The organism is Aquisphaera insulae (genome assembly GCF_011064615.1).
In the GTDB taxonomy this organism is placed as follows: Bacteria; Planctomycetota; Planctomycetia; order Isosphaerales; family Isosphaeraceae; genus Aquisphaera; species Aquisphaera insulae.
Window position 1 is genome coordinate 1 of record NZ_JAALJH010000017.1, and the last position, 115,343, is coordinate 115,343.

The following is a 115,343-nucleotide window of genomic DNA, read 5'->3' on the forward strand; positions in this document are numbered from 1 at the left end:
GCTCGCCCCGGCGGGGTCGTCGCGGGACGAGTTCGCCGGGATCCCGCCCCGAAGGACCGCACGCGGTCATCGGGCCACGTCCCCGGACGGCTTCCGCCGCAGGGCCCGCCCCGGCCGCTCGCCGGTCGGCCGCCCCCCGTCGAGGACGAGCCGGCCATTGACCGCGACGTGGGCGATGCCCTCCGGATACTGGAACGGCTCCAGGTACGTGGAGCGGTCGATGACCTTCTCGGGGTCGAAGACGGTCACGTCGGCGAACATGCCCGGGCGCAGGAGGCCGCGATCCACCAGGCCGGCCTTGGCGGCGTTGAGGGAGGTCATCTTCCGGATCGCGTCCTCGAGCCGCAGCGTCCCGCGCTCGCGGACGTAGACCCCCAGCACGCGCGGGAAGGTCCCGAAGTTCCGGGGATGCGGATGCCCGCGGCGGAGCGGCCCCTCGATCGCGAAGGCCGAGCCGTCGGAACCGATCGAGCACCAGGGCTGCGCCATCGCGAGGTTCATGTCCTCCTCGGTGTGATGCGCGTAGATCGTGCCGATCGAGCCGTCCTCCTCAACCAGGAAGTCGAAGAGCTGGTCGAGCGGGTCGGGGGCGGGCTTCATCCCTTCCGCCCGCAGGGCCAGGATGCGGTCCATCGTCTGGCTCTCGAACCGCCGGTTCTTCTCGCTCAGCCTGGCGCTGAGGAGCATACGGCCCCAGTCGCCGCCGACCGAGAGATAATGGTTATACCAGCCGGGAATCCCGGCCCTGATGTCCTTCTTCATCCGCTCACGCGCGGCCGGATCCCTGAGCCGCTCCAGCAGGGCGGCGCGGCCCCCCTCGTGGGCCCAGGGCGGGATGATGCTGACGAGGTCGTTATTCCCCCTCGTGTACGGGTAGACGTTCGACTGGACGTCCACGCCGCGCCCGCGAGCCTCTTCGATCAGGGCGATGATCTCCCTCATCCGGCCCCAGAGGCGCCGATCGGCGATCTTGAGGTGGATGATGTCCACCCGGATGTCCGCCCGCTCGCCGACGGCGATGACCTCGCGGATCGCGTCGAAGACCTCGCTCCCCTCGTTCCGGATGTGGGACGAGAAGATCCCGCCGCGGTCGTGCAGGACGCGGCCCAGCTCGACGAGGTCCTCGGTCGTGCACACCATCTCCTGGGGGCCGGCGAGCATCGTCGAGAGGCCGAGTGCACCGTCGTCCAGCGCCTCCGCGAGCAGCCCCTTGATCTCCTCCATCTGGGCCCTGTTGGGGTGATCGAAGGAATCCCCCATCACGCAGCCCCAGATGTTCCCCAGGCCGACGTAGGAGGCGACATTGGTGGCGATCCCGCCGCGCTCCGCGGCGTCGAAGTAGTCGCCGAGCGTCGCGATCTTATGCTCGCCGCCCTTCACCGGGACGGACTTCGGCGGACGCTTCCCCTTCTGGGGGCCGCCCGAGCTGTCCTCGCCCAGGATCTCGGTCGTCACCCCCTGGCGGACCTTGGCCGGGGCGTTGCCGTCCTCGAGCAGGAGCCAGTCCGAATGCGAGTGCATGTCGATGAAGCCCGGGGCCACGACCAGGCCGCGGGCGTCGATCGTGCGCCTCGCCGCCGAATCCACCGGGACGGACCCGACGACGACGATGCGATCGCCGCGGATCGCCACGTCGGCGAATCGCCACGGGTTCCCCGTCCCATCGACGACCCGGCCGCCGCGGATGACGAGATCGTACGCCGCGGAGGGATCGGCGGGCGCGTCGGCCACGCCCACCGGCGGGGAGAGCAGGACGGCCGCCATGGCCGCAACAAGAGCCGCAAGAACCAGGCGGCCGGCCAGACGCAACGACGATCGGAGCGGGTTGCTCATGGATGACCCATGCGGTCTGATAAGGGGGAAGCGAATTTGAGCCCTCCTCGCTGTCAGGTTCGAGAGCCCTCGTGGTGATCTTGTTCCTTGCCAGGGTAACATGCTCGCTTCACGAACGCCGTCGTTCGTCGGCCGTCACCAGCGTCCGTCCCAGCTCGCGTCGAATTGCCGCATGACCTTGAGGTTGCCGCGTCTGAACATCCGACCATGACGAAGCGTCAGCTCCTTCGCCAGATGCGGGATCAGGCCGGAACCGTAGTCGGCCCCTGGCCTTGCCACCTTGCTCGAACTCGACGATGTCCCGCCCGACGTGCCAGCATGTCTCGAGGTTCTGGGGGTGGACGGCCTGGATCGCCCGGGCGCGGCCCGTCTCCAGGGCTGCGCCGATCTGCTGGAGGAGTCAGGCCGGATCCTTCCTCGACCGGAGCAGCCCCGGCGCGAGGAATAACCCCGCACCGGGGCGAATCGACATCAAGAGCCGGGCGTCACGAAGGACGGACCAGCAGCCAGAAGCACCCCTTGTTCGCCGAGCGGATCGGCGGGGCGATGTTGGGCCTGGACAGCGCGACCTCCCGCTCGCCGGGCAGCGGCGACGGGTAAATAGTCCCGTCGAGATACCCGTCGAAGCGATAGATCCCCGACGCGGGGCAGGGCTGCCCCGTGTGGATACGGACCTGGGTGGACGTGGACACTTCTGTTTCTCCCACCCCCAGCGATTCCGGTGTTCAACGGGCTGCGGGCAGGCTAACCTGGAAAATGGTTAGGCTGGGGCGGCCTGCCTCAGTCCTGACGAGGCCGTCCTGCGAGGGGGGTGAAGTTTCTGACGCCTCTCCCCCTTGCGGGCGGTTTTCTGCTGCGCCTTCAGGGCGCAATGGGGCCGCGGCGCGAAGCACCACGGAAATGCGGCTGGATCGCCGAGCGAGGAAAGCGCAACAGCGTTTCTTCAATAGGGCCTGCGTGCATTGACACAGGAAAAATCCGAGTCCTTTACAGCTTTCCACTGTGAGTATTCCTAAAGACGACCTTCTCGGCAATACCTATTCGAGAATTCTTGAACCAGCAAGGAAAGTGCAACTGCGTTTAACGCAGTTGAACTTTCCTCACTGGTAATGACCATCGTTTCGCGACAGGGTGAGAATTGAGGAAAGAGGCATCGCATGGCAACCCGAGCCGACTTGCTGAAGCGAATCTCGATCGACCCGCGGGTCTGCTTCGGCAGGCCGTGCATCCGAGGGACGAGGATATGGGTCTCGCTGATCGTGGAGAACCTGGCGGAGGGCGTTTCTCCGGAGGAATTGCAGGAGGCTTATCCCCACCTCGAGCCCGATGACATTCGGGCGGCGATGGCGTACGCGGCGGAGATGACGCGGGAAAGGATCATCCCCATCCCGGTCGGGGCCAGCGAGGGATGAAGATCAAGCTCGACGAGAACTTCGACATCCGCATCGTTCCGTTGCTCATCGCGGAAGGGTTCGATGTGGACACGGTCCGCGACGAGGGCCTGGCCGGAAGCGACGACGAGACTGTGTACGAAACATGCCGCGCGGCCGGGCGAGTCCTGATGACACTCGACCTGGATTTCGCCAACCCGCTACGGTTTCCGCCCGAGCATACCGAAGGTGTGATCGTCGTTCGTCCTCCTCGTCCTCTCCTCCCCGCGATCCGGGCGACGCTCCTGAGCGTACTGCCCCAACTCCGGACCCAACTCCTCAAGGGGGCACTCTGGATCGTCGAACCCGGACGGATTCGAATCCATGACCCCCATGCGGGGTGAGCCCCTCGCTTCCTCCTCCCCCGATCGTGCCGGGCGAATCGGAGCAACCCCGCGGAGGACCACGGCCATGATGCGGATTCTACTCACAGGGATGTCCGGGACGGGCAAGTCGTCGCTGATCGTCGCCCTCCGCGGCCGCGGGTTCCGGGCGGTGGACATGGATGAGCCGGGGTGGTCGGAGTACGCGCCGGACGGGGAATGGATCTGGCGCGAGGACCGGGTGAGGGCCTTGCTCGCCGAGGACGACGGCGACGCCAATGCCGACGCCGACGGCCGGGCCCTGTTCGTCTCCGGCTGCGCGATCAACCAGGGGAGCTTCTACCCGAGCTTCGACGAGATCGTCCTGCTGAGTGCCCCGGCGGCGGTGATCGTCGAACGCCTGGCCTCGCGGACCAACAACCCATACGGCAAGGACCCTGCGGAGCTCGCCGCCACGCTTCACAACCTGGAGACCGTCGAGCCCCTCCTGCGCCGATCCGCGACCCGCGAGATCGATGCCTCCGCCCCCTTCGAGCAGGTGCTCCGGGCCGTCCTCGGGCTCGTCGCCGGGGAGCTACGTGGATAAGAGGGATTTCTACCACGGATGACGCGGATGGCACGGATGGAAGACAGGAAGGGTATGGGGAAGGGATAGGGGAAGGGGATAGGAGAAGGGGGGGGCAAGTCACAGGCCACGGCTCAGGGGCAGGCCAGGGCCACCAGGCCACAGGCCAGCCAACCCAGCCCCCGTGTTTCTTGCCTTCCATCCGTGCCATCCGCGTCATCCGTGGTAGAAACTCCGCCCAGGACATTTCCCTGGAAATTTCCTATCGTCGTGACAAAAAAAGCAGAACATAGCGCACTCTCTCTTATAGAGGCTTGTTGCTGCGCAACGGGTATGCCACAGGCCGCGACGGGCCAAAGCACGGGCCGCGACGAGCCCAAAACTCGACGACGAAGCTGAGACTCTATACAACTTAAGTCGTGTTCTTGATTGCCTTTACGTATTCAATCAACCATCATCCATAAGACGAACGAAGCCAATTCCCGCCCGGCCGGGTGACGGTGGGCCGGCTCAAAAGGACGGCACGAGATCAGGGCTCCTTGGCAACTCGGCAGACGGTACTGAGGGACGGTCAGTGCCGGCCCGCGCGGCGGCGCGGGCCGGCGGGAACAACCAGGAATTGGCATGGCAAAGCCAATTCGCGATCGACGCAAAGCCATAATTTTTAAGAACAAACGTCATTAGACGACAAGCCACGGCCGACGAACGAACCCAAATCGGCTCCCATCCGTGTCATCCCTTGGTCGTGGGTGTTTTCCGAGATTATGCCCGACCCCCGCGACCCGGAATTCCCGCTTGACCGGATTCCCCGACGCGGGGATACTCCGGCAACCCGGATGCTCTGCCTCGGGATGGATTCCCCGGGTTGAGCGGCACCCGCACGAGTCAAGGAAGACGAGACCCACCGTGCTCTGCTGCATCCTGTTCATCCGAGATACATCCGCGAGCCGCCCCCACGCTCTCCGCGAGCGTCTCTTCTCGGGGCGGGCCCGAAGGCATGGGGCGGGCACCCGCCCCGACGGCGATCCTCCTCCCTCGCCCTCGCCTGTCATCACCGGCGAAGAGATCGACACCGACTCCGACCCGGCCGCGATCCTCGGGGTCGCCGCGCCCGCGGCGGCCGCGCCGGCGATGACGCGGAACCAGTTCCAACCGGGGCTCGTTCGCCTGATCGGCGAGATTCTCCGCAACGCGACGACGCACCGAGGACCACGGGAGGGATCCGCACGATGGTGATCACCAACGGATACCTGACGATCTTCGCCCTGGCCATGATGGGCTGCGTGCTCGCCACGCCGCTGGTCACCTACATCGCCGCCTGGGTGGGGGCGATCGACCGGCCGGACCAGTTCCGGCGGATCCACACCGGGGCCATCCCCCGGCTCGGCGGCCTCGGCCTGGCGATGGGGATCGCCGCCGGGATGTTCCTGCCGCACCTGTCCGGGTCGTCGCGGTTCGTCAGCCTGCTGCTGCCGGACCTGCATCACGAGTGGGTCATCCTGGCCGCCTCGCTCCTGATCCTGGCCGTCGGCTTCGTGGACGACACCCGGTCGCTGGGCCCGCGGGTGAAGCTGCTGGGGCAGGCCCTGGCGGTCCTGATCCTCTTCCTGGGCGGCATCCGCATCCAGTCGTTCGAGATCCTCGGCCTCAACGTCGACCTCGGGTTCCCGACCGTGGACCTATCCTCCTGGGGCCTGCCGCTGGCGATCCCGCTGCCGAGCCTGGCCCTCACCATGCTCTGGTTCCTCGGCTGCATGAACGTCTGGAACCTGATCGACGGCATGGACGGCCTGGCCTCGGGGGTGGGCCTGCTCGTGAGCGGGACGCTCACCCTGGTCGCCATCCACAACGAGAACACCGAGGTGGCCATCCTGGCGGTGGCCCTGGCGGGGAGCCTGGCCGGGTTCCTCCTCTACAACTGGCATCCGGCCTGCATCTTCCTGGGCGACAGCGGGGCGCTCCTGATCGGCCTGCTGATCGGGGTGGTCGGGGTGCAGGGCTCGATGAAGGGGCCGTCGGCGATCTCGATCCTGTTCCCGATCCTGGCGATGGGGCTGCCGATCTCGGACACGGCGATGGCGATCTTCCGCCGCTGGGTGCGGAACCTGCCGCTCTCCGCGGCCGACCGGCGGCACGTCCACCACCTGCTGATCGGCCTGGGGCTGAACCCCCGCCAGGCGGCGGTGCTGCTCTACTGCTTCTCCGGCTTCATGTGCGGCGCCGTGCTGCTGGGCTCGGCGCTGCGGAGCGAGTTCCTCGCGCTGGTGCTGGGCTCGTGCGGCTGCCTGGCGTTCCTGCTGGTGGTGACCAGCCGGCGGGATGAGCTGGCGATGCTCCGCGAGGACCTGCAGGAGCGGATGGTCCGCGGCCGGCAGGAGCGGCAGGCGGCCAAGCTGACGTGGGAGGCCATCCAGCGGATCGAGCTCTGCAAGACGGCGGACGCCGCTGTCGAGGTCGTCCGGCGGGTCGCCGCGCGGCTCGGCTGCGGCCGGATCGAGATCGCGTCCCAGGCCCAGGCCCCCGGGGAGGGGGGCCGGCCCCCGGCCCACGCCGCCCCCCCGGCCGTGTCGGGACCCTCGGCCAGCTTTCGAATTCCGGGTGGCGAGGGGACGTGGATCACGGTCGATCTGGAGATCGGCCGGGGCCCGAATCGTCGGCCCGATCCGGGCCCGACGGCCATGGCGACGGCGACGGCGGGAGCCGAGCCCGAGGCCCCCCTCGACCTGGCGGCGGACATCGTCTTCCGCAGCCTCCAGCGGCTGGGGCAGGCCCTGGCCGGGCGGATCGAGGAGATCCGGACGGACGCGGCGGAGGCGATCGCGGCGGAGGGCTCGCGGGAGCCGGCCGCGGGGATCGCCCTGGCGCCGGGACGCCGGGCGGTGGGCCTGGTCGTGCGGCACCTGAAGGCGCGACTGCCCGGCCACCTGGCCGGCAAGCCGGCCGCGCCGCGGTTCCCCGTGGCGGACGCCGCCGCGGTCGCCCCCACGGGCCTCGCCCGCCGCTGAGAAATCGCACACGGACGACCTGCACGGGAGGATGGACCATGGATGGGATCATGCCGCTGCGAGGAAGCTCCTCCTCGACCTCATTCGCCCCTTCATCTTCGCCCGGCCACGGCCCCGGCGCGGAGCTCGCCGCGGGCCGGCAGGGGGCGACGGCGGTGACCTTCGGCCACCCGGCGCACGCGGCCCCCGCCTTCAATCCGGCCGCCGCCAAGGGGCCGGCGGACTACCTGCGGGCGGTCAAGCGGCGGATCTGGCTGGTGCTGGTCGTCGCCGTGCCGATGGCGGCCCTCACCTCGGCCTGGGCGCTCCGCCAGCCCAAGATCTACCGGGCGGTCGCCGAGATCACCATCGATCCCCCCCAGATCAATCCGATGCTCTCCACCCTGGTCTCCCGCGACCTCGGCCAGCAGGACGGCGCCAGCCAGGAGCGGTACGCCCCCAACCGCGTCGCCCATCTCCAGAGCCTGGAGCTGGCGGAACAGGCCGTGACCGCCGCGCTCAGCGCCAAGGAGCTGGCGGGGTTCGACGACGCGGCCCAGGAGCTCTTCGGCGCCAACCTCGTCGTCAAGCCCGTGGGCAAGACGAATCGGTACATCGTGACGCTGGAGGGCCGGGATCCGGCGCGGACCAGCAAGCTGCTCTTCGCCCTCGTCGAGGCGTTCAGGAATGCGGCCCGCAAGGAGCGGCAAGACCGCGTCGGCGAGGCGGCCACGTTCGCCGAGGACCAGCTCAGCCAGCTCAAGCGAGAGCTGACCAAGCTGGACGACACGATCATCGAACGGCTCCGCGAGTCGCGGATCATCGGCCCCAGCGGCCGGAACATCTTCGAGGAGCAATACATCAACATCAGCTCGCGGCTGGCGAACGAGGAGGCGCGGGTGGGCGAGCTCCAGCAGCAGTTCATGATCGCCCGCTCCTTCCCCCGGCAGGAGGATAAGTCGCCGGCCGCCCAGGCCCGCGACCATGAGATCGCCCAGCTCATGGCCGAGAAGAAGAAGCTGGTCCGCACGCTCGAGAACGCCCGGCGGATCGAGACCCACAAGCAGTTCAACAGCGACCCCTTCGTGAAGAACTGCGCCCGGCTGCTCAAGGAGGTCATGGACGAGATCGAGGACCTCCAGCAGCCGATCCGCAAGACCGAGATGGCCGGCGACCCCACGCGGGTGCTCCTGGACCACTTCCGCGGCCAGGTTGAGGACGACCGGGCCAGCCAGCAGGAGGCCCTGGCGAGGATGCAGGACTCGCTGCCGGAGCACCAGAAGTTCCAGTCGATGCAGAAGCGGCGCGACGAGCTGAACGCCAAGGTGACGGAGATGGAGGGGAACCTGCTCTCGTTCGCGATCCTGACCCGCTCGCAGAACGCCCCGGTGACGATCCCCGCGAGCGTGGCCGAGCCGACGATCCCCGTGAAGCCCAGCCGCGGGCTCCTGATCGGCATGGGGATGGCCTTCAGCCTGGTGCTGGGCATGGGCCTGGTGGTGCTGCTGGAGCACGTGGACCACTGCGTGAAGGTGCCGGAGCACGTCACCCAGGGGCTGACCCTGCCGCTGCTGGGCGTGGTGCCGCGGATCCGCCGGAGCGCGCTGACGCATCGGGGCGGCCACCTCTGGACGTCGAGCACGCCCAACTCGCTGGAGGCCGACGCCTTCCGCAACGTCCGGGCCAGCCTGCTGGGGGCGGCGGACCGCCACGGCAACATCGTCACCCTGCTGGTGACCAGCCCCAAGGCGGGCGACGGCAAGTCCACCGCGGCGCTCAACCTGGCGGCCACCTGCGCCCGGGCGGGGGAGCGGACCCTGCTGCTGGACGTGGACCTGCGCCGGCCCACGCTCGAGGACGTCTTCCCGCCGGAGCCCGGCAAGGAGGGGACGCACCTCGGCCTGGTGGACGTGCTCCAGGGGACGCTCCCCTGGCAGAAGACGCTCCGCCACACCGAGCTCCCCAACCTGGACTTCATCCCCACCGGCGACCCGACGGGGATCCCGATCGAGATCCTCGGCACGCTCGAGCTGCGGCAGCTCCTGGCGGCGCTCTCGCGGCACTACGACCGCGTGATCCTGGACGGCCCGGCCGTGCTGGGCATGGCCGACTGCCGGATGCTGGGCCGGATGGTGGACGCCTCCATCCTGGTCGTCCGCGCGGGGGCCCACCCGCTGGTGACCCTGCAACGCACCAAGACCATGCTCGAGCTCTCCCACGTGGCGATCGCCGGCGTGGTCGTCAACGGCCTCAGCGAGGGCGTCGAGCACTGGTCCAGCTACGGCTACGACGACGCCGGCTTCGCCCCCGCCCGCGCCGAGCGGGAGCGGGGGCCCGCCCGGGCCCTGGCCGCCTCGGCCTCCTGATCGCGAAATAATGAACAGCATTCGATACACAGAACTCATTCACGCAAACATCCCAAACACCCGGAGCGCCCCCCCGTGAACCCGCGAGCGAAGATCCTGGCCCTGGGCGACAGGGCGGCCTGCGGGCTGATCGCCGTGCTGGTGCTGGGGAGCATCGCGGCCTTCGGCGGGGCGGTCTGGTGGTTCCGGCCGTTCCTGGCGGTCGCGGCGCTGCTGCTGGTGCTGGTGGAGGTGGCGCGGCTGGCGGCGGCGGGGCGGTTCCCGCTGCTCAAGAGCCCGCTCACGGCGCTGGGGCTGCTGGCCCTGGGGCTGGCGGCGTTCCAGCTCGTGCCGCTGCCCGGGGCGGTGGCGCGGCGGATCTCGCCGGCGGCCCACGAGGCCTACGGCCGGGGCGTGCTGCCGGACCTGGTCCGGGCCGACGACCCCGAGGCCGCGCTGCCGGAGGCCCCGCGGATCCGGACGCCCGCCAGCCTGGACCGCGCGGCCACGCTCCGCTGGCTGGTGGGGGCGGCGGCCTGCCTGGGGATCTTCTGGTCGGTGTCGCACTATGCGGACCGGCTGGGCCGGCTCTACCTGGTGTGGGGGCTGGTGGTCGGCGGGTTCCTGCTCAACGCCACGATCGCGGCCGTCCAGGTCTCCAACCGAGGCGACGGGCTCTACGGCCTCTTCCTGCCGGGGGGCGGGCCCCCGTGGGCGCCGACGCTCGACGACCTGTTCGAATCGCCCACGACCACGGAGCTCTGGGAGCTCCCCCGCGCGACGGTCGCGGCGACGGCCCCGGATGCCGGGCCGGGCGAGGGTACGTCCGCGGGCACGGCCGCGACCGCGACCCGCGCCGGGGCGGGGGCGTTCCTGGCGCCGGCCACCCCGCCGCTCTTCGGGACGATGATGGCGAGCCCGGGGGCCTTCCTGGCGATGGGGACGCTGGCCATGCCGCTGGCCCTGGCGATCGTCGTGCACCTGCTCACGCCGCTGGGCGGGCGGGACAGCCTGGCGGATCGCCTGATGAGCTCGGGGCAGGGGAGCCTGGTGCTGCTCCTGGTCCTGCTGATGCTGCCGGCGGCCTTCGTGGTGGGGCTGATCGCGGGCCCCTGGTACAGCCTGCCGGCGGCCCTCGGCCTGGTGGTCGCGGGGCTCCCGGCCGCGGCGAGGCCGGGCTGCCGCGGGGCGGCCGGGGCCTTGCTCCTCTCGCTCCTGGTCTGCCTGGGGATGGGGGGCACCTTGCAGGCGCGGTGGGAGCCGCTGATGGGGGGCCCGCCCCCGGTCCCCGCGCCCGATCCGAGGCTGGCGCGGGCGCTCTGGTCGGACGGCCTGGAGGTCGCCCGGCTCTTCCCGACCGTGGGGGCGGGGCTCGGCACCTTCGCCACGCTCCAGCCCTACTTCAAGGACGGCGGCCCGTCGTCCACCACCGCCATGAGCACCCTGGTCCAGTGGTCCGCGGAGGCCGGGATGGCCGGCGTGGCGCTGCTGGCCGCCGCGGCCCTCTGGTCCGCCTGGCGGATCCCCGGCGGGCTGAAGCGGGTGGGCCGGGGCGACCGATCGCTGGCACATGGCTTGATCGGGGCGGCCCTGAGCTTTACTCTATTAGCCGCCGTCCACTGGACGGTCGAGCTCTCCGCCGTCGCCATCTCCGCCAGCGCCCTGGGTGGGACCTGGAATCGCTGGCTGGCCGGCGGCACCGACCTGTTCGTGGACCGAGGATGAGGCGCCCGGGCCGCACCGATCGATCGACCGCGACTCGAATCGGAATGGACCGCGACCTGGCTCATGGAGGAGTCGATCCCACGATGCCCGAATCCGCTTGTCTCCACATCCAGGATCGAGAATCGGGCCCGATTCGCGTCATGGATCTCCCCTGGATCGCGGTCCGGATCGGCCGGTCGGCCGCCTGCGAGGTCCGCCTCCACGACCCGGAGGTCCCCGGCGAGGCCTGCCGCCTGCAGCGTCGGGGGCGCACCTGGCGGCTGATCCCGCTGGGCCGGAAGGGCTCGGTCTTCCTCCAGGGTGAGCCAGTCCACGAGGCCTGCCTGCTGCCGTTCGACGTCCCCTTCCGCGTCGGCTCGACGTGCTTCACCCTCCGCCCGGACCGCGCCGCCGAGCCGAACTGGGGGATGTACCACGCCCCGGCGCCCGCGAGGACGACGCCCGCCGCGGCGACCACGCCGGAGCCGCAGCAGCCGCCACCGCCACCGGCGGCCACGCCCGAGCCCCCTCGGGTCGCGACCACGAGCCCATCCGCGGACCCGAGCGCCAACGTCGCCCCGGCGGTCAATCCCTGGGAGGCTCGCTGGAGGGCCGCCGGGGCCCGGCTCCTCGCCCAGGGAGCGGGGCGGCGCACCCCGCCGCCATCGCATACCCATCCGTCCCCGCCGCGAACCGGGCGCGTGCCGACCGCCCCGACGCCCACGCCGCGGGCCGCCGAGCCGCCGAGCCGGCCGGACCTCCGCGCCGGATTCACGACGCATCCCCTGGGCACGCCCACGGCACGCGGCTACCCGACGGCCCCGGCCGTCCCCCCCCGCGGCGACGAGTTCGACCACCGCCCACGCCGCGCCGAGTTCCGGCAGGTCCCCCCGACCCCGACGCGACGGGCCCCCGCCGAGCCCGCGGGAGCACCACGGCCGGAGCCGGAACCCGCACCCCCGATCGAGGCCGTGCCCGTCGTCGAGGCCGTGCCCCCGATCGAGGCCATGCCCGTCGTCGAGGCCGTGCCCCCGATCGAGGCTGACCCCATCATCGAGGCCGTGCCCGTCGTCGAGGCCGGACCGCTGGTGGTCGCGGAGTTCGAGGAAGTCGCGGACGTCATCGCCCGGTTCGCGACCGAGACGTCCGACGGTGCCCGCGCCGCCGTCGAGCAAGCCCTGCCGACCGACCCGGACGCGGAGGAGGACGACGGGGATCTCTGGCTCCTCGACGAAGCCGCCTCCGCCTACGACGGCACGTTCGCCGTGGGGGATCTCCGGCCGGCCGTCGATCCGAACCGGGAGGGCGAGGCTGCCGCCGAGCCGGCCCAGGGCGACGACGCGCCCGAATCCTCGTCCCCATGCGAGCCGATCCTCTCGGCCCTTGCCCCCCCCGTCATCCCCCTGACCGACGAGGCCGGCCCGGCTCGGCAGGAGCCTCGCCCTCCCGATGATGACGAGGAGAAATCGCCGGGCCTCGGCCTGCTGCAGGGCGAGGCATTGCTCACGGCCGAGGCGATCGCCCCCTTTCCCCAGCCGTCCCCCGCGGAGGGGGGAGATGGTGCCGCTGCGGACGAGGTCGCATCAACCCCTGAGGTCGTCCCCATCGATCCGGACGAGCCCCCCGCGCCCGAGATCGCGGACGACGCCCAGGCCGAGTTCGTCGATCTTACAGCCGCGCTTTCCGCCTTCGACCACGCCTGGTCGCCCTACTGGATCATGGGGCAGGCCGCCGAGTTCACCACCCAGACATCCTGGCCGGAGCCCATCGCCGAGGCGGGCCACGGCCCGGTCGTGATCTCCCCCTCGGTCGCGCCCCCGATCGCCGAGGCCGAGGCGGTGACCTCGACCGGAGTCCGCACGGCGACCCTGCTGGAGCCGCCGCGACGGCCCCGCCGGGCGACCCGCCCTCATCCTCAACATCGCGACCGAGAGCCGCGGAGGTTCGCCCGACCGGATCCGGAGCCGACGCGGAGCCCCGCCCTGGACGGGGGACCCGATCGCGAGCCGGAACGCATTCACGAGGCGGCAAGTGATCATCAGCCGGCCGGGTTCGCGGAGCCGAGCCCGGCCCAGGAGCTGGACCTCCCCTCCGCGAAGGACATCCTCGCCTCGGCCCCGAGGCGGCCGGCGGCGAGGGCGACGGCGGCGGCGAATGCGACGGAGCCGCCGGTCCGGCTGGCGCGGCCGCCCCAGCGAGAGCACGTCGCGCCGACGGTCTCTCGAGAGCCGGCGGCGTGGTCGCTGCCGGCGTGGCTGGCCGGGCCGCCGATCGTGCTCCTGGCGCTTACCTTGGGCATCCCCGGCGCCTTCCTCGCCGCGCGGTGGGCCGGCGATTCCAACAACGCCGCGATCATCGGCCAGCGGCTCCTGGCGGCGCGGACCGGCCGGGCCCGGGAGCGGCCGCTGCCGGAGACGGTGACGCCGTCCCCGGCCTCGTGGTGGCAGACCACGCCGCTCCACCTGGCGGAGTGGGGCGTCTACCGGAGCCGCCCCGGCGCGACCGAGGACGAGCGCGAGGAGGCCGGCGAGCTCCTCGATCGGGCCGTCCAGCTCTCGCCCCTCCACCCGGTCGCCCGGCTGGCGCGGGCCGAGGTCCGCCCGGCGTCGAGCTCGACCGCCGCGGGCCTCCGCTCGGTCCGCAACCTGGGCCTCAGCCGCGACCCCGCCAGCCTCTCGTGGAGCGCCCGCAACCTCCGCCTGGCGGGCAAGAAGCCGGCCGCGGTCCGCCTCTATCGCCGGGCCTTCCTCCTGGCCGACGGCCAGGAGCCCTCCGGCCGGGCCGAGCCGGCCTTCAACGCGGAGCCGAGCGGCCATCGCTACTACCTCCCCGGCGAGATCGCCGCGACGGCCATCGTCCGGGACCTCCTCGCCGACGCCGACTGGCCCTGCCGCGAGTGGATCGAGGCCATCCCCCCCGCCGGCGTCGCGGCCCTGGCCGCCGCCCGACTCCTCCACGATCAGGGCAAGCCGGAGGCCCGCGAGATCCTCGACCGGATCCTCGCGGCCCAGCCCGCCGAGCCGGTCGCCTCCCGCGATCGCGACCGCGACCGCGACGACGAGCCGACGCCGGATGGCGAGGCCGAGGATCGCGACGGCGACCGCGACCAGGGGGGCTACCCCGCGGCGATTCGCCTGGCCGTGGCCGCGGAGGCCCACGCCCTGCTGGAGCACTGGGGCGAGGCCGAGGCGCGATACCGCCGGGCGATCGACCTGGCGGAGGACGTCACGACCCGCCGGGCCTGGTGGTTCAACCTCGCGAGCCTGGCGTCCCGGGGCAACGACGAGCCCCAGCGCAAGGCCGCCCTCGAGGCCGCCCTCGAGGTCTCGTCGGCCGACGACATCGGCCGGCGGGCCGTGGAGATGCAGCGGGCCTCCGAGCCGATGGCCCGGTCCCGCCTGGGCATCGCCCGGGGCAACTGAGACGAACCGAGATGAGGCGAAACGGAGCCGAGACTTCGACATGGATCGTCACGTGGGGCAGAGACAACACCATGAGCCGCTCGGCGGTGCCTCGCCGCCGGAAGGAACCGAAGGATCCCCAGCCATGACCTCGAACCAGGTCGTCGACGGTGCAAGATCGTCCGCCGCCTCGCCGGCCCGCCGGCCCGGGCCGCCGCTGCTGGACCACCTCAGCGAGGCGTGGGACGACCCGGCCCGGCGGCCGACGGTCCTGGCCGGGGCCGCCTGCCTGGGGCTGCTCACGCTCTTCTTCCGCGACACGCTCTGGGACTTCTATTACTCCTGGTCCAAGGACGAGAACTACAGCCACGGCTTCCTCGTGCCGTTCCTGAGCCTCTACTTCGCCAACCAGGTCGCCGCCAAGGGGCCGGTCCCGCTCCGCGGCGGCGCGGCCCTGGGCGGCACGATGCTCGGCCTGGGCATCCTCACGCGGCTGGTCGCCATCCCGCTCCCCATCCCCTTCCTGGGCGAGCTCGCCTTCCTCGCCTCGCTCGCGGGCCTCTTCGCCGTGCTCGCCGGATCGGCCGCGCTGCGGCGATACTGGTTCCCGTTCTTCTTCCTGCTCTTCATGGTGCCCCTGCCGATCGCCCTCTACACGCGGATCGCCTCGCCGCTCCAGCTCATGGCCAGCCAGATGGCCTCCGCCGTGATGAACTTCACCGGGCTCCCCGTCCTCTGCGAGGGGAACCACATGACCCTCCCCGGCGGCGTCCAGATGTTCGTGGCCGAGGCGTGCAGCGGCATGCGGCAGATGACCGGCTTCCTGGCGCTGGCGACCGCCGTCGCCTACCTGACGACCCGCCCCGGCTGGTATCGGGCCGTCGTCGTCCTGGCCGCGCTCCCGATCGCGCTGACCGCCAACGTGGCCCGGATCGTCCTCACCGGCTACGTCATGCACCACGTCAACCCGCAGTACGCCTCCGGCGCGTATCACACGCTGGAGGGCATCCTCATGATGGGCTTCGGCCTGCTGATGCTGAACTCGCTCTGCACCCTGATGAACCAGCTCACGCCGCCGCCGGCCGAAGCCGAGGGCGGGCCGGCGGGCGGGACGGCCGCGGCATTCCCGGCCCGCGCAATGTTAAATATGAACATGAACCTGGTTTCGCTCCCCTCGCCGAAGGAGGCATCATGACACGCGTCCACCGCGGCATCCTCGGTGCGGCCCTGCTGCTGTCGGGGCTGGCGGCCCAGGCCGGCCTCGAGGGGATCAACCGGACGGAGCGGCCCGACCTCCGCGGGCACCTGTCGGGCCTCCCGCTGGAGCTGGGGGACTGGGTCGGCCGCGACGAGGCGGTCCCCGCCGACATCGTCGAGCGGGCCCAGACGACCGAGTACCTCAACCGCGTCTACGAGAGCCGCACCCGGCCCGGCATGCGGCTGACGCTCTGGATCAACTTCTCGATCAAGGGCACGAACCTTCGCCACACCCCGGAGATCTGCCTCCCGTCCGGCGGCTGGACGAAGATCGAGTCCCAGACGAGGGTCTTCGAGGTCCCCACGCCGGGGGGCAAGGAGCTGAGGCTCACCCGCCTGGGCTACAGCCAGGGTGAACTGGTGAAGCAGGTGGGATTCTGGTATTACATCTTCGGCGAGGGCAAGCTGGAAAACTACGTCCGCCAACTGCCGATCACCAGCCGGAGCAGCCACGGCCAGACCACCCAGGGATCCTCGATGACCGTCGAGATCTTCCACGCCGGCGATCAGGACGGCGACGGCGAGGCCCTCAAGGGATTCGCCGGGGCCCTCATCGCGGCGCTCGAGCCCGTGCTGCCGGAGCCTCGCGCGGAATACTACATCCCCTGAGCGGTGACCAAGGATCATGAAACGTGCGCTGATCACCGGGGTCACGGGCCAGGACGGCTCCTACCTCGCCGAGTTCCTCCTGGGCAGGCCCGAGTACGAGGTCCACGGCCTCGTCCGCCGGTCGAGCTCGCTCAATCGCCAGCGGATCGACCACCTCTTCAACTACGACTCGACCGTCCGCGACCGCTTCCACCTGCACTACGCGGACCTCGGCGACGCCTCCAGCCTGTCCATGGTCATGGACCGGATCCGGCCCGACGAGGTGTACAACCTCGGCGCCCAGAGCCACGTCCGGGTCTCCTTCGACCAGCCGCTCTACACGGCCGACGTCGTCGGGCTCGGGACGCTCCGGCTGCTCGAGGCCGTCCGCCAGCTCAACGATTCCAAGCCCGTGAAGTTCTACCAGGCGTCCAGCTCCGAGATGTACGGCGCGGCCCCGCCGCCGCAGGGGCCGAGCACCCCGTTCCACCCCCGCAGCCCCTATGCCTGCGCCAAGCTGTACGCCCACTGGCAGACCATCAACTACCGAGAGGCCTACGGCCTGTTCGCCTGCTCCGGCATCCTCTTCAACCACGAGAGCCCGCGCCGCGGCGAGTCGTTCGTGACCCGCAAGGTCACGCTCGGTGCGGCCCGGATCAAGGAGGGCCTGCAGAAGCGGCTCGTGATGGGCAACCTGGACGCGAGGCGCGACTGGGGCTTCGCCGGCGACTACGTCCGCGCCATGTGGCTGATGCTCCAGCAGGAGAAGCCCGGCGACTACGTCGTGGCCACCGGGGAATCCCACACGATCCACGAGCTGCTCGAGCTGGCCTTCACCCTGGTGGACCTCGACTACCGCGACTTCGTGGACTTCGACCCGCGGTACACCCGGCCCTCCGAGGTGGACGCCCTCCAGGGGGACGCGACCCGCGCCCGCGAGGTCCTCGGCTGGAAGCCCGAGGTTGACTTTCGCGGCCTGATCTCGATGATGGTGGACCACGACCTGGAGCTCGCCCGCCGGGAGAAGCACGCCCAGACGTTCCCGGGGCGATGAGGAGGAGGACCGACAGCAGGCCGCGACGATCGAATACCCTCCCCTGTATCCCCTCCTGGCAAGGGGAAAGGCGGAATTCGGTTCTCCCTCAATCGCGGGAAAGCCGAAGGGGTCCCAGGATAGAAACTCATTGATCGACCGCTCGAATCACGGATGATCGAGGCCGCGATGGAACCGCAACGCAGAGGACGCCCCGTGCTGGTCGGCTGCCCGGACGCCCGCCCCCCCGCCTACCAGGCGGTGCTCGGGCTGGATCGGGCCGGGATGCTGGACCGCTTCGTCACCGCCTCCTACTACGACCCCGGCCGGCCGCTGCACCGGGCCGCCCGCCGCGTGGCCCCGCGGGCCTTCGGCCGCGTCGAGCGGATCCTGATGCGGAGGCACGATCCGGCGATCCCCGCCGGGCGGGTCATCAGCGTGCCGAGCGTCGACCTCGCGATTCGCCTGGAATCCCGCGCCGAGGAGCCGACGGTGAAGCGGGCACTCGCCAAGGCCCGAACCGCCTGGTTCGACCGGAGGCTCGCCCGCGTCGTCGCCCGCCGGCTGCCCGCGGCGGTGCTCGCCTTCAGCGACGTGGCCTCGGGCGTCACGCTCCCGCTCTGCCGGCGGCTGGGCATCCCGACGGTGCTGAGCATGGTCCACGGCGAGGTCCGCGAGGAGCTCGAGGTCCTCGCCCGCGAGCAGGCCGCGTGGCCCGAGCTCTTCCCCCTCTACCTGGGGGACGGCACGCTCGACCGCGACGAGCTCGACTGGCTCCACATGCGACGACTCCGCGACCTCGCCCTGGCGAGCCGGATCCTGGTCCCCTCGCAGCACATCGCCGACGAGCTCGCTCGCCACGGGACGCCGCGAGGCAAGCTCCGCGTGATCCCCTACGCCGCGGACACCTCGCGGTTCGTGCCCGTCGCGAAGGGGGAGGAGGACGGGGACCGAGACGGCTCGTCGTGCGTCTTCCTGTTCGCCGGCGGGGTCTGCCAGCGGAAGGGGATCGGCTACCTGCTGAGGGCGTGGGCGCAGGTCCGTCGCCCCGGCTGGCGGCTCCAGCTCGTGGGCGAGCCCCCGGCCGACCCCGGCCCGCTCCGGCCGCTGCTGGAGGCCGAGGGGGTCGAGGTGCTCGGCCGCGTCGGCCACGCGGAGATGCCCGCGCGGATGGCCGCGGCGGACGTCTTCGTCTTCCCGTCCCTGTTCGAGGGCTCCGCCGTCGTGACCTACGAGGCGCTCGCCTGCGGCCTGCCGTCGATCGTCACCGCCGCGGCCGGCTCGGTCGTCCGCGACGGCGTCGAGGGCCTGGTGGTCCCTCCCTCGGACGTCGACGCCCTGGTCGCGCGGATGGCCCGACTGGGCGAGGACCGCGGGCTCCGCGCGCGGATGGCCGCCGCGGCGCGGGCGCGGGCCCTGGAATTCGACTGGCCGCGTTATCACGACTCCGTCGCCGCTGCGATGGATGAGGCCGAGGCCGGGGCCGCGGAGGATGGCCACACCCCCGTCCATCCCCGCTCGCCCATGAGGCCGCACCGCATCGCCGCGTCGGCCCGGACCTCGTGAGGTAAACACATGGACGAGCTGATTCCCATTTATGCGATTGCCGGCCTCGTGGCGGCATATTTCCTGCTGCGGGTCGCGAGGCGGACGTTCGACCCGTTCGAGCCGGTTTGGCTGTTCCTCGTCGGCTACATGCAGGTCTACGTCGTGCAGGCGATCTCGTACCACGACTGGGCGGTGGTCTCGCGAGGCACGGAGCTTGTGACCTCCGCCAACATGCAGGCACTCTGGGCCATGCTCTGGTTCCTGGGCGTGTATCACGTCTGCGGGGCGCGGAAGGTGGCCGCGGTGCTGCGGACCCCGCCGCAGACGTGGTCGACCGGAACCGTCCTTGCTCTCACTCCACCGATGGCCATTTGGGGGCTCTATTGCACAGGAGTCCTCAGCCGCAACGGACTCCAGGGCGCCGACGAGTTGAGCCCCGAGGAGCTCCTCTTCCGCTCGTTCGGGTTCCTGCTCATGGTGGCCGCCCTCATGCTCATCGTCACCGGCCGCTCGGGTGAGAAGCCCCGGCCGGCGTACCTAGCCGCCGGATTGTTCACCTCGGCGCTGTACACGGCGGTCTGGATGTTCAACGGCAAGCGATCCCCGGGGATCGTCGGCGTCCTCTCCACGGTCTGCGCCTTCTACGTCTCCAGGGGGAAGCGGCCCTCCTGGGGGGTTCTCTTCGGAACGGGCGTGGCCGCGGTGCTGGTGGTGACCCTGGCCATCGGCTGGCGGCAGAACCGGAAGTACGAAAGTTCCGTCGGCGGCTTCCTCCAGTTCGCCACCGAACTCGACCTGTCGATGATCATGGAGAACCTGAATATCGGGGAGGGCGACGACCCGCTGGAATACGTCACCCAGGAGAGCACCGAATACGGCGGCTTCATCCTGATGAAGAGCACGGTCCCGGAGAAGTCGGGTTACGATTTCGGCGCCAATTACCTGCGGACCTTCTCCACGTTCATCCCGCGGATAGTCTGGGCCGACAAGCCGCTCTTCGGTCGCGACGCCTGGCGGGCAGCCTGGGTGGCCGGCTCGGAGATCACGCGTGAGGAGGAATTCACCAGCCCGGCGATCGGCATCCTGGGCGCGACGCAGCTCAACGGCGGGGTTGTCGGCACCCTCATCGTCCTGGCCGTGCTGGCGATCCTCCAGCGCACTGCGTACGAGTACTTCCGTCGCCACGAGGCGATCCCCTGGGCGCAGTTCTGGTGGGCGAGTACCTATTACGTTGCCTGGTTCATGGTGGTCAACGACGACCCCATGGTCTGGTTCTACTACAGTTGGGGCTTCACCACGATGCCCGTCGTCATCCTGCTATGGCTGGTGAACCGGATCGCGGGATCGCAGGCTCGGGCTCCCGCGACGTCGGCGATTCCCGTTCCGGCGATGGGGTTCGACCTCGGAGGTTACGCGCGATGATCCTCGCCGTCTGCTTCACCAACTTCGGCCCCTATCACCTGGCGCGACTGCGGGCGCTCGGGCTCCGCCTGAAGGGGCAGGGGGGCTGCCTGATCGCCTACGAGGTCGCCGGCTCGGAGCGGCTCTACCCGTGGCAGGCCCGCCGCGGCGACGAGCCGTTCGAGCGGGTCACGCTCTTCCCCGATCGCGAGCTCGAGTCGATCCCGCCCGGCGACTGCGCCCGGGCCCTGCTCCGGGCGCTCGACCGCGACGAGCCGGATGCGCTGGGGATCGTCGGCTACTCCCGGCCGGAGTCCATGGCCGCGGCCCGCTGGGCCCGCCGCAACCGCGCGACCGCCATCCTGATGTCGGAGAGCCAGGCGGTGGACCACCCCCGCGTCTGGTGGAAAGAGATGATCAAACGCCGACGCGTCCGCCTCTTCGACGCCGCGCTCGTCGGCGGCGAGCCGCACCGCGACTACCTCGCCTCGCTGGGGATGCCCGCGGGCCGGATCGCCATGGGGTACAACGCGGTGGACAACGACTTCTACGCGCGACGGGCCGACGACTGGCGCGACCGGCCCGACGCCCGCGACGGGCTGCCCGAGGCGCCCTATTTCCTCTCGGTCTGCCGGTTCGCCCCGGAGAAGAACCTGGTCCGGCTGGTGGACGCCTTCGCCCGCTATCGCGAGGCGGCCCCGCGCGACGCGGCCTGGGACCTGGTCCTCTGCGGCGACGGCCCGCACGCCGCCGCCGTGGGCCATGCCATCGAGGCATCCGGCTACGGCCATGCCATCCATCGGCCGGGATTCCTCCAGGCCGACGGCCTGACCCGCTGGTACGCCGGCGCCTCCGGCTTCGTCCTGGCCAGCCTCTGCGAGCCGTGGGGCCTGGTCGTCAACGAGGCCGCCGCCTCCGGGTTGCCGCTGCTCGTCTCCGACCGGGCCGGCGCGGGCGCGACGCTCGTCCCCGAGCCCGACGGCACCACGGGCGCCCGCTTCGATCCCCTCGACGTGGAAGCCATCGCCCACAAGCTCGCCTGGCTCGCCTCGCTCCCGGACGACGAGCGGCTCGCGATGGGCCGCCGCGCCGCCGAGATCGTCGGCGACTGGGGGCCTGACCGATTCGCCCGCGGCACGCTCGAGGCCGTCGGGCTCGCCGGGCCCCGCGGCCGACGACACGCCCACTCCGCCCTTCAGGAAGTGAGATGATTTTATGAGCACGACACCGACGCTCGCCGAGGTCCTGACCCGGCCCCGCCACCAGCCGCGGACTCAGGGGCCGCCGCCCCGGCCCGCCGGCTCTCCCGGCTGGCTGCACCTCTGCAACGGCCTGGACCCGGCCCGCGACGGCGGCATGGTGCCGAGCATCCTGGGCATGGCCTCCGCCCTCTGTCGCGCCGGCGACGACGTGACGATCGTCACGCCCACCCCCTCACGGCTGGGTGGCCGGTCGCTCGAGCGGGGGCTCACCCTGCTGGGGCCCGATGCCGACCTCGAGGCCGCGGTGCGGTCCGCCGGGGTCGTCCACATGCACGGCCTCTGGCAGGGCCACACCCGCCGGGGCGCCCGCGAGGCACGGGCCTGCAAGGTCCCCTACGTCATCACCGCGCACGGCATGGCGGAGCCCTGGGCACTGCGGCACAAACGCTGGAAGAAGAGCCTCTATCTGGCCCTGGTCGAGGCCCGGAACCTCCGCCGCGCGTCCTGCCTGCACGCCCTCTCCCGCCCGGAGATCGGCCACCTCCGGCGGCTCGCGCCGTGGGCGCCGATCGGCTTCGTCCCCAACGGCGTCGATCTCTCGTTCTTCGACGGGCTCCCCGCCCGGGCCGAGCTCGAGGCCGAGCATCCCGAACTCGCCGGCAAGTTCGTGCTCCTCTTCTACGCGCGGCTCCACGTCAAGAAGGGGCTGGACCTGCTGGCCCAGGCGCTGCGGACCCTCGCGCCGGAGTTCCCCGATCTCCATATCCTGATCGCCGGCCGCGACCAGGGGGGCTGGGCGCCGTTCGACGAGGCCGTACGCTCGGCCGGCCTCGGCCGCCGGGTCACCCGGGTCGGCCACGTCGAGGGCGAGGCCGCCCGGCGAGTCTGGGCCGCGGCCGACGCCTTCACGCTGCCCAGCTACAGCGAGGGCTTCAGCATGGCGATCCTGGAGGCCCTGGCCTGCCGGCTGCCGTGCCTGATCACCACCGCCTGCCACTTCCCGGAGCTGGACGCGGCCGGTGGCGCCGTCGTCGCGGAGCCGATTGCGGAGGAGATCACGACCGGATTGCGGACCATCCTGGAGATGTCTCCCGAGGATCGCCGGCGGATGGGCGACGCCGGCCGCCGCCTGGTCGAGCGCGACTACACCTGGGACCGCCAGGGCCTCAAGCTCGCGAGCGTCTACCGCTGGCTGGCAGGCGACGGCGACCGGCCGGATTGCGTCATCCTGTGATTGATTCATCCTCATACGATCCTTCCCGAATCGGAGCCGAGCCATGCCCGCCGCCCTTGACGCCGAGCCCGAGATCCGTGGCCGCGCGACGCCCTTCGCCCCGCCTCGCCCCCGCGTCGGCCGGGCCCCGGTCAGCGTGATCGTGCCGGTGAAGAACGAGGCGGCCAACCTGCGCCTCTGCCTCCCCGCGCTCGACTGGGCGGACGAGGTCTTCGTGGTCGACAGCCAGAGCCGCGACGAGACGGCGGCCGTGGCGGCGGAGCACGGCGCGACCGTCGTGCAGTTCCACTTCAACGGCTCCTACCCCAAGAAGAAGAACTGGGCGCTCGACAACCTGCCGTTCCGCAACGCGTGGGTCCTGATCGTGGACGCCGACGAGGTGGTCACGCCCGACCTCGCCGCGGAGATCACGCGGCGGATCGAGACGGGGGAGGCCGAGGGCTATTACCTGAACTCGCAGTACTTCTTCCTGGGCCGGCGGATCCGCCACTGCGGCTACTCGGAATGCTGGAACCTCCGCCTCTTCCGCCACGAGCTGGGCCGGTACGAGCGGATGGTCGACGACACCGGCGGCCGCGCCGGCGACAACGAGGCCCACGAGCACGTCGAGCTCGCCGGCCGGGTCCTCCGGCTGGAGCACCAGCTCGATCACCACGCCTATCCGACGATCGCCGCCTGGGTCGAGAAGCACAACCGCTACGCCGTCTGGGAGGCCGCCATGTACGAGCGGTTCCGCGACGAGCCCATCCCCGAGGGCATCGGCGCCGGCAAGCGGTTCAAGCGGATCCTCAAGAAGATCTACCTCCGCCTCCCCGCGCGACCCGCCGTGCGGTTCGTCTACTCGTACTTCCTCCGCCTCGGCTTCCTCGACGGCCGCCCCGGCCTGGTGTTCTGCACGCTGCTGGCCTTCTACGACTTCCTCTGCTGGGCGAACGTGTACGAGCGGAAGCTCGGGGGATAGGGCCGACGCCCCTCATCGCACGCGTCTCGACCGGGCGGTCGAACCGGCGAGGGGCCCTTCCCGATTGACCGGTGCGATCCCCTCGGAATCGCGCGATCAGGACGAGAGCGCGTGGTAGAGCAGGTCGGGCATGTGGGCGTGGACGTCGCCGGGAGTCTTCAGCGGCGGCGTGTAGGTGCCCCAGCAGTTGACCGGCAGGATGAACGAGCGTCCCATCATCATGCCGGCAATCCAATTCTGTGCATATTTCTTGAAATTAGCATTGCCTGCTCCCGCCATGAGTCGATAAGGGCTGTTCGAGAAGAGGCTGTCGAAGTCGAAGACCTCGCGGAGCAGCCCGGAACCGCCCACCTTGCCCAGGAACATGGCCAGTGGACTGATGCCGAAGCTGAAGCTCGAGGCGCCGAGATTCGCCAGTTGCGGCGTGTTGGGATCGTAGGGATTGACCCACTTCTGGACCTCGAGCAGCAGTTCATTGAGGCGTGCGATCGGATCGTCGCCGAGGAAACCGAGGTTCATGTACTGTGCATTGCTCATGATCGGCACGAAGAGCACCTGCTTGCGTCCCGCCGCGACCGACTGGCTACCCATCCAGGGTCCATAGCGGAAGACGGTATTCCATCGGCCCTGGTTCTCGTCGTAGTCGCGATCGTCCAGGCCGGCGAATCCGGGGTTGGGATGGAAGAAGACGTGCGCGGAGTCAAACTGGCGGAGATCTGGCGGGGCGACCGCCTGGATCCAGTACCGCTTCCCCCCGCGGGTGATCTTGAAGACGAGCAGGATGAAGGGCCTGTTGATGGTGGTCGACCGGAGGCCCCCCTGCCGACGGGGATCGGATGAGACCGTGGTCGGATCCACGACGTCGTAGGGGTAGATCGCAGGCACCCCATCCATGGTCTGCTCGATCGAGTCGCCGGTAGGACCGGGCTGCGGCCCGGGGTCCGACAACCGGGCGTCGAGTTTGGCCAGGGTCCCCTTACCAACCTTGCCGTCCCATTCGGATGGGACGCCGGGGAAGGCGGCCATCTGAAAGGCCTTCACGGCGGCGGTGGTCACCGGGCCGAAGATCCCGATCTTGTCGCCGAAATCGTCCGTGGTGCCCAGGGTCTTCGGCAGATAGCCGAGTTGCTTCAGCGCGTACTGAATCCTCGTGATCGCGTCGGGGTCCTCGATCGCCGGCTGAGGCTTGATCGACGGCGGCCCCTGGGATGCCTGTTCGAGCCGCGCGTTACCACGAAGGAGATCCGATTTGAGTGCCATGCCCTCTCCTTTCAGGAAGCCGCTGTCATCGGTCCTGGCCGATGGTTCTTCCCGCAGGCAGTCCCACCTTGGGCGCCTCCGGCAGCAACCGTGTCGGGACGGCGCCCTATGCGAGTTGCGGGGGCCCAGAGTTCAGCCTTCATCGTCTACCGGTCTCTTCACTTGTAAAATCCTGCTCCGTCAGCAAAACCCGAAAAGGATCGATCGAGAAATGGCCCGTTCGCTCGATGACCCTGTAGAGATCATCCGACGATAGGCTTCAGGCATGGCGCCGATCTCGCCATGTTACGGAGCCATCACGTCTCCTCCAGAACATGGGCCGGTCTCCTCGCCGGATCCTGAGGCCCTCAGTAGGCGTCGCTCGACGGGTCGTCCTTGCCGGCGATCGAGATCAGCCCCCGCAGCGCCTGCCGCGAGACGGTGGCCTTGAGGAACTTGACCGAGCCGTCCCCGAACGCCGCGTTCACGCCCACGGGATGGACGAGCGTCGAATCGGGCGTGATGCTCAGGATCGTCGTTTCATCGGCGTCGATGGGTGCCATCCAGGGGACGGCGTGCCCCTCATCGGCCTCGATCACTGCGAGCGTGGCATCGGTTCCGTCGGTGATCTCCGCCAGCCGACGGGGCTTCTCCGGGTCCAGGAATGCGGACGGCCCCGCGCTGGCCAGGTAGGCCGTCGTGTTCCTCGGCGCCTTCGAGGAGGGGCAGCGGTACGTGCTGGGCATGTTCTCCGCGGCCTTGCGGTTGACGGGGTCGTCCCAGGGTTTGGACAGGTCGACGGTCGCATAGAAAGCATCGTGATCATTGAGATACGGCCAGATCAGGGTCCGCCAGCTATGGAGCCGCCGGCCGTCGGCGTCGAACGTGCAGGCGGGGGGGAAGGCTCCCTCGGCGTCCGCGTAATTCCGGAGCGCCAGCGCGATCTGCTTGAGGTTGGTGACGCACTGGGCGCGGCGCGCGGCGCCCCGGGCGCTGCGGGTTGCCGGCAGCAGCAGGGCGGCGAGGAGCAGGATGAGGCCCAGGCAGACCAACCCCTCAATGCAGCCGAAGCGTGCCCCGCCGGCCGGCTTCGGGACGGCGCCGGCGAACTCGGGATCGTGGTCGACGGTGCGGGACATGGGCGGGGCTCCCCAATGCTCCCTCTGATCGGATCCGCCAATCCCCTTGTTTTACAAATGTCGCAGATAGACTTCAAGGGGGAGGAAACGGACCTCGACCCGACGATCCAGGGCCCTGGCGATGCGGCGGAGCATCGACAGGGAATGTCCGTCGTAATCGGCGTCTTCGAGGCGGCTGATGACGGAGGCCGTCGTGCCCACGAGTTTGGCCAGGCCAGCCTGAGTCAGGCCGGCCTTCGTCCGCAGGTCATGAATCTGCCGCCCTACCTCGGCGTTCGCGATCTCCTCCGCGACAGCGGCCGCATCCTCTGCGTCTACGCTCCGCTTGACACACCCTACACATCAAGACATCTACCACAAATCGTCTCGGTCCTTCGAGACGGTTTCGCCGCCGGAGATCGTGTAGAGGGCGCGACGAACATCCGCGGGGAGTGTCGGCCTGAAGTAGTGAAGGCTACCGTCCATGAAGCACATGCCGATGGATATCTCGTGATGCAGCTTCGACGCCGGGGAAAGTCCCAGGACCAGGGGGAGGTCGGCGTCAACAGGGGCCATCCAGGGGACGGCGTTCTCCTTGCCCGCCTCGAGGACCATCACCGTCTCGCCGGGCCGATCGGTGATCTCGGCGGGGCGGCGGGGCTTGCCTGGAATCAGGCAGCCGTCGGGGGCGGTGGTGGCGAGGTAGGTCGTCATGCCGGGCCGATCGGGCGCCATCGGGCAGCGATAGGCGAAGGGCGTGGGCTCGGACCACCGGAGGTTCACCGGGTCATCCCAGGGCTTCGACAGGTCGATCTGGTCGTATCGCCCTTTCTCATCGAGGTAGGGCAGGATCAGGGTCCGCCAGCCATGCAGCCGCCGGCCGTTCGCGTCGAGCGTGCAGGCTGGAGGGAGGGCGCCGTGGATGGCCCGATACTGGGTGAGGGCCAGCGCGATCATCCGGAGGTTGTGGTCGCAGATGAGTCGGCCATGAGGTCCCGGACGAGCGGCGTTGAAGATCGGCAGGATGACCGCGAGCAGGAGGCCGAGGATTGCCGTGATCCAGAGATTCCCCACCCAGAGGAGACACCCGCGGCCCGGCCCTGGCTTCCGGATCAGGCGGAAGTAAGGGTCGATTTCGAAGGACGCAGGCATCGGTCGGGCTCCTCGACAGTTCTGGAAGCCGTCAGTACGCGTCGCTTGACGGGTCGTCCTTGCCGGCGATCGAGATCAGCCCCCGCAGTGCCTGCCGCGAGACGGTGGCCTTGATGAACCGGACAAAGCCGTCCCCGAACGCCGCGTTCATGCCCACGGGATGGACGAGCGTCGAATCGGGCGTCAGGCCCAGGATCGTGGTTTCATCCGCATCGATGGGTGCCATCCAGGGGACGGCGTGCCCCTCATCGACCTCGATCACGGCGAGCGTGGTCATCAGCCCGTCGGTGATCTCCTCCAAACGCCGCGGCTTCCTCCGGTCCAGGAAAGCCGACGGCCCCGCGCTGGCCAGGTAGGTCGTCGTGCTCCTCGGCGCCTTCGAGGAGGGGCAGCGGTATGTGCTTGGGATGTTCTCCGCGGCCTTGCGGTTGACGGGGTCGTTCCAGGGTTTCGAGAGGTCGATGGTCCGGTAGAGCGGTTCCAGCTCGAGGAACGGCAGGATCAAGGTCCGCCAGCTATGCAGCCGCCGGCCATCGGCGTCGAACGTGCAGGCGGGGGGGAAGGCCCCGTGGGCTTCCGAATAGTTGTGGAGCGCCAGCGCGATCTGCTTGAGGTTGCAGACACACTGGGCGCGTTCGGCGGCGCCCCGGGCGCTGCGGGTTGCCGGCAGCAGCAGGGCGGCGAGGAGCAGGATGAGGCCCAGGCAGCCCAGGCCCTTCAGACAGCCGAAGCGTGCCCCGCCGGCCGGCTTCGGGACGGTGCCGGCGAACTCGGGGTCGTGGTCGACGGTGCGGGACATGGGCGGGGCTCCCGACGCATTCCACATGACTCGGCGGTCCGGTGCGTCCGCGCTTCGCTCGACGCACCCTACAGATCCTTGAGGATTCCGGCGAGGTCTTCCAGGGCGAACTGGGCCTTCACCGCGCCTTCCAGGTAGGCCGCCTTGTTCATGCCGTAGACGACCGAGGTGGCCTCGTCCTGGCCGAGGGTGGAACCCCCGGCGGCGAGGATGGCCTTGCAGCCTTCCACGCCGTCGCGGCCCATGCCGGTCATGATGACGCCGAGCGCCCGGGCCTGGAAGTGCCTCGCGACCGAGCGAAACAAGACGTCCACCGAAGGCCGGTGGCCGCTGACGGGATCGTCGTCGGTGATCGCCACGCGGGGCCGCGCGGCGGGGCCGGCGACGCTCAGGTGCCGGCCGCCGGGGGCGACGTAGGCATGGTTGGGCTGGAGGACGTCCCCCTCCGCCGCCTCCTTCACGCTCAGGGCGCACGACCGGCCCAGGCGGTCGGCGAAGACCTTCGTGAACTGGCCGGGCATGTGCTGGACGATCAGGATCGGCGGCATCGGCGGCGCCAGCAGCGGGAGGACCTGGCTGAGCGCCTGCGGGCCCCCCGTGGAGATGCCGATCGCGATGCAGGCGACCGTCCCCGGGGCGGCCGGCGCGGGGCGCGGCGTGGCGGGCCGGGCCGATGTGGACGTCGTCGCGGGGGCCGACGCGGTCCCGGGCGCGGCCGGGACGACGCCGGTCCTCCGCTGGCGGCGGACGCGGCTCTGGGCGGCCGTCAGGACCTTGGAGATCAGCAGGTCGGCATGGGCCCGCATCTCCGCGAGCTGGTTCTTCTCCGGCTTGGGCATGAAGTCCACGGCACCGAGCTCCAGCGCCTGGAGCGTGACGTCGGCCCCGGCCTGCGTCAGCGCGCTGACCATCACCACCGGGGCCTCGTGGGCCGCCAGCAGGATCGGCAGCGCCTCGAGGCCGGAGACCTCCGGCATCTCCACGTCGAGCGTGATCACGTCGGGCTTGAGCCGAGACGCCTGGATGACGGCGTCGCGGCCGTCCCGCGCCATGCCCACGACCTCCACCTCCGGCGAGGCCCCGAGCAGGTCGGAGAGGAGCCGGCGCATCAGCGCCGAGTCGTCCACGATGAGCACCCGCACCTTGCCTCCCGGGCCCGCCTGCGTCACGCCCCACCCGCCCCGGGCAATGTCCCGGTGTTGGACTCGTCGCCGAGCTTCCTCAGCAGCCGGACGACCCGATCCCGGTCGAACGGCTTGACGATGAAGTCGATCGCGCCGTCGCGGATCGAATCCATGAGCGATTGTTTCTGATCGAGCGCCGTCACCACGATCACTCTTGCCTCCGGGTCCCCCGCGCGGATCCGGCGGAGGGCCTCGAGGCCCCCCATGACGGGCATGACCAGGTCCATGGTGACCAGGTCCGGCCTCAGTTGCGCGTAGAGCGCCACGGCCTCCTCGCCGTTGGCGGCCTCGCCGGCGACGGCCCAGCCCGCCTCGGCGGCGACGTCGCGGATCAGGCGGCGCATGAACAGGGCGTCGTCCACCACGAGGAGCCGCTTCGGGGCCGCGGCCGCGCCTGCATTCGCGCCCTCGCTCATGCTCATGACGGACGTCCCTCGAGTCGTTCAGATCTCATGATCGGATCCTCCCGGGATCCTGATAGCGACGATGCCCGATGCCGTGTCGAGCGTCAAGTGCCGGCCGGAGCCGCCCCCCGTGTCGCGGGCCACGATCGGGATCCGGAGCTCGCCGAGGATCCGCTCGACGGCCTCCGCGTTCATCCTGCCGATGTTCAGCGCCTGGCTCGCCTGGGGGCTGGTCGCGAACATGCTGGCGCCGCCGAGGACCTTGGCGACGAGCCGCCCGACGGTCCTCACGCGGAGGAGCTTCTCCATGTCCGCGACCATGCCGGGGATCGCCGTGTCGGCGAACTTGCCGGGCTGGTCGGTGGCCCCGCGCGAGTCCGGCAGGACGATGTGCGCCAGGCCCCCCACCCGCGCCACGCGGTCGTACAGGACGACCCCCACGCACGACCCGAGCAGGGTCTTGATCCGCGTCGGCGCGGCCGCGACCGCCCAGCGGCCGATGGCCACCGAGAGGACCTCCGGCGGGGGCGGAGTCGCGGATGGGCCGGGCGTGGACGAGGTCGGGGCCATCAGTGGGATTCCAGCTCGCCGATCGCGCCGGCGAGGGCCCGGAGCGAGGCGTGATCGGGGATGAACAGCAAGGTCCAGTCGAGCGACAGGTCGCGTCGGCCGGCCGAGAACGCCGAGTGGACCAGGAGCACGCGATCGAGCTCCAGCGCCTGGTCCATGAGGGCGAACTCCAGCAGGCTGCCGGCGAACTCGTGGAGGAACGTCGGCGGCGAGGGGACGAGCTCGTCCGCGTCGCCCCCCTCGCCCTTCGCCAGGCCGCCGGGCAGGTGGGCGGCCAGGGCGTTGAGATACGCGCACCCGACGATGTTGGTCGTCTCCATCGCGGCCGACCGCTCGATCTCCCCCCAGGTCGTGGTCGTGCCCGGGGGCTGGCGGAGCAGCAGGTCCGCCAGCGCGAGCCCGGCGCGGTCCTCGAAGACCAGGAGCATCTGCCCGCCGAGCGGCCCGGAGAGCACCATCGCGCACGCCGCCACCAGCGCCTCGGCCGGCCCGAGCACCCCCGCGGCCTCCGCCAGGTCGACCTGCTCCACCTCGCTGATCGACAGGCTGACCTCCTCCCCGAGCCACTTCGAGAGCGCCTGCGACGCCGCCGCGGCCCCGCGCTCGAAGATCATCCGCAGGTGCCGGCACTGGGATTCGGTCAGGACGGGAGGCATGAGGTGACTCGTCAGGGTGGATCGATCGATCGCGGTCGGACGACTGGCCATCCGGGATACCCGAAACGGGCCGAAAAGGGAACCGGCGTGCGGAACTTCGCTAGGCGAGGGCTCGCGCCGCCTCACGCCCGACGGCCCGGCTCGCCGCCATGGTGATGACGGCGTCGACGTCGAGGATCAGCGAGACGCGGCCGTCCCCCAGGATGCTGGCACCGGAGAGGCCCGGCACGGATCGGAAGTTCTTCTCCAGGGATTTCAGGACGACCTCCTGCATGCCGATGAGCCGGTCGACGACCAGGCCGATGGTCGTCTCCCCGTTCTGGACGACGACGACCCGGAGGGACTCCGCCGGCGCGCCATTCCCGCCGCCCCCGTCCGGCGCCTCGCGCCGCTCCGACGGATGCGAACGGCCGGCCCAGCGGAAGAGGTCCTTGAGGGAGACGATCGCGATGATCCGCTTGCGGACCTCGATCGTCGGCCGGCCCTGGACGCGGAAGACTCGCGACGGCTTGACCTCGACGATCTCGTCGATGTGGTCCAGCGGCAGGGCGTACACCTCGTCGAAGACCTGCACGAGCAGGCTGGACATGATGGCCAGCGTGAGCGGCAGGCGGATCGTGAAGACCGTCCCGTGGCCGGGCGTCGAGCGGACGTCCACGGTGCCGCTGAGGTTCTCGATCCGGTTCTTGACGATGTCCATGCCGACGCCGCGGCCGGAGACATCCGTCACGGTCTCCGCCGTGCTCAGCCCCGGGTGCCAGATGTAGGCGATCAGCTCGCGGTCGGTGAGCCCCGCGGCCTCGGCCTGCGTGACGAGCCCTCGGGCCACGATCTTCTTGCGGATCCGCTCGCAGTCGATGCCGCGGCCGTCGTCGCTGACCGTGATCACGACGCTGTTGCCGCGGTGCGTCGCCTGGAGCGTCACCGTGCCGGCCCGCGGCTTGCCGGCGGCCTCGCGGGCCTCCGGCGGCTCCAGGCCGTGGTCCACCGAGTTCCGGACCATGTGGATGAGCGGGTCGCTCAGCTCGTCGATCATCCGCTTGTCCAGCTCGGTCTTCTCGCCGCCGATGACCAGCAGCACCTCCTTGCCCGACGAGTGGCTGAGGTCGCGGATCACCCGGCGGAACCGCTCGAAGAGCGGGCCGATCGGCACCATCCGCGTGTCGAGCACCCCCTTCTGCAGGCCGTCGGTCACCCGGCCCAGGCTGTGGATGGCCTCCGTGAGCGCCTTGAGCGTCTCGCGGCCCTGGCGGAGCCTGTCGAGCTCGCCGTGGATCTCCTTGACGTTGTCCCGGAGCCGGCGGACGTGCCCCGCCCAGCGGTCGAGCGCGCCGTCGCCGGCCCCCGCCGAGCCCAGGCCGTCGAGCCCGCGCGTGAGGCTCTCCAGCCGGTCCTCCGTGTCGGCCGCCAGCGCCTGGGCGTTCGACCCGCGGAAGAGCTCGTCGAGCCCGCGCGCAATATCCACGAACCGCGCCTTGTTGATGACCAGCTCGCCGGCCAGGTTCATCAGGTAGTCCAGCCGGTCGCTCTCCACCCGGATCGTCTCCGCGACCTTCTTCTTGGGCGCCGGGGCGGCGGGGGACATGCCAGGAGCCGACGCCGCGCCTTCACTCCCTCCCCCCACCGTGGGGGAGGGTTGGGGAGAGGGGGCGACCGCCTCGGCCGCGGGCACGACTGAACCTGTTGCCGAGGCCGCCTCTTCACCCCCTCCCCCCACCGTGGGGGAGGGTTGGGGAGAGGGGGCGACCGCCTCGGCCGCGGGCAAGCTCATCACAGAGGGCAGGGCGGCCCCTGCGTCGATTCGTATCCGCGCCACGCCGTCCACGTCCGCCAGGGACCGCAGCTCATCCGGGCCGCAGTTCGTGGCCAGCCAGACGGTGAACTCGGTCAGCGACTCGGCCACCTCGAGCTGCTCCGCCGGGGGCCTCGTTCCGGTGATGGTCCCGCGGGTCGCCAGGCGATTCAGGACCAGCCGGGCCTTCATGTCGGCCAGCGGCAGGTTCGGCTCGAAGGCGACCGTCACGGCCACGCGTTCCGAGTCGTCGACCAGGCTGACCGTCGGCGCGGGAGCAGGCTCCGGCGCCTTCGCGGGCTCCTCGGCCTTCGGTGGTGCCGGCACCGGGGCCGGGGCGTGCGTCGGGTCGAGCGCGGCGATGACGAGCGGGACGAGCATCGCGAGGTCGGCCTTGCCGGCGCCCTCGGCGCGGAGCTCGCGGTGATAGTCGCGGAGCTCGTCCAGGCAGCGGAAGGTCAGGTCGAGGACCGGCCGGTCCAGGTCCCGCTTCTTGCTCCGGAACTGGTCGAAGAGGCTCTCCAGGTGGTGGGTCAGCTCCTTGACCGAGTCGAACCCCATGACGACCGAGGAGCCCTTGATGCTGTGGAACATCCGGAAGGCCTCGGCCAGGGCCTTCGCGTCGGCGGGTTCCTGCTCCAGGCGGAGCAGCGCGTCGTTGAGCGCGGCGATGTGCTCGTCGGTCTCGTCCAGGTAGAAGGGGAGCAGCTCGGCAGGGTTGAACCCCGACATCGCAGGTTCCTTTCCTCGCAGTCAGGACTGCTTCTGGTAGAGCCAGGGTTTGACCTTGGTCAAGGAGTCGAGCATGGTGTAGATCCCCTCGGTGGGGCCGACGACGAGATACCCGTTCTTCGCCATCAGGGCCAGCACGTTCCGCACCACGGCCTTCTTCGATTCCGCATCGAAGTAGATGAGCACGTTCTTGATGAAGATGCAGTCGAAGGGATCCTCGCGGAGCGGGAGCATCAGGTTGTGGGGCTTCCAGGTGACGAGCTCGCGGAGCTCGTCCCGGGCGGTCCACCGGCGGGGGCGGGCGGCGGCGTCCTCGTCGAAGTATCGCTTCTTCTCGGCCTCCGGGACGAGGTGGACGGCCCGATCGTCGTAGACGCCGGCCCTCGCGGCGGCGAGCGCGGCGCCGCTCAGGTCGGTGCCGAGGATGTGGGTCTTCCAGCCCGGCAGGAGGGCCCGGGCGGCCAGGACCTTCAGGCCGATCGAGTAGGGCTCCTCGCCGGTGCTGCACGCGGCCGACCAGACCCGGACGTTCCGCGGGTGCTTGTGGTGCCGCGAGCGCTCGGCGAGGCCCGGCAGGAACTCGTCGACGAGCCAGGCGTAATGCTGCGGGTCGCGGTAGAAGTACGTCTCGTTGGTGGTGATGGCGTCCAGGAAGAGCGGCATCTCGGCCGCGCCGGCCGGCGTCGTGATGAACGTGTAGTACGCGGCGAAGGTGTCGATCCCCGTGGCGCGGAGCCGCCGCCGGACGCGGTTGGCGATCAGCACCCGCTTGTTGTCCGCGATCCGGATGCCGGCGGACCGGTAGATCAACGAGCAGAAGCGCTTGTATTCGTCGTCGGACAGCTCGTGGGCGCTCATCGTTGACGTCCCCGGGCCGGCGTGCTCCGAGGCTGTCCGGCTCGACCAGGACGGTCGCCCCCCCTCCCTGACCCTCCCCCACGGCGTGGTGGGGGGACCGGAGGGGCCGCCTCACGTACGGTGCAGAGATCTCCTCCGAAGCCTCGACTCATCGGCCCACCCCCACCCACTCCGCCCTTCCCACCCCGCACTCCGCACTCCCCCGCCGCGGATCAGACCTTGAACCCGGAGATCACCTGCTTGAGCGAGGCGGCCTGGGCGCCGAGCTCCTCCGCGCTGGCGGAGAGCTGCTCGGAGCTGGAGGCGTTCGTCTCGGTGATGCTGGAGACGTTCTGGATCGCCTTGTTGACCTCGGTGGAGGCCTCGGTCTGCTCGCGGGTGGCCTGGGCGATCTTGGCGATGCTGGCCGCGGTCTCGCGGACGCCCTCGACGATCCGCGCCAGCGACTCGCCGGCCTTCTCTGAGAGCTGGGCGCCGTCGGCGACCCGGCGGGTCGATTCCTTGATCAGGGCGGTGATCTCCTTGGCCGCGGCGCTCGAGCGCTCGGCCAGCTTGCGGACCTCGTCGGCGACCACGGCGAAGCCGAGCCCGTGCTCGCCGGCGCGGGCGGCCTCGATGGCCGCGTTCAGGGCCAGCAGGTTGGTCTGGCTGGCGATCTCGCTGATGACCTGGATGATGTCGCTGACCTGCTCGCTCGACTTCTTGATCAGGACCATGGCCTCGACGGCCTGCTCCACCGAGTCGCCCCCCTGCTTGGCCAGGTGGGTCGTCTTCTCGGCCAGCGAGGTCGCCGAGTCGGCGTTCTTGTTGATCTCGACGATGGCGTGCGAGAGCTGCTGGATCGAGGCCGACATCTCCTCCACGGTCGCCGCCTGGTTCTGGGCCGACTCGCTGAGGTAGCTGGCGCTCTCGGCCACCACGCGGGAGCCCTCGGCGAACTGGCTGGCCGACTCCATGATCTGCTCGATGATCTTCTTCAGGTCGCGGATCATCTCCGCGAGGGCCCCCCCCAGGTGCCCCATGTCGTCCTCGCCGCGGACGTCCACCGCGACGGTCAGGTCCCCCTCGGCGGCGGCGCGGGCCACCCGCATCAACTGGGCGACCTTCGTCTCCAGCTCCTTCTTCGACCGGTCGATCCGCGCCTGCTGGTCCAGCCGCTCCATCGCCGAGCCGACCAGCCGGCCGACGTTCCGCAGCGCGTCCAGGCGGGCCGGCGAGGGCTCGAGCTTGTCCTCGGTGAAGAAGTCCATGGTGCCGACCACCCGGCCGGTCAGCAGGATCGGCAGGCAGACGCCGGACTTGAGCCCGTTGCGGCGGGCCGCCGGGGCGCGGGAGCAGCCCTTCATCTCGCCGAGGTCGGGGACGAAGACCAGGTCGCGGGACTGCCAGGCCTGGCCGTTGAGCCCCTCGCCCTCGCGGAACCGCGCCTCGGAGGTCACCCGCCGGAACTCCTCGCCGACGGATCCGGAATCCTGCGAGAAATGGAGCGAGTGGTCGTCCGCGTTGACCTCCCAGAACGAGCCATACGACCAGCCGAATGACTCCCGGACCGTGCCCAGCGCCGCGGCGATCGCGTCCCGGGCCGAGCCCGACCGGCCGAGCGCCATCAGGAGCTGGTTGACCGCCGAGGTATTGGCCGCCAGCTCCTCCTCGCGGGCCTTGGCGGCAAGCCGCTCCGTGACGACCTCCCAGGTGATCATCGGCCCGCTGTAGCGGCCGTCGTGGTCCACCATCGCGGTGACCAGCAGCTCGAACTTCTCCGGCCCCACGCCGATGAGCGCCTTGCGGGGCAGGTTCCGGGGGTCGGCCAGGAGCCGCCGCTGGTGCTCCGGCGCCCGGTGGAAGACGTCGATCGTGTGGCCGATCATCTGCTCGGCCTTGATCGGCAGGTGGGCCTCCAGCTTCTTGAGCGTCTGGAAGGCGGCCGGGTTCATGTACCGGATCACCAGGTCGAGATCCGCGAACATCATGTTGATGGGCGCGTTCTCGACCATCTGCTTGATCCGGTGCAGCTCCTGCTGCTCCGCCCGGCCGGCGGCCGAGGCCGGGGACTCCGCCACGGACTCGGCCGACGCCATGGCCCGGCGCGACCGTTGCGCCGGCGGAGCCTTCGGGGTCCGGGCTCGCCGGGGTGTTGCCGGCCGCGGCCTGTCCGCGGGATCGGGGGGGAGCGAGGAGGGGTCGATGCTCATGGCCGCGCTCGTCGTTGAGGTGGTGTGGGATTCGTGGATGCGATGCCGTGGGAATGTGCGGAGTGGATCGATCGTACTGGCTGCGCCGATTGATCAGGCAATCGCCGCCGCGGCGAGTTCGTCCGCTTCGAAGAGCTTCTCGATGTCGAGGATGATCAGGAGCCGGTCGTCCAGCTTGGCGAGGCCGGCGAGATACCGATGGCTGACGGCGAGCACTCCCAGCGGCGGCGGCTGGACCTGGTCGCGGTTGATCCGCATGACCTGCGTGACCGCGTCGACCACCACGCCCACGGTCTTGTCCTGGACATTCACGACGATCGTCCGCGTCTCGTCGTCGATCTCCCGGGCGGGGAGCCCGAACCGCTTGCGGAGGTTGACGATCGGGATCACCGAGCCGCGGAGGTTGATCAGACCCTCGATGAAGTCCGGGACCTGGGGAAGCCGGGTGATCGGCTTCATCAGGATGATCTCCTGGATCTTCGTGATCGCGATCGCGTAATCCTCCTCGTCGAGCCGGAACCCGACGAGCTGGATCACCGGCTGATCGCCGCGGCCGAGGCCCGCGATCGTCGCGCCCTGAGATGGACCGGGAGCCATGGGTGCTTCGCCCTGGATGAGCCGTTCGTCAATGCTGCCATCGCCGCCGCTGGCGTGCGCCCGGGCAAAATATGCCCGGCACGCAATCTGAGGAGATTGTATCACACGGACCAGGATCTTCGGGCAATTCCGGAGAGTCTTCCCAGACGCCGCCTCCTCCGCCGATTGCTGAGGTTATAGACCGATCGGCAGGCGAGGTCCAAGTTCGAGGCGCGAATCCGGAGAGTCCCCGACCCGACGCGAAGGCCGAAGCCAAGCTTCGCTCTTGCATCAAGAGCCCCCTCGTACGACAATTGTCATTGACCGTTCAAGCGGGCTCATCGATGCGGCATGCGGCGTCCACGCGGAGGGAGGCGGCCCATGGCGGGATTCGTGTCGTGTGCGTGCGGGAGGACGTACGAGGCAAAGGGTCCGGACGCGACGTGCCCCGGGTGTGGGCGGGCCCGACCGGTGAGCGGCGACAGGTGGCCGGGGCGCGCGGGGCGGGCCCGATGGGAATTGCTAGCCCTGGGGGGGCTCGGACTGGGCCTGCTCGCCCTCATCCTGGTTGCAATGCAGCCGGTCCGCCATTCGTTGCGGCGGAATCGGTGCACGGAGAACCTGAGGCAGATCGGTCTGGCTCTACAAGAGTATCACAACGCCTTCGGCTGCTACCCGCCCGCGGCCATCGTCGACCGGCAGGGGAAGCCGCTGCTGAGCTGGCGGGTGGCCATCCTGCCGTACCTCGGGGCGAAGGAACAGTACGCGAAATTCAAGCTCGACGAGCCGTGGGACAGCCCCCACAACCTGGCACTCATGAACGATCGGCCCCGTGTTTTCGCCTGCCCCGGCGACCCCGAGACGAGGCCGGGGATGACGGGCTATCAGGTTGTGGTGGGCGCGGACACGGCGTTCCCGCCCGACTTCCATCCGGTGACTATGGCAGGCATCACCGACGGCACGAGCAACACCCTGGCCGTCGGCGAGACGCGCCGCGACGTCCCTTGGACGAAGCCGGAGGACGTGCCCGCGGCGAGCGCGGCGGTGCCAGGGCAGGGTGCTCTTCAGGGGCCGCACGAGGGCGGGACCCAGATGCTCTTCCTGGACGGGAGCGTGCGGTTCGTCGAGTCGACGTACGAGCCCAGTATCGTCGCGGCCTTGCTGACGCGTGCCGGCGGGGAAGTGATCTCGGCCGACTCCTACGACGGAGGGTACGACTCGACGACCGCGGCCGTTCCGCCCGCATCGGCCTCATCATACCGGCGCCGCGAGCTTCGCGCGGCCGCCGCGAAGGGCGGAGTCCCGTGCACCGAGAACTATGAGCCCATCGCCGACAACCCGTTCCTCCGTGTCCGGGACAAGCCGCGGTCGACGTTCTCCGTCGACGTGGACACGGCCAGCTACGCCAACATCCGCCGGTTCCTCGACCAGAACGCGGCGCCTCCAAAAGATGCGGTGCGGATCGAGGAGATGCTCAATTACTTCGCCTACGACGACCCGCCCCCGACGGATGATGCGCCGATCGCCGTACACGTGGAGGCGTCGCCCTGCCCGTGGGCCGAGGGGCACCGGCTGGCCCGGATCGGCCTGACCGCCCGGCCGATCGGCCGCGAGGGCCGGCCCGCGAGCAACCTGGTCTTCCTGATTGATGTCTCCGGGTCGATGACCGATACGAACAAGCTGCCGCTGCTGAAGTCCGGGCTGCGAGCGATGGTGAACCACCTCGGCGAGAACGACCGCGTGGCCATCGTCGTCTACGCCGGAGCGTCCGGGCTGGTCCTGCCTTCGACCTCGTGCCACGACAAGGCGAAGATCCTCGCCGCGCTCGACTCGCTGGAGTCCGGCGGCTCGACCAACGGCGGAGCCGGGATCCAGCTCGCCTACGAGCAGGCGGTGGCGAACTTCCTCAAGGGGGGAACGAACCGCGTGATCCTGGCCACCGACGGTGACTTCAACGTCGGTGTTGCCTCGCAGGGCGAGCTCGTCCGGCTGATCGAGACGAAGGCGAAGAGCGGCGTCTTCCTGACGGTCCTCGGCTTCGGGATGGGCAACCTCAAGGACGCGACGCTCGAGCAGCTCGCCGACAGGGGGAACGGCCACTACGCCTACATCGACTCGCTCCGCGAGGCGAAGAAGGTCCTCATCGAGGAGATGGGCTCGACGCTCGTGACCGTCGCCAAGGACGTCAAGATCCAGGTCGAGTTCAACCCGGCGAAGGTCGGCGCGTACCGCCTGATCGGCTACGAGAACCGGCTCCTCCGCGCCGAGGACTTCAACGACGACACCAAGGATGCCGGCGAGGTCGGCGCGGGCCATCACGTGACGGCCCTCTACGAGCTGATCCCCGCGGGTCGCGAGGACAAGGTCCCCGCCATCGATCCGCTCGAGTTTCAGAAGGAGCGGAGCCCTTCGGGCGAGGCCCGCGACGAATCCATGGTCGTCAAGCTCCGGTACAAGCCCCCCGCGGGCGAAGAGAGCCGGCTCATCCGGACCGGCCTGATCGACGGCGGACTTGATTCGATCTCGCAGGCGAGTGCCGACCTCCGCTTCGCCGCGGCCGTCGCCGGCTTCGGCATGCTCCTCCGCGACTCGCCCCACAAGGGGAGCCTGACGTATGAGGCCGTCCTGGAGCTGGCCGCCGCCGCGACCGGCACGGATGCCCAGGGTTACCGGCGGGAGTTCGTCGGACTGGTGGGGAAGGCCAGGTCGCTGGGCCGGTGACCTGGGACGGGCGGGGGGAGGGCTGTTACAGGAGCCTACTTTGGGCCTTCTACTCGGTCTTCCGGCCCGCCAGGAAGTCGGCGACGCGGAGGCGGGCAATCGGTTGGTCGTCGACGAAAAGCGTTACGTCTGCATCCTCTGCGAGGATCTCACGGCCGGCGGCGGTGTAGACCTCAAGCGTCCGCTCCGGGAGATTGACGATCCAGTAGCTCGGGATGCCGCCGTTCAAGTAGGTCGCAGCCAGTGCACGGTCGGCGGCCAGGGTCGTGTCCGAGACTTCGACGACCAGGGCGACATCGGGGGGGCCGGGATCGAGATCCTCGTAATCGTCCACCTCGCCCCGAGCGACGAACAGGTCCGGCTCTGGCATGCTGCTCCGCAAAGGGAGCCGCACCGGCTTCTCGACCTCCAGATGCCAGCCTTCGGGCAGGGCCCGCTCGATCGCCCGTCGACAGTTTTCCGACGCCCGAGAATGCCGCCGCCCTTTCGTCATCTTCCGCACCAGCATCCCTTCGATTAGCTCCAGCCGGTCCTGCTTCGTGAAGATGCCGCGTGCCACCATCGCGGCGTACTGATCCACGCTCACACGGTAGGGCACCAGGCCCTTCGGCAGCATCGGCGGGACATCGAGTTGATCGATGGACATGATCCGAATCCCTCCACGACAGCGACCGGGCGAAACCAGGCACGACGGGCTGGGGCTCCATCGTTCGCTCCAGTCTATCGCATCGAATCGAGTCCTGCCTTGCTCCAGGAGCCATCGGCGTTCATCGGTCAGAGCGGGCGGCCGATGCTCAGCGCGCCGCGGCGGCTGCCGCCGGCTTGGCGGGACGTCGGCGTTCCGGGGTCGTCGGGGCTCGCTCGATCAGCTCGTTCGGGGCGCCGGACTTCTTCCGCAGCTCGAAGCCGTCGTAGAGGTCGCCGACGGCGGTGCGGGCCTCGTAGATCAAGGCATCGCCGCGAACCGTGATGATCTGGTAGAGCTGGGTGTCCTCGGCCATCCGGATCATCCACGGCTCGCGCTTGCTGTCGTACATCTTGGGGCCGCTGACGGAGACGACGTAGACCGTGCCTCCGCCGTCGTCGCGGCGGCTCAAGCCGGTGGGGACGTTGTTGTACGCCCGGAGGCCGCTGCGGGCATACGTGTGGTCGTGACCCTGGAGGACCAGGTCCACCTTGTGGCGGTCGAAGACCGGCTGCCAGAGGTCGCGGAGCTTGGGGTTGTCGCGGTCGCCGGCCGCCGAGTAGATGGGGTGGTGGAACGTCAGGATGGTCCAGCGATTCGGGTTGTCGGCCAGCACCTTCTCGAGCCAGGGGACCTGCTCGGCCTGGCGCTCGTTCGAGTTCAAGGAGACGATCCGCGCCCCCTGGTAGTCGACGTAGTAGACCGTCTCCTCGAGCCCTGGCGGCCCGTGCTCCGGCAGGGCGAACTGGGCCCGCCAGTGGCGAGTGATGGCGGAATGCTCGTCGGGCTTCACGGCTGGAGCGTTCACATCCGCGGCGGCTGCGGCCGGCGCGGGGGCCTTGACGCGCTCGTACTCGTGGTTGCCCGGGGTGGGGAGGCTCGGGACCATCGCGTTGACCCAGCCGCCCCCCTGGAACCACTCGCCCCACTCGGCGTCGCGGCTACCGCGGTTCACGAGGTCGCCGGCATGGACGATGAACGCGGCCTTCGGGGCATCGGAATACGCCCCGCGGATCACCCGCGACCAGAGCGACTTGATGTCGTTCTGGGCGTCCCCGAAGTAGATGAACGAGAACGGCTCGGGCCCGTCCAAGGCGGTCCGCGCGTGGACCCACTCGCTCCAGTTCGCGCCGTCGCCCACGCGATAGGCATAAAGCTGAGCCGGGCCGAGTCCCGAAAAGACGACCGAATGGAACCGAGCCGGCCCGAGGTCGGTGGTCAGGGGCTGGCTCACCGCGGTAATCGTCTTCGCGCTGGCCCCGAAGTTCGGGGCGGCATCGGCCGGCGCGATCTGGGCGATGGCCTTTGCCACGCTCGAATCGGTCCGCCAGGTCACCGCGATCGTCCGGGCCGTATCGCCCGCGAACGTCCGGATGATCCGGTCCGGGATCGCGCTGGGCCTGTGCGCCTCCGGCTCGGGGACGGGAATCGGCGGGTGGTCATGGTCGTGTTCGTGATCGTGATCGTGATCGTGGCGATGGTCGTCGTCGTGCCCGTCGTGGGCACAGGCAACTGCAACGGTGAGGAAGAGGGCGAGCGAGCCGGCGGCCCACCGGGTCAATGCGGATCGAGTCGTCATCGGGCTGTCCTCGGCGGCGGCGATTTCACCCCGATGGCGCGGCGGTGCCATGGGCTGGGAAGACACCACGATAGCGAACCCGGCCGCGGCTGACAGCAGAAGGCGGGGGGGATCATGGAATCTTCACGGGGGCGGAGAGTCGGAGCCGAGCGATTAATCGTCCATTGCGGCCCGAGCGTCCTCGCGGCGGGCGTCCTCCTCATAAGCATCGGCGACACGATGCAGGGCCCTGGCTGTCCTGGGCCAATCAAGGTCGCATTGCTTCGCCCAGGCTCGGTATTTCGCGGCGAGGTCGCGTTCCTGCTGGCCGCCTTCGTTCAAGGACTTCCGGACGATTCCGCGATTGTTGAGAATCCCGATATGGAAACCGTTCACGACTTCGTCCGTATCAATCTCCTCGATCACATCTCTCACGGATAGGCATGGCCAAGCCCCGTCGGTTTCTGATGGAGCATGCGAGAAGACCTCACCGATCCGCTCATCGCAGACCTTAAGTAGATCCCGCTCGCAGGCCAGTTCGCGGGCACGATGAATCCAGTCGATCAACTTCCTCTCGTCGACCGTTCCGTTTTCTGTCTGGCCCGGGATCGCTCGCCAGGCCCGGAGCAGTCGAAAGCCGTTGAGAGCGGCGCCCAGGACTTGAACGAAGAATTTGGGGTTGTCGCAAAGCTGGCCGAGCAGGGTAACGGGTAAGGCCAGCCGATCGTCTAGAAGGTCCAGGAAGATCCATTCCAGTTGGGCCAGGCGAAGTTCATCGACGATGAGATCCTCCTGGCCGACCTGCTTCTGAATCGTCTCGAAGATCATGGAGAGGTCATATCGAAGGCCCGCCGGGTGAAGTGCCTGCGTGGTCTCCGCCGCAACCTGGCGCCAGCATTCCAGGACATCCATCAGCAGGGACGATTCGATCGTCTGCTTCTCATGGATGGCCATCCTGACAACCTGGATGGCCGCATCGGGCCGCTTGTGGGCCAGGAGCATCCTGACGGCTCTTTCCACGTCCTCAACAGTCTCGCCACCTCGATAGATCTCCAACGCGTGGGTCCAGTACCACGCGGACACCTCATCTCCTCTTGCGGCAGCCAGATCCCAGGTTTTTCTTACGAAGGGTAGGACGATTAGCAGGCTTCCGACCTGCTCAACGGACCAGGTATCCATTGGAAGGCGTTCGATCCAATCCCATCCCGATTCGCGAGTCCTCGCCCAGATGTACCCACGCGCAAAGAAAACGAGCTTCTGATCCGTCGAAGAGAGCATGTCGGGCAGAATCTTCGCCTCCGCATCGCCCAGGTTTGCGAGTCGAGCGCCTGATTGGACAAGTGCAGCGCCGACTTCACCTGGGGCTTCGGCGTACTGGACAAGCCTCAGGATGCCTTCCCAACCTTCACGGGCCGTGATCTCCTGCAGAGCGGCTCGTCGGCCGGAATCGACGGTATCCTCCTGACCCTGGGAGTCGAAGGTGACATCCCATCGCGGCCTGAACAGTCTTATGTGCTTCTGAACCGGATCTCCTCCATCAAGATTGGCACGGATCCGTTCGAGGCTCGAAATGGTCTCTGCTTGCAGGGCCCAACCCGAGGTGGAGAATCTCCGATTCCAGTCGATTCTCTCTCCGAGTGCCCTGGAGAGGGCCTGTCGGTCCTCCTCAATGAAATCGCTGGCGGTCAGGCCGTCCAGCTTGCTGATGAAGGCGGAGAGTGCCGGCTCCGGCAGATTCTCCATTTGCTCGATCAGGCTCACCCAGTGAGCCACGTCGTTTCCGGTCTGCTCGACCAGGAGACCGGCGCAGGCGCGAACCTGTTGCCAGTATTCCGCGGCGGTAACCCCCTTGGACCAGCCGAGTGACCAGTCACGCCAGAGGGGCTGGGATGTCGGCTTCGCTACGTGCTGCTGATTGGGAAGAAGGCTTATGAGAAGTCGCCACCCTGCCTTGGGCCGGCGTTCGATGAGCTTCTTCAAGACCCTGACCCGTTCCTCGGCGTTGGTCATGGTCTGAGGGAACCACGGCATGAAGATCTGGATCAGGCTGTCGGCCGGGGTGTTGCCGAACGTTCCTGCGGAGACTTTCTCGTCGAGAGCCGCAAGGATCAGGCTGACCCTGGCTAGGGACGAGCGATCCCATGCAAGTCTCTCAAGGGCCCAGAGCAGACCAGTATGAGGATTGGAGCTGAAGTAGCTCTTGTCCTGCTGTCGGAACATCTCGACGAGGACGGGCGATTCCCGCTTCAGGTCCTTCTCGGCCGCATCCAGGAAGGCACCCGGCGATGCTTCCGCCAGAAACGGAAGCAAGGCGGAGAGAGAGGCCCAGCGGCGCCATCCCTCGCTGTGGAGTAAATCCCTAACGATCGAATCCGCCAGGCCATGAGCATTCACGGATTCAGATATGTCGTCGGATGCTCTCGCCCCGAGGATGGCGAGCGTTTCGGCGAGGCCCTCGCGAAGCGTTGAGGAGTGCCTCAGGCGCTTGTTCCGGACGGCCGCCAGCCATCGCTCGTCCGGGGGAAGCTCAAACGCGGGATCGTCCTCGGCGAGCACTTCGAGGCTGATCTTTCGGATCCAATCCAGATGGTCTTGCTGGACGAAACGGCCCAGCAGGAACCAGGAATCATCCCGAGAGATGAGACGCCGAGAATCGCCGCGATGTGAGAGCAAAGGGTCGGGGCCCTGTGACCACTTCAGGGCGGCGTCGGCGATCTCGCGGTACGGGAGTTCCGAGAGCCGTTCGAGGATCCTTCGGTCCGCCTCCGAGCCGGCGTCCCAGCTTCCTGCCAGCAGGAAGGGGATCAGCTTCGGGGCGTCCGGCGGGTCGCTCCATGGCGGGCGAGCGCGGCTCGGCACGCGGGCCAGGAGGCGTTTGAGCACGGTCAGGCTTCCGCCCGACTCTCGGCCATACTTCTGAGCCCTTACTTCGTCGAGCCCAGACGAGATGAGCGACTTCTCGAGCTCATACCGAGAGACGCGGGGCAAGGATAGGAACTCGCTCGCTCGCTGCTTTGAATCGGCGGCGAGAATAACGCGATGCCCGCGCCGCTCGGCCTCGGCGACCAACTCCGGCTCGATCGTTAGGGACGGGGCGGGGACGAGAAGGAGTTCCCGCTGGGTGAGTGTGGCCAACGACCGCCAGGCATTCCGGTCTTCCACGATCAGAGTCCGCGCCCCGAGCAAGTCGGCCCGCGACGGCTTCTGAGCATAGGCCGCCACGAAGTCAATCACCTCGGACGGTGCCCGGGTCTCGATCACCAGCGATTTCGTCGAGGATGATGACCAGTTTTTCGCGCTCGGAGGTTCCGGCTCAGAGGATCGACCCGAGCCATAAAACCACGCGTCGAGCCCTTCGACTTGCTCCTTCCTGGACGTAAGGAAGACCTCGGGCTTCAAGCTCGGAGAAGTCATTGTTTGAAGGTTGGCCCAGTAGTCGTCAAGCGTGGTCACGCCATCAGGCTTCATCCCAAACAGCGAGGCGAGCCAAGCGTCCACGGCCGGAGCCCGTTCAAGCCACTCTTCAAGATTGGAGGAGTCATAAACACGAACGTCCTTCCACAAGCCTAGCGCGATCTTGGCCCTGCACCATGAGTCCTTGGCTTGCCACTTGCGCGGCGTGACGAAGACGAAGGTAGTTTGTTTGAGATCAAGGCCCAGTGGATTCTCTGATCGCTTGGCGAAATCGTCCTCAGCCTTACTCCGCGTGCTTTCCTCGGCGCTCAACTCCCAGACGCTCACCTCCTCCGGCACATGAACGTCCGTTTCGCCAGCCTTGACGACTCCATCCCAGTCCGGTCGGTGGACCTGTTCGCCGGAGGGAAATCCGATCCACCGAAGATCGCCCGCTGTCGCCCAGATCAGGCGACGGATGAGTTCCGGCAGCTTGAACTTTCCTTGCGTGGTCTCTGCCCAGGACTCCAGATTGAGCGCCCGCACCCATCCCATCCTCCTCCCTCCAAGTTGGATCTCCTGGAAGATCTGAGGCAACTTCCCGGCCACCCGGCGGTTCCCGCGAACCTCATTCGGAATCCGCCCCGTCTCCGCCGCCGCCATGGCGAAGAACGCATCACGACCGGCAGGATCGGCATCGAGCTTGAGAGCCTTCACATACGATTCCAGGATCTCGCGCGACTGGGGCGGCGGCATGAGTCCACGCTCTAACCGGCTCAGATTCCCCGGGTTAAAGCCGTTGCGGTGGCAGAACTCGCGCAGGGAAAGGCCCATCGCCTTCCGCCGCGATCGAAAGAACTCACCGAAGCTGCCGCCTGATGCCATCTCGTGACCCTTCTTCGTTGTATTGATTGTACAACATGATCCAAACCAGTCAATCGTTTCATCGAAGCCAAAACATGGACCAATTTACGGTTGTAAGTCGATTCTAGAAAGGATATTGTGACACTCTGTCAACAAGCTAATTGAGTAGTTGAAACAGACGCGATTCTGCACCAGGCGATTTTCACGAAATCGAATACAATGCCCGTCGTCATGGGTCCCCTGGAACTTCAGCTCCTGGCCTATGCCCAGAGCCAGGGAAGTCCGACCGTCAAGGCCGGCGAGTTCGTCAGCGCCCTAAACTGGACACCCATACAGGAACGGCAGGTCCTGAGCCGGCTGGCGGGGAAGGGGATCCTGGTGCGGGTCCGGCCGGGGTTGTACCTCGTGCCCCCTCGACTGCCGCCGGGGGGGCGATGGAGTCCGGGAGAACCCCTGGCGCTGGAGACGCTGATGAAGGATTGCGGCGGTCGCTATCAAATCTCCGGGCCGAATGCCTTCCATCGGTACGGCTGGAACGAGCAGGTGCCGAACCGGCTCTACGTGTACAATGACAGGATCTCAGGAGACCGGCGGATCGGGCCAGTCTCGCTGACGCTGATCAAGGTCACCGCCGACCGATTGGGGAGCATCGAGACCGTCCGCACCCCCGTTGGTATCGTCATGATCTATGCTTCGAAGGCCCGGGCTTTGGTCGATGCCGTCCAGGATTGGTCGCGGTTCGACACCCTGCCCAGGTCGTTCGACTGGATCACCAGCGAGATCCGGGCCGATGAGACATTGCCGGGAAACCTCGTGCGGGCGGCGGCTCAGTTCGGCAACATGGGGACCGTTCGGCGGATCGGGATGCACCTGGAGAGGCTCGAAGTCCAGCGAGCCTTGCTGCGGCGGTTGGAGTCGAAGCTGCGCCCTTCCTCGAGCCTGATCCCCTGGGATCCGACCCGCCCGAAACGGGGCAAGGTCGACCGCCGATGGGGAGTGATCTTCAACGATGGCTGACGAACCGGGCGAACCGGGATTTCACGCCGATCCACAGCGGTTTCGAGAGGCCCTCTCGCGGACCGAGGCGGAGACCGGCTTCAGCGCCCGGCTCATCGAGAAGGACTACTTCTGCACGCTCATCCTCGGCGACCTGACCCCGATGTTTGACCTGGGGCTCGTGTTCAAGGGCGGCTACCTGACGCTCCCAGTAGGCGACGTCTGCTGACCCCGATGTTTGACCTGGGGCTCGTGTTCAAGGGGGGGACATGCCTGAGCAAGGTCCATGCGGTCTTCTTCCGCCTGAGCGAGGACCTCGACTTCGCCGTTTCCATCTCCCCCGCAGCCAGTCGATCGGAACGGCGGAGGATGGCCGCCCCGTTCAAGGCCCATTTCGCCGCGATTTCATCTCGCCTCCCTTGCTTCAGGATGTCCGAGAGGATTGATCCTTGGTTCAGGGATCGCCATTACAAGGGATCGCTCTCCTACGAGTCCGCCGTGACGGGCGAAGCCGAATCCATCAAGCTCGAGATCTCGCTCCGCGAGGAGATCATCCGTCCGACTCAGATCCTCGCGGCGAGTACCCTGCTTCTTTCTCCACACACCGGCCTGCCAGCGATGAGGCCCGCCAGCGTCCACACCCTCTCCATCGAAGAAGCCTACGCCGAGAAGATTCGGGCGGCGCTCACCCGGCGGGGACCCGCCATCCGCGATTTCTTCGACGTCGATCATGCCATCCGGTCGTCTCTCCTCAATCCTTCTCATCCGTCGCTGCTGGGCCTCGTGAGGATGAAGCTCGCCGTGGAAGGGAATGATCCCGTCGACCTCTCGCCATCTCGTCTGGAGAGGCTCCGCGTCCAGGTGGAAGCCCAGCTACGTCCGGTGCTACGCGACCGGGATTACCTCGCCTTCGATCTGGATCGAGTAGTCCGGAGCCTGGAGGAACTCGTGGGGGCCCTCGCGGCCGATCATGGCTACTAGGGCGTGGCGAGGGCGAGTTGCTCTCGTGCACGCCATGACCATCGCCGCAGGCCGGATACTCCGGCCAGGAGTCCAAGATTGATCTGGCACGGAGTCTTCGTCCCCGAGTGGCTCTCGCTGCTCATCCTGCTCGGCCTCATCGCGGCGGTTGTGGGGTTCGCACTCTGCCTGAAGGGCCGGGCGGATGCCTCGCTGCGGAGGGCCTTCGACGGCCTCAAGGTCTCTGCGACGCCCCAGCCCTGGATGGTATTCGTCGTCTTCCACACCTACCACGGCCTGCTCGTCTACACGATCCAGACCGCGCATCACTTCTGGGCCAGCCCGGAAGATGCGCGTGTCGCCCTTTGGCGTCTGCACCGATCCAATCTGACATGGGGAATGTTCGCTCAGGGAATCGCGATCATCCCGCTGCTTTCCTACTTCAACTATCTCGCGCAGAAGCGGTCGATCGTTCGCCAGTCTGCGAAGCCCAAGTCCGGTGGGCTTGATGACGAGCTGGCCTGACGGTCCGGAGTCAGCGCACCTTCGCCTTCCCCGTCGTCTCCCCCACCCAGTCCGTGATCGCGGCCAGGGCCGACGGGGCGATCGTCTCCTCGATCTCGGTGTACTCGGAGAGGTTTCCGGTCTTGCAGGTCTGGAAGAGGTGGTTCAGGCCGGGGAGCTCGCGGACGACGAACTTCGTGTTGCCGCCGGACTTGAGGGCCTTCTCGATCTCGACGAGGTTCTCCTTCGGCGGGACCTGGAGGTCCTTCTCGCCGATCAGGGCCAGGACCGGGCAGGTCACCTTCTTCAGGGCGACCCTCGGGTCGAGGTCCAGGAAGTCGCGGAACCAGGGGGTCCGCACCAGCTTCAACCGGCTCTCGATCACCCCCTCGGAGGCCTTCGCTTCCTTCCGCTGGTCCTCCGGCAGGCTGGCCAGGTGGGCCTTGAACGCCTCGCGGACCTTCCCGTCGGCGACCTTCTCGTCCTTCTCCGCGCGGACGATCCGGAAGAGCTCGCGCTGGAGGTCGGTCGTCCGGTTGAGCGTCGCCTCGTCGGCCCCCAGCCCCTTGAGGATGGCCCGGCCCTGGAGGTAGATGATCTCGTCGCCGGGGAGGCCGGTGCCGGCCATCAGGACGAGGAAGGCCACGTCCTTCGACCGCGAGGCGACCAGGGGGGCGATGATGCCCCCCTCGCTGTGGCCGATCAGGCCGATCCGCGCGGGGTCGATCTCCTTGCGGGACTTCAGGAACTCGATCCCGGCGAGGACGTCACCGGCGGTGTCCTCGCTCTTGGAGGTCAGCGTGTCGCCCGTCGAGCCCCCCACGCCCCGGTCGTCCACCCGCAGGGCGGCGACCCCGCGGCGGGCCAGGGCGTCGGCCAGGACGAAGAACGGGCGATGCTGGAAGAGGTTCTCGTCCCGGTCCTGCGCCCCGGATCCGGTGATGAACAGGACCGCCGGGAACGGCCCGGCCCCCTCGGGCTCGGTGAGGGTGCCGGCGAGGGTGACCCCGCCGGCCTTGTTCATGTAGGTCGCATCGATCGACCTGTACGGGAACGGGCCCTTCGGCGTCTGGGGCCGGCGGACCTCGGTGGCCTTCTCGGTCTTCTTCAGGGTCAGCGGGAACTTGTTGCCGAGCTGCGTCCAGGTCCCCTCGGCCTCGGTCCCGTCGGCGTTCAGCTTGCCCTCGTACTCGCCCTTGATGGCCTTGAGCTCGAACTTGAGCTCGGTCTTGGTCACGGACACCGAGTCCACCTTCAGGCCCTTGGCCCCCTGGTCCGGGCTGTCCATCTTCGCCATCAGGGTGCCGTCGGCCGTCTTGCCCACGTGGAAGACCAGGCGGAGCTTCAGGCCGGCTCCCAGCTCCAGTTTCCCTTCCCAGAGCTGCTCCGGGCCGACGATCTTGGGCACGGCCATGGGCGCCTTCGTCTTCTTGAACGTGAGCGGGAGCTTCGCCCCGCGCTGGGACCACGTACCGACGGCCTCGTCGCCGTCCTTGCTGAGCTTGCCCTCGTACTTCGCGGACGAGACCTTGAGGGTGAACGAGAGCTTGCCGTCGGCGATCGCGAAGGGGTCCAGGGCAAGCCCTTCGGCCCCCTCGTCCGGGCTGTCCATCGTGGCCGAGCGGATGGCCCCCTTGTCGCCCCGCGTCACGTTCAGGACCAGGGGGATCTCTCGGGCGCCGGCCTTCAGCGTCCCCTGCCAGTGCTCCACGCCCGCGGCGGGGGTGGCCTTCGGCTTCGGGGCCTTGTCTTGACCGAGCGCGGGGGGTGAGAGCAAGGCGACGGCGCACAGGGCCGGCGCGGAGATCCACATCATCGATGGCCTGCTCATGGTAGTGCTGGTGTGCTCGAGAAAAGAGGATGGGACTCTCCCCTTTCCAGGGGGGAGTTGGAGGGTGTGTACGGTGCGTGCCGAGGCGATCGAATCTACCCCCCTGAATCCCCCTGGTAAGGGGGGAAGCGGCTTCGTGCTCGCTTCCTCACACGGATCGCGGGGGTTTCCAGAGTCGATGATGCGCCGACACGGCCTCGTTCCTGGGGAGCATTCGCCGGCCGGGCTCAATTATCGAGGCGAAGTCCATTCAGGTCGTCTTCTTGAGCGAGCCCGGGGCCGGATGATCCCCCAGGCCGAACAGGTGGCGGACGGCGGAGAGGAAATGGTGCGGGGGCTGCTCCTGGGCCCCGGCGCCGGCCACGGCCGAGCGGACCGCGGCCCTGGGGTGGTGGAGGAGCTGGTTCTGGAGCCGGGCGGCCATCCGCGCGATCGCCTCCCGGTCCTCGTCGGTCAGGTTCGGACGGCTGGCGAAGAGGGCGGAGAGCTCCCGGTCGCGGACCGCCTCGGCGTTGCTGCCGATCTGCTGGAGGATCGCCCCGGCGGCCTGCTGATGGCGGAGCAGGGAGTAGCAGTCGGCCGTCTCCCGCTCGATGATCACCAGCGCCGGCTCGATCCCCCTCTGCCGCCGCTGGAGGTTCTGCTCGGCCTGGGCCCTCAGGTCGTCCACGTGGTAGAGCGCCACCTGGTCCAGGTCGCCGATCCTGGGGTCGAAGTCGCGGGGGATGGCGATGTCCAGGATCAGGGCCAGCCGGTTCCGCCGCGCACGCTGGACGCGGACGTACTGGTCGAGCGTGACGATCGGCTCGGCGGCGGCCGTCGTGCTGACGACCAGGTCGGCGTCGATGAGCGCCTGGCCCAGGCGGTCGAAGGGGACGGCGCGGCCCCCCCAGCGGCCGGCGGCGGCCTCGGCCTTCGCGGGGTCTCGGTTGGTGATGAGGATCTGGCCGGGATTGAGCCCTTTCAGGTGCTGGAGCGTCAGCTCCGCCATCTTGCCGGCGCCGATGACCAGCACCGCCTTGTCCGCGAAGGTGTCGAAGACCTCCCGCGCCACATCCACGGCGACGCTCGCGACGGAGAGCTTGCCCTGGTCCATGCCCGTCCGCTCGCGGACGGCCTTGCCCACGCGGAGGGCCGACTGGAAGACGGTGTGGAAGACCGGGCCGACCGTCTTCCGATCGACGGCCGCGCGATACGCCTCGCGGACCTGGCCGAGGATCTGGCCCTCGCCCAGGACCAGGCTCTCGAGGCTGGCGGAGACCCGGAAGAGGTGGCCGACCACGCCCTCGTCGTGGTAGCTGACGAGGTGCCCGGCGCAGAGGTCCGGGCGGACGCCGTGGAAGTCGGTCAGGAACGAGCAGAGCGAGTCCGCGTCGGGCACGCAGTCGGCGGCGCCGGCGAGGTAGACCTCCACCCGGTTGCACGTCGAGAGGATGACGACCTCGCTGCCGGGGAACTCCCGCGGCAGCCGCTCCAGGGCGCGGTCGCACTTGGTGCCGTCGAAGGCCAGGGCCTCCCGCACGCCGGCCGGCGCGGACCGATGATCGACGCCCAGGGCCAGCAGCTTCACGGCGTGCCCCCCGCCACGCGGGCCGCGCCGTGGGCCGTGGGGAGCCGCAGCGCCTCCACCCCCACCCAGGTGAACACCAGGAACGCGAACGCCACGATCGTCAGGACCATCAGGCTCCGCCCCCTCATCGCCGGCCGGAACCTCGCGTGCAGCAGGATCGCGAAGACCGCCCACATCCCGAGCGCGCTGATGACCTTCGGGTCGCTCCAGCGGATCACCGTCATGCTCCCCGCCGCCGCCCGGGCCTTCACGCTCAGGACCATGCCGATCAGCAGCCCGAAGGTCAAGAGCGGGAAGGCCACGGTGATGGCCGCGCGATTCACCCGCTCCGACTGCTCGAGGCTGGGGAGCGAGAAGCCCGACCGGGCCGGCCGCTTGGACTTCAGCCGCCGCATCTGCGCCAGGTACATCAGCCCCGCCGCGAACGCCAGGCAGGTGCAGACCGCCCCCGCCAGCAGGAAGATGCCGTGCACCGTCCCCCAGAAGGCGACGACGCCGGATTCCATCCACTCCGACCCCCGCGGCGCGAACCAGCCCCCGGCGACGATCAGGCCCAGCACCACCGGCAGCACGAACACCCCCACGGCCACGTTCCTCGGCCAGTGGAGCATCAGGAAGAGGCCGATCAAGCCGACGATCCACGACAGCACGATCAACGATTCGAACGGGGTCGTCACCGGCAGCAGCACCCCCTCCTTGACCGCGAGGTTGGCCAGGAAGAGCGTCTGGACGATCCAGCCCAGGGCCGTCAGGGTCACCGTCAGGTGCCAGCGGATCGGGCTGCGCACCACCAGCCTGGCCAGCTCGCCGACGAGCGCCAGGCCATAGGTCCCCGCGAAGCAGAGGATTTTCAGCCGATCCATTCCCGGACGTCCCCGGCGCCGCCGTTATCCCTTGCCTCGTTCGGAGCACGGCCTCGGCTCATTGTAAGGCCCCGCCCGCCCGAATCCCAGCCCGGGGCGCGGCCGGACATGCATTCACGCCGGTCCCGGGTTCCCCTCGGGGGTCGAGTCGGTCAGGATAGGGGGACGGCCCCGGCCCGCAATCCACGGAACTCGTCCTCACATGTCACGCCGCCAGCCCCGATCGGCCTCGCGCCCTCGCCCCTCGCCCTCGTCGCCGAAGTCCTCGGCCACGAAGGCCGCCACCACCGCGGCCCGATCGGGCGCCCGATGGTGGAAATCCCGGCGGGCGATCCTGGGGGCCGTCGCGGCCGGCGGGCTGCTGCTGGCCCTGGCCCTGTTCCTGGTATTCGTCCTGCCGGCGGACACGAAACGGCGGCGGGCGGGTGCCGAGGCCCTGGCGAAGGCCGGGGACTGGAAGGCCGCCCGCGAGGCCTGGCGCGAGATCAACCGGTCGCCGCGGCCCGACGCCGCGAGCTACCTGGGGGAGGCCCGCGCCTGCCTGGCGCAAGGCCTGGCCGGCCAGGCCGAGGGCCTGCTCCGCCGCGCCGCCATGGCCGATCCCGCCGCCGCCGAGCCCTGGCTCCTGCTCCTGGAGATCCTCCGCGTCGAGGATCGCCCGGCCGAGGCCCTGGAGATCGGCCGGCAGATCCTGGACGCCCTGGATCCCGCCAGCCGCCGCGAGCTGCTCCGGGAGCTGACCCTCGCCGCCCTCACCGAGGTCCCCGACGACATCGCGCGCTCCACCCTGAGGCGCTGGATCGACGCCGACCCGTTCGACGCCGACGCCCGCGTCGCCCTGATTCGCCGGATCGCCGCGGACCCCCGGGGCGACGACCCCGACCGCGACGTCCGCCTCGCCGAGCTCGAACGGCTCGCCGCCGCCCATCCCGACCACCTCGCCTCGCGCGAGGCCCTCATCACCGCCCTGGCCGATGCCGGCGAGGTCGACCGCGGCCGCGCCCTGCTCGATTCCTGGCCCGCCGCCGACCGCTCGCGGGCCCGCTACCAGGGCCTCCTCGGCCGCTGGGAGCTCGACATCGAGCGCCGGCCCGAGCGGGCCGCCGAGGCGCTCTCGCGCGCCCTGGCCGAGGCCCCCCACGACTGGCGGGGCCACTATCGCCTCGCCCGCGCCTACCAGGCCCTGAACCGGCCCGAGGACGCCCGGCTCGAGGCCGAGGCCGTCCGCCGGATCCGCGAGCTCCTCGACCCCCTGACCCTCGCCCCCCAGCTCGAATCCGCCCTCGCCAAGCCGGGCGACCCGGCCTCCGCCCGCACCCTGGCCACGCTCTGCGGGCGAGCCGGCCTGGCCCGCCTCGCCGACGCCTGGCGGGCGCTGCCCCCGGATCCCACCGCCGTGGATCGCCTGGCTCCTCAACGCGGACTAGAATCCAGGTAGCCTTCGGCGCCCTCCCTCGGGTTGCTCCCCGGCAACGCGAGCGGCGGCGACGAAACGCGACGTCGATTCCCGCGCGGGACGGGTCACCTCCGGGCTCGAATCCGGGTAAAAAGACAGGGAAGGCATGTCGTCCTAGCGGAGATTCCGACGATGAGATTCAACGCCATCGCCGCCGTGCGCCCCGACGCGGCGCCCGGCCCGAAGCCCCGGCTCGGCAAGATCCCGGACCTGGATCTGGACCTGGACCTGGACCTCGGCACGGAGCTGCCCATGGACGAGCTGGATCCCGTCGACCTCCCCGGCAAGGTACTCCTCATCGAACCGTCCGTCGACGAGCAGGCCTGGCTCCGCAACGAGCTCCTGGCCGGCCAGATGGAGGTGTACACGGCGTCCGACCTGATCACGGCCCGTCGGGCCATCGCGCTCTTCCAGCCCAACCTGATCCTCGCCCAGCTCCGCCTCCCGGTCCACGGCGGGCTCGAGCTCGTCCGCTTCCTCAAGGGGGACGCCGAGACCCGGCGGATCCCCGTGATCCTCTACGCCGACATCGCCTCCGCCGACGAGCGGATCCGCGCCCTCGACCTCGGCGCCGCCGACGTGGTCACCCGGCCGTTCGTCGCCGCCGAGCTCGTCGCCCGGGTGCGGGCCTCGCTGCGGGCCCGGCACCTGCTGGCGATCCTCGAGCAGCGGGCCCACCTCGACGGCCTCACCGGCCTGGCCAACCGCGGGCTCCTGGAGGACCGACTCCCCCGCGAGTGGGAGGGGTGCCGGCGGCGCGGCCAGCCCCTGTCCATACTCATGGCGGATCTGGACCATTTCAAGTCCATCAACGACAACTATGGCCACGCCGCCGGCGACGAGGTCCTCCGCCGCGCGGCGGCCTCCATGGCCCATTCCGTCCGCGTCAACGACCTGGTCGCCCGCTACGGCGGCGAGGAATTCGTCGTCGTCGCCCCGGACTGCCCCCCGGAGACCGCCGTCGACCTCGCCGAGCGTTTCCGGCAGTCCGTCGCCTCCCTCCGGATCGTCGAGCACGGCACCCCGATCCCCGTCACCGCCTCCGTCGGCGTCGCCAGCATCCCCGCCGCCGCCCTCGATTCCTCCACCCCCGCCGAACTCCTCAAGCGGGCCGACGAGGCCCTCTACCACGCCAAGCAGTCCGGCCGCAACGCCACCTATTTCAACCACCCCACCCGCGGCATGCTCCTGGCGCCGGCGTCATGAATAGGGGCGAGGGACGAGGGGCGAGGGGCGAGCAGGAACGGACCTCTGGACGGGGATAGGGACGAGGGGCGAGCAGGCACGGACCTCTGGACGGGGATAGGGACGAGGGGCGAGAAAGAAATGGGGGAAAGGTGCAACATTACAGAGAGCTGTTGGTCTGGCAGAAGGGGATGATGCTGGCCCGGTTGTGCTATGAGTCGACGGGGGAGTTTCCGAGATCGGAAATATTCGGCCTCACAAGCCAGATACGCAGGGCGGGGGCTTCGATCCCGGCCAACATCGCCGAGGGGCATAGCCGATCGCACACGAAGGAGTTCCTCAATCACCTGAGCATCGCGAAAGGCTCGCTGGCGGAGTTAGAGACTCATCTGATCCTGAGCCAACAGATCGGCTTTCTGACCGAGGAACGTCTGGCTCTCCTGCTCGTCCAGTGCGATGAAATCAGCCGGATGCTCGCTTCTCTCCGCAAGTCCCTCGAAGCCCGTCTCTGAACCGTCCCCTTCCTCCCCTCACCCCTCGCCCCTCGCCCCTCGCCCCTATTCCCGTCCCGCCGGCAGGCCGATGCCCTGATAGGTGAAGCCCAGGGCGGCCATCCGGGCCGGGTCGTAGACGTTACGGCCGTCGAAGATGTAGGGCTGGCGGAGCAGCCGGCGCATGACCTCGAAGTCCGGGTTTCGGAACTCGTTCCACTCGGTGGCGATGACCAGGGCATCGGCCTGCTCGATCGCGCCGTAGGGGCGGTCGCAGTAGGTGAGCTTGTCGCCGTAGATCGCCTTCACGTTCCCGATGGCCTCGGGGTCGTGGACGCGGACGGTGGCCCCTTCCTTCAGGAGTGCGTCGATCAGGACCAGGGCGGGGGCCTCGCGGATGTCGTCGGTCCTCGGCTTGAAGGCGAGCCCCCACACGGCGATGGTCGCCCCGCCGAGGGCATCCTTGAAGTGCCCCTTGAGCTTGGCGAAGAGGACGTCCTTCTGGGCCTCGTTGACCTCGTCAACGGCCTCCATCAGCCGGGCGGGCATCCCCTTGGACGCGGCCATGTGGATGGCCGCGCGGACGTCCTTGGGGAAGCAGCTCCCGCCGTAGCCGACCCCCGGGTGCAGGAAGTGGAAGCCGATCCGCTGGTCGTGGCCGATCCCCCGCCGCACCTCGTTGATATCGGCGCCGAAGGCCTCGCAGAGGTTGGCCATCTCGTTGATGAAGCTGATCTTGGTGGCGAGCAGGCAGTTGGCCACGTACTTGGTCATCTCGGCGCTCTCGGGCGACATGACCAGGAACGGCCGGTCGGTGCGGAGGAACGGCGCGTACAGCTCGTGGAGCCTGTCCGCGACCTCTTCCCGCCGGGCGCCGACGACGACGCGGTCGGGCTTGTTGAAGTCGTCGATCGCCGCCCCCTCCTTGAGGAACTCGGGGTTGCTGGCGACGTCGAACGGGACCCTCGCGACCTCCTTCATCCGGCGGGCGAGCTCGGCGTTGGTGCCGACCGGGACGGTGCTCTTGATCACCAGGATCTTCGGCTCCTTCAGGCATCCCGCCACCTGCTCGCCGACCGCCCAGACGCCGGAGAGGTCCGCGCCGCCGTGATCCCCCTGGGGCGTCCCCACGGCGATGAAGACGATCTCCGCCTCCGCGATCCCCTCGGCCAGATCGGTCGTGAACTTGAGCCGCCCGTCGCGCGTGTTCCGGTGGACCAGCTCCGACAGGCCCGGCTCGTAGATCGGGATCTTCCCGTTCTTCAGGGCCTCGACCTTGGCCGCGACCTTGTCGATGCAGACGACGTCATTGCCGCTCTCCGCCAGGCACGTCCCCTGAACCAGCCCGACATACCCGGTTCCGATGACAGCGATCTTCACGGTCTTGCAGTCTCCTCGGTTGGCCCGGCTCCACGGCGTTTGAACGCACCTCCGGTGTCCCCCGCCCGGGGCATCCCGTCCCGGCTGAGGTATCCTTCGCCTAGATCTCATTATGAGGCAAGACCTTTCGGCCCAACAAGCCGATCCATCCCGTGAGCCGGCCTCGAACGGCCGGACTCCGGAGCTCGGAGTCCTTGACGGTTGGCGCCGGGTGGCCGTGGAGGAACGCCACGGAGGGCGAGCCGTCGGGGGAGCCATGCCTCACTCCCGGGCCGATGCGATCCCGCGGCATTCCATCACGACCACTCGGCATCTCTGCGTGGGTGCAAGGAGCGCCAGGCTCCCTCGTCGCGACTCGCGACCGTTCCATCTCGAGTCCCTCCGCCTCGATGATTGATGCAGTCATGCGTAACACCTCGCCTCGATGACATACCCTGGTCAGCGAGCCTTGGGGATACCGGACGATGCCGATTGGCCATTTCTCCCGATCTATCATCAAGAACCGCGCGCACTTTCCCCGATGGGATCCGATGCTTTCGATGTCGCGGTTCGGTGGAACCATCGTCCCGCGCGGCCATTGTCGGGCCTCGGGCCCTGGCCGAGTCGGTTGTCTCTGTCCATGGAGGCGAGGATCAGGACGGCCATGGGCTGGCCAGTCCTGAGGATCGGACGTCTCGGGCGCGGGATGGCGTGCCCGGACGCAGATGCGATGCTCTCCGTCGCATGCTCGGCCCCCTGGCCGGAGTATCCACCCCGCCGGCTCACCAGGATCTCCGCCCGACGTCTCGTTTCCGACCGGCCCCCTCCCGGCCGTATGCTGTCGCCCTGTTCAGGATGGGGAGAAGATATCATGCACCATCCCATCAACTTGATCCTGCACCCGGGACATTCCAAGTGCGGATCCACCGCCATCCAATCAAGCCTCTACCACGACCTCGAGGTGCTCGAGCGGAAATCGGTGTTCATCCCCGACAGCAGGCTCCGGTTCCGATTCGAGCCGATCCTGGGGCCGGCCCATTCGATTCCCCCGGTCTCGTATTTTCAGGATCTGATGACGGGCATGCTCGACCTGTCACACCTCGAACGCCGGATCGACGAGGCGCTGGCCCACGCCGCGGACGCCGGTTGCAGGACGATCCTGATCTCGTCCGAGAACCTGTGCAACCTCCATCTCACGCACGCCCAGGCGATGCACCGGCTGCTGGCCTCGCTGTTTTCGAGGGTCAAGGTCATCTATTACATCCGGCAGCCGGATGACTGGATCTTCTCGGCGTGGCAGCAGTGGGGCCACAAGCTTGGCCAATCGCTCGGGGAATGGACGGACTATTGCCTGCTCACGGGGCTGCCCGCGTTCCTGTCCAACGCAACTCGGTTCCAGGAGATCTACGGGGAAGGCAGCGTCTCGGTGATCCCCGTGCATCGCTCGGCGTTCCCGGCCGGCGGCCTCCTGGCCGACTTCTACGAGCGGCTCGGCGTGGAGCCGCCCGACCCCCGCACGTCCGCCGGGCATCAGAACCTGTCCCTGAACCCCTACCTGTGCGAGGTCCTCGGGTCCATCGACGGCATCTACTCCTCGATCGACGACAATTCGGTCCGCGGCCTGTTCGAGACCCTGTGCCCCCCCGAGCTCCTGTTCGGCCGGGACAGGAACTACATGGGCAAGGGACTCCGCGATCGGATCCTCGATTTCTACGAGGCCGACGATCGGGAGCTTCACCGACGGTTCTTCGGCTCCCTGGAGTTCGACGAGATCTTCGCCCGGCCCGTCGAGGCCGGGGGGGAGCCGCCCCACGCGCGCATGGAAGGGCTCAAGAATGTCCTCGCGATCAACACGAGATTGCTCCTTCATCTGATCAGGACGGTGGAGGAGGGATCGCCTCCCGCGGTGAAGCGGGGTCCGCTCGATGTCTCGGCCTGGCCGGCCGTGCCCCGGGCGGAGGTCCATCGGATGCAGGCGGGCGCGGAGGTCCGTCGGATGCAGGCGGGCTAGGCTCCGCGGCCGATGTCCGCGGGGCCCGGGGCCGGGCGCGGCTCGCCGCCGCGGCGCACGGGCATTCGGGATCGATCGGCGGGGCCCACTTGACAATTCGACGACGCTTCATTCAAGTGAATTGATGGGGTTCGACTCGAGTCGGCTCGGCTTGAACCTCGGCGATCGGCGGCGTTCCGAATTGTCGGTGCTGGTCATTCGGGGCCGGAAGCTCGATGCGACGGCGTGCTCACCGAATCTTGCTGGCCTCGTTCCTGGCCCTCTACGCGGGCATCTCGCTCGGCGGGGCCGGCCTGCATGCGCTGCCCGGATTCGGTCATGACCCCGCGTCGCTCTCGTCGGAACTGCCGAAGGCTCCGGGGCATCCCGCCGGCTCGCACGACCGGGCCGCGGACGACTGCCCGTTCTGCCATTTCCACGCCCAGGGCCAGCTCGTCGCCGATCCCTGGGGCGCCTGGCTCGTGGACGTCCTGCGGATCCGCCCCGCGGACGACCCGCCGCTCGTCTTCCCCCCGGCCCTCGATCGCCCGTCCGCCCCGCGCGCCCCGCCCCTCGCCTGAACCTTCCTGACGCGGGCCCCCGCGCCCGCCCCCGGGCCGAACTCCCGTCGGCCCGCATTCGCCGCCCCGACCGGGACGCGCCCTCGCGCGGATCGGATCGGCGGTCGACGCGACCCCTCGCCATGACAAATCCTCGTCTCGACGCGACGCCAGGGGCCGCGCCCCCGCGCCGGCCGCCGTTGCGTCCGTGAAGCCATCATCCACCCCCGATCCCATCCGAGGCCCACCTTGCGTCACCGCGCCTTCACCCTGATCGAATTGCTCGTCGTGATCGCCATCATCGCGGTCCTGATCGCGTTACTCTTGCCGGCGGTCCAGTCCGCGCGTGAAGCGGCCCGGCGCGCCCAGTGCACGAACAACCTGAAGCAGATCGGCCTGGCCATGCACAACTATCACGAGACCCACGGCCAGTTCCCGTGCGGCTACCTGATCCTGCCGGGGGGCAACGCGAACATGGGCACGCCCGATCCGCTGACCCGCGACACCGGCCCCGGCTGGGCCTGGGGCTCCTTGCTCCTGCCGTACATGGAGCAGTCGCCCCTTTACGCCTCGCTCAACGTCAACCTGCCGTGCTGGTCGATGGCGAACACGACCGGCGCGCGGACCTCGCTGAACGCCTTCCTGTGCCCGTCGGTCAGCGAGTCTTCGCTGCAATACGACGTGAAGGACGAGGGGGGGAACGTCCTGGCCCGGTTCAGCCGGTCGCACTACGCGGCGAGCGCCGGCCGCCGCGAGGCCTGGGGCTACGCGGCCGACGACTGGACGACGCTGGCCGACGGGCCGATCTACCGGAACAGCCGGACCCGGGCCGCCTCGGTCACCGACGGGCTCTCCAACACGATCTTCGTCGGCGAGCACAGCGCCGTGCTCAGCGACAAGACCTGGGTCGGCATCGTCCCCGGCGCGATCGGCTGCCCGACGCCGCGGTTCGCGACCTCCTGGTGCGACGTGGCGGCCACCCAGGCCCTGGTCCACAGCGGCCCGAACGTCGGCGAGGACCCGCCCCTGATCCACCCGCCGAACGCCCGCTCCGCCAAGCTCTGCGGGATGTTCGCGGAGCATCCCGACGGCTGCAACGTGCTGATGGGCGACGGCAGCGTCCGCTTCGCCCGGTCGAGCATCAGCCAGGCCGTCTGGCCCGCCCTGGCGACCTGCTCCGGCGGCGAGGTCATCAGCGCCGATTCGTATTGAGGCCCGCACCGAGGAGGAGGAACCCGCCCATGATGACATCGCCTCGTCGGCCGCTGATCCTCGCGCTCGCGCTCTCGCTCGTGCTTGGCGGCTGCGGCGGCCCGCCCCAGGTCGCCGCGGATAACCGGGAGATTATCACCTCCCTGGCCACGGCCGTCTCGGCCCGGAATTCCGAATGGCTCGAGTCCAACGCCCGCCTCATCGAGAAGCGCCGGGCCGAGGGACACGTCTCGGACGCCGAGCATCAGGTCTTCTCGGCCATCGTCGCGAAGGCCCGGTCGGGCGACTGGCCGGCCGCGGAGCGCGACGCGTACGCCCTCCGCGAGGCCCAGGCCCCCACCGCCGAGGACCTGAAGAACCTCGAGCGGCGCAAGCTCGACCCCGGGCACCGGGGCCAGAAGGCTGTGGCCAAGATACCCTTACGCGGTCGTTCCCCGCAGTAACCCACTACTCCTTCTCCCTGTCCATCCGGATGCCCGCCGAGCCCGGATGAACAGGGAAAGCGGCGCCGTATCCGGCCGCGGGTGTTCAGCCCGTCACGGGGGTCAGGGTGGCGTCGATGCCCTGGACGTAGATGGTGGTCAGGCCCTCGAAGCCGGAGTCCGTGCCGACCAGGAGCCAGAGGTTCCCCTGGGCGTCGGCCGTGACGACGGCCGTGTGGGTGTGCTCGCGGGTGATCGAGACGTACGGGACGCTCGCGCCGCTCCCCTGCGCCAGGCCGTTGGCGATGTTCCCGGCGACGGAGGCCGCGGGACCGCCCACGGCGTTGTTCCCCTTGTCCACGTTCATCCGCAGCATGCCCCCCTGGTCCACGGCCGAGGGCTCCTCCGCCGAGGCGCCGGCCTTGAGATAGACCGACTCGCCCGGCGCGCCGCCGATGCCGGCGGATCCGCTGGGGGCATTGGACGCGAACTTCAGGGTGAATGAGATCCGGTAGCTCTGCCGCGCGACGACGCCGTCGGCCGCCGTCAACTTGCGGGTCAGGAACATGAAGGCATCGTCGGAGCGGTTGTGGCTCTGGAGGAGGTAGCCAGTCCCGCCCGTGCCGAGGTCCGCGGGCAGGTCGCGGATCCCGGAATCCAGCTCGTAGGATGGATTCGGACTGGCCGGGATGTCGGCGAACCCGGACGTCCAGCCCTGCGCGCCCCGCGTGAAGTCGAATGACTCGCGGACGACGGCGGCGACCCGGCCGCGGACGACCGAGACCGACTGCCGCGCGACCTGACCATCCGGCGCCTCCGCCCGGATGACGAACGGGTTCACGCCCGTCGCCAGGCCGACCGCGAACCGATAGGTGCCGTCGGCCGCGGCGGTCGTCATCGCGTCGATGGTCCCGTCGCCGCCGGCGTCCAGCCGGACGATCGACCCCGGCGCGGTCTTGCCCGTCAGCGCGGTCCGCTCGACGTCCTCGCCGACGACGTTGTCCCCCTCCGGGTCGTCGGCGGGATCCACGCGCGACGTCAGCTCCAGGGGCCGCAGCGAGGTCCTGGCCCCGAGGTTGCGGAGGGCGATCGCCCAGTCCCGGAGGTTGGTGACGCCGTCGCCGTTGACGTCGGTCCCGGCCGGCACGGTCGACGCCGGCCCGGCACGCAAGGCCGAGCGGATCGCCGCCAGGTCGGCCCGATCCACGCGGAAGTTGCCGTCGACATCGCCGGCGAGCGAGACGCCGATCTGATACCCCCCCGTCGTCCCGGCCTGGGCCCTGGGCCGGATCGTCAGCGTGCCCGGCGCGACCGAGGCGATCGTCACCGCGCCCTTGCCCGATCCCGAGTCGTTCCGCGCGGTGATCGCCCAGACGCCCCACCGCGACGAAGAGGCCAGGCCCACGGCCGCCGGGTCGAAGGTCCCGTCGGTCGCCTCCGCGTCGATCCTCAGAAGCACCCGGTTCCCCAGCGCGTTGCGGACGTTGTTCCGGTTCAAGGCGAGCGTGTAGTCATCGGTCGATGTCAGGGCCGTGCGCCCCTGGTAGACTGCGAACTTCCCCGCCGCGCCGGACAGCAGCCTCCGGCCCTCCATGGGCTCGAGCGAGGGATCATAGCCGGTCCGACGCCGCGAGTTCCTGCGTGTTGTGCCCATCGTCGCGTCGCTCCAGATTCGCGTCGCCGGCGTCCGACCCGGACGGGTCGCCCCGGAGGCCGGCGGTGTCCCATGCAGTCGAGATCACCCCGCGACGTGCGTCATGAAATTGCGTTCAAGTGCGAGTCATCGTGGCCTCGGATGCTCGCGAATCTCGAACCCCGCAAGCGGTCCGGGCCAAGGAGCAGGTCACACCGACACATTCAGCGGCGATGATCGGCGAACCGCCGCGCCCTCGCGGATCGCACGCCGGCCCGGGCGCAGACGGCCGTGACGATCGCCAGCGGCGGCGTACCGGGCCACCCACAGCCCGCTCGGCGTCACGAGGGGCAGCACGCAGGCCACCTGGACCCGGCCGAGTCGCCGATGCCCTCGCGGCCGGCCGCGAGCGACGGCTCGCGAGAGCATGGTATCCTTCATTGCCACGACGGCAGCGATTCCATCCAATCGATTGCGTTCTTGTAGATCCGGATGGGGGCGAAGTTGTGACCGCCGGGGAAGCTGTAGAATCGGACCTGCCAGCCGATCGACTTGTAATAGGGCAGGCTGCCCTTCACGGCGTCGTTGTAGAACTCCGCGTCGCTCGGGCTCGCCAGCAGGATGGCGACCCGGCGCGACGCTCCGAACGATTCGGCGGTCGGCAAGGTTCCCCGCTTGAACTTGTCGAGCGGGACCCGCCCCGAGTTGTCGACGACCGCCGCGGCATAGCCGGGATACTTGAGGTTGAAGTACTCGGCGTAGTTCCCCCCGCCGGAGAGCCCGGTGAGGATGATCCGGCTGGGGTCAACCGGGTATGCGGCGACCGCCGCGTCGACGCTCGCCTTGATGGCCCGGGTCACCCGCTCGAGGTTCGCCGCGGAGCCGTGGAACACGGCGTTGGCGTAGAGCTTCGACGCGAAGACGATCACCCCTTCCTGCGGCCCGAGCGTCTTCCAGAGCGTCAGCGGCGTGTACTGCGTGCCGGACGGACGCCCGTTGTACGAGAAGGCGACCACCAGCAGATACGTCCGGCCCGGCTCGAGCGGGCCCGGCAGGACGATCGTCGCGTCCTTCTGCTGGATGATCGTCGCCTGGGTGTCCGCGGCGGGCCGGGCGGCAACCGCGGCCGCGCTCAGCAGTGCCCGTGGTTCCAGGGGCGTGGCGGATGGCAGCCCCGGTCGGAACCGGCGGGCCGGCCGCGGCGAGGCGGCGGGACGAGCCTTCGTCTTCGAGGGTCGGACAAGGCCGAGGACGATCCCCCGGCACGCGCGGAGGCGGGATGAATTCACGAGGCTCATGACGCTCTCTGACCAGGAAACCCGCCGACCGCGGCGCGGCCGGTCCCAGCCGCCAAGTATGCGGATCGGCCTCCGCCGCGGCAAGCCCCGAGTGCAACAGCGAGGGGCCGAGCGTCGAGCCGGCCCCGGCGCGGATCACCGGGCCTTCTCCTCGTTCAGCAAGGTCTCGGCTTCCATGATCCGAAACCGCACGTCATTCACATCGACCTCGGTGGCCCGAGCACCCTGATGCATGGCCACGGCAATCGCCTCCTGCTCCTTCAGGCTCTTGATGAGCTTCTCCAGCTCCGCGACCATCTCGGGCTTGCTGGCCCCCGCCCTGCGAAGCGTGTCCAGCTTGCGGCGTTCCCACACGGAGAAGGGCGCGGCGGAGGGAGAAATCCTGGCGTTCCGGGCCAACTGGTGCAGCATGGCCAGGGTCTCGTCGATCAGCGCGAGCTGCTTCCTGGCCAGCGCCCGGTTGGCGTTCAGGTCCGGAGCGCTGGCGACGGTCGGCGGCGGGGAGAGGGCGGCCTTCGCCTGATCCTGCCGCCCTGCGGGCGCAGCGGGCTGCTGGCGTCCGTGGACGGCGACGCCGACGGTCGCGAGGAGGAGGGCCAACGCGAAAGCAGCCGGCAGTTTCAGCCTGGAAAGCCAGATCATCCGGATTGCTCCTTCAGCAAGGGTGGTGGCCGCCGCCGACACGCCGCCGGCCGCGGGGGAACTCGTCACGAACAGGGACGGATGCGTCAGGAGCGCCGAGGGGATTGCGGCCGACGCCTCGCGGACCCATCCCGCCCCGAGCGCCGCGGCGGCCGGGGCGAGCCCGCGGCGCACGAGTCGGTCCCGGAGCAGCCGCCGCCCCCGAGAGAGGCGGCTCTCGACCGTCCCGACCGGGCAGCCGAGCCGGCGGGCCGCCTCCTCGTGGGGCAGGCCCTCCAGGTCGCAGAGGACGACCGCCGCGCGCTGGCGTTCGGGCAGCCGGCCGATCTCCTCGTCGAGGATCGCCAGCCGCTCCGCGTCGGCCGGATCGGGGACCGGGCCGGTGACCGCGTCGACCTCGCCGGACTCCCGCGCCCTTCGCCGCAACGAGGTGGCCCGTGCCCTGGCGGCCACGCGCCGGCAGACGCCGTGGAGCCACGGCCCGAGCGAGTCGTCGACCCGGACCGCGGACGCCCGCCGGGCCAGGACCAGGAACGTCGCCTGGAACGCGTCGGCCGCGTCGTTCCGGTCGGGGAGCGCCCGGCGGCAGACGCCCCAGACCATCGGCCCGTGCCGTTCCATCAGGATGGCGAACGCATCCTCCGCCGAGCCGTCAACCCGGCCCGCGAACCGTCGCAGCAGCTCCCCGTCGGTCAGCCCGCCGAGCATCCCGCTGCGGAACAGCGCCCGGCCGTCTCGAAGTGCCCCCGAAGGCTCTCCCCCGCTCATGAGCCCGTCCTCCCCAGTCCGGCCTACCACCCACAACATGCACGGTCACGGGAAATCCTTCCATGATTCTCCCGTCCGGGCTCGCGTGGCGGCCGATTTCCTCATCGAAGCTTCGCATTCGGATTCTCTGGGCCCGTCCGTTCGGGCCGAGATCGCGTGCCTGGCTCAATCCCACGGGCGTCGATGGCGCGAATTTCCGAGGCTTCAGCAGCTTCGAGATCAGGGAGTTTGGTCTCGTCAACCTCCTCGTCGCTGGTCATCGACGCGATGCGGATCATCGAGCCGGGGATCGTCCAGATCGCCTCATCGAGGGCTCAAAGATACCGCACGGGGATAAGAACAGCCTCCCGCGCCGGAATCCTCGTGAAGTTGGAAGGGATCAAAGACCGGGTGCCGATCGGAAGCATGGGCGACGGCATCTGGCGGATGCTCGGGCTCGCGTTTCCATGGTCAATGCGCGGAGTGGCATCCTCCGCCGGGCCGCAAGCTTCACGTCGCCGTCCTGGCGCGGGCTCTCGACGCGAAACGCCCCCTCGGCGAGCAATTTGCACGATGGTTCATGGACCTGTTCGAGCTGAACCCGCGAACGGTGCCTCGCCCCTGAGCGATGGGACCACGACGTGGTCCCGATCCCTCGGTCCCATCCTCACACATCCCCCAGCCGCTCGGTGGAATCCCCGAACCGCGGCAGGTCGGCTGCGCCCGCGCCCATCCGGTCGGCCATCGAGAGGAACAGGTTCGTCATGGGCTTGCGGCCGTGCTTGACGTAGCGATTCGCCTCCAGGGTGCCGCCGCCGCGGCCGGCGAGGAGGACGGGGAGGTTGCTGTGGGTGTGGCGGTTGCCGTCGGCGTTGCCGCTGCCGTACACGATCATCGCGTTGTGCAGGAGCGGCTTGCCGTCGACGTCCGGCGTCGACTTCAGCGTCTCCAGGAAGCGGGCGAACTGGGCGGCGTACCAGAGGTCGATGTCCGCGACCTTCTCGATCCACGCCGCCCGGTTCTGGTGGTGCGACAGGTCGTGATGCCCCTCGGAAATGCCAATGTGATCGAATGAGCGATTGCTGCCGTCGTGGGCCAGGAGCAGGGTCGCCACCCGGGTCGTGTCGGTCTGGAAGGCCAGGGCGAGCATGTCGTACATCAGGCGGACGTACTCGGTGTAGTCGGTCGGGACGCCGACCGGCGACTCCACCGCCGGATCGGCCGCCGCGCCGAATTTCTCCTCGCGGGAAATCCGCGACTCCACCTCGCGGACGCTCGTCAGGTACTGGTCCAGCTTGCGGCGATCGCCCGAATCGAGCCGGCGCTGCATGGCGCGGGCGTCGTCCAGGACGTGATCCAGGATCGACTTCTGGTCGGCCCGCCGCCGCGCCAGGCTCTCCGCGCGGCGGCCGTGCGGGCCCTCGCCGAAGAGGCGTTCGAAGACGAGCCGCGGGTTGGACTCCGGCGGCACCGGCGTCGTCGGGCTGCTCCAGGACATGTTGTACTGATAGGCGCAGGAATATCCGGAATCGCACGAGCCGTTCTTGCGGGCCGGCTCGCAGGCCAGCTCCAGCGACGGGAGCCGCGTCAGGTGGCCGACCTTGCGGGCCAGAAACTGGTCGATGGAGATCCCCGCGCGAAGATCCGTGGCGCTCTTCTTCAGCCGGACGCCCGTGAGGAACGTGCTGCCGCCGCGGGCGTGGTCGCCGGCGCCGTCGGGGCCGGCCTCGGCCGTCGCGTGGGCCAGGCCCCCCATCACCTGGAGGTACTCCCGGCACGACTCCAGCGGCTTCAGCGTCCGGCTCAGCTCCAGCCCGGCGCCCTTGCCCTCGGCCTTGGGCCACCAGGACGCGGGGATCGCCCCGTTGGGGAAATACACGAACGCCGCGCGGAGCGGCGCACCGGTGGCCGTCCGCGCCAGGCCCGCCCCCGCCGCGGCGCCGGCGGGCCCGCCCTCGGAGGCCAGCAGCCGGCCCGCGCCCAGCGATTCGAAGGCCGGCAGAGCCACGCAGGCTCCCAGGCCGCGGAGGACGTGGCGTCGGGTCAGTCTTTCGCTCATAGCCTCATCCCCCGATGGCATGGGTTGGATCGTCTGTCCTCGCGTCCGCCGCCTTCGATTTCGCCCCCGTGTCCGCTTCCATGCCGATCCGCCGCCGCTTCTGGAACGGGACGGACTCGATGACGCCGGTGAGGAGCGCGGAGGCGCGGCCGCCCGAGGCCTCGACCCGATCGACGAGGCGGTCCACCGCCTCCACGTCGGCGGCCTCGAGGCCGCGGCCCAGGGCGTAGGTGAGCAGCTTCTCGGCCAGGCAGCGCTCGAACTCGCGGCGGTGCCCGTCCACCAGGACCTTCTTGAGCCCGCGGACGCCGTCGAACGCCTCCCCCGTGACGAGCTTGCCGGATGCGTCAATCTTCTGGTTCCGCTCGGCCTCCCGCCAGCGGCCCAGGGCGTTGAAGTTCTCCAGGGCCAGGCCCAGGGGGTCCATCCGGTTGTGGCACGAGGCACACGAGGCCGATTCCCGGTGGATGGCCAGCGTCTCCCTCAGGGTCAGCGGCTTGCCCCCCTTGCGGGCAGAGTCCTCGAGCGGGGGGATGTCCGGCGGCGGGGGCGGGGGCGGCGTCCCGAGGATGTTCTCCAGGATGAACAGCCCGCGCTTCACCGGCGAGGTCCGGTCCGGGTTCGAGGTCACGGTCAGCACCGTGGCCTGCGTCAGCACGCCCCCGCGCGGGCTCCCGGGCGGCAGTGGCACGCGCCGCATCTCGTCCCCCTTCACGCCCTCGATCGCGTAGAACTTCGCCAGCCGCTCGTTGAGGAAGGTGAAGTCCGCGTCGAGCAGGGTGACGAGCGGGCGGTCGTTGCGGAGGACGTCCTCGACGAGCATCTCGGTCTCCCGCCGCATCGCCTGGCGGAGGTCGCGGGTCAGCTCCAGGTCCTTGAATCGCCTCGAGGCCGACGCGAAGGCGGCGCGAGCCTCCTTGATCTCGGACTTCTCCGCCTCGGTCAGCTCCTCCGGCGGCTTGCGGTTGAGCTCGCGGAAGCGGGCCCGCTTCTTCTCCGCGTCCGGCTCGCGGACGAGGTCGCGGCCGGCCACCGCGACCGAGTTGATCAGGACCGAGTCCACGTCGCGAGCCTGCAGCCACTGGCCCACGAAGTGGCGGAAGAACTCCGCCGACTTCGGGCTCGCCAGCATCCGCCGGACCTGGTTCGTCATGTCCTTGCGCAGCCCGTGCGAGGCCGCCAGTCGAAAAAGCTCGTCGTCGGGCATCGACGACCAGAGGAAGTAGGACAGCCGCGTCGCCAGGGCGTATTCGTCCACGAGCGGATATCTCGCCGACGAGGCGAGGTCGACCCACTCCTCGCGGAAGAGGAACCGGGGCGAGGCCAGCGCGACGGTGAAGGCCCGCGCGATCCCCGCCTCGAAGGTCCCGCCGGGCACGCCCCAGCCGGTCTCGGCCGCGGCGACCAGGCCGTCCACCGTCGCGTCATCCGCCGGGCGGCGGAAGGCCCGCGAGGCGAACGGGCCGAGGATCTCCCGGGCGTACGCCCGGCGCCCGGCGAGGTCCGCCGGAACGTCGCGCGGGAAGAACCTCGCGTAGTCGGCGGGCCTGACGAAGTGGCTCTCGTCGAACGGCCCCCGGACCTTCACGTCGTCGATCCGGAGCGCCAGCGAGCGGACCTTCTCGGCGGCCGGCGGAAGGGGCTCGACCCGGACCGTCAGCTCGTGCGGCCCGGCGGTCAGCTCGCGGTCCGCCTCGAACCGATACGTCCGCCCGTCCTGCCGCGTGAAGTCCTTCCGGTGCAGCTCCGCGCCGTCCAGGGTGAAGACCATCCGGCAGCGGTTGGCGTCGAAGACGCCATCCACGAACCGCTCGGTCGCGGCCAGGTCCAGGACCAGCCGGTACTTGCCCGCGTGCTCGGCCTGGAAGGTCGTCGCCACGGAGGCCGGCTCGTAGTAGGAGAGCGAGAGCGGCCCATTCGGCGCGGGCCTGGACCGCCCATCATCCTTGTCCTTGTCCGCTCCCCGGCGGAAGGCCCTCCCGGGGATGACGTGCTCGGCGACGACCTTCGAGGACACGGGGACGGCCCGCGCCACGATCGTCCGCGCGGCCGCGATGTACTTCTCCAGCAGGAGGGGCGACATCGTCAGGACCTCGCCGATGTTGTCGAAGCCGAAGCCGGTGTCGTCGGGCGGGAACTCCTCGGCCGTGTCATAGTCCACGCCGATCAGGTCGCGGACGGTGTTCCGATACTCGATCCGGTTCAACCGGCGGACCGTCACCCGACCGGGATCCGGATCGGCCGGGTCGATCTCCAGCGCCGAACGCTTGATCCAGGCCTCCAGCGCCTTCACCTCATCGGCCGAGGGCCTCGGCTCGCCGGCGGGGGGCATCAGCCCCGCCCGGACGTTCTTCAGGACGCCCAGCCAGAGCTTGCCGTCGCGGAGCAGGGGGGATCCCGCGTCGTCGCCGCCGTCGAAATTCACGCCCCCCTTCTTCAGGCCGGCGGCATGGCAGGCCCCGCAGTATTCCGCGAGCACCGGCTTCGCCTCGTCCGCGAAAGTCCTCGCCCGCTCGAGGTCCCGCGGCGACGGCTCCGCGGCGAGGGCCGCGCCCCGGGCCATCGCCACGAGCAGGACGAGCCGCCCCAGATCCGCTCGGATCGGCCGGTGTCGATGGCTGGGGGCAGTCATGGGCAACACCGGAGGCTGGAGGATGGAGAGGTTTATCGGGACCGCGAGGAGCCGGGGCAGGATGGGCGCCATCCAGTTTAGGCGACAATGGCGCCCTCGACGACCCGGACTTATGGTTTTTTAATCTCCGATCATCGGCGGTGGGGCGAGATCGAGCGGCAGATAGACCGGGACGACCGGCGCATCGGCCTCGGAGACGAGGGATGGCGCGGCGAAGCCGCCGGAGTTCACGATCCGGGAGATGCCCAGGTACGTCCCCTCGGCGGAGAGGCCCGCGAAGACGACGACCGACCGGGCCTTCGCCTTCGCCAGGGGATTGACGCAGGCCGCGGCGACGGCCGTCCTGGGGTTGGCGAAAGTCCGGTTGCCCAGGTGGACCGAGGCCGGGCCGAACCGGACGGGCAGCAAGGCGTGCGATGCCGCCAGCCGCGCGGCCACCTTGTTGGTCGCCGGCCTGCCGATCAGCAGCAGGTGGTTGGCGGCGAGCTCCTCCTCCGTGATCTCGGCGTCGGACCTGATTGGCACGAGGATATTGGCCCACCGCGCCGCCAGCTTCTTCTGGAGCAAGCTCGCGGCCTCGCGCTGGGCGTCCGACTCGGCGAGGGTGCCATACACGATGAGCGTGGCGTCGAGCTGCCGCTCGAAGCCGCCCACGGGCCAGAACTGGTTCAATCGCCAGTGGTCGTACGCCGCCCCGCCGAGCGACCTGAGCGCCTCGTCGAAGTCGAGGCCCATCCCGCCGCCCCCGAGCCAGAGGTCCTTCGCGCGGCCGAAGGGCGAGCCCTTGGCCTTCTCGGCGGCGGCGAAGAACTCCGCGGTGGTGACCGGCCGCCCGGCGTGGCCGCGGCCGAACTCGTCCATGAACGGCAGGAACGTCTCGTCGCCCATCGCCTTCCGGAGCGCGGCGAGGACCAGGACCCCCTTGCCCGCGGCGATGTCGTACCATTCGTCCGAGCGGAGATCGGGATGGATCGCCGCCAGCGGGATGTCCCCGCCCCGGCGGACGACCGCCGTGAGGTAACTCGAGATCGGCCCGAAGAGTGCCAGGCCGATCGCCTCGCGGGCCTCGTCGTCCGGATCGGTCGCCTTGCCGCCTTCCGCGGCCTGCTTGCGGTAGGCCAGCTCGAGCGCCACGATCCGCTCGTAGCCGGAGAAGGCGGAGGCGAGCCAGAGGTCGGCGTCCCCCTCCGGGAGGATCGTGCCGTGCCAGGCGGGCGTGTGGTCCCGCCCGCTGATGTCGGGCCGATCCCCGCGCCCGCCGCTCCCCCGGGCGAGGTCCACGGCCGCGGCCGGGACGGGGCCGGGGCTGGTGGCGGCCGGCTTCGGATCGGCCACCCGGATCAGCGTCCAGTCGTTGGGCACCAGCGGGGGCACGTCCGGGTAGAGCCGGCGCTGGGCGTCGGTCGGCTCCCAGAGCCGGCCCATCGGCGAGGCGAACCGGGCCCACGAGGTCATCTCGCGGGCGAGGTCGGTCGTCGTGAACTTGGCGTCGAGCGACCGCGCCGCGGCCAGCGGCGGCGTCGTGAAGGCGAGGAAGCCGAACGACTCGTCGATCCTCGTCCTGTTCGCGTCGAAGAGTTTCAGCCAGGTGCGGTCACGGTCGTGAGGATGGAAGACCGGGTCGGCCGGCCGGCCCTCGAGCGAGGGCTCGGTCTCGAGCCGGACCTGCAAGTCCTTGGCGTTGTTGCAGCCCCAGTAGAAGCCCGGCGTGCCGCCGAACCACTCGCCCTTGCTGCTCCGCCAGAGCTTCGATTTGTGGGTCCCGAGCTCGAACATGGCGATCTCGTTGGTCTTCGTGTCGGCGAGCAGCCATTCGTTCGAGTAGAGCCCGTTGTTCCCCTCGCCGAGGATCTTCACGGCGCCGTCGATCGAGTCCGCGTACTGGACCGCCCGACGGATCCGGTCGACCAGGGGGATCCCCTTCGGGTCGAACTTCGTCTGGCCGATGGTGGTCTCGCAGGCGACGAGCCCGGCGTCGTTCATGTAGTAATCGAGCCCGCTCATGAGGCCGCCGGGATAGGTCTGCATCACCACGCGGTGCCCCCGCGCCGGCGTGATGTCGAGCCAGACCTTGTAGTGGATGGCATGAACGAGATTCCACATCGTGATGTGGCCGAAGACGACCTTGCCGTCGGCCGTGGCCGGCCCGGTCGCGGCGAAGGCGCTGCAGTGCGATTCGGGAGCCTTCCGCGTCGTCCCCTCGGCGGGCTCGCGGAACCGCTTGCCTTCGAGCCCGGTCGCGGTGGCGTCCAGGGCGTCGTCCAGGAACGTGGTCTCGATGTCCGCGTTCACGGTCGCGATGTCGAGGAGGTCGAGCGGCCGGCCCTGGAACTTGGCGCCGGCCGCGGCGGCGCCGTCGGCGATGCCCTTCATCTCCTCGATGTATTCGGCCCCGATCCCGCGGAGGAAGAGCGCATCGGCCATGAACCTCAGGTCGCGCCAGCCACCGGCCGGGTCGGTCCGGCTGCGGTACTCGGCCAGGCCGTCGATCAACTTGACGATCTCCGGGGCGAGCAGCCGGCCGTGCTGATAGCCGCGGTCGTAGGGCTCCCCCTCGACGTGGACGACGACGAACCCGGCCTGGGGATACCGATACCCCGGGCCATACCGCTGCACGCCCGCCGGATCGGGCCGGAACTCCCGGGCCCCGGCCGCCAGCTTCACCGGCGAGGGGGTGGTGTTCGCCCCCGGCGCCGGGGAAGGCGCCGGCTCATTCGCCGCGACGGCCGCGAAGGTCGTCAGCCATCCCGAGAAAACGACGATCGTCCGCGAGAGCTTCGCCATGGACTCGCCCCGTTCCTTCCGCTCGCCGGTGCGGCCGCCGGCATGGGTATCATCAGGAGGTGAGAGGGCCCTCATTCTAGGAAACACCCGCCCGCCGCGGAAGCCCCCGGGCCTCGGGACCTCGGGGCGTGTTCCCTTGACCCATGACTGGGAGCGCGGCATCCTTGCCGTGGAAAGAGCCCTGGTGCTCAGCGGTGGAGAGCGAAGCCGTGGTCGATCCATCCGAAGGATTGGGAATGACCCTCAAGGAACTGCATGAGCTCCTCGGCGAGCCTACTGACTTCATGATCTCAAGCCGAAGTGAACGACAACCGATGATCTGGCGGTATGGTGAAATCGAGTATCACTTCGGGCCGAGCGGCCGTGTGTGGCTCGTCTACACCGAGGACGACGACGGCAATCCGAGGGTGCTTGGCCTCCGGCTTGCCGAGGGATAGGCATCACCACCTGACCTCGCGCCGAGTCGGATTCTGGTATCATGAGGCTGGTCGCGTTATGGAGTCGGTCCATCCGGGCTGATGTGAGAGGAAGTTGCCATGACAACGCTGCTGGAGAAGGCCTTCGCTGAGGCTGCCAAGCTGTCCGAGGACGAGCAGGTGGTGCTGGCGAAGCGGCTCCTGGCCGAACTGGAGGCTGAGGACGACTTCGATAGAGCCATAGCCCGATCTGCTCATAAGCTCGCGGGGCTGGCGGCGGAGGCCCTCGCCGAGCATCACGCCGGCTTGACCGAAGAACTCGACCCCGACCGCCTATGAACTCGCGCACGACGCGACGCTTCCGTGAGCTCTTCGCGGCCTTGTCTGCCCACGTCCAGCGGCAGGCCCGGGACGCGTATCGATTGTTCCGCCAGAACCCGGCACATCCCGGCCTCCACTTCAAGCAGGTCCATACCGATCCGCTCCTCTTCTCGGCCCGAGTCGGGATCAGTTACCGTGCGGTCTGCGTGCGTGAGGGCGATACCGTCGTCTGGTTCTGGATCGGCTCCCATGCGGCGTATGACAACCTCCTCGCTCAGCTTTGAATGGTCTCGTTATTGCCTATTCTCGCTCGAGCCTGATCATGGTTGATGGCCTCGTCATCGCACTCGCCGTCTTCACCCTTGTCGCCGTGACCCGGCGGCTCCATCCCGCCCGGCCGATCCCGGTCGTCATCCTGACGGGGCTATCCGCGGCGTGGACCTGGGCGAACCTCCGAGACCCCGGATGGGAGGAGGTTTGGATTGAAAGCGCCCCGAGGGAGTTGAACCCCATCACGAGGGCCCTGTTCTATCGCGGATGGCCGCTCGCACCGTTCATGCTCTGCATCATTCACGGCAACCGATTTCGACCCGACGGATTCGAATCGTGGGCGATGGTCATCGACCGGCTGGTCCTCCTCGCCGCCCTCTGGCTCGCCCGGCTCGGATGCGATCGATTGGCCATACGCAATTGCGATCATGTCGGAAAGTAATGGGATAAGGAACGTGGGAGCGAACATCTTCCTCTACTGCCCGGCCGGCGTGGAAGGCCCCTCCCGGAGCGACCTGGAAGAGGAGCTGGAGGCGTTCTTCGGCGGGGCCGCCGCGGACTGCGGGGCGGGCACCGGCCGCGGCGGATTCCACCTCGACTTCGAGTTCGCCTCAGGCCAGGACCCGCATGCGTGGGCCGACCGCCTCGGGTCGTTCCTGGCCGGCCTGGGCGTGCGCCCGGGCACCTACTTCGACGTGTTCCCGGACGGCTACGAGCCGGGCGGCGAGTGGCGGCGAGTGGAGGTGTTCGGGGCGGATGGGCGGCGGACCGATCGCCCCGGCGGGTAGGCTCTCCGAATCAGGCTGCGCTCGACCTGGCGCCGACCGAACGGATAGAATCGAGGTACGAAAGGACCCGAACCGATGACGATCCGCCTACCGCCCGACCTGGAGCGCTCCATCGAAGCCGTCGTGAATTGGGGCCGGTACGCGTCCGTCGATCACGCCATGGCCGAGGCTGCTCGACTCTTGCTCCGCCGTGAAAGCCAGCAGCGACAGCCGACCGGAACGGCCGGCAATGCGGGCCTCGGCTCGATCGGGGCCCTGCGTGACGATGCCGACCTCCTCGACCAGGCCGTCAAGCATGCCATGAAGGTCAGGGAGGAGCGGCCGTGGAGGCTGTCCGGCGTTGAATAGAGCCTTGCTCGACACCGACATCTACTCCGAGATCCTCAAGGCCATCGACAAGACCGTCACCCACAACGCAACGGCCTACCGACAGGCTCATCGCCGCCTGACGTTCTCGGTGATCACCGTGATGGAGATCATCCAGGGCCTGAAGAAGGCCGGAGCGTCGCCGAAGCGCATCCAGGCGTTCCGCGACGCCATAATCCCCGAGGAGATCCTCCCATTCGATCAGGACACCGCCCGACCTTGCGGGCCTGATCGCCGGCGACCTTGACCGCTTTGGCCGTCCAATCGGCCGTTGCGACCCCATGATCGCCCCGGTGGCCATCCTCCATGGGCTGGATCTCGTCACCGGCAACACTGCCCACTACCAACGTGTCCAGCAACTCGGCTACCCATTAACCCTCGCGAACTGGCGGGTCTAGCTAGATGGGCGTGGATTTCACCGCCATCGGCGAGCACGACCTCGATCTCGGTTCGGGTTTCGACCCGAATTGGATTGCCCGACGTCCCGGGTTTGGGCCGGCGGTTCAATGGACTCGCGAGTTTCTCCTGGCGTCCAATCCCGCCTATCGGGACGATGAGCCGTCCTGGGGGCTGGAGTACAGCCTCCGAGTCCTCCGCCTGCCTGGCACGTTTCGCATTCGATTCGGCCGCCGGCTCTTCCTCGTGGACCACATCGCTCGATGGCACACGTTCTTGACAGATCCCGTCGCACGCACGGTCCTTCGGGGAGCCGTCCAAACCGTCGCCGATGTCCTCGATTCCTCGGGGCTCTACTACTTGCCCGATAGCAGCTTTGCACCTTCCCTCGCTATCGATCGCATCTGGGACGACGGTTCCCTGGAAGATGTCCGAGCCGACCTGGACCGCGGCTGCGGCCCCCCCTCGCTTGATCTGGACGTCCTCTATCAAGAGGATTTGAGCGAAGCGATACTTGAGACGGGGTACTTCTACGAACCCCGTCCCGCGAGGACTACGATTCATCTGGGGAGTGGGGCGAGCAGCGACTGCGGGAGAGCTGGTATGAGTATTCCCACGGCTGAAACGCAGTCCGCCACGGCCACTCACCTGGTCGTCACGGACGATACCCTGAGCATCGAGCTGTCCGATGGTCGCTCGATCGCCGCACCGCTGGGCTGGTATCCTCGGCTGCTTCACGGCACTCCCGAGGAGCGGGGCCGTTGGCAACTGATCGGCCAGGGCCGCGGCATTCACTGGCCCGATCTCGACGAAGACATCAGCGTCGATGCCCTGCTGGCCGGTCGACCATCGGGAGAGAGCCAGGCATCCTTCAAGCGATGGCTCGACCAGCGGATCGATTCCATCCCGAAGCCCTCCTAGCCGCGACCGGCAGCCGTCTCCGCCCCGCCGCGATGCTCTTACCTTCGGCTCAAGGGAAATGGGCGATCCGATGCGAATCAGCCCCAGCACCGACGATCCCCTCCCACGGTGGATCCTGGTCGCCTGGGGCCTGATGGTGTCCTTCCGCCTGGTCGCCCTGCCGCTCTCGCTGGCGAGTTCCATCGGCGCCCGCCGATACGGCCTGCCGTCTTCCCGCCGCGGCGCTCCCGGGGAGCGGCTGCGGCTCCACCCCGGCCACCCAAGGCTGTAACCAGACGCGGCGTGTGGTCATCTCGCTCGCTGATAGGTTGCCATCTCGCGAGGGACCTCGCGCACCAGGTCGGCGCCGATCAAGAATCGGTTTCTCAGCTCGGGGTAACGGTCAAAAGCCTCTCGGAGTCGAGGGCCGACTCGATGGAAGTCTTCGCCGGGGTTATCAAGGCCGAGGGTCAGGAAGATCTTGGTGGCGCCGGTCGGCTGCTCCAGGACATCCAGGATTGACGCCGACCTCACCGCCCCGTCGTCACGCCATGCGGCGACAATCTCGTCTCGAAGTGCGGGCGGGACCGTCTGCGACGGCCGCCATTTGATGCGTACTTCCTGCGTCAGCGCATATCTCCCCGTCGCCACATCGACTGGCACAAGGACGTTGATACGCCTCGATCGACCGAACAGTCGGGAGAAGAGCCCCATGACGAATCCCCATTCCGTCGCCGAACGACCAGGCCCGGCGGACAGGCCCACCGAGCAGGACCTCGATCCTACCGCGCCGCCACACGGTTGATCCCTCGCCCGGCGCGAGTTAGGCTCGTCGGAGTAACCCTCCTCCCGGACCACGACTGGTACCGGGGCACGGCACTCCCCACACCATCCCTCCTGGGAGGACCGCCGATGACGCCTTCCGAGACGCTCAGCCGCCGTCGCGTGCTCGCCGCGAGTGCGACCGCCGCCACCTTCACGATCGTGCCCCGCCACGTCCTGGGCGGGCCCGGGCACAAGGCCCCCAGCGAGACGCTCAACGTCGCCGGCATCGGCGTCGGCGGCATCGGCAGCCACGACGTCAAGGAGCTGTCCACCCAGAACATCGTCGCGCTCTGCGACGTCGACCGATCGATCCTCGAGGGCCAGGCGAAGCTCTACCCCAAGGCTCGAATCTACTCCGATTACCGCAAGATGCTCGACGCCCAGAAGGACATCGACGCGGTGACCATCGCCACGCCCGATCACTCGCACGCCATCATCACCATGGCCGCGCTCCGCGCGGGCAAGCACGTCCACTGCCAGAAGCCGCTGACCCACTCGGTGTACGAGGCGCGGGCCGTCGGCAAGGCCGCGCGGGAGGCGAAGGTCGCCACCCAGATGGGCAACTACGGTCAGGCCTCGGAGGAACACCGCCTCATGGCCGAGCTGATCTGGGCGGGCGCCGTCGGCACCGTGCAGGAGGTCCACGCCGGCTCCAACCGCTACCCGGCCATCTCGCCCCGCGGCATCCCCCGCCCCAAGGACACCCCGCCGGTCCCGGCCAACCTGGACTGGGACGTCTGGGTCGGCCCCGCGCCGATTCGTCCCTACCACCCGAGCTACCATCCGTTCGCCTGGCGCGGCTGGTGGGATTTCGGCTCGGGGGTCCTCGGCGACATCGCCTGCCACGAGCTCTCCCCGGTCTTCAAGGCGCTCAAGCTCCAGGACCGCCATCCCGACTGGGTGGAGGCCTGCTCCTCGAACCATCAGCTCCCGCCCGAGGTCCGCCAGGAGTCGGCGCCCATGGCCTCGATCACGCGGTGGCACTTCGCGGCCGGCTTCGACCGCCCGGCGCTCACGATCACGTGGTGGGACGGCGGCCTCAAGCCGGCTCGCCCCGAGGAGCTCGAGCCCGACGCCCCCTTCGCCGAGGGCGACTGGATGATGATCGTCGGCGACAAGGGCAAGATGCTCCGCCACGAGCTCATCCCGGCGCGACGGGCCAGGGAGTTCGGCCCCCCGCCCCGCGTCCTCGAACGCTCGCCGGGCCATTACGTGGAGTGGATCAACGCCTGCAAGGGGGGCCACGCCGCGGGGTCGAACTTCGACGGCCACGCGGCCCACCTCGCCGAGGTCGTCCAGCTCGGCAACATCGCCCTCCGCACGCCGGGACGGCTCGCCTGGGATCCCGTCGGCCTGAGATTCACCAACTCGGCCGCGGCCAATGCCCTGGTGAACCCGCCCTATCGAAGCGGGTGGTATCTCTGACGAGAATCTCGAGGAGCCGTCCGATGAAGAGGCTGGGAATCCATGTCGTCGCGATGTTCCTGATGATCGCCCCGGCCACGGCGCGGGGCGACGAGCCGAAGTTCGTGCCGCACCGCATCGGCCACTTCCGGTCGGAGACGCTGGCGGCGGCCGACTTCAACAACGACGGCAAGCCCGACGTCGTCGCGGGCGAGCTCCTCTACCTCGCCCCCGACTTCCGCCCGACGAAGATCCGCACGCTCAAGGGCGAGGTCGACGAGCAGGGCAAGGGCTATCGCTGGGACTTCATGAACGAGGCGCTCGACGTCGACGGCGACGGCAAGCTCGACGTGGTCGCCTGCGACTGGTTCCAGAAGCACGCGACGTGGTATCGCAACGTCGGCACGGCCGCGGCCGCCGGCGAGTGGCCCGAGGCCCTGATCGAGGCGAACGGCAACTTCGAGTGCGGCCAGCTCGCCGACGTGGACGGCGACGGCAAGGCGGAGGAGGTCGTCCCCTCCGTGCAGCGGACCGTCTGGTACGAGCGCGTCCGCGACCCGGCCGGCAAGGCCGGCTTCGCGGTCCACGTCGTCTCCGACAAGCTCTACGATTACGGCGTCGGCGTGGGCGACGTCAACGGCGACGGTCGCCCCGACTTCATCCGCCCGGGCGCCTGGTACGAGGCCCCCGCCGACCCGCGTCACGGCACCTGGACCGAGCACCCCCTCTTGCTCGGGGATCGCGAGCAGAAGGTGGCCCAGCATACGCCCCAGATCTTCGTGATCGACGTCAACGGCGACGGCCTGAAGGACCTGATCACGTCGTCGGCCCACCGCTACGGGATCTTCTGGTACGAGCAGGTCCGCACCGGCAACGCCATCTCATTCAAGCAACACCTGATCGACGATTCCTGGACCCAGGCCCACAGCCTCGCGCTCGGCGACCTCGACGGCGACGGCGTCCCGGAGCTGATCACCGGCAAGCGTTTCATGGCCCACAACGGCGGCGATCCCGAGGAGGACAAGCCGCTGGGCGTCTACTACTACACGCACACCCGCGGCCCGAACCCGACCTGGACCCGGCACGCGATCTCGCAGGACGCCGGCATCGGCTCCGGCCTGAACATCCCGGTCCTGGACATGGACGGCGACGGCGATCTCGACCTCGTCGTGACCGGCAAGTGGGGCGGCCCCGTCTGGTTCGAGAACCGATCCCGATGACGGCTGACGCCCGGGCGTCGAGGCGGAGCCTTCCTGGCGTTCACCGCAGCCCCCCACGACCGCCGACGGAGCGATGGCCGCTACCCGACGAACGTCCGCCGTTCGCGGCCCCGGGCTTCGCGCCGGTCATGAGCCATCCGCTCGTCCGCGTGATCGAGCCGATCCAACACGCGGCCATGGAGACCGTGCCGGTGTCACCCCGTCGCGACGCACTGGAAGACCTCCTCGAGCGGCTTGCCGAAGACCTGCGCGATCCTGAACGCCACCTCCAATGACGGCGAATACTTGCCGCCCTCGATGGCGTTTACCGTCTGCCGGCTCACCCCGATCCGTTCGGCGAGCTCCTGCTGCGTCATCTCGGCGTGCGCGAACCGGAGCGCCCGGATCTGATTTCGAATCACCATCACATCCCCCGCCGGTAGTAGACGATCCGGAGGATGAATCCCAGCACCTCGGACAGGAACAGCGAGAGGAGCAGCAGGTGTGCGATCCAGACGTTGTCGATGGAGAAGACCATGCCCGTGATCGCGAAGAGGATACCGGCGGCGAGTAGCCAGGACGAGTTGTTCTCCGCCCGCCATCCGATCAGCCGGTCACGCTCGTCTCGCCCCTCGGGACGGCTGGCGATCGCCACCGCGGCGTGCCCCACCACCAGGAAGATCACCATCAGCACGACCGACACGGCGAACAGAGGAGCGTAGGCGGGCAGGATCCTGACGCCTGCCGCAAGCATCCGCCCGGCGACGAAGAAGTAGGCACCAAGCCCGACCACCGTGCCGACCAGCTGAATCCAGACGCTCTTCTCCTCGAATGAAGCATTCATGCGGCCCCCTCGTCTGTGTCATGTTTTCCCGACTTCGTGTCAATTCTATTTGACACCGTCGCGAAGTCAAGTATTCTTGACACGAGCCGATCGGCCCGGCGGGGGGCGGCGTCCCGCCTCGCGGATCAGGCGGAGGATTTCGAGCAGGGCCGCCTCCTTGAACCGCCGATGCCGCAGGAGGAGGAACAGGCCGTGCTCAGCCTCTCGCCAGGCCGGCGGTGCCGTAGCCCTCGCGATACTCGCGGCGGACGAAGCGGTTGGCCTCTTCCAGGTTGGTGACCTTGAGGGCGTCGGCATCCCAGGCGAGGGCCTTGTTGGGGAAGCGGGTGGAGAGGCAGCCGAGGAGGACCATCTCGGTCAGCGGGCCGGCGTACGAGAACGGGGCCGAGGTCTTGCCGTTGCCCCGGCAGGCCTCGACGAACTGGAGGTAGTGATCGTCGCCCTGGGGCTGGGGATACTTGTATGCGGCGAACCGGTCGGCGGGGAGCAGGACGGGGGCGTCGATGTAGGGGGAGTACAGGACGCCCTCGGTGCCGACGTAGATCGAGCCCTGGTCGCTGAGCGGCCCCTTGCCGACGAGGGACGCGACCTCGGCCGGCGGGCGGCGGTCGCCGTCGTACCAGGTGAGGGTCGGCTTCTCGATCGTGTGCGCGGTGGCGGGGAACGTGTAGCGGACGACCGAATCGAGCCCCCAGCTATGCCGGTTGGGGGCGCCTCCGGTGGAGTAGACCTCGACGGGGGCCGTGAGCCCGAGCGCGCCGAAGACCGGGTCCAGGATGTGGCAGCCCATGTCGCCGAAGGTGCCGGTGCCGAAATCGAGCCGCTTCCGCCACTCGCCCGGGTGATACCAGCCCGCGATGAACGGCCGCGCGGCGGCGACGCCGAGCCAGCCGTCCCAGCTCAGGCCGGCGGGGACCGGGTCGACGCGGTCGGGGCGCGGGGCGGAGTCTCCCCACTTCTTGCCGCTCCAACTGTGGACTTCCTTGACCCGGCCGATGGCGTGGTCCTGGATGATGGCGACGACCGCCTTGTGCACCGGATGGGAGTGGATCTGGATGCCCATCTGGGTGACCAGTCCCTTCTCCCGGGCGAACCGGGCGAGCTGCCGGGCCTCGTAGACGGTCTGGGCGAGCGGCTTCTGGGTGTAGACGTTCAGACCCCGCTCCATGGCCCGCATGGTGATGGGGGCGTGCATATGATCGGGGGTCGAGATGTTGACGGAGTGGAGGTCCTTCTCCTTGTCGAGCAGCTCGCGGTAGTCCTGGTAGACGCGGATGCCGGGGAACCGCTTCTTGACCTCGGCGGCCCGGTTGAGGTCGACGTCGGCGACGGCCACGAGCTTGAGGTGGGGGCTCGCGGTGAGCGACTCGATGTCGGCGAAGGCCATCCCCGAGGCGCCGAAGCTGGCGTGATTGAGGGTCTCCGAGGGCGCCGCGGCGTAGCCCCGAGAGACATAGGGGAAGGCGAGACCGCCCGCCATCAGCTTCAGGACGGAGCGACGGTTCAGCGACGATTGACGCATACGAGGAGCCCTCCAGCCGGAGCACGAGTCGAGAATCAAAGAAATGTTAAACGGTGTGACTGAGGATCGCAACGGGGAGGATCGGGCCGGCCGAAGATGCGGGGATCCGCCCCTCTCTCGCGCACGGTGTCGATTCCCGCCCGGTCCGTTCGACTGAGAGGGTGAGAGCCCGGCGCGAGTCGATGCCGGGCATGACCCCGACGAGGCTGCCTGGAAGGAGGTCCCGATGCGATACGTGTGCCTGGGATTCATCGACGAGGCGAAGTTCGCCGAGATCCCGCCGGCAGACGCACGGCGGATGATGGAAGAGTGCTTCGCCTACGACGACGAGCTGCGGCGGGGCGGCCATTTCGCGGGCGGGGAGGCGCTCGATTCGGCCCGGAACGCGGTCACCCTGAGGATGAAGGAGGGCAAGGTCGAGGTCACCGACGGCCCGTTCGCGGAGACCAAAGAGATGCTCGGCGGGATCCTGCTGCTGGAGGCCCGGGACATGAACCACGCGATCGCGCTGATGTCCAGACACCCGGGCGTGCGGATGGGGCCGTTCGAGATCCGGCCGGCGAACGAGGCGATCAACCGCCTGATCGCCGAGCGGGATGCGGCGGTCGCCGGAGAAAAGTGAAGGCCCATCCGGGAGGAGCGCGCCCGGTCACCGATTCGCTCGCCGTGCCGACGGGGCGAGGTTGTCTTCTGTCTTGATGATTCGAGCCGGGGCGGCGCACGGGATGGGTCGGAGGAAGATCGGTCCTCCTCCCCCTCGAACCTGGCCGTGGCGCCTCCCGGTCCGCCGGTCGGATCGCATGCGTTCGGCCGGCCGGAAGTCGGCCCGCGGGCTTGCTCTGGAGTGCTTTCGGCCCGCAACCCGGGCGATCGAATCAAGGATTTTCGTCGGGCGGCAGGCCCAGCAGCTCCCTCGCGGAGGTCACGACGGCGTCGAAACGGCGGTCTTTGTGATTCAGCTTGTGGACCGGCGCATGCGGCAGTATCTCGCAAATTTCCTTCTGGAGGGTGGCGGCAGGGGTTTCGGGGTCGGCGGCGGCGCGGCCGGCAAGCGCGGGGAGCGTGTGCCACCGGACGGGCACCCGCTCCCAGATCTCGCGAACCTCATGATCGGCCTTCAGAAGATATGCAAATGTATAACAAATTGTCATATAAGGATAAAAAAAGCAGTCGCGGCCCTGGGCGGGGTCGACGAACCACGTCGTATCCCTCCGGCGCAACGCCATGCTGAAGCGGATGTAATCCCGAATCTTGACGTTGTAGACCGCCCTCTTCCAGTTCGCCCAGCATCGTGGGGTTCGGAAATAATCAACGAAGAGATCGCACCAGTGGGAGACGAGGGGGTTGTTGGCCTCGGATGACGACAGGAACCAGGATGGCAATACCAGGTTAGGGTCACCCGAGGAGTGGAAGGCGAAGAAGCCCGCCGGCGACGTCAGCTCATCAACCCAGTCGGAGAGGGGGGCCATCGGCAAGACCGTGGAGTCCACCCAGACCCCGCCGTGCTCCTTCAGGCACACCAGTCGAATGATGTCGGATTTGATCTGCGGAGTGACCTTGTGCTGGCGCACTCCGACCCTGTCCAGGATGCTCTCGGCTTCCGCATCTTCGATGACGTGCAGCCTGCGATCCGGATTGAGATCCTCCCAGAGTCGGAAGATGCGTTGCACGTGCCTCGGGGCCCTTTCTCGCCCCTGGAACCAGGCCGTCCAGATGGTCGATTTGTCCGCTTCGCGATTCATCCTCGGCTCCCCGCCAGATGCAGGCTGGACATCGAGATCGGGCTCGTGACACAAGATCGGCGACCGATGGACGCCGGGTTGGCTTGCAGGCGGCCTGCGGGGTGGCGGGACGGACGAGGCGGACGACGGCGTCGATCGGGCCGGGGCCCGTGACGGCCCGCGCGAGCGTGGTGATGTCGTTCGTCCGGGCCTCGAAAGCTCGCGCGCCGCCCCCGGTGTCGCGCTGGCTGTCCCTCGGCACGCTGAAACAACATATGCGGTAAACTCGCGAGTGATGCCGAACTTACCAGGGGGGGAGTTGGGGGATCGCGGTGCCATGGCATGCGGCTTATGGGAGAGACTCTAAGCAAATGCGACGGCGGGGGCAAGGGGATCTCCGATCAACGACAGCTCGGCCGCCCGCGCTTCATCGGGACACCGGGCCCTTCGATTCGAAGCGACCGCGCCTGATGCGGTCGTTCGAGGGGCGACGGCCCGCCCGGGGGCCGCGTGGCGACCCGCGGGGACGTTCGAATCGCCCCATCGCGGACCTTCCCCGGCCGAGGCCGGGCGGAGCTACGGGGCGGCGGCCGCGTGGGCCCGCGTCTCGGGGCCGCGGCCGGCCGTGGGGGGCGCCCCCTGCGCGGCCGGAGTCCCGTCCTGGCCGTCGGCCGGGCGGACGGCGCGACCCTTGATCTTGAGGGAGGCGTCGCCGAGCTCGTGCTGCATGGCGTCGCCCAGGGCCCGGAGGCGGGCGACGACGTCGGGGTGGGACGCGGCGATGTTGGTCGTCTCGCCGAGGTCGTCCTTGAGGTTGTAGAGCTCCAGGCCGACGGGGAGCTTCCGATACTTGCCCGGGATGCCGCCGCGGCCGGGGGCCTGGCCGTTCATCGTCTGTGACTGGTGGGGGAGTAGCAGCTTCCAGTCGCCGCTGCGGATCGCCTGGAGGCTCCCCCCGTACCAGATGAAGAGGGCCTCGTGCGGGCTCCGCGCGCCGGGCGAGCCCAGGAGGAGGGGCGAGATGTCCTTGCCGTCGATGGGGAGCGGCGGCGGGCTCGCGCCGGCGATCGCGGCGAGGGTCGGCAGCAGGTCGATGGTGGCGGCGACCTCGCGGCAGGTCGAGCCCGCCGGGATGTGGCCGGGCCACCGGGCCGCGAACGGCTCGCGGATGCCCCCCTCGAAGCTCGTCCCCTTGCCCTCGCGGAGCGGGCCGGCGGAGCCGGCGTGGTCGCCGTAGCTCAGCCACGGGCCGTTGTCGGCGGTGAAGATCACCAGGGTCCGGCCGTCGAGCTTCAGCTCCTCGAGCGTCCGGAGGATGTCACCCACGCCGGCGTCGATCTCCTCGATCACGTCGCCGAAGGCCCCGCGCCTGGTCCGGCCGGCGAAGGCGTCGGAGCGGAAGAGGGGCACGTGCGGCATGCTGTGCGCCAGGTAGAAGAAGAAGGGCCGGTCCGCGTGCTTGCGGATGAACTCGACCGCCCGCCGCGAGTAGGCCCCCGTGAGCGACTTCTGGTCGAGGGCCGTGACGTCCGCGTCGATCACGCGGTCCCCCTCGATCATGGGCAGGTTGGGGAAGTCCTTCGGCGCCTCCGGATGGTGGGGCCACATGTCGTTGGAGTAGGGGAGGCCGAGGTACTCGTCGAACCCGTGATGGGTGGGGAGCTGGGAGGGGAGGCATCCCAGGTGCCACTTGCCGGCCATGCCCGTGGCGTAGCCCCGCGCCTTGAGCACCTCCGCCAGGGTGGTCTCGGCGTGCGAGAGCCCGACCTTCATCTTCGGCCCGAGGGCACCTCGGATCGAGACTCGCTCATGATAGCACCCGGTCATCAGGGCGGCCCGCGAGGCGGAGCAGACGGCGCTCGAGACGTAGAAGTCCGTGAGCCGGACGCCCTCGCGGGCGATGCGGTCGATGTTCGGCGTGGCGTATCCCGTCGCGCCGCTGAACCCGAGGTCGCCGTAGCCGAGGTCGTCGCAGAAGATCAGGACGATGTTCGGCGGCGGTTCGCCCCCCCGAGCGGGGGCCGGGCCCGGCAGGCAGCAGGAGCCTGCGAGGAGCAAGAGGAAGGCCGCCGCCCGGCCGTATGGTCGCGTCGCGCTGGTCATGGTTCGTCGCCCTCGCCGTCGGATTGCACCGCCACGGGCGACATTGTCCGCCATCCCGGGGGCAGCGCCAACGGCCGGACGTCGATCGATCGGCGTGGGCCCGGCGCCCGGCCCCGCGCGGGCCGTCCCCGCGCGACCGGGAGTCGATCGTCGATGATCGCTATTGATTGATAATCGATCGATACAATCTACAATTTTCGTCCGCTGTCGACTTGAATCCTCTCTGTTGACCTGAAATAATGGTCTCGACGCCAGCCCGTCCGCCTCCCGAATCGAGCAGCCTTTCACCCCGGCATGGACTCTCGGGGGCGGAATTTCGAGCGGCCCCCGGGTCCCCACCCGGGCCGCTCCTCGGAAGCGAGTCTCCCTCCTCATTGGGATAGGTCACGCGTTCTCGCGAGTTGCGCCGCGGCCCGGGCTTTTTTCCCCGGGCGGCCGGAGACTCGCGCGGGAGGGCCGGCTCAATGAGAAGGGCATCGACGTGCGATCGGGCCATCGGGATTCGGGGCAAGGAGCCCGATCGCCCCGCTCGCCGGGGGCTGATCGGGGCGATCGCGTGGATCGCCCTGGGCACGGGCATCGGCACGGCCACGGTCGCCGGCTGTGGCCACCCGGACGCGGGCTCGATCGACCTGACGGCCGCCAAGCAGGCCGCCGCCGGCTCCGGCCGGAAGATGATCGAGCCGGGGTCCCTGAAGGGGCGCGGCCGCGGCCGCGCCCCCGGCCAGTCGCGGGCCAGCGACGAGGCCCCCAGGCTCGCGCCCTCGGGCCGGGCCGCGCCCAGGCATTGATCCGAGATCGACCTCACCCCGTCCCGTCCCGTCCCGTCCCGTCCCGCTTGCCGCTCCGCGGTCGGCTCGCTTCGTTTCTCCCAATCAAGAGGACTTGGCCCATGAGGTATCGTCACGCCCGCCGCCCCGCCCGGCCCGGCTTCACGCTGATCGAGCTGCTCGTCGTGATCGCGATCATCGCCGTCCTGATCGCGCTCCTGCTGCCGGCCGTGCAGGCGGCCAGGGAGGCGGCCCGGCGCGCCCAGTGCACCAACAACCTGAAGCAGATCGCCCTGGCCACGCTCAACTACGAGGCGAGCAGCGGCTGCTTCCCGCCGGGGCACTACTTCACCCGCTATTCCTGGGGCTGGTATTACGGCTCCAACGTCTTCGTCCAGTTGCTCCAGCACTTCGAGCAGCAGGCCACCCACAACGCGTTCAACTTCTCCCTCAGCTCGTACGACGCCCCCAACCACACCGTGGCCGGCGCCGCGCTCTCGGTCCTCTGGTGCCCGAGCGACGCCGCGGCCTCCGAGCGCTTCCCCATCGACGCCGACCTGCAGAACTTCTACGGGCCGCCGGCGGCGGGATTCGCCGGGGTGACCTTCTCGAGCTACGCCGCCAACAACGGCCCGTGGATCCTCTACTTCGACATCTCGGATCCGGGCATGGACCCGGCCGTCGTGGCGCCCGGCTATCGGGCCTGGGCCAATAGCACGCGCGGGGTGATCTTCCCGGGCTCGTCGATCCGGCTGGGGGCGATCACCGACGGGACCAGCAACACGTTCGCCTTCGGGGAGCATGCCCACGGGATCCTCGCGCCCGGGGATCAGAAGACGAGCCAGCACTGGCATTCCGGCTGGTGGGGCGACACCCAGTTCGACACGATCAACGCGATCAACGCCTACAGGACGCTCCGCCGCGAGATCGCGGCCGGGGCCTGGTGGATCCCCCTCCGCTCGGCCTCGAGCTTCCATCCCGGCGGGGCCAACTTCGCGTTCTGCGACGGCTCGGTCCGATTCCTCAAGGAGTCGATCGATACCTGGCCGATCGACGTGGACAACGGCGCCGACCCGGTCGGGATCGCCTACGGGCCGGACTACGGCGAATACCGCTGGGGGGCGGCGAAACCCCGCGTCTACCAGGCGCTGTCCACCCGCGACAACGGCGAGGTGGTCGGCGGCGATTCGTACTGAGCAGCCCCCCGGGCACGGCCGGGCGCCCGGCCGTGCCGCCGCCTCGCTCGAAAAATCCGTGTAAGGGTCCCGCCCCGGTTGTGTAGAACCGAGTGGATGAGGAAGGAGGACCCTGAGATGGAAGAGCCCCCCGCCACGCGGTGCTCGCTGATTATCAAGCTCCGGGACCCGGCCGACACGGCGGCCTGGCGGGAGTTCGTGGAGATCTACGAGCCCTTGATCCACCGGCTGGCCCGCCGCAAGGGGCTCCAGGACGCCGACGCCCGCGACCTCGGCCAGGAGGTCTTCCGCGCCGTGGCCGGGGCGGTGGACCGCTGGGACCCGTCGCTCGGGCGGTTCCGCGCGTGGCTCTCGACGATCGCCCGCAACCTGCTGATCAACTTCCTGACCCGGGGGCGGGCCCAGCCCCGGGGGAGCGGGACGACCAGCGTGCAGGACCTGCTCGAGGCCCAGCCCGCGGCCGACCCGTTCGCCACGGCGATCTTCGAGGACGAGCACCGCCGCCGCCTCTTCCGCTGGGCGGCCGAGGAGATCCGCGGCGAGTTCACCCCGGCCACCTGGCAGGCCTTCTGGCAGACCGCCGTCGAGGGCCGCAAGCCGGCGGAGGTCGCCGACGCGCTCCGGCTCTCGATCGGATCGGTCTACGTCGCCCGCAGCCGGGTCCTCGCCCGTCTCCGCCGGCGGATCGATCGGCTCCGGGTCGACCCCGAAACCCCGTCCCTGTCCGACCGCCCGGCGATCCCGATCGCGAAGGAAGGAGGAGCCTCGTGAAGGTCCGATGGAACCCCTGCGACGCCAGCCGGCTCGGCCTGCTGGCCGTGGACGAGCTCCCGCCCGGCGAGGTCGCCCGGCTCGAGGAGCACCTGGAGAACTGCCCGCGCTGCCGCGACACGCTCGACCGGATCGTCGGCAACGACCCGTGCGCCGAGGAGGCCCGCCGATACCTCGACGACCAGGATGAGGACCCGGATGAGGAAGGGCTCGCCGGCCGGGGCGCGGCCCTCTCGCTCGACTTCCTCGCCCCCTCGGACTGGCCGGACTCGATCGGCCGGCTGGGGACCTACGAGGTCAAGGGCTTGCTCGGCACGGGCGGCATGAGCGTGGTCCTGAAGGCGGTCGACCCGGCGCTCGGGCGGGTGGTGGCGATCAAGGTGATGACGGCCTCGCTGGCGAGCTGTGCCGCGGCCCGGCGGCGGTTCTTCCGCGAGGCGAAGGCCGCGGCGGCCGTCGTCCACGAGCACGTCGTCGGCATCTTCGCGGTCTCCGAGGCGGCCGGGCTCCCCTTCCTGGTGATGGAGTACGTCCCCGGCCGGTCGCTCCAGGACCGGCTGGATGCCCTCGGCCCGCTCCCCGTCGTCGAGGCCCTCCGGATCGGCATGCAGACCGCCTCGGGGCTCGCCGCGGCCCATGCCCAGGGGCTCGTCCATCGCGACGTCAAGCCGGCGAACATCCTCCTGGAGGACGGGGTCGAGCGGGCCCGCCTGACCGACTTCGGCCTGGCCCGCGCCGCGGCCGACGCGGCGATGACCCGCAGCGGGGTCGTCGCCGGCACGCCCCATTACATGGCCCCTGAGCAGGCCCGCGGCGAGGCCGCCGACCCGAGGGCCGACCTCTACGGGCTCGGCTCCACGCTCTATTCGACGCTCGCCGGCTTCCCCCCGTTCCGGGCCGAATCCCCCCTGGCCGTCCTCCGCCGCGTCTGCGACGACGAGCCCCGGCCGCTCCGCGCCATCAACGCGGAGGTCCCGGAATGGCTCGAGGCGATCATCGCCAGGCTGATGGCCAAGGACCCGGCCCGCCGCTACCAGTCCGCCGCCGAGGTCGCCGAGCTGTTCGCGGGCTGCCTGGCCCACGTCCAGGAGCCGATGGATTCCCCGCTGCCGGACGGCCTGGAGGCCCGGCCCCCCCGACCCAGGCTGATCGCCGGCGCGACGCTTGCCCTCTTCCTGACGGCCGCCGCCGCGGCCGCATCGCTGATGCCCTGGAAGGCACGAGTCGCCGGGCCGCCGGCCCCCCCGCCTGCCGCGCCGGTCCGGGGCCAGGGCCAGGGCCGGGCGTTCGCGCCGAGGGTGGCCCGCCCCGACGCCGGCCCGGACGAGTTCCAGCGCCTGCTCGACGAGGCCAGCCAGCAGGCCCAATCCCTCGAGGCCGACCTGCTCGCCCCGCGACAACCCAGCCCGGACAGCCTCTCCGATTTCGGCTCCATCCTCCTCCTCCAGGCGGAGGCCCTGGCGCGAGAGCTCGTCCCGGCTCGCCCCGCGACGACCCCTGATGTACCCCGTGGTCCCGCAATCAGTCCCAGTCCCAGTCCCGTTATCGATGACAGGAGATGAACATGCCCTTGCAATCCTTCTGGTTCCGCAGCGTCGTGGCCGGACTCTCGATCGCGCCCCTGGCCGCCTGGGCGTCGGCCTACGCACCGTCGTTCGCCCAGGAGCCCGCCCGGGCGTCCTCGTACGTCGGCACCGGCTCGCGTGCCGACACGACGGCCGTGGTCGTGGGCGATGGCCATGAGCTGCGGTCCGTGACGACCACCGGGCCGGCCGGCGGGGTCACGTTCAACGGGAGCAGCGATCTCTACCAGGATTCAGAGGGCCGCTACAAGATCGCGACCTGGCCCGCGAGCCTGGCCAGGAACAAGGCGTCGCTCGAATTCACGGCGAAGGAGAACGCCATCGCACGCCAGGCGGAGACCCTCGCCCGGGAGCTCGAGTCCGCCGAGAGCGATACGAAGCGGGCCGAGATCAAGTCGAAGCTGGGCGAGGCCCTGGGCAAGCAGTTCGACCTCCGCCAGGAGAAGCATCAGAAGGAGATCGAGGCCCTGGAGGCCCAGGTCAAGAAGCTCAAGGACCTGGTCGAGAAGCGGAAGGAGAACCGCTCCGAGATCATCTCCCGACGGCTCGATCAGATCGTGAGAGAGGCCCAGGGGCTGGGGTTCTGAGCGCTCCTCGACGGCGGGCGCGGTGCCATCGCGGCGACCGCGCCCGCCGTTCAGTCCTTCATGACCGACCGGAGAGGAGGAGCGAATCGCGATGACCGGACCCGTTACGGCCTGCATGCTCCTCCTGGTGACGGCCACCGGCATCGCGCAGCGATACATCCCGGGCCTCGTGGCCCGGTCGGTCGTCAAGCTATCCGATCCGGCCCTCGAGTCCGGCACGGGCTACTATAACGCCTTCGGCTCCCAGTCCTGAAGGTGACGCGTGAGGCGGACCACCTCGTGCTCGACGACGGCGGCCGGCTGGTCAACGTCTTCGTGCCCCTCTCGGAGACGCGGTTCGAGGCCGAGGATGCCGATCGCGGCTTCACCCTGATCCGGGGCGAGGAGGGCAGGGGAGGAGTCACCGGGATGACCCTGCGGCTGCTCGCCGACGAGATGCCCGCGGAGAGGATTGCCCCGCTCCTTCGACCCATCCAGCCCGGGCCCGATCCCTCTCCGGAGCTCACGCACAGGGTCGAGGCCGTGCTGAAGGCGTTCGCCCGCGGGGGCAAGGCCGTGGAGGATGTCGAGGGCGTCGCGGCCCAGGCCCGCAAGGACTATGCCCGCGGCCCCGCGCCGGAGCCTGCCGGGATCGCACGCCTCGCTCTCCTCGCGGTTCGGGACGTCTCGGGCCGAGGGATCGTCCGGCATGGGGCCGACGTGGCTCGGGTCCTCGCCTATCGTATCTTCGGCGAGGGGGAGCCCCGCCACGTCCCGGTGTATGTCACGGCCGATGGCCATGTGACGGACCGGGACGTGGTCACGGAGTAGTCGACGCCCGAGCCGGCACCATGCCGATCGATCCGTCACCGAAGATTCACCCCTTCTCGCCCGGCACCGCGCCGGCCCCCTCGGCCCGGGCGGGCTTGCCGGGGGCGAAGGAATCGCAGCCGCTGTTGCCGGAGACCCGCAGGTCATAGGTCTTCAGGTCGTGGTGGATGCAAAGGCCCATCGTGTTGTCGGCGAGCGAGGCGTCCGGCTCGATCTGCCACATCTTGCAGTCCTTGCACTCGCCCCAGTGAGAACCGGCATGGCCCATCGGAATGCCCCTGGTCTTGAGAGGAACGAATATCACGATCGACGCCAGGATGACATGGCAAACCGCGCGCCATGCTCGACGTATGGAGCCGGTTTTTGTACCTCCCTTCCGGGCCCTCGGGACCCTCGTGCCTCGGGACGATGTCGAGGGCGCATGAAGGCATTTCAGGGATCGCATGGGTCCGTTCTCGAAATTGCAAATGAGAGGTCATTGATGCGGATGGGTCATCGTGTGAGGTTCGCGGCGTGGGTCCTGCTCGCGTGCCATGGCGTGTTGAAGGCCGACGACGGCACGACCAGGGCACGCCTCGAGTCGATCGAGGCAGGGCAGGCTGCTGCCGCGAGCCGCTTCGAGAGGGAACGTCAAGGCGATTCGACCGAGGCCGCTCGTAGGGCGGCAAACGAGCGGCTGGAGAGAGAGACGAGGCGAAACCTGGAAGCCGCGATCGAGCTGGCTCGCACCAATCCCGAGGATGCCACCTCATTCGAGGCCCTCAAGTTCGTGGTCCAGAACCACCAGCCCTCCCTGGGCGACATGACTGTACGGGCCCTGCAACTGATGCTCGATCAGGGTGATGAGCGCCGGCCGGGCCACGCCTCCTACCTCTTCCAGGTCGCCCTCGGGCTCTGGCAGTATCCCGATGCCGAGAGGTTGCTCCGTCGCATCCTCGATCGAAATCCGGACCGCGCCGAGCGTGCGGCCGCCTGCTACTGGCTGGCACGCCATCTCACGTCGCAGGCCCGGATCAGTCGTCGGTTGCGAGGGAAGCCGGAGGGGCAGAAGGACTTCGAGGGCCACCTCGCCGCGGAGCCGATCGGCCGGTTCGTCCAGGAGAAAGATCCTGCTGCCCTCGACCGAAAGGCCGAGGAACTTCTCGAGCGTGCGAGCGACGAGTTCGGGGACGTGCGACTCCCCGGGAGCACGCAGACCATCGGCGAGGTCGCCACGGGCGAGTTGTTCGCGGCTCGGAACCTCAACATCGGCCAGGCGGCGCCGGAGATCGTGGGCACCGACCACGAGAGCAAGCCCTTCAAGCTGAGCGAGACCCGAGGCAAGGTCGTGGTGCTGACCTTCACGGGGAGTTGGTGCGGCCCTTGCGTCGCCATGTATCCCCTGTTCCGAGAGCTGCTAACGATCCACAAGGGCCGACCCTTCTCCATCGTCAGCGTCGATACCGACACCGACGTCCAGGCTCTGAAGAAGGCCATCGATTCCGGCAAGATCACCTGGCGATGCTGGTGGGACGGCGGCATGGACGGACCGATCGCGAGACGCTGGGGGATTGCTTCGTTCCCTCGCATCTTCGTGCTCGATCCCCAGGGCGTGATTCGCTTCAAGGATGTGCGGGGCGATGACCTGAAGCGGGCCGTCGCGGGCCTGCTCGATGTTCCAGAGACCGTCAAGCCACGATGAGGATCGGCCGGTATACCCAGACCTGGGCGGCTCACGGGGCTGCGATCGTCAGGCGGTAGTGCTGCAGAACCTCTTCCGCCTGGGCCGATTCCTCGCTATCGCGCACCCGGACGGTGAACTCGGAATGGCCGGGCCGCGTCGGCACGCCGCGGATCTCGCCGCTGAAGTCGTCCAGCGAGAGGCCGGCGGGGAGCGAGCCCTCGACGACCTGGAACTGGTAGGCCGGGACGCCGCCCGAGGCGCGAAGGATCGTGGTGTAGCGTCCTCCGAGACGCCCCTCGGGGAGCTCCGCGGTCTCCAGCGTCAGGGGGATGAAGGCCGAGGTCGCCCGCAGGTCATAGCCGACGGCCCGCGCGGCGATCAGGTCGGCCTTGGTGATCAGCCAGCGGCCCCGCGGCATCTTGCCGTGGTACTCGTTGCCGAAGGCCCCGCGGAGGCTCGCCGGGTCGACCGTCCCGGGCAGGTGGTCGGACCCGTCGATGGTCGGGTCCTTGCCCAGATAGGCCCGCAGCCGGTCGTCGCGGAGGGTCGCGGATTGCGACTGCTTCGCATCGCCGAAGCGGGGGTTGAGCCGGTTGAAGATCAGGGCGTGGCCGATCTCGTGATGGGCGATCGAGTCCAGGTCGGCCCGGTCGTCCCGGAGGTTCGTCGCCTTCCACCATTCGTCGTCGGACAGGTCGGCCCGCCAGCCCTCGCGGTTGTAGTTCCCCTTGATCTCGACCTCGTAGCCGCCCGATCGCCGGAGCGGCAGGACATCCGCGCCCCTCGTCTGGAAGCCGCTGGTCGGCGACGGCTCGCCCCCGGAACGCAGGTCGGGGCCGTCGATCCCGTATGCGTAGAGGAGATAACCCGTGAACGGGCTCTCATTCTTCACCGTCCGGGTCGATCGGAATCCGTCCGGATTCCAGATGAGCGTCGACTCGTCGCCGGCCGCGACGGTCCCCGCTCCCTCGCCGTCGAGGAAGTACGACCAGTCCGCGGCCGCGCGCCGGGCCACGCGGCGACGGGCCTCATCCTCGAAGAAGCCGGTGCGATCCTGCGAGAAATCGACGACGATCGGGAGGCGGCGGGGGCGGACGTCCGCCTCCTCTTCGCGGTCCTGGTCGACCAGGTGGAGGGGGACCCGCGCCGATCGCCGCCGGCCGCCGGCATCCTCGAGATCGATCGTCAGGGCGTGGTCCTCGTCGCGGCCGTCGCGGTCGGGGAAGATCGCGACGCGGATGGACGTCCGCCCGGCGCGTGCGAGCCGGATCTCCTTGGTCGGCCCGCCCGCGCCGGCGGTGCTCGGTAGGTCGAAGGCGAGGCGCGGGTGGTCGCCGCGGATGACCAGCCTCGCCGGGTAGGAGGCGGCCGCGGGCGCGACGACATCGAACCGGATCGCCGGGTTGGCGATGTAGCCATCCCAGTCCACCAGCGTCAGGCCGCGGGCCCCGATCGCCCGGCCGAAGCAGTCCTCGACCAGGAGGGGACCGGGACGCGAGGCCGCGACGACGACGAGGTAGGTCGCGACGATCAGGAGGCAGGCCGCAATGATCTGGCTGCGGGACATCGGCGGGGCGGGCTCCGGCTCCATCATCGCGGCGAGTGCGAGGCGTCTCCCGGGCAATTCCCCCGCGCGGGTCGTGTAGTCTACCCTATTCCCGGCTGCGTTGTGCACCTCCCGCGGGATCCAGCTCCGGTGACGCGACGCGATCGCCACACGAGGCCTACGACGACGACGGACGCCCCCTCGCCGCCCGGAGGATCGGGAAAATCCGGACGGTCGTGGCACGCGTGAAGGCGGCCCGAGCATGAACACGTCGAGGAGACCGGCGGGGCGAAGGATTCGCCTTGCCTGGCTTCGCAATCTTGCCCGGAATAAAGAGCCTCCGTGCTCCACCCGGGAGATTCCAGATTCCGCTCAAGGATTCACGGCCGAGTGCCGACAAGGAATGGACAGGCTCGGGAGCGAGTTTGCCGGAGATCGCGATTTTACGGATTGGGGTCGATCTCCCGGATGCTCGCTCCTCGAGACCTTTCAGCCAGGAGGGCTTGGGGGTCATGTCGCACGATTTCGTTGCCGCCGCCGCTCATTCCGCTTCCGACGCCACCCGCAAGGCGACCCGCCGCAAGGTGACCTTCCAGACGACCATCGAGGACCTCGAGGGGCGCGTCCTCATGTCCGGGGCCACCTACCGAATCCGGGCGGCCCAGGCCCAGATCCGCGTCGCCAGGCAGGCGAAGGTGAAGGTCCACATGACCCGCGCCCAGATCCTGGCCGCTCGCCGCGCGGCGCAGACGCCGGTCATCAACGTCACCCCCAGCATCAACGTCTCGACCACCGTCGCCGGGAGCACGAACTCGTACACCCCGGCGGTCAGCTACGTGCCGGCCACGACCTCCACCGGGACCGCCGCGACGACCGCCGCCGCCACGCCGGCCCCGACCTCGACCTCGCACTCGTCCTCCACGCCGACCACGGTCGGCACGGTCACCCCCGCCGGGACCACCGGCAACAGCAGCTCCACCCCCTCCACGGGCCAGGCCTGGCCGGCCCTCGTGGCGCCCTCGACCACCACGAATACCAGCACCACGACCACACCGACCACCACCACACCGACCACGACCACCACACCGACCACACCGACCACCACCACGCCGACCACGACCACGACCACCACACCGACCACGACCACCCCGGCCACGCCGACGCCGGCGCCGCCGACGTTCGCGGACGGGACGCTCATCGTGAATGACCAGACCGGTGAGATCCGCGAGTACAGCGGTGGCCAGGGCCACCTGATCTCGACGCCCGTGGCGCAGGCGATGGGCATCCAGCAAGGCCAGCTCACGACGGTCAAGGCGGATCAGTTCAACCTGATCGCGGCGGGCAAGGACTACTTCCCGGAGGGGATGTACCTGCGGAATGCCGCCTCGGGCGAGATCTCCCGGTATGCCTCGGGCGCCTTCCACGTGGTCTCGAACCCGGTGGTGACGAAGCTCGGGCTGAATAGCGGCAACACGGTGACGATCACCGCGGATCAGTACAACAAGGTGGCGAAGTCCTCGGACTACTTCCCCGACGGCATGCTCATCCAGAACGGGCAGACGAATGAAGTGGACATGTACAGCGGAGGCCAGCGGCACTGGATCTCCGCCGCCGTGGCCGCCAGGATCAATCTCCAGCCGGGCCAGTTCACCACGATCAGCGCCAGCCAGTTCAACAACATCCCCCAGGGGAATGACTACTTCCCGGAGGGGAGCTTCCTGCAGAACCAGGTGACCGGCGAGGTCTCGCAGTACAGCGGCGGGACCAACCACGTCGTGACGGGCCCGGTGGCCGTGGTCATGGGCCTGAACTCGTCGCAGTGGATCCCCGTCTCTCAGAGCCAGTACACGAGCATCCCCAAGGGGGGCTACTACTACCCCGAGGGGATCTTCCTCCAGAACAACCAGACCGGCGAAATCGACCAGTATTCCGGCGGCCAGCGGCACTGGGTCTCGGCCGAGGTGTTCGCGGCCCTCAGCCTGCCCAGCGGCAAGATCGCCGCCATCGGCGCCGACCAGTTCAACGCGATCGCCCTGGGGAGCAACTACGCCCTGCCGGCGCCGACCACGACCACGACCAGCAATTCCTGAGAGCGGAAGTGGCCTCTGGTCGGGCGTGTTCCGCGGTGCGGACGCACCGAACCGTCCCGTCAATCAGAAAGGAGCGCGGCTCCCCTCGCGGGCGGGCCTCGCTCCTTCTGTGTTGAACCGGCCGGTCCCCCTTGGGGCGGGATCGCTCGGATCAGGCCGCCCGACGGCGACGATTCGCGTAGAGCAGCGCCGGCAGGCCCGCCGCGGCGACGCCGAGCATCACGATAGACGCCGGCTCGGGCACGATCGAGAACGTGACCCTCCCGGTGAAGGTCTCGGCCTTCCAGACGCCATTCTCGAGCACGTGGAGATTGGCGACCCAATCCACCTCGAAGGAGTAGCCGGGGGGCAGGAACGGGAACAGGTCCGCCGTGATCACCGTGAACCGGCCGAGGGGCCGATCCGAGATCGAACTCAGGTTGTTGTACTCCGGCACGGTGAAGTCGGCGTAGGTGAACGTGATGTCGCCGAACGGGATAGGCGTGGGCGGGCTGTAATTGGGGATGTCGCCCGCCGTCACGTTCGAGATGTCGGTCGCCCAGCTCTTCGTCGGACTGGAAGGGCCGGTCGGCGTCTGCCAGATCGTGGAGTAGTCCACCCCCGGCAGGGCCTTGAACGTCACGTTGTCACCGAGCCACGCGCCCGTCAAGGGCTCGAGGCCGAGGTCCACGATGTACAGGTTCTGCGGATCCCCCTGCTGCTTGATCGGGGCCGGAATAACCTTGAGCCCGGCCGCCTTCGCAGTCCCCGCACCCAGACCCAGCACCAGCATGCCGACGCCCAAGATCCGAATGCTTGCTTGCGTCCCTCGTCGCATGATAGACTCCTGGAGCTTACCTCTGGTCGCGTTGCGGGAATTCGTCTTGGATATCGGGTGGGCAGGTCGAGGACCGAATGACACCGCCGGGCCGAAGAGGAGGGGACGCTCAACCCCTTAATCCGCAACTTGGCTCGGATGCCGAATTGCGGAGAATGTAAAGTAGTTCGCCATCGGCGCGGTATCAAGGATGCAGCCTAGATTGTTGACAAAAAGCCACGAACGTCGAATGTTTTCATGGCTGGACGCGATTCATGCGAATGGATCTCGCGTCGGCCTGGTTCAGAAGTAGATCTGGAACCGCATCCAGAGCTGGTCGCTGGTCTGCTGGAACCGGTTGGGGGCATAGACGACGGGGCTGCCAAACTCGGCCCGCTGCCAGCCAAGGTAAACCTTGATGAACTGGGTCCAGTACCAGTTCACGCCGAGGTCCACCGTGTAGAGGTGGTTGGTCCAGAGGTTGGGATCGGCCAGGCCGTCGGTGAAGACCTGGTCCCCCATGCCGAGGTAGTTGTACCGCGTGACGAGCTCGAAGGCACCCAGGCCGCGCTTCCCCTTGCGGAGGTCGAAGTTGTTCTTGGGCTTGAGGATGCCGCGGCCGCTGACGGTCTCTCCGGTCAGGAAGTAGGCGAGCGTGACGTAGTAGCTCTCGATGGGAAGCCGGGTGTGCGGGCTCAGGTTGGGGGTCAGGGCGTAGCTCTGGATGCCCCCCTGCCACTCCGCGATCAGGCTGAGCTGGCGATAGAAGTAGGCCGCGTGCAGCGACCAGAGGTTCCGCTCGCCGTTCTCGCGGACGTTGTTGTTGAACGTCAGGAACTGGGGGCCGATCGCGGTGTTTCCCGTGGTCGGCACGTTCGTCCGCAGGACCGTGGGGATGGGGACGTTGTTCTGCAGGCCGGTGAGGACCGAGCCGCCGAAGTTCAGGGCCTCCAGGGCCGAGCCTTCCCGCTTCGAGAACGGCCGGAAGTTGATCAGCGCGGCGGCGTCCTTGAAGTCGTTGCTGTCGATGTACCCGTTCCTCGTGCCGTTGAAGATCCCCACCGCGTAGTCGAATCGCTTGTCGTAGAGCGAGCCGTACGCCATCAGCCCGATGTCCCGGTTCAGGCCGAAGTTGTTGTAGAAGAGGGATCGCTCCGGGGTGGGCATCGCATTGATCCCGAGCGCGTAGAACTCGTACGTGAACGGCGTCTTGTAGCGGCCGATCTTGAGGTTCATCCGGGGGTCGAAGTTCACGTTCAGGTAGCCGTCCAGCAGGTTGACGTTGTCGATCCCCTGGGCGATCGCCACGTAATACTCGAACGGCTTGCTCAGCCGGCCGGAGAAGATGAACCACTCGCGGGGCAGCAGGAACGTGCTGTGCACCGGCGTCTGCTCGGCCTGGGTGTAGAAGCGGCCGTCCACCTGGGTCAGGTCGTGGAACTGGAACTGGTACTCGGAGTCCTCGGTCTGGATCTGGAAGCCGGGCCCGAAGTTGACCTTCGCCGGCAGGTCGAGCGCCATGCCCGGCATGTTGAACCGCGACGTCCGCCGCGGCTCCAGCGGCCCCCGAGGCGCCGCCGAGCCGCCCGTCGTCGCCGAGATGTCCGGCTGCGACGATGGGCCGGTCGAGGTGGATCGCCCCGCGTTGCCGGTGCCGGTGCCGGTGCCGGTGCCGGTGCCAGCGGCACCCGTGCCGGTGCCGGGACCCGAGCCCGTCGCCGATCCCGACCCCGGTCCCTTCGCGGGGAGCGACTGGGACAGCTCGTCGACCTTGGTCGAGAGCTGCTTGACCATGTCCCGGAGCTGCCGGACCTCGTCCTCGAGCTGCACCTCGCGGGTCGTGACGGCCGGTGCCGTCGCCGGTGCGGGAGTCGGCGCGGGGGGTGCGGGCGCCGGCTCCTGCGCGCGGGCCTCGGTGCCGAGGCTCGCGATGGTCCCCAGGATCACCGCCAGGAGCGGGAACGTCTTGCTTCCAGGCCAGCCGCGCAGGGGCCCCTCCTCCCGGACTTTCGGCCGCGAGGCCGCGCGATCCCAACAACCCTCGTCTTCGTCATGATCGGCGGCGATCATCCCCTTGCTTGAATCGACGTGCGCAAGGCCGCCACCGCTTCGCCGCGGATTCTAGGCAAACTCCGCATCCTGTCAATGCGGCGGGGGGCGATCCTCGGGACGGCTGGGGATCGAGTGATCCGTGTACACGAGATGGGGGACGCCCGCCTTGACCTTGGGCATGTGACAGACGACGCAGCCCCGGTCGGGACGGACGGGGCAGGGCGTCGCCGTCTTCCCCGCCGGCAGCACGGCCGGGCGGGTCCGGATCCCGGCGGCCGGCGCGGGGGGAGGCGTGGCGGAATGGCAGCCGAGGCAGCGGGCCTCGTAGAAGGACTCCGAGGTCTCGGCATCGCGGTGCGGGTCGTGGCAGGTCAGGCAGGACAGATTCCCGGCGCTCCGGGTATAGCAGCGGCTCCGGGTCATCGCGCTCCCCTGGAAGCGGGCAGCGGAGCTCGAGTCCGGCGCGGCTTCATGGCCGCGGGGGCTGTGGCAGCCGGAGCAGAGTCCGGTGACCTCCTCGCCGGACGCCAGCCGAGGCCGCGCGATGGCCGGGTCCTGGAAGCCGAGCGCGGCGGCCCGCACGTGGTTGCCGCCGGGCCCGTGGCAGCGCTCGCAGCCGATGGCCGAATCCGAGGCCGCGGGCCCCACGCGGTCCATCGCGGATCGGAAGTCGGTGGCGTGGCAGGCCAGGCAACGCCTGAGCCCGTCCGGCGAGAGGGGCTTGCCCAGGTAGCCGTGCGCATCGTCGGGGCGCGGGACCGGGTCCAGGCCGGTGGTCAGGTCCCAGACCGGACCCCGGTAGGCCGTCAGGCGAAGCTCGCGGTACGCGCCGGCGTCGTCCCGCCCGATCCAGGTCCGGGCCCGATGCCCCGAGCCCAGGGCATAGACGAGGACCGCCCGCGCGACGTCACCGCCCCGGCGCGTTTCCACCTCCGGGGGGGATTTCGCGGCCCCGCTCATGAGTCGAAACGCGTGGGTCACGGCCGGGTCGTGTGGGTCCGCCGCCGGGCGGTCGGGCAGGGCGATCCCATCGGCCCGGCCCATCGGGTCGAAGGTCGAGGCGTGTCGGCTGGAGCGGTGGGCGGAGGCGATCGCGCCGTGGCAGCCCGCGCAGCGGGCCTCGCCGACGAACGGGGCCGGCTCGGGCGCCGCGGGCCCGCCCCGGGCGGCCGGTCCGGCACGCCCGAGGGCCTCGGCCGCCTCCGCCGTCCGGCCCTCCTGGAGGAGGGCTCGGCTCAGTAGCCAGGCGGCCGCGCGGTCGTCCTCCGGCAGGGGGCTCAGGGCCGCGCGTGCCAGGTCCGGGCGGCCGGAACGGAGGCGATCGCGGGCCAGCGCGTGGCGGGCCTCGGCGGGCGAGAGGGTCGCCCGCCGGAGCGACGGGTCGAGCCGAAGGGCGTGCTCCAGGGCGTCGGCCGCGGCGGCGGGCTCGGAGAGGTCGGCGAGGATCGTGCCGAGGAGTACGCCGCCCCGGGCTTCCCAGCCGGAGACCTCGGCGAGCTTCCTGGCGCGGTCCGCGGCCTCGTAGGGGTTATCCTCCCTGGCATCGAGCCGGGCGAGGACGAACAGCGTGTCGGGGTGCCTCGGATCGCGGCCGATGGCCTCCTGCAACGCCGCGTAGGCGTCGTCCTTCTCCCCGCGACTTTCGAGAGTGGCCGCGAGGAGGAAGAAGTCCTCCGCCTCCCAGGCCCCTCGGTCGAGCCTCCGGAAGAGGCCGGCGGCGACGTCGCTCCGCCCCTCGCGGGCGGAGGATCGGGCCAGGAGCCGGACCGCGTCTCCGTCTCCCGGATGGGACTTCAGCCGCTCCCTCGCCGCGTCGGAGGCGTGGCGGTAATCCCCCCGATCATAGGCGGCCACCCCCCGGGCCAGCGGGTCGGCCGCCGCGTGCCGTCTCCAGAAAAGAGCCCCCGTGCCCGCGACGACGACCGTCGCCAGGGCCAGGGCCGGCCCGATCCGTCGCCATCGCTGCATGCAACCCCCTCGCCCCACCCCGCCCCTCGCCGGCGCCCTTACCGTGAGGGAGTCCGTGAGACCTGTAGAGCGTCCCCGGAAGCCTCCATAAAGTTCGACGAGAAAGGCGGGCCGGGGTCGACATCGGGACGGAGGGCCCCTCGATGCCGCGATTCGGCCGATGGCCTCGGACGATTATGAGGCGAGAGGCAAGCGCGGGCTCCTCCTCAGGCGATACAGGCCCAGCCGGTTCGTCTTGATCGGCGAATGGTCGGCCATGTCGACCTGGTAGATGCCGGGGGGGATGTCCAGCCGGAGGCAGGGGATCGTCGCCTGCTCCCCGATCGAGGCCGGGACGCCGTCGCCGGGGAGCGCCGAATCGAAGACGACCAGGCCGCCGTCGGAGACCGTAAGGCGGTGGGGCGTCGGCTTCCACGACGACGCGGGCATGGTCAGCAGGGCCCTGCGGAGCGTCGCCTCGTCCTCGGCATAGATCCCCCGGACCAGGATGCCCCCCTCCACGTGGGGCACGAAGGTGGTCGGCCTGGAGGCCCTGCGGAGGACCAGGGCCCGCCCCGTCCCGACCGCGAGCGTCCCCACCGGGCCCTTGATGCTCCAGGCACGACCGCAGTCGCCATGCCAGGGGTCGAGGCTCTGCCACCAGCGATCCAGATCCTCGAGCGATTGAGTCCCGTCGACGCCCCCCCGCCAGCGAGGGGCGATCTCGGCCGGGATCACAACGAGTGGACCACCCTTCGCGCCGACCCACGACAGACGGTCATTCATGATATTCCGCCCTCAATTCCGGAATCGTGAATCCATCGGCTCCTGGGCGGCCGGGGATCCTTCCCCTCCGCCGGGCCGCTCGCGCCAGGACCTGGCGCCGCGCCGAGGGAGCCTCCTGTGCGCTCCTTGCGGCCCGACGAAATTATTAGGAGTTTCAGCGGCGACAATCTTTCAGAAATCTCACAGGCCCCTGGAAAAATCCGCGGGGCATGATCTCATGCCGTCACGGCGGGCCCGACCTGCGTGTCCATACCCCCGGCCTCCGGCCCGAGGGACGGATTGGATCGCCCGGGGACGGGGACGCGGCTCAGGACGCCGGCGGGCCGACGACCCGATCGAGCCCCAGCCACCGGGCCAGCTCGGCGAGCTCCGCCCGGAGCTGGTCCATGGTATGGGGGGGAGCGTCCGGCTCGAGGTGTGCGGCGTGCGCGAGCAGCCGCGACGCCTTTCGGTCGGCCTTGAGGTCCACCCGGCCGACGAGCCGCTCGTCGAGCAGGAACGGCAGCACGTAATAGCCGTGCTGCCGCCTCTCGGCCGGCGTGTAGATCTCGATGCGGTATCGGAATCCGAACAGGCGTTCCGCCCGCGCCCGCTCCCAGACGAGCGGGTCGAATGGGGCGAGGAGGGCCCGGGCCTTCACCCGCCGAGGGCGGCTGGCGTCGCGGTGGAGGAACGCCGCCGGCCACCCGGGCACGGCGGCCGGGACGAGCACGCCCTCCTCCGCCAGCTCGGCGATCGCCCGGCCGGCATCCCCGGTGGCGAGCCGGAAGTAGTCCCTCAGCTCGGCGAGCGTCGCGACCCCGAGCGCCCGCGCCGCACGCTCGATCAGGCCTCGATGCGCCTCGGCCTCGTCGGGGGTCGGCAACGCCAGGATCTCCGCCGGGATGACGCGCTCGGTCAGGTCGTAGACCCGCTCGAAGCTGGGGCGGCGGGTGGCCGTGGTGATGTGGCCCGCCCAGAACAGCCACTCGAGGGCCTGCTTCGACTCGCTCCATTCCCACCAGCCGGAGCGGCTGCGCTCGAAGTCCGAGGCGGCGAGCGGCCCCTCGTCCCGGATCCGCCCGAGGACCTGCATCGCCAGGGCGCGACGCTCCCCCGCGAAGGCCCGGAGGGGCCGGTATCCCGCCTCGCCGCGATCGGCCCGGGCCATCCGCCACCGCAAGAGCGGGTGCAGCGCCAGCGGCAGGAGCGACGCCTCGTGCGCCCAGTACTCGAAGAGCCGGCGATCGCCCGGCCGGCCCCACGCCGCGCGATCCAGGAGCGACCGCTCGTACGGCCCCAGCCGCGAGAACGCCGGCAGATAATGGGCCCGGGCCAGGACGTTCACGCTGTCGATCTGGTGCAGCCCGAGGCGATCGAGCGTGCGGCGCAGGTGGCCCCGGTCGGCCGCGGCGGGCCGCGGGACGTCGAGGCGCTGGGCCGAGAGCGCGATCCGCCGCGCCTCGTCGTTGGTGATTCGCTCGGTCATCGGTCGCTGCGTCACCTTCCCGGGGTCGTGCGGGACATCATATCAAAGGGTGCCCCGGGACTTCATCGGATTTGAGCCGTCAGATGCCGCGTGACGCGACCGTCGGGGATCGCCAGCGAAAGCACTCGGCGTGCACCGTCCGCGTACTCGACACGCACCAGTAGGAACCGATGCTGGAAATAGGACAATTCCCGCCGGGACATCATTGATTTTGTCCCGCTGCAACGCACCCGGACCTCGAATGATTGGTCGGCGCCCCAGCGGATCTCCTCGAGTCGCGACTCAGGGCAGTCAGGATGGGCCAGCTCGTGCTCGATCTCGTCCTTGGATGCGAAGGATCTGGCGGCCACCGCGACGATGGAATGGCCTCCGCTGCCCACCAGGTCGACCTGCAAGGGGAACGCGCCATCCCAGATGGCCCCCGCACAGGAGTCGAGGCAAAGACCGACCGCGGCGAAGGCGATAAAGGCCATCAGGTGTCGCATCTTCATTCGCTCGGGGGTGCCGTCGCATGCCCGCCTCCTGACGACGGCCCACTGCGGCCCTGGTCACCGAGACGGTCGATGATACCACGAGGGCCGCGGCGGTGCGGGGGCCTCCCGGGCGGCGAGGCCGCCATCGGGCGGAGGATGACCGGAACGCAGAGCACGCATTGGTATGGATACCCGCCTCGATTCCCGCCGAATGCGACTCCCCGTTGCCGGGCCCAACCTCACCCGAAGGCAGGCTCGCGAATCTCCGTCGCCCCTCCCGTTCGGCGCGGCGGGAGGGAACCTGGCTCGGCCGATGAGAATGCTGCACGCGATGGAGCGGAACATCCCACGGGTCTTGCCGGGAGTTCCGCCAAGGGAGATTCTCCGGAATCCTCGAGTTCGAAGCGCCGGCGAGGGCGTGGAGCCGAGGGGGGAAGCACGGCCGACGACCTCTCGTCGATGGGCCCACGGGATCAGGTTCGCGGCCCGAACAGCCGCCATGCGAGCAGGGTGTAGAGGGCCGCCGTGGCCGCGGATATTCGGGATGAAGATCACATGTCCGCCGCGATGGAGGATGTGAAATCGACCGGTCGCCAGGCGAACCAGGAGGGAAACCGGCAGGTGATAGAGCAGGTAGGCATTGAACCAGGCCTCGTCCCGGTTGAGCTGCCGGACGTCGTGGATCGCGACGAGAGTCCGGGCGTCGAGCCGCGTGGGCCCGCCCTGCCTCTCCTCGGCGGAGCGGATCACGGATTTCCAGTATCGATACTTGATGACATACGAGATAACCCAACCGATCTCGATGATCCAGGCCAGTGCGATGAGGACGACAGCCCACATCTCCGCGCCCCCGATCGTTCCCTGTCTTCGCGAATCCGCCTCGATCAAGATACTTCATGTCGGTGGGGGATCGAAAGCCCGGTGGATCCTCGCGACGACCGCTCGAGGGCAGGGCTCCGGCCGGTGATCCGCCGGATCACCTCGCCGATGAGATGGCCGCAGGTCAGCATGCGGCAGCCCGACTTGCCCCGGGCCCCGAACTCCGGCGGGTCGCTGGCGACGGTCGCGTCGAGGTCGAGCCCTCCGCGGTCGGCCAGCACGAGCGCGGGCCGAGACTACGGGGCTGCTTCAACCGCCTCGATCGACGGCCCGCGGGATGCCGCCATCTGGCGGAGGATGACCGGGACGCAGAGCACGTAGAGGCCGGCCCCCACCAGCCAGACCAGGCCCGGGGACGAGGGCGGCGACGCCGCGTAGAGGCTCGTGGCGGCGATCGGGCCGATCACCTCGGTCAGGCTCGTAAGGCTGACCAGCGTCCCCTGCAGCTCGCCCTGGTGCTCCTCGCTCACCTGCCGGGACAGCAGGGCCTGGAACGCCGGCAGGGCGATCCCGCCGGCGGTGAACAGGAACATGATCGCGAAGACCATCCAGCCCTTCGTGATCAGGGCCATCGCGATGAACGCGGCGCAATCGCAGGCGACCCCCAGCAGGATCGCCCCGCGCTCGCCGAAGCGGCGGGTCGTCGGCTCGGTGAAGAAGGCCTGCGCGACCGCGTGGAGGATGCCGAACGCGGCGAAGGTCAGGCCCACCATCCGGATATCCCAGCCGAACCGGTCCTCCCCGTTGATGATCCACAACGATCCCGGGATCTGGCCGATCAGGTTGATCAGGAAGTAGATCAGGAGCAGCGGCAGGAGCGTGCGGTTGCCGCGGATCGACAGCAGCGAACCGACGAAGCTCCGCCCCTCCCGATCCGAGGCGGCCCCCGGCCGGTGCGACTCGGGGAGCACGAAGATCCCCATCAGGAGATTCAGGCCGCTGAACCCGGCGGCGAGCAGGAACGGATAGCGCGGCGAGAAGCTGCCGGCCAGCCCGCCAAGGAGCGGGCCGGCGACGAACCCGAGGCCGAAGCAGGCATTCATGAACCCGAACCGCCTCGCCCGCTCGTCCGGGCCGGAGATGTCGGCGATGTAGGCCGTCGCCACGGCCAGGTTGGCCCCCGTCATCCCGGCCAGCACCCGCCCGACATACAGGATCCCCAGGGCCGGCGAGAGCCCCATGATCAGGTAATCGACCGACGCCACGCCCAGCGAGACCAGCAGGACCGGCCGGCGGCCGTACCGGTCGCTCAGGCGGCCGAGCACGGACGAGAACAGGAACTGCATCAGCGGATAGATCGCCATGAAATAGCCGAAGCGGCCGGCGATACGCGTCTCATGCGACAAGTCGCGTAGCAGGGTCGGGATGACCGGCATGGCCAGGCCGATCCCCACCGCGTCGAGGGCGACCGTCGCCAGGATGACGATCAGGGCTCGATGAATCAAAGCGTGACCTCGCAGGAAACGGTTCGGGAGAATGAGTCCCGGCGCAGACACGCGCCGCCCGGGCGGGGTTCGGGACGCGTCGTGGGAAATCCCACTCCGGGTCGTCCGACGGAAGGCTCGTCCCCTCCCCCACGTCCAGTCAACACATCGAGGTACGCCGCCGCGTGGGGTCGCCGCCGCGCAAATATGAGCACGCTCATTTTATTCTTGACGGCCCCTCGCGCCCCGCTACAATATGAGCACGCTCACAAAAACACGAGGGGAAGGAGCGGGGAATGCGTGTGTCGGCGGAGACGAAGGCGGCCACCCGTCGGCGGATACTGGAGGTGGCCCGGGGGTTGTTCGGGGGGCAGGGGTTCGACGCGACCACGACGCGCGACATCGCGCGGTCGGCGGGGATCGCGGCGGGCACGCTGTTCAACTACTTCGCGACGAAGGAGGCGATCGTCGAGGACCTGGTGGGGGAGGCCCACGCCGAGGCCGTGGGGCCGTTCGCGGGCGGTCAGGGAAAGGCCGGGTCGCGGACCCTGGAGGAGGAGCTGTTCGCCCTCGTCGCCGCGGTCTTGCGGAAGCTCGCCCCGTACCGGGCGTTCTTGCCGGCGGTGATGGAGACGACGCTCTCGCCCCTGGCGATGGCCCGCGACGGGGAATCGCCGTCGCTGCGGGTTACCCATTTGGAGGCCGTGGTCCGGATCGCGAGCCGGCACGGGCGGCATGAGGCCCTGTCGGGCCCGGCCCTGCAAATCTACTGGACGCTCTTCGCGGGCGTCCTGGCCTTCTGGGCGAAGGACCGATCCCCGCGCGAGGAGGACACGCTCGCGCTGCTGGATCAATCGCTGGAGATGTTCGTGGGCTGGCTGAACGGCCAGAGGGTCGAGGACGCGAGGAGCGAGGGAGGGAGATGAGGCCATGGCATCGATGATCGACCTGATCCGTGCGCTCCCCGAGCCGGCCGACGAGCCGACGGAGCGGACCGTGTTCATGCCGGAGTCCTGGTCGCTGCGGCCGGTCCCCGTGGGCCGCTTCCGCCGCCTCCGGGCACTCGGGACGCTCCAGGCCAAGATCGGGGCCGCCTATCTGTTCCACTGGCTGCGGGGCTGGTTCAGGGATGCCGACGACAACCAGCGGCACCTCGCGGAGACCCACTGGCGGACCGCCGTGCGGGTGCTGGACTCCATGGGCTACCTCCGCGGGGCCGTCATGAAGGTCGGCCAGACGCTGGCGAACTTCCCGGACATCGTCCCGGCGGAGTTCGTGGAGACGCTCGAGCGGCTCCACTGGTCCGCCCCGCCGATGCACTGGTCCCTGATCGAGGAGCTGGTCCTCCGCGAGCTCGGCGACGACCCGGGCAGGGTCTTCGCCTCGTTCGAAAAGAGGGCCGTCGCCGCCGCGTCGCTGGGCCAGGTGCACCGGGCGACGCTGAAATCCGGGCGGGCGGTCGCGGTCAAGGTGCAGTATCCCGGCATCGCCCGGGCGATCCGCGACGACGTCCGCAACCTCCTGCTGCTGCTGACGCCCGGCCGCCTCGATCGCGACTGGCAGAACACCCGCGAGCAGCTCGACGACCTGCGTTTGCGGCTGGAGCGAGAGACCGACTACGAGCGCGAGGCGGACACGACGACGAGGATGCGCGCCCTCTTTCGCGAGGACGACGGCATCGTGATCCCCCGCGTCCATCCGGAGCATTCGACCTCGCGCGTCCTGACGACCGAATGGCTGGAGGGACTGCACCTCGACGAGTTCCTCGCCGCCGACCCGCCCCAGGAGCGGCGAGACGCCTTCGCCCGCAAGATCGTGACCGCGTGGCTCCGGATGCTGTACGCCGGCCGGACGGTCTACGGCGACATGCACCCGGGCAATTTCGTGTTCCTGGAGGACGGCCGCCTCGGCGTGATCGACTTCGGGTTCATGGTCGAGCTGGACGACGCGACCTGGGCCCTCATGGAGAAGGTCGATCTGGCGATGGCGAGCGGGCGGATCGAGGACCGCATCGCCTGCGTGAAGGAATGGTCGTGGATCGGCGAGGACACGGCCGAGGACGAGCGCGTGCGGCTGTATGAGCGATTCGCCGACTGGCAATGGCGATCGCGGTACACGGCCGGCGATTTCGACTTCGGCGACGAGGCGGAGTTCCGCCGCGGGGTGGACCTCTTCGTCGAGATGGTCCGCAAGCGGTACTCGCGGAGCCGTCCCTGCACCCCCGCGCTCGCCCGTCAGCAATTCGGCGTGCGATCCCTCCTCTACCGCCTGCGGGCGAGGATCAACCTCGCCGAGATCGCGGACCGGGAAGTCCGCGCCACCGGCTGGGACCGGAGCGACCACGCGGCGAGACACTGACGTCCCGGCCGGCCGGGATCCGCCGAAGCGACCCCCGCCCGATGGCCGGCTGAAACCTCCGCCCTCCGGGCGGGGTATCCCTTCCTGCACGGAACAACCCAACCGGCCCGTTCTCGCACGGACCGGGCCAGGTCGCTCGCTCGCTCGCTCACGACCGGAGCCCCAGTCCCATCAAGGAGCCACCGTGATTCGCCTCGCGATCTCGACCCTGCTGATCGGAGCGGCGGCGACCTTCGGCAGCGAGGCCCGGGCCTCGGAACCCAGGCTCGCGGAAGCCGCCGAGACCCGATACCTGACCTTCCAGCTCATGACCGGCCTCCCCGGGTATGCGGGCCCTCCGCCGATGCCCGGCCGCTTCTCGCTGAGCAAGTCACAACTGGAGACCTTCGTACGCCAGGTGGCCGGCGCGATCGGGACCACGGGAGACGCGCGGCACAAGCTGGGATTCGCCGTCGGGCCGCTCTGCTTCGACATGCCCGATCAGGAGACGCGCCGGTTCATCCGGGATTGCTTCGCGGTCGCGCGGGAGAACGACGTGGCCGTCGCGTTCCACATCGACGACTCGATGAGCTGGGGCCGGCGCGAGGACCTGCTGTCCAACCCCGACAACATCGAGACCGCGGACTGGAAGCAACGGCCGAGCGCCGGTCGCCGCGCCGACTGGGGGCTCGAGCCGACCCGGTTCCCGCCCCAGATGTGCTTCAACAGCCCCGCCATCGTGTCCGCCGTGAAGGACCGCGCGGGGCTGATCGGCGCCGAGATCGCGCGCGAGCTGGCGACGCTCAAATCCGAGGGGAAGGAGCACCTCTTCGCGGGCGTGATCGCCGGCTGGGAGACGCAGATCGGCCGCGACTTCGCGACCGGTCGACCGCTGGGCTATCGGGCCCTCCTCCACCGCGGATTCGGCGAAGGCCATCCGCCCCGGGATCCGGACCTCGAACGGGTCCGGGTCGTCAAGGAGTTCATGGAGCTCTGGGCCGATTCGCTCCACGCCGGCGGGGTGCCGCGGCCGCGGATCTTCTGCCACATCGCCTTCACCGGCCAGGGCCTCCGCACGCCCGACGCCGACGAGTCCGCCGCGGTGAAGGTCAACTTCGCCCCGCCCGAGGTGGCCTTCAGCCCCGCGTATCGCCCGGGGTTCTCCACCTATCCCGAGGGGACGACCTTCAAGGAGATCCACGCCGCCCTGGCGGAGCACGGCGCGCCCGGGTGGATCTCCGCCGAGGGGGTCAACGTCTCTCCCACGAGCATGCCCGGCGAGCCCACGATGGAGACCTACCTGGGGCGGATGATCAACCACGGCGCCGTTCTTGTGAACATTTTTTCCTGGGGCATCGGCGGCGAGGCGATGCGCGACAACTTCTTCCGCCGGGCCACCGAGAACCCCGAAGCCCTGCGCGCCTACGCCAAATTCCTCCGGCACGAACCCCTGATCGAGGCCGGCCCGTCGGGCTTCTCCGGCGAGGCGTTCCAGCGCAAGATGCGCCGCATCCAGGGCGAGCTCTCGGGCTGGGTTCGGCGATCGGGGAAGCAAGCGCAGGCGATGCCGCTCGTGAAGAACCTGGAAGCGTGCATCAAGGACAGGAAATGGCGGGAAACGGACCGCGTGGCCGATGAGCTGCTGTCGCTGATCGACGGCAAGGAGCCGGGCGAGGCGAAGCCGTAGGCTCGATCACCGGGAGCGTACGCCTGGTGAGGAAAAGGACGTCCTGGCCAGCGACGAGGCCATTGTGGCGGTCATCGGCCACGAGATGTTCGAGCTCGCAATGCTGCGTATCATTTTCGCACACGGCGCCCCGATTGAGAGATGGGAGGCCGAGACCAGCCCGAACAATCCGGGGAACTCCCATTGGCAGGCGTGGGATTACGCAGATGACCTGGTCGATCGCATGAGGAGGCGGGAAGAATGATCCGACGATTGATCGAGATGTATGAGAACGGCGCCATCACCGGTTATCAGGCGATGATGGACTGCCTCCAGTCTCTCGACCCCGCGAATCCGGGCCTCGTCCTCTCTGAACTGCCGGAAGAGATCCTTGACGAGATGCTCGCCTATGCGCGTCGCTACGATCCTCGCCTCCCACGCTCCGCGACGATGCTCCTCCCGGCCGAGGACCAGGTTCGGGCGGCCGAGCGATGGATCAATGCCCATCGCGCCATGACCGTCCGGCCGGTGTGGCCATAAGGGAGATGGGGAATACCTCCACACCGCTCCGAGCGATCGTCGATCGGCAGGTCGCTTGCACGGTGGCGCGGGAAGGCCGCCTTACTCGTCGTCGAGAATGTGCTGGCGCACGGACCTGGACCCGGGCGAGACACTCTTCACTCCCGGTCATCGGATCCGGCCGAGGCAGCGGTTGAACGTCTTCAGGGTCGCCACCAGCAGGCCGGCCGACACGAGGCCGTACGCGACGATCCAGAGGGTGAGCCACGCGGCCTGCACAGCAATGTCGTGCCTCGGGCCGGTCGCGCCGCCGAAGATGGCGGTGGACAGGCCGACGCCCCAGAACGGGCTGATCGCCGGGAAGCCGTCGCTGGCCCCGCCGAGGCCCTTGCCGAAGAGGAGGGACCCGATGGGGAGGGCCCCGATCGACACGAAAACGTAGAGACCGGCGGTCAGCCCGATGGCCTGGCCCATCCGGGGCAGCCAGGTGGCCAGGGCCAGGCCCAGGCTGGTGATCGCGGCGCCGTAGGCCAGGATCAGGCCGCCGATCAGCACCGGGGCCAGCACGAACCCGGTGTGCGTCGCGTGCGCCGCGGCGATCAGCGTCGGCAGCACCGCCAGCGGCGGGACGCCGCGGAAGCCGCCGCACCACTTGCCCAGCACGATCGACCGCGTCGACAGCGGGGTGGACAGCAGCACGTCGAGGCTGCCGCGCTGGCGCTCCTCGGCCAGGCTCGTCGGGGCGAAGACGCTCAGGAGCAGCAACCCGGCCGCCACCTGCAAGCCGCCGATCACCGCGCCCGCCTCGTGGCTCCGCGATCCGGCGGGGGCGAGCGCGTCGACGATCGCCCAGAGGCTGAACCCGACCGCGAGCAGGCCGAAGAGGCCCCAGACGGCGATCGACCAGCGCGACGGCCGCCGCCGGTGCCACTCGCGCCAGAGCACCGGGTTGCCGTCGAGCGACGGCGACGGCAAGTGGCGGACAATCCGGGCGAGCCGGCCCAGTCCGGCCCCCGCACGCCGATCCGCCCGCCGCGCCGCCTCCCCCTCGCCGGCCTGCCGGATGACCACCGCCCGCATCCCCCACGTCGCCGCGGCGGCCAGCAGCGCCGAGGTCATGAGCCCGAGCGCGCAGAACCGGGCCTGCGTCCCCAGCCCGACCGGCACCAGCGGCGTGCCATTGAGCGGGGCCAGCACCAGGACGATCGGGTTGTAGGGCATCAGGGCCAGGTAGCCCGGCAGCCGGGCGAAGGCCCACGGGGGCAGCGTCGAGACCAGGCCCGCCCAGGTCGGCGCCGCCAGCAGGTAGAGGATGCCGAAGGCATAGGTCGCCAGCAGCACCTCGTGCGTCCTCCGGCCCCAGATCGACAGCGTCAGCGCCAGGGTGCAGCCGAAGACGCCGCAGGCCAGGCAGACCAGGATCGCCCCGATCGTCATCTCCGGGTCGACCCCGCCGAGGAGCGTCGCCAGCACCTGCACCGGGGCGGCGCAGGCGATCAGGCCGAGCACCGGCACCAGCCGCGCAGCCAGCTTCCCCAGCACGATCTCGGCGTCGGTCAGGCCGGTCGCGAACAGCAGGATCAGATTCCCCCGGGCCTTGTCCTGGCAGATCGCCCCGGCCGTCGCCGCCGGCGCCGCCAGGCCGACCAGCCCGAGCACGATCAGGGTCGTGACGGCGTAGAATCCCCGGCCGAGATCGGCCAGGGACTCGACCGAGAGATCCCCCGAGCCATCGGTGCTGCTCCCCAGCCAGACGCCCGACAGGCCGATCAGCAGCAGCAGGACCAGCAGGGACCGCAGGGCATAGCCCTGCCAGCGCCGCGAGGCCGCCAGCCATTCATAGGCGAAGACCGGGCTCGGCCAGCCGCGCATCCCCATCGGGTCCGCCTCCTGCTTCCAGAAGCAAGGGTCCTCGAACCGGAAGCCGGGCCGCGATTCCGACCGCGCCCGGAGCCGATCCCCGGCTAACTTTATATCGCAAAGTGAGTCCAGGGCAAGAGGCATCCGGTATCGGGATGCCCGCCTCACCGGCCGCGGTCCGGCCCGAGGCGGTCCCTGAGCTGCGGGAACAGGGCCAGCGCATTCTCGCGGAGGATCTGGCGGCCGATCCGGGCGGCATGGGCCTCGGCCAGCTCGCCGCGGAGGACCTTCTCGGCGAGGACCTCCGCGAGCACGGCCCTGGTGGTGACGGTCGCGCCGTAGATCCCCTCGGCGTGGTTGCAGTCGGCACCCCAGAGGATCCGGTCCGACGGCATGACCTCCAGCCACTCGTGGAGCGCCCGGCGGGCCATCGTCGGGCTGATCGTCGGCAGCCAGACCGAGTCGACCCAGACGTGCCGGCCGTGCCGCAGGACGATCGCGCCGGTCTCGCCCACCCACGGGTAGCCGCCGTGGAAGAGGATGAACTTCGTCTTCGGGTTGGCCTCGATCAGGTCGACCAGCAGCAACGGGTTAGAGCCTTGGAGCTTGCCGTGCCCGGTGTGGATCTGGAACGGCAGGCCGTGCGCGGCGCTAAGGCCGACGAGCCGCCACATGATGAAGTCCTGGAAGTCCTGCACCTCCTGCGGGGTGAGCTCGCCCCGGGGTCGGCCGTAGATCCGCGCCGCCTGCCCCTTCGGCACGTCCTCGAACCGGAGCGTCCGCGAATACGCCCTGGTCGACTTGAGGCAGACGGCGCCCCGGGATTTCGCCTCGCGGAAGAGCCGGTCCAGGACGGCGAGGTAGTCGTCGAGCGTCGCCGTCGGCAGCCCCCGGTCGCGGGCGAAGCGGTAGGGGTCGTCGGAGGGCTCCTTGAACTCGGACGGGTGGAAGCCGTCCAGGAGGGGGGTGACGTTGAAGACCAGGACCTCGAACGGGTAGTGGGTGCGGAAGTCGAGGCGGCCCCAGTAGGGATCGTTGAGCATCAGGTCGATGTTGGCCCGCTCGGTGACGACGTGGCGGACCCAGCGATCGTCGCGGTAGTTGTCGAACACCTTGGCGTCGAGCGCCCGGGCCTGGTCGTCGGTGAGGGTGTCGAAGTCGACGCCGTAGAGGTCGCGGAAGGCGGGGAGCTGATAACGGTAGAAGCCGGTGGCGCGGGCGTTGTCGAAGTCGTGCCGGGCGCGGGCCCACCACGCGTCGAACGGCTCGCCCGGCTTCCGGGTCGTGAGCGGCCCGACCTGCGGGTAGTAGCTCCTCTCCCAGAGCCCGAAGAGGGTCATGCCCCGGCCCCGGTCCGTCTCCATGAGGCCCGGGAGCCGGTCGAACGGCCAGAGGTGGTCGTGAGTGTCGATGGCGCGGACGGCGTCGATCCCGGCCCGGATCCGCCGATAGACGTCCGAGCCGACGACCGAATGGTCCTGGCCCTGCCCGGGCGCGGCGCCGCAGGCGGCGGACCAGATCCAGACGGCGAGGCACGCGCGACTCAGTC

The 115,343-nt window shown here is 69.3% G+C and carries 100 protein-coding genes (1 of these 100 running past the window's edge); 53 read left to right on the forward strand and 47 right to left on the reverse strand.

Annotated elements, in window-relative coordinates:
* Positions 1–66: 66 nt before the first annotated feature.
* The 3 genes from G6O54_RS11790 to G6O54_RS11800 all read right to left on the reverse strand — a co-directional run bounded on the left by G6O54_RS11790 (position 67) and on the right by G6O54_RS11800 (position 2,525).
* Entirely contained in the window at positions 67–1,833 is a 1,767-nt protein-coding gene (locus G6O54_RS11790; RefSeq protein ID WP_250846843.1) for an N-acyl-D-amino-acid deacylase family protein, read from the reverse strand.
* 135 nt (positions 1,834–1,968) lie between these two features.
* A complete protein-coding gene (locus G6O54_RS11795) occupies positions 1,969–2,112 on the reverse strand; it encodes a DUF1016 N-terminal domain-containing protein (protein WP_165225173.1) in 144 nt (47 codons plus the stop codon).
* A 206-nt stretch (positions 2,113–2,318) separates the two neighbouring features.
* Positions 2,319–2,525, reverse strand: coding sequence for a YjzC family protein (locus tag G6O54_RS11800; protein ID WP_165225176.1), 207 nt, complete (start codon positions 2,523–2,525; stop codon positions 2,319–2,321).
* 465 nt (positions 2,526–2,990) lie between these two features.
* On the opposite strand from G6O54_RS11800, the gene G6O54_RS11805 reads away from it, so the two are divergent.
* From G6O54_RS11805 to G6O54_RS11880, 16 genes are all read left to right on the forward strand, one after another.
* Entirely contained in the window at positions 2,991–3,245 is a 255-nt protein-coding gene (locus G6O54_RS11805; protein WP_165225179.1) for a DUF433 domain-containing protein, read from the forward strand.
* A complete protein-coding gene (locus tag G6O54_RS11810; RefSeq protein ID WP_165225182.1) occupies positions 3,242–3,607 on the forward strand; it encodes a DUF5615 family PIN-like protein in 366 nt (121 codons plus the stop codon). Before G6O54_RS11805 ends, G6O54_RS11810 begins: the two co-directional genes overlap by 4 nt.
* Before the next feature lie 67 nt (positions 3,608–3,674).
* Positions 3,675–4,172, forward strand: coding sequence for an AAA family ATPase (locus G6O54_RS11815; RefSeq protein WP_205678745.1), 498 nt, complete (start codon positions 3,675–3,677; stop codon positions 4,170–4,172).
* An 885-nt stretch (positions 4,173–5,057) separates the two neighbouring features.
* The gene (locus G6O54_RS11820) at positions 5,058–5,387 is read left to right on the forward strand and encodes a hypothetical protein (RefSeq protein ID WP_165225185.1); all 330 of its coding nucleotides are present in this window, start codon (positions 5,058–5,060) and stop codon (positions 5,385–5,387) included.
* On the forward strand, positions 5,381–7,156 hold the full coding sequence (locus G6O54_RS11825; RefSeq protein WP_165225188.1) for an MraY family glycosyltransferase: 1,776 nt from the start codon (positions 5,381–5,383) through the stop codon (positions 7,154–7,156). Before G6O54_RS11820 ends, G6O54_RS11825 begins: the two co-directional genes overlap by 7 nt.
* Positions 7,157–7,194: 38 nt before the next feature.
* Complete coding sequence (locus tag G6O54_RS38520; RefSeq protein ID WP_165225191.1) at positions 7,195–9,501, forward strand: GumC family protein; 2,307 nt, start codon at positions 7,195–7,197, stop codon at positions 9,499–9,501.
* Between the two features lie 75 nt (positions 9,502–9,576).
* Positions 9,577–11,205: an O-antigen ligase domain-containing protein gene (locus tag G6O54_RS11835; RefSeq protein WP_165225195.1), complete on the forward strand. Its 1,629-nt coding sequence runs from the start codon at positions 9,577–9,579 to the stop codon at positions 11,203–11,205.
* A gap of 83 nt (positions 11,206–11,288) precedes the next feature.
* Entirely contained in the window at positions 11,289–14,606 is a 3,318-nt protein-coding gene (locus G6O54_RS11840; RefSeq protein ID WP_165225198.1) for an FHA domain-containing protein, read from the forward strand.
* A 124-nt stretch (positions 14,607–14,730) separates the two neighbouring features.
* Entirely contained in the window at positions 14,731–15,780 is a 1,050-nt protein-coding gene (locus G6O54_RS11845) for an exosortase/archaeosortase family protein (protein WP_165225200.1), read from the forward strand.
* Positions 15,777–16,451 (forward strand): EpsI family protein, encoded by a 675-nt coding sequence (locus G6O54_RS11850; protein ID WP_165225202.1) that lies wholly within the window; start codon positions 15,777–15,779, stop codon positions 16,449–16,451. Before G6O54_RS11845 ends, G6O54_RS11850 begins: the two co-directional genes overlap by 4 nt.
* Positions 16,452–16,467: 16 nt before the next feature.
* A complete protein-coding gene (gmd, locus tag G6O54_RS11855) occupies positions 16,468–17,484 on the forward strand; it encodes a GDP-mannose 4,6-dehydratase (RefSeq protein ID WP_165225204.1) in 1,017 nt (338 codons plus the stop codon).
* 168 nt (positions 17,485–17,652) lie between these two features.
* Entirely contained in the window at positions 17,653–19,029 is a 1,377-nt protein-coding gene (locus G6O54_RS11860) for a glycosyltransferase family 4 protein (protein WP_250846844.1), read from the forward strand.
* A 9-nt stretch (positions 19,030–19,038) separates the two neighbouring features.
* Positions 19,039–20,433, forward strand: a complete 1,395-nt coding sequence (locus G6O54_RS11865; protein WP_205678746.1) for a hypothetical protein — start codon at positions 19,039–19,041, stop codon at positions 20,431–20,433.
* Positions 20,430–21,623 (forward strand): glycosyltransferase family 4 protein, encoded by a 1,194-nt coding sequence (locus tag G6O54_RS11870; protein ID WP_165225209.1) that lies wholly within the window; start codon positions 20,430–20,432, stop codon positions 21,621–21,623. Before G6O54_RS11865 ends, G6O54_RS11870 begins: the two co-directional genes overlap by 4 nt.
* Positions 21,624–21,627: 4 nt before the next feature.
* Positions 21,628–22,848, forward strand: a complete 1,221-nt coding sequence (locus G6O54_RS11875; RefSeq protein ID WP_165225212.1) for a glycosyltransferase — start codon at positions 21,628–21,630, stop codon at positions 22,846–22,848.
* Positions 22,849–22,891: 43 nt separating this feature from the next.
* The gene (locus G6O54_RS11880) at positions 22,892–23,809 is read left to right on the forward strand and encodes a glycosyltransferase family 2 protein (RefSeq protein ID WP_165225214.1); all 918 of its coding nucleotides are present in this window, start codon (positions 22,892–22,894) and stop codon (positions 23,807–23,809) included.
* A gap of 96 nt (positions 23,810–23,905) precedes the next feature.
* Here the strand turns inward: G6O54_RS11880 and G6O54_RS11885 are convergent, their stop codons facing one another.
* From G6O54_RS11885 to G6O54_RS11945, 13 genes are all read right to left on the reverse strand, one after another.
* On the reverse strand, positions 23,906–25,069 hold the full coding sequence (locus G6O54_RS11885; protein ID WP_165225217.1) for a peptidoglycan-binding domain-containing protein: 1,164 nt from the start codon (positions 25,067–25,069) through the stop codon (positions 23,906–23,908).
* Between the two features lie 347 nt (positions 25,070–25,416).
* Positions 25,417–26,187 carry a DUF1559 family PulG-like putative transporter gene (locus G6O54_RS11890; protein ID WP_165225221.1) on the reverse strand — a complete coding sequence of 257 codons (771 nt, stop codon included), beginning with the start codon at positions 26,185–26,187 and terminating at the stop codon, positions 25,417–25,419.
* A 51-nt stretch (positions 26,188–26,238) separates the two neighbouring features.
* On the reverse strand, positions 26,239–26,469 hold the full coding sequence (locus G6O54_RS11895; protein ID WP_165225447.1) for a helix-turn-helix transcriptional regulator: 231 nt from the start codon (positions 26,467–26,469) through the stop codon (positions 26,239–26,241).
* A gap of 69 nt (positions 26,470–26,538) precedes the next feature.
* A complete protein-coding gene (locus tag G6O54_RS11900) occupies positions 26,539–27,318 on the reverse strand; it encodes a DUF1559 family PulG-like putative transporter (protein ID WP_165225224.1) in 780 nt (259 codons plus the stop codon).
* Between the two features lie 31 nt (positions 27,319–27,349).
* Positions 27,350–28,117: a DUF1559 family PulG-like putative transporter gene (locus G6O54_RS11905; protein ID WP_165225227.1), complete on the reverse strand. Its 768-nt coding sequence runs from the start codon at positions 28,115–28,117 to the stop codon at positions 27,350–27,352.
* Positions 28,118–28,185: 68 nt separating this feature from the next.
* Positions 28,186–29,259 (reverse strand): protein-glutamate methylesterase/protein-glutamine glutaminase, encoded by a 1,074-nt coding sequence (locus G6O54_RS11910; RefSeq protein ID WP_205678747.1) that lies wholly within the window; start codon positions 29,257–29,259, stop codon positions 28,186–28,188.
* Positions 29,260–29,282: 23 nt separating this feature from the next.
* The gene (locus tag G6O54_RS11915) at positions 29,283–29,723 is read right to left on the reverse strand and encodes a response regulator (protein ID WP_250846845.1); all 441 of its coding nucleotides are present in this window, start codon (positions 29,721–29,723) and stop codon (positions 29,283–29,285) included.
* A gap of 21 nt (positions 29,724–29,744) precedes the next feature.
* On the reverse strand, positions 29,745–30,275 hold the full coding sequence (locus G6O54_RS11920) for a chemotaxis protein CheD (RefSeq protein ID WP_250846846.1): 531 nt from the start codon (positions 30,273–30,275) through the stop codon (positions 29,745–29,747).
* Positions 30,275–30,931 carry a chemotaxis protein CheC gene (locus G6O54_RS11925; RefSeq protein WP_165225230.1) on the reverse strand — a complete coding sequence of 219 codons (657 nt, stop codon included), beginning with the start codon at positions 30,929–30,931 and terminating at the stop codon, positions 30,275–30,277. The genes G6O54_RS11920 and G6O54_RS11925 overlap by 1 nt, the downstream gene beginning before the upstream one ends.
* Positions 30,932–31,031: 100 nt before the next feature.
* Positions 31,032–33,455: a chemotaxis protein CheA gene (locus tag G6O54_RS11930; protein WP_165225233.1), complete on the reverse strand. Its 2,424-nt coding sequence runs from the start codon at positions 33,453–33,455 to the stop codon at positions 31,032–31,034.
* 21 nt (positions 33,456–33,476) lie between these two features.
* Entirely contained in the window at positions 33,477–34,313 is an 837-nt protein-coding gene (locus tag G6O54_RS11935; RefSeq protein ID WP_165225236.1) for a CheR family methyltransferase, read from the reverse strand.
* A gap of 212 nt (positions 34,314–34,525) precedes the next feature.
* Positions 34,526–36,505 (reverse strand): methyl-accepting chemotaxis protein, encoded by a 1,980-nt coding sequence (locus G6O54_RS11940; RefSeq protein ID WP_165225239.1) that lies wholly within the window; start codon positions 36,503–36,505, stop codon positions 34,526–34,528.
* A gap of 93 nt (positions 36,506–36,598) precedes the next feature.
* The gene (locus G6O54_RS11945; RefSeq protein WP_165225242.1) at positions 36,599–37,102 is read right to left on the reverse strand and encodes a chemotaxis protein CheW; all 504 of its coding nucleotides are present in this window, start codon (positions 37,100–37,102) and stop codon (positions 36,599–36,601) included.
* A gap of 450 nt (positions 37,103–37,552) precedes the next feature.
* Here G6O54_RS11945 and G6O54_RS11950 point away from each other — a divergent pair, with 450 nt between their 5' ends.
* Positions 37,553–39,802, forward strand: coding sequence for a YfbK domain-containing protein (locus G6O54_RS11950; RefSeq protein WP_205678748.1), 2,250 nt, complete (start codon positions 37,553–37,555; stop codon positions 39,800–39,802).
* Positions 39,803–39,851: 49 nt separating this feature from the next.
* Here G6O54_RS11950 and G6O54_RS11955 read toward each other — a convergent pair whose 3' ends face one another.
* The 3 genes from G6O54_RS11955 to G6O54_RS11965 all read right to left on the reverse strand — a co-directional run bounded on the left by G6O54_RS11955 (position 39,852) and on the right by G6O54_RS11965 (position 46,323).
* Positions 39,852–40,418, reverse strand: coding sequence for a Uma2 family endonuclease (locus G6O54_RS11955; RefSeq protein WP_165225245.1), 567 nt, complete (start codon positions 40,416–40,418; stop codon positions 39,852–39,854).
* Positions 40,419–40,596: 178 nt separating this feature from the next.
* On the reverse strand, positions 40,597–42,066 hold the full coding sequence (locus tag G6O54_RS11960) for a purple acid phosphatase family protein (RefSeq protein WP_165225248.1): 1,470 nt from the start codon (positions 42,064–42,066) through the stop codon (positions 40,597–40,599).
* A 153-nt stretch (positions 42,067–42,219) separates the two neighbouring features.
* Positions 42,220–46,323 (reverse strand): helix-turn-helix domain-containing protein, encoded by a 4,104-nt coding sequence (locus G6O54_RS11965; protein WP_165225252.1) that lies wholly within the window; start codon positions 46,321–46,323, stop codon positions 42,220–42,222.
* A 198-nt stretch (positions 46,324–46,521) separates the two neighbouring features.
* On the opposite strand from G6O54_RS11965, the gene G6O54_RS11970 reads away from it, so the two are divergent.
* The 4 genes from G6O54_RS11970 to G6O54_RS11985 all read left to right on the forward strand — a co-directional run bounded on the left by G6O54_RS11970 (position 46,522) and on the right by G6O54_RS11985 (position 48,783).
* The gene (locus G6O54_RS11970) at positions 46,522–47,319 is read left to right on the forward strand and encodes a type IV toxin-antitoxin system AbiEi family antitoxin domain-containing protein (RefSeq protein WP_165225255.1); all 798 of its coding nucleotides are present in this window, start codon (positions 46,522–46,524) and stop codon (positions 47,317–47,319) included.
* Positions 47,312–47,527: a hypothetical protein gene (locus G6O54_RS11975; RefSeq protein ID WP_165225258.1), complete on the forward strand. Its 216-nt coding sequence runs from the start codon at positions 47,312–47,314 to the stop codon at positions 47,525–47,527. Before G6O54_RS11970 ends, G6O54_RS11975 begins: the two co-directional genes overlap by 8 nt.
* A 5-nt stretch (positions 47,528–47,532) precedes the next feature.
* On the forward strand, positions 47,533–48,279 hold the full coding sequence (locus tag G6O54_RS11980; RefSeq protein WP_165225261.1) for a nucleotidyl transferase AbiEii/AbiGii toxin family protein: 747 nt from the start codon (positions 47,533–47,535) through the stop codon (positions 48,277–48,279).
* A gap of 78 nt (positions 48,280–48,357) precedes the next feature.
* Positions 48,358–48,783, forward strand: a complete 426-nt coding sequence (locus G6O54_RS11985) for a hypothetical protein (RefSeq protein ID WP_165225264.1) — start codon at positions 48,358–48,360, stop codon at positions 48,781–48,783.
* A 10-nt stretch (positions 48,784–48,793) separates the two neighbouring features.
* Here the strand turns inward: G6O54_RS11985 and G6O54_RS11990 are convergent, their stop codons facing one another.
* From G6O54_RS11990 to G6O54_RS12000, 3 genes are all read right to left on the reverse strand, one after another.
* A complete protein-coding gene (locus G6O54_RS11990) occupies positions 48,794–50,593 on the reverse strand; it encodes an alpha/beta hydrolase family protein (protein ID WP_250846847.1) in 1,800 nt (599 codons plus the stop codon).
* Positions 50,594–50,843: 250 nt separating this feature from the next.
* The gene (gene hemA, locus G6O54_RS11995; RefSeq protein ID WP_165225267.1) at positions 50,844–52,163 is read right to left on the reverse strand and encodes a glutamyl-tRNA reductase; all 1,320 of its coding nucleotides are present in this window, start codon (positions 52,161–52,163) and stop codon (positions 50,844–50,846) included.
* Positions 52,160–53,026: a cytochrome C assembly family protein gene (locus G6O54_RS12000; protein ID WP_165225280.1), complete on the reverse strand. Its 867-nt coding sequence runs from the start codon at positions 53,024–53,026 to the stop codon at positions 52,160–52,162. Before G6O54_RS12000 ends, hemA begins: the two co-directional genes overlap by 4 nt.
* A gap of 202 nt (positions 53,027–53,228) precedes the next feature.
* On the opposite strand from G6O54_RS12000, the gene G6O54_RS12005 reads away from it, so the two are divergent.
* From G6O54_RS12005 to G6O54_RS12015, 3 genes are all read left to right on the forward strand, one after another.
* Entirely contained in the window at positions 53,229–54,464 is a 1,236-nt protein-coding gene (locus tag G6O54_RS12005; protein ID WP_165225283.1) for a tetratricopeptide repeat protein, read from the forward strand.
* Positions 54,465–54,614: 150 nt separating this feature from the next.
* Positions 54,615–55,688 (forward strand): diguanylate cyclase, encoded by a 1,074-nt coding sequence (locus tag G6O54_RS12010; protein ID WP_165225286.1) that lies wholly within the window; start codon positions 54,615–54,617, stop codon positions 55,686–55,688.
* A gap of 131 nt (positions 55,689–55,819) precedes the next feature.
* Positions 55,820–56,179, forward strand: a complete 360-nt coding sequence (locus G6O54_RS12015; RefSeq protein ID WP_256368978.1) for a four helix bundle protein — start codon at positions 55,820–55,822, stop codon at positions 56,177–56,179.
* Between the two features lie 45 nt (positions 56,180–56,224).
* Here the strand turns inward: G6O54_RS12015 and G6O54_RS12020 are convergent, their stop codons facing one another.
* A complete protein-coding gene (locus G6O54_RS12020; RefSeq protein WP_165225289.1) occupies positions 56,225–57,538 on the reverse strand; it encodes a UDP-glucose dehydrogenase family protein in 1,314 nt (437 codons plus the stop codon).
* An 850-nt stretch (positions 57,539–58,388) separates the two neighbouring features.
* Between G6O54_RS12020 and G6O54_RS12025 the strand changes: the two genes are divergently transcribed.
* The 4 genes from G6O54_RS12025 (at position 58,389) to G6O54_RS12040 (ending at position 61,722) form a co-directional block, all read left to right on the forward strand.
* Positions 58,389–59,528 carry a hypothetical protein gene (locus tag G6O54_RS12025; RefSeq protein WP_165225292.1) on the forward strand — a complete coding sequence of 380 codons (1,140 nt, stop codon included), beginning with the start codon at positions 58,389–58,391 and terminating at the stop codon, positions 59,526–59,528.
* Between the two features lie 215 nt (positions 59,529–59,743).
* Positions 59,744–60,088, forward strand: coding sequence for a DUF2946 family protein (locus G6O54_RS12030; protein WP_165225295.1), 345 nt, complete (start codon positions 59,744–59,746; stop codon positions 60,086–60,088).
* Between the two features lie 228 nt (positions 60,089–60,316).
* Complete coding sequence (locus G6O54_RS12035; RefSeq protein WP_250846849.1) at positions 60,317–61,279, forward strand: DUF1559 family PulG-like putative transporter; 963 nt, start codon at positions 60,317–60,319, stop codon at positions 61,277–61,279.
* Positions 61,280–61,308: 29 nt separating this feature from the next.
* Positions 61,309–61,722, forward strand: a complete 414-nt coding sequence (locus G6O54_RS12040) for a hypothetical protein (protein WP_165225298.1) — start codon at positions 61,309–61,311, stop codon at positions 61,720–61,722.
* A gap of 85 nt (positions 61,723–61,807) precedes the next feature.
* Here the strand turns inward: G6O54_RS12040 and G6O54_RS12045 are convergent, their stop codons facing one another.
* From G6O54_RS12045 to G6O54_RS12075, 7 genes are all read right to left on the reverse strand, one after another.
* A complete protein-coding gene (locus tag G6O54_RS12045) occupies positions 61,808–63,355 on the reverse strand; it encodes a dockerin type I domain-containing protein (protein WP_165225301.1) in 1,548 nt (515 codons plus the stop codon).
* Between the two features lie 416 nt (positions 63,356–63,771).
* On the reverse strand, positions 63,772–64,632 hold the full coding sequence (locus tag G6O54_RS12050) for a hypothetical protein (RefSeq protein WP_165225304.1): 861 nt from the start codon (positions 64,630–64,632) through the stop codon (positions 63,772–63,774).
* A gap of 135 nt (positions 64,633–64,767) precedes the next feature.
* A complete protein-coding gene (locus tag G6O54_RS12055) occupies positions 64,768–66,042 on the reverse strand; it encodes an RNA polymerase sigma factor (protein ID WP_165225307.1) in 1,275 nt (424 codons plus the stop codon).
* Positions 66,043–66,143: 101 nt separating this feature from the next.
* Positions 66,144–66,320, reverse strand: a complete 177-nt coding sequence (locus G6O54_RS12060) for a hypothetical protein (protein WP_165225310.1) — start codon at positions 66,318–66,320, stop codon at positions 66,144–66,146.
* A gap of 368 nt (positions 66,321–66,688) precedes the next feature.
* Entirely contained in the window at positions 66,689–68,080 is a 1,392-nt protein-coding gene (locus tag G6O54_RS12065) for a DUF1552 domain-containing protein (RefSeq protein WP_165225312.1), read from the reverse strand.
* A 4-nt stretch (positions 68,081–68,084) separates the two neighbouring features.
* A complete protein-coding gene (locus G6O54_RS12070) occupies positions 68,085–70,712 on the reverse strand; it encodes a DUF1588 domain-containing protein (protein ID WP_165225315.1) in 2,628 nt (875 codons plus the stop codon).
* A 120-nt stretch (positions 70,713–70,832) separates the two neighbouring features.
* Positions 70,833–73,496 (reverse strand): C45 family autoproteolytic acyltransferase/hydrolase, encoded by a 2,664-nt coding sequence (locus G6O54_RS12075; protein WP_165225318.1) that lies wholly within the window; start codon positions 73,494–73,496, stop codon positions 70,833–70,835.
* 164 nt (positions 73,497–73,660) lie between these two features.
* Between G6O54_RS12075 and G6O54_RS12080 the strand changes: the two genes are divergently transcribed.
* The 9 genes from G6O54_RS12080 to G6O54_RS12120 all read left to right on the forward strand — a co-directional run bounded on the left by G6O54_RS12080 (position 73,661) and on the right by G6O54_RS12120 (position 77,245).
* Entirely contained in the window at positions 73,661–73,933 is a 273-nt protein-coding gene (locus G6O54_RS12080; protein ID WP_165225322.1) for a hypothetical protein, read from the forward strand.
* A 99-nt stretch (positions 73,934–74,032) separates the two neighbouring features.
* Positions 74,033–74,251, forward strand: coding sequence for a hypothetical protein (locus G6O54_RS12085; protein WP_165225326.1), 219 nt, complete (start codon positions 74,033–74,035; stop codon positions 74,249–74,251).
* The gene (locus G6O54_RS12090) at positions 74,248–74,517 is read left to right on the forward strand and encodes a ParE family toxin-like protein (protein WP_165225329.1); all 270 of its coding nucleotides are present in this window, start codon (positions 74,248–74,250) and stop codon (positions 74,515–74,517) included. Before G6O54_RS12085 ends, G6O54_RS12090 begins: the two co-directional genes overlap by 4 nt.
* 38 nt (positions 74,518–74,555) lie before the next feature.
* The gene (locus tag G6O54_RS12095; protein WP_165225332.1) at positions 74,556–74,945 is read left to right on the forward strand and encodes a hypothetical protein; all 390 of its coding nucleotides are present in this window, start codon (positions 74,556–74,558) and stop codon (positions 74,943–74,945) included.
* A gap of 13 nt (positions 74,946–74,958) precedes the next feature.
* The gene (locus tag G6O54_RS12100; RefSeq protein WP_165225335.1) at positions 74,959–75,291 is read left to right on the forward strand and encodes a hypothetical protein; all 333 of its coding nucleotides are present in this window, start codon (positions 74,959–74,961) and stop codon (positions 75,289–75,291) included.
* A gap of 75 nt (positions 75,292–75,366) precedes the next feature.
* Positions 75,367–75,639 carry a ribbon-helix-helix domain-containing protein gene (locus G6O54_RS12105; protein ID WP_165225338.1) on the forward strand — a complete coding sequence of 91 codons (273 nt, stop codon included), beginning with the start codon at positions 75,367–75,369 and terminating at the stop codon, positions 75,637–75,639.
* On the forward strand, positions 75,632–75,904 hold the full coding sequence (locus G6O54_RS37860) for a PIN domain-containing protein (RefSeq protein WP_250846850.1): 273 nt from the start codon (positions 75,632–75,634) through the stop codon (positions 75,902–75,904). Before G6O54_RS12105 ends, G6O54_RS37860 begins: the two co-directional genes overlap by 8 nt.
* Positions 75,905–76,656: 752 nt before the next feature.
* Positions 76,657–76,974, forward strand: coding sequence for a DUF2442 domain-containing protein (locus G6O54_RS12115; protein ID WP_165225340.1), 318 nt, complete (start codon positions 76,657–76,659; stop codon positions 76,972–76,974).
* A gap of 70 nt (positions 76,975–77,044) precedes the next feature.
* The gene (locus tag G6O54_RS12120; protein ID WP_165225342.1) at positions 77,045–77,245 is read left to right on the forward strand and encodes a hypothetical protein; all 201 of its coding nucleotides are present in this window, start codon (positions 77,045–77,047) and stop codon (positions 77,243–77,245) included.
* Between the two features lie 17 nt (positions 77,246–77,262).
* Here G6O54_RS12120 and G6O54_RS12125 read toward each other — a convergent pair whose 3' ends face one another.
* Positions 77,263–77,718, reverse strand: coding sequence for a hypothetical protein (locus G6O54_RS12125; protein ID WP_165225343.1), 456 nt, complete (start codon positions 77,716–77,718; stop codon positions 77,263–77,265).
* Positions 77,719–77,865: 147 nt separating this feature from the next.
* Here G6O54_RS12125 and G6O54_RS12130 point away from each other — a divergent pair, with 147 nt between their 5' ends.
* The gene (locus tag G6O54_RS12130; protein ID WP_165225345.1) at positions 77,866–79,203 is read left to right on the forward strand and encodes a Gfo/Idh/MocA family protein; all 1,338 of its coding nucleotides are present in this window, start codon (positions 77,866–77,868) and stop codon (positions 79,201–79,203) included.
* 23 nt (positions 79,204–79,226) lie between these two features.
* Positions 79,227–80,402, forward strand: a complete 1,176-nt coding sequence (locus G6O54_RS12135) for an FG-GAP repeat domain-containing protein (protein WP_165225347.1) — start codon at positions 79,227–79,229, stop codon at positions 80,400–80,402.
* Positions 80,403–80,596: 194 nt separating this feature from the next.
* Here the strand turns inward: G6O54_RS12135 and G6O54_RS12140 are convergent, their stop codons facing one another.
* From G6O54_RS12140 to G6O54_RS12150, 3 genes are all read right to left on the reverse strand, one after another.
* Positions 80,597–80,806, reverse strand: coding sequence for a helix-turn-helix transcriptional regulator (locus G6O54_RS12140; protein ID WP_165225350.1), 210 nt, complete (start codon positions 80,804–80,806; stop codon positions 80,597–80,599).
* Positions 80,806–81,225, reverse strand: coding sequence for a hypothetical protein (locus G6O54_RS12145; RefSeq protein WP_165225353.1), 420 nt, complete (start codon positions 81,223–81,225; stop codon positions 80,806–80,808). The genes G6O54_RS12140 and G6O54_RS12145 overlap by 1 nt, the downstream gene beginning before the upstream one ends.
* Before the next feature lie 196 nt (positions 81,226–81,421).
* Positions 81,422–82,747: a Gfo/Idh/MocA family protein gene (locus G6O54_RS12150; RefSeq protein ID WP_165225356.1), complete on the reverse strand. Its 1,326-nt coding sequence runs from the start codon at positions 82,745–82,747 to the stop codon at positions 81,422–81,424.
* A 226-nt stretch (positions 82,748–82,973) separates the two neighbouring features.
* Here G6O54_RS12150 and G6O54_RS12155 point away from each other — a divergent pair, with 226 nt between their 5' ends.
* Positions 82,974–83,369, forward strand: coding sequence for a YciI family protein (locus G6O54_RS12155; protein WP_165225359.1), 396 nt, complete (start codon positions 82,974–82,976; stop codon positions 83,367–83,369).
* A gap of 253 nt (positions 83,370–83,622) precedes the next feature.
* On the opposite strand, the gene G6O54_RS12160 is transcribed toward G6O54_RS12155, so the two are convergent.
* Together G6O54_RS12160 and G6O54_RS12165 are read right to left on the reverse strand one after the other, a co-directional pair.
* Complete coding sequence (locus G6O54_RS12160) at positions 83,623–84,489, reverse strand: capsular polysaccharide synthesis protein (RefSeq protein ID WP_165225362.1); 867 nt, start codon at positions 84,487–84,489, stop codon at positions 83,623–83,625.
* Positions 84,490–85,044: 555 nt separating this feature from the next.
* Positions 85,045–86,571 carry a sulfatase family protein gene (locus G6O54_RS12165; RefSeq protein WP_165225365.1) on the reverse strand — a complete coding sequence of 509 codons (1,527 nt, stop codon included), beginning with the start codon at positions 86,569–86,571 and terminating at the stop codon, positions 85,045–85,047.
* Between the two features lie 464 nt (positions 86,572–87,035).
* On the opposite strand from G6O54_RS12165, the gene G6O54_RS12170 reads away from it, so the two are divergent.
* From G6O54_RS12170 to G6O54_RS12200, 7 genes are all read left to right on the forward strand, one after another.
* Positions 87,036–87,362: a hypothetical protein gene (locus G6O54_RS12170; protein WP_165225368.1), complete on the forward strand. Its 327-nt coding sequence runs from the start codon at positions 87,036–87,038 to the stop codon at positions 87,360–87,362.
* A 101-nt stretch (positions 87,363–87,463) separates the two neighbouring features.
* Positions 87,464–88,537, forward strand: coding sequence for a DUF1559 domain-containing protein (locus G6O54_RS12175; RefSeq protein ID WP_165225371.1), 1,074 nt, complete (start codon positions 87,464–87,466; stop codon positions 88,535–88,537).
* Positions 88,538–88,654: 117 nt separating this feature from the next.
* Positions 88,655–89,308: an RNA polymerase sigma factor gene (locus tag G6O54_RS12180; RefSeq protein ID WP_165225374.1), complete on the forward strand. Its 654-nt coding sequence runs from the start codon at positions 88,655–88,657 to the stop codon at positions 89,306–89,308.
* Positions 89,305–90,870 (forward strand): protein kinase domain-containing protein, encoded by a 1,566-nt coding sequence (locus G6O54_RS12185; protein ID WP_165225377.1) that lies wholly within the window; start codon positions 89,305–89,307, stop codon positions 90,868–90,870. The genes G6O54_RS12180 and G6O54_RS12185 overlap by 4 nt, the downstream gene beginning before the upstream one ends.
* Before the next feature lie 2 nt (positions 90,871–90,872).
* Positions 90,873–91,478, forward strand: coding sequence for a hypothetical protein (locus G6O54_RS12190; protein WP_165225380.1), 606 nt, complete (start codon positions 90,873–90,875; stop codon positions 91,476–91,478).
* Between the two features lie 91 nt (positions 91,479–91,569).
* The gene (locus tag G6O54_RS12195) at positions 91,570–91,731 is read left to right on the forward strand and encodes a hypothetical protein (protein WP_165225382.1); all 162 of its coding nucleotides are present in this window, start codon (positions 91,570–91,572) and stop codon (positions 91,729–91,731) included.
* Positions 91,732–91,733: 2 nt separating this feature from the next.
* Positions 91,734–92,288, forward strand: a complete 555-nt coding sequence (locus tag G6O54_RS12200) for a hypothetical protein (protein ID WP_165225384.1) — start codon at positions 91,734–91,736, stop codon at positions 92,286–92,288.
* 46 nt (positions 92,289–92,334) lie between these two features.
* Here the strand turns inward: G6O54_RS12200 and G6O54_RS12205 are convergent, their stop codons facing one another.
* Positions 92,335–92,556, reverse strand: coding sequence for a hypothetical protein (locus G6O54_RS12205; protein ID WP_165225386.1), 222 nt, complete (start codon positions 92,554–92,556; stop codon positions 92,335–92,337).
* A gap of 213 nt (positions 92,557–92,769) precedes the next feature.
* Between G6O54_RS12205 and G6O54_RS12210 the strand changes: the two genes are divergently transcribed.
* Entirely contained in the window at positions 92,770–93,969 is a 1,200-nt protein-coding gene (locus tag G6O54_RS12210; protein ID WP_165225388.1) for a TlpA disulfide reductase family protein, read from the forward strand.
* 31 nt (positions 93,970–94,000) lie between these two features.
* Here the strand turns inward: G6O54_RS12210 and G6O54_RS12215 are convergent, their stop codons facing one another.
* Positions 94,001–95,518: an Ig domain-containing protein gene (locus tag G6O54_RS12215; protein ID WP_165225390.1), complete on the reverse strand. Its 1,518-nt coding sequence runs from the start codon at positions 95,516–95,518 to the stop codon at positions 94,001–94,003.
* Between the two features lie 491 nt (positions 95,519–96,009).
* Here G6O54_RS12215 and G6O54_RS12220 point away from each other — a divergent pair, with 491 nt between their 5' ends.
* Complete coding sequence (locus tag G6O54_RS12220) at positions 96,010–97,587, forward strand: hypothetical protein (protein ID WP_165225392.1); 1,578 nt, start codon at positions 96,010–96,012, stop codon at positions 97,585–97,587.
* 151 nt (positions 97,588–97,738) lie between these two features.
* Here the strand turns inward: G6O54_RS12220 and G6O54_RS12225 are convergent, their stop codons facing one another.
* The 7 genes from G6O54_RS12225 to tet form a co-directional block, all read right to left on the reverse strand.
* Positions 97,739–98,359 carry a PEP-CTERM sorting domain-containing protein gene (locus tag G6O54_RS12225; protein ID WP_165225395.1) on the reverse strand — a complete coding sequence of 207 codons (621 nt, stop codon included), beginning with the start codon at positions 98,357–98,359 and terminating at the stop codon, positions 97,739–97,741.
* A gap of 327 nt (positions 98,360–98,686) precedes the next feature.
* The gene (locus G6O54_RS12230; protein ID WP_165225398.1) at positions 98,687–100,453 is read right to left on the reverse strand and encodes an OprO/OprP family phosphate-selective porin; all 1,767 of its coding nucleotides are present in this window, start codon (positions 100,451–100,453) and stop codon (positions 98,687–98,689) included.
* 72 nt (positions 100,454–100,525) lie between these two features.
* Complete coding sequence (locus G6O54_RS12235) at positions 100,526–102,403, reverse strand: tetratricopeptide repeat protein (RefSeq protein ID WP_165225403.1); 1,878 nt, start codon at positions 102,401–102,403, stop codon at positions 100,526–100,528.
* Positions 102,404–102,577: 174 nt separating this feature from the next.
* Complete coding sequence (locus tag G6O54_RS12240) at positions 102,578–103,168, reverse strand: Imm21 family immunity protein (protein ID WP_165225406.1); 591 nt, start codon at positions 103,166–103,168, stop codon at positions 102,578–102,580.
* Positions 103,169–103,475: 307 nt separating this feature from the next.
* Positions 103,476–104,636: a winged helix-turn-helix domain-containing protein gene (locus G6O54_RS12245; RefSeq protein WP_165225409.1), complete on the reverse strand. Its 1,161-nt coding sequence runs from the start codon at positions 104,634–104,636 to the stop codon at positions 103,476–103,478.
* 62 nt (positions 104,637–104,698) lie between these two features.
* Complete coding sequence (locus G6O54_RS12250) at positions 104,699–105,121, reverse strand: hypothetical protein (protein WP_165225412.1); 423 nt, start codon at positions 105,119–105,121, stop codon at positions 104,699–104,701.
* Positions 105,122–106,224: 1,103 nt separating this feature from the next.
* On the reverse strand, positions 106,225–107,433 hold the full coding sequence (gene tet, locus G6O54_RS12255) for a Tet(A)/Tet(B)/Tet(C) family tetracycline efflux MFS transporter (RefSeq protein WP_205678749.1): 1,209 nt from the start codon (positions 107,431–107,433) through the stop codon (positions 106,225–106,227).
* Positions 107,434–107,708: 275 nt separating this feature from the next.
* Here tet and G6O54_RS12260 point away from each other — a divergent pair, with 275 nt between their 5' ends.
* The 4 genes from G6O54_RS12260 (at position 107,709) to G6O54_RS12275 (ending at position 111,955) form a co-directional block, all read left to right on the forward strand.
* A complete protein-coding gene (locus G6O54_RS12260; RefSeq protein ID WP_165225415.1) occupies positions 107,709–108,338 on the forward strand; it encodes a TetR/AcrR family transcriptional regulator in 630 nt (209 codons plus the stop codon).
* A 4-nt stretch (positions 108,339–108,342) separates the two neighbouring features.
* Positions 108,343–109,770, forward strand: a complete 1,428-nt coding sequence (locus G6O54_RS12265; protein ID WP_165225418.1) for an ABC1 kinase family protein — start codon at positions 108,343–108,345, stop codon at positions 109,768–109,770.
* 184 nt (positions 109,771–109,954) lie between these two features.
* Positions 109,955–111,436: a hypothetical protein gene (locus G6O54_RS37865; protein WP_250846851.1), complete on the forward strand. Its 1,482-nt coding sequence runs from the start codon at positions 109,955–109,957 to the stop codon at positions 111,434–111,436.
* A gap of 240 nt (positions 111,437–111,676) precedes the next feature.
* On the forward strand, positions 111,677–111,955 hold the full coding sequence (locus tag G6O54_RS12275; RefSeq protein ID WP_165225421.1) for a hypothetical protein: 279 nt from the start codon (positions 111,677–111,679) through the stop codon (positions 111,953–111,955).
* 147 nt (positions 111,956–112,102) lie between these two features.
* Here G6O54_RS12275 and G6O54_RS12280 read toward each other — a convergent pair whose 3' ends face one another.
* Positions 112,103–113,812 carry an ABC transporter permease gene (locus G6O54_RS12280; RefSeq protein WP_165225424.1) on the reverse strand — a complete coding sequence of 570 codons (1,710 nt, stop codon included), beginning with the start codon at positions 113,810–113,812 and terminating at the stop codon, positions 112,103–112,105.
* A 146-nt stretch (positions 113,813–113,958) separates the two neighbouring features.
* Positions 113,959–115,343 carry the 3' portion of an amidohydrolase family protein gene (locus G6O54_RS12285; RefSeq protein WP_165225427.1) on the reverse strand. 4 nt of this gene lie beyond the right edge of the window, so the window shows 1,385 of its 1,389 coding nt (coding positions 5–1,389); its start codon lies off the right edge, out of view; the stop codon is at positions 113,959–113,961.

Coding starts and splice junctions, on each gene's coding strand:
- G6O54_RS11905 (WP_165225227.1), bottom strand. CDS start 28,117: ATGTCCCGCACCGTCGACCACGACCCCGAGTTCGCCGGCACCGTCCCG.
- G6O54_RS12155 (WP_165225359.1), top strand. CDS start 82,974: ATGCGATACGTGTGCCTGGGATTCATCGACGAGGCGAAGTTCGCCGAG.
- G6O54_RS12190 (WP_165225380.1), top strand. CDS start 90,873: ATGCCCTTGCAATCCTTCTGGTTCCGCAGCGTCGTGGCCGGACTCTCG.
- G6O54_RS12005 (WP_165225283.1), top strand. CDS start 53,229: ATGTCACGCCGCCAGCCCCGATCGGCCTCGCGCCCTCGCCCCTCGCCC.
- G6O54_RS11940 (WP_165225239.1), bottom strand. CDS start 36,505: ATGAGCATCGACCCCTCCTCGCTCCCCCCCGATCCCGCGGACAGGCCG.
- G6O54_RS12065 (WP_165225312.1), bottom strand. CDS start 68,080: ATGAGCGAAAGACTGACCCGACGCCACGTCCTCCGCGGCCTGGGAGCC.
- G6O54_RS12145 (WP_165225353.1), bottom strand. CDS start 81,225: ATGAATGCTTCATTCGAGGAGAAGAGCGTCTGGATTCAGCTGGTCGGC.
- G6O54_RS11865 (WP_205678746.1), top strand. CDS start 19,039: ATGGACGAGCTGATTCCCATTTATGCGATTGCCGGCCTCGTGGCGGCA.
- G6O54_RS11870 (WP_165225209.1), top strand. CDS start 20,430: ATGATCCTCGCCGTCTGCTTCACCAACTTCGGCCCCTATCACCTGGCG.
- G6O54_RS12165 (WP_165225365.1), bottom strand. CDS start 86,571: ATGACCAGCGCGACGCGACCATACGGCCGGGCGGCGGCCTTCCTCTTG.
- G6O54_RS11930 (WP_165225233.1), bottom strand. CDS start 33,455: ATGTCGGGGTTCAACCCTGCCGAGCTGCTCCCCTTCTACCTGGACGAG.
- G6O54_RS12045 (WP_165225301.1), bottom strand. CDS start 63,355: ATGGGCACAACACGCAGGAACTCGCGGCGTCGGACCGGCTATGATCCC.
- G6O54_RS12220 (WP_165225392.1), top strand. CDS start 96,010: ATGTCGCACGATTTCGTTGCCGCCGCCGCTCATTCCGCTTCCGACGCC.
- G6O54_RS11980 (WP_165225261.1), top strand. CDS start 47,533: ATGTTTGACCTGGGGCTCGTGTTCAAGGGGGGGACATGCCTGAGCAAG.
- G6O54_RS12075 (WP_165225318.1), bottom strand. CDS start 73,496: ATGGCGAAGCTCTCGCGGACGATCGTCGTTTTCTCGGGATGGCTGACG.
- G6O54_RS11925 (WP_165225230.1), bottom strand. CDS start 30,931: ATGCCTCCCGTCCTGACCGAATCCCAGTGCCGGCACCTGCGGATGATC.
- G6O54_RS12115 (WP_165225340.1), top strand. CDS start 76,657: ATGAGTATTCCCACGGCTGAAACGCAGTCCGCCACGGCCACTCACCTG.
- G6O54_RS12120 (WP_165225342.1), top strand. CDS start 77,045: ATGCGAATCAGCCCCAGCACCGACGATCCCCTCCCACGGTGGATCCTG.
- G6O54_RS12280 (WP_165225424.1), bottom strand. CDS start 113,812: ATGGGGATGCGCGGCTGGCCGAGCCCGGTCTTCGCCTATGAATGGCTG.
- G6O54_RS11900 (WP_165225224.1), bottom strand. CDS start 27,318: ATGCCTGCGTCCTTCGAAATCGACCCTTACTTCCGCCTGATCCGGAAG.
- G6O54_RS12105 (WP_165225338.1), top strand. CDS start 75,367: ATGACGATCCGCCTACCGCCCGACCTGGAGCGCTCCATCGAAGCCGTC.
- G6O54_RS11960 (WP_165225248.1), bottom strand. CDS start 42,066: ATGACGACTCGATCCGCATTGACCCGGTGGGCCGCCGGCTCGCTCGCC.
- G6O54_RS12010 (WP_165225286.1), top strand. CDS start 54,615: ATGAGATTCAACGCCATCGCCGCCGTGCGCCCCGACGCGGCGCCCGGC.
- G6O54_RS11965 (WP_165225252.1), bottom strand. CDS start 46,323: ATGGCATCAGGCGGCAGCTTCGGTGAGTTCTTTCGATCGCGGCGGAAG.
- G6O54_RS11825 (WP_165225188.1), top strand. CDS start 5,381: ATGGTGATCACCAACGGATACCTGACGATCTTCGCCCTGGCCATGATG.
- G6O54_RS11850 (WP_165225202.1), top strand. CDS start 15,777: ATGACACGCGTCCACCGCGGCATCCTCGGTGCGGCCCTGCTGCTGTCG.
- G6O54_RS12030 (WP_165225295.1), top strand. CDS start 59,744: ATGCGACGGCGTGCTCACCGAATCTTGCTGGCCTCGTTCCTGGCCCTC.
- G6O54_RS11790 (WP_250846843.1), bottom strand. CDS start 1,833: ATGAGCAACCCGCTCCGATCGTCGTTGCGTCTGGCCGGCCGCCTGGTT.
- G6O54_RS12180 (WP_165225374.1), top strand. CDS start 88,655: ATGGAAGAGCCCCCCGCCACGCGGTGCTCGCTGATTATCAAGCTCCGG.
- G6O54_RS12085 (WP_165225326.1), top strand. CDS start 74,033: ATGACAACGCTGCTGGAGAAGGCCTTCGCTGAGGCTGCCAAGCTGTCC.
- G6O54_RS12250 (WP_165225412.1), bottom strand. CDS start 105,121: ATGCGACACCTGATGGCCTTTATCGCCTTCGCCGCGGTCGGTCTTTGC.
- G6O54_RS12205 (WP_165225386.1), bottom strand. CDS start 92,556: ATGGGCCATGCCGGTTCTCACTGGGGCGAGTGCAAGGACTGCAAGATG.
- G6O54_RS11975 (WP_165225258.1), top strand. CDS start 47,312: ATGGCTGACGAACCGGGCGAACCGGGATTTCACGCCGATCCACAGCGG.
- G6O54_RS11935 (WP_165225236.1), bottom strand. CDS start 34,313: ATGAGCGCCCACGAGCTGTCCGACGACGAATACAAGCGCTTCTGCTCG.
- G6O54_RS11890 (WP_165225221.1), bottom strand. CDS start 26,187: ATGTCCCGCACCGTCGACCACGATCCCGAGTTCGCCGGCGCCGTCCCG.
- G6O54_RS11885 (WP_165225217.1), bottom strand. CDS start 25,069: ATGGCACTCAAATCGGATCTCCTTCGTGGTAACGCGCGGCTCGAACAG.
- G6O54_RS12230 (WP_165225398.1), bottom strand. CDS start 100,453: ATGATCGCCGCCGATCATGACGAAGACGAGGGTTGTTGGGATCGCGCG.
- G6O54_RS38520 (WP_165225191.1), top strand. CDS start 7,195: ATGGATGGGATCATGCCGCTGCGAGGAAGCTCCTCCTCGACCTCATTC.
- G6O54_RS11990 (WP_250846847.1), bottom strand. CDS start 50,593: ATGAGCAGGCCATCGATGATGTGGATCTCCGCGCCGGCCCTGTGCGCC.
- G6O54_RS12060 (WP_165225310.1), bottom strand. CDS start 66,320: ATGATCCGCATCGCGTCGATGACCAGCGACGAGGAGGTTGACGAGACC.
- G6O54_RS12150 (WP_165225356.1), bottom strand. CDS start 82,747: ATGCGTCAATCGTCGCTGAACCGTCGCTCCGTCCTGAAGCTGATGGCG.
- G6O54_RS11815 (WP_205678745.1), top strand. CDS start 3,675: ATGATGCGGATTCTACTCACAGGGATGTCCGGGACGGGCAAGTCGTCG.
- G6O54_RS12235 (WP_165225403.1), bottom strand. CDS start 102,403: ATGCAGCGATGGCGACGGATCGGGCCGGCCCTGGCCCTGGCGACGGTC.
- G6O54_RS12095 (WP_165225332.1), top strand. CDS start 74,556: ATGGTTGATGGCCTCGTCATCGCACTCGCCGTCTTCACCCTTGTCGCC.
- G6O54_RS11810 (WP_165225182.1), top strand. CDS start 3,242: ATGAAGATCAAGCTCGACGAGAACTTCGACATCCGCATCGTTCCGTTG.
- G6O54_RS12070 (WP_165225315.1), bottom strand. CDS start 70,712: ATGACTGCCCCCAGCCATCGACACCGGCCGATCCGAGCGGATCTGGGG.
- gmd (WP_165225204.1), top strand. CDS start 16,468: ATGAAACGTGCGCTGATCACCGGGGTCACGGGCCAGGACGGCTCCTAC.
- G6O54_RS12170 (WP_165225368.1), top strand. CDS start 87,036: ATGAGAAGGGCATCGACGTGCGATCGGGCCATCGGGATTCGGGGCAAG.
- G6O54_RS12210 (WP_165225388.1), top strand. CDS start 92,770: ATGCGGATGGGTCATCGTGTGAGGTTCGCGGCGTGGGTCCTGCTCGCG.
- G6O54_RS12240 (WP_165225406.1), bottom strand. CDS start 103,168: ATGAATGACCGTCTGTCGTGGGTCGGCGCGAAGGGTGGTCCACTCGTT.
- G6O54_RS12265 (WP_165225418.1), top strand. CDS start 108,343: ATGGCATCGATGATCGACCTGATCCGTGCGCTCCCCGAGCCGGCCGAC.
- G6O54_RS12215 (WP_165225390.1), bottom strand. CDS start 95,518: ATGTCCCGCAGCCAGATCATTGCGGCCTGCCTCCTGATCGTCGCGACC.
- G6O54_RS12140 (WP_165225350.1), bottom strand. CDS start 80,806: ATGGTGATTCGAAATCAGATCCGGGCGCTCCGGTTCGCGCACGCCGAG.
- G6O54_RS12130 (WP_165225345.1), top strand. CDS start 77,866: ATGACGCCTTCCGAGACGCTCAGCCGCCGTCGCGTGCTCGCCGCGAGT.
- G6O54_RS11970 (WP_165225255.1), top strand. CDS start 46,522: ATGCCCGTCGTCATGGGTCCCCTGGAACTTCAGCTCCTGGCCTATGCC.
- G6O54_RS12225 (WP_165225395.1), bottom strand. CDS start 98,359: ATGCTGGTGCTGGGTCTGGGTGCGGGGACTGCGAAGGCGGCCGGGCTC.
- G6O54_RS11840 (WP_165225198.1), top strand. CDS start 11,289: ATGCCCGAATCCGCTTGTCTCCACATCCAGGATCGAGAATCGGGCCCG.
- G6O54_RS12025 (WP_165225292.1), top strand. CDS start 58,389: ATGCACCATCCCATCAACTTGATCCTGCACCCGGGACATTCCAAGTGC.
- G6O54_RS11875 (WP_165225212.1), top strand. CDS start 21,628: ATGAGCACGACACCGACGCTCGCCGAGGTCCTGACCCGGCCCCGCCAC.
- G6O54_RS12275 (WP_165225421.1), top strand. CDS start 111,677: ATGATCCGACGATTGATCGAGATGTATGAGAACGGCGCCATCACCGGT.
- G6O54_RS11945 (WP_165225242.1), bottom strand. CDS start 37,102: ATGGCTCCCGGTCCATCTCAGGGCGCGACGATCGCGGGCCTCGGCCGC.
- G6O54_RS11845 (WP_165225200.1), top strand. CDS start 14,731: ATGACCTCGAACCAGGTCGTCGACGGTGCAAGATCGTCCGCCGCCTCG.
- G6O54_RS11860 (WP_250846844.1), top strand. CDS start 17,653: ATGGAACCGCAACGCAGAGGACGCCCCGTGCTGGTCGGCTGCCCGGAC.
- G6O54_RS12260 (WP_165225415.1), top strand. CDS start 107,709: ATGCGTGTGTCGGCGGAGACGAAGGCGGCCACCCGTCGGCGGATACTG.
- G6O54_RS12175 (WP_165225371.1), top strand. CDS start 87,464: ATGAGGTATCGTCACGCCCGCCGCCCCGCCCGGCCCGGCTTCACGCTG.
- G6O54_RS11805 (WP_165225179.1), top strand. CDS start 2,991: ATGGCAACCCGAGCCGACTTGCTGAAGCGAATCTCGATCGACCCGCGG.
- G6O54_RS12245 (WP_165225409.1), bottom strand. CDS start 104,636: ATGACCGAGCGAATCACCAACGACGAGGCGCGGCGGATCGCGCTCTCG.
- G6O54_RS12135 (WP_165225347.1), top strand. CDS start 79,227: ATGAAGAGGCTGGGAATCCATGTCGTCGCGATGTTCCTGATGATCGCC.
- G6O54_RS12050 (WP_165225304.1), bottom strand. CDS start 64,632: ATGAGCCTCGTGAATTCATCCCGCCTCCGCGCGTGCCGGGGGATCGTC.
- G6O54_RS11880 (WP_165225214.1), top strand. CDS start 22,892: ATGCCCGCCGCCCTTGACGCCGAGCCCGAGATCCGTGGCCGCGCGACG.
- G6O54_RS12090 (WP_165225329.1), top strand. CDS start 74,248: ATGAACTCGCGCACGACGCGACGCTTCCGTGAGCTCTTCGCGGCCTTG.
- G6O54_RS12000 (WP_165225280.1), bottom strand. CDS start 53,026: ATGGATCGGCTGAAAATCCTCTGCTTCGCGGGGACCTATGGCCTGGCG.
- G6O54_RS11915 (WP_250846845.1), bottom strand. CDS start 29,723: ATGAGCATGAGCGAGGGCGCGAATGCAGGCGCGGCCGCGGCCCCGAAG.
- G6O54_RS11920 (WP_250846846.1), bottom strand. CDS start 30,275: ATGGCCCCGACCTCGTCCACGCCCGGCCCATCCGCGACTCCGCCCCCG.
- G6O54_RS11955 (WP_165225245.1), bottom strand. CDS start 40,418: ATGCTGCCGAAGGGCCTGGTGCCCTACCGTGTGAGCGTGGATCAGTAC.
- G6O54_RS12195 (WP_165225382.1), top strand. CDS start 91,570: ATGACCGGACCCGTTACGGCCTGCATGCTCCTCCTGGTGACGGCCACC.
- G6O54_RS12160 (WP_165225362.1), bottom strand. CDS start 84,489: ATGAATCGCGAAGCGGACAAATCGACCATCTGGACGGCCTGGTTCCAG.
- G6O54_RS12055 (WP_165225307.1), bottom strand. CDS start 66,042: ATGAGCGGGGGAGAGCCTTCGGGGGCACTTCGAGACGGCCGGGCGCTG.
- G6O54_RS12040 (WP_165225298.1), top strand. CDS start 61,309: ATGATGACATCGCCTCGTCGGCCGCTGATCCTCGCGCTCGCGCTCTCG.